Genomic DNA, 115,343 nt, shown 5'->3' on the forward strand with positions numbered 1-115,343 from the left:
GCGGACCTCCCGTTGCAGCGGATCGGCTGCGCCGGGCTGCTCACCGCGGCGCTGCTGATGGTCGCCGTCGTCCCGTTCGGCCGGTGGACCGTCGCCGACCTGACGGTGGGCATCGTCTGGTTCAACGCGATGGACGTGCTGGTGTGGGCGGCGGTCTGGCTGGCCGGCTGGGGCCCGAACAGCGCCCACGCCCTGGTCGGCGGGTACCGGTTCCTGGCCCAGGCGCTGTCCTACGAGCTGCCGCTGATGTTCGCGCTGACCGCGCCGGCGGTCGCCGCGGGCAGCCTCCGGCTCGGTGACGTGGTGGCCGCGCAGTCCGGACTGTGGTTCGTCGTCTGGATGCCGGTGGCGTTCGCGGTCTTCTGCGTCGCGGTCGCCGGCTTCTCCGTCTGGGGGCCGCTCGGCGCACCCGCCGGTGGGGTGTTCACCGAAGCGTCCGGGGTGGACCGCTGGCTGCTCTCGACCGGGCGGTACGCGCTGCTGACCGCCGGGTCCGCCTTCGGGGCCACCGCCTTCCTCGGCGGTGGGCACGGGCCGCTGTTGCCGGCCTGGCTGTGGCTGCTGGTCAAGACCGCCGGGCTGCTCGTGGTGCTCGTCGCGCTGCGGCGCCGGCTCCCGGTGGTCGCTCCGGAGCGGTTCGCGGGCCCCGCCTGGCTGGTCGCACTCCCGTTGGTGCTGCTGCAACTGCTGGTCGTGTCCGTCGTCGTCGTGGTCCAGGCCTGAGGAGGGTGGACGTGCTGACCGGGATCGTGTTCTGGGTGCTCGCCGTGATCGCGGTGGCCACCGGCGTCGCCGTCTTCCGGGTCGACTCGATGGCCCGGGCGACCTACGCGCTGGCCGCGTCCTTCATCGCCGTCGGCCTGGTGCTGCTGCTGGTCGACCTGGAGTTCCTCGGCGTCATCACCGTGCTGATGATGACCATGGAGATGGCCGTGATGGGCATCTACATGATCATGTTCATGGGGATGAACCCCGCGCTGATGCCGATGGACATGGTGCACGGCAAGCGCCCGGCGCTGGCGGTCGCGATCGGCACGTTCGTCGTGCTGGCCGCCGGGGCGCTGCTGATCCCGTGGCCCACCCGCCGCGGGGCGCCCGCCGCCGACCTGGTGACCTCGCTGGGCGAGGCGGTCATGGAGTCGAAGATGCTGGTGATGATGACCGTCTCGCCGGTCCTCTTCGCCACGATCGTCGCCGCGCTGGTGCTGGCGTTGCCGAAGGGCCGGTACGACCGGCTCGGCGACGACCTGCGCGGTACGGACCTGCGCGGGAAGGCCCCGCGATGACGCTGCAGACGATGTTGCTGGTGGCGGCCGCGCTGTTCAGCGTGGGCCTCTACGGCGCCATCTCCCAGCAGGTCGTGGTCATGGTGATGATGGGCCTGGAGCTGATGCTCAACGGCGTCATCCTCGCCGCCGCGGCCTTCTGGTGGTTCCTCTCCCCCACCCCGGACGGCCAGGTGCTGCTGCTCGTGGTGATCACCGCGATGACGGTGGAGATGGCGATGGGCTTCGCGGTGGCCACGCTGCTGCACCGGTCCCGGCAGTCGGACATGACCGACATGGCCACGGACCTGTCCCGGTGACCGGGCTGCTCTGGGCCTGCGCCGTGGTGCCCGCGGTCGTCGGCGCCGGGCTGTGTGTCACCGGACGGCGCGCGGACCGGGTCGCGCCGGCGGTCGGGATCGTCACGGCGGGCGTCGTCCTGGCGCTGTCGGTCGCGGTGGCGCTGGGCCGGCCCGCCACCTCGGCGCCCTTCCTGCCGGGCGCGGTGTTCGGGCTCGCGGTCGACGCCCTGGGGGCCGTCGTGCTGCCCGCGGTCGCCGCGGTCACCCTGCTGGTGCTGCTGTTCGCCGCCGCCGACGTCACCGGTGCCCGGGCCCGGTTCACGGGTCTGATGCTGCTGTTCGCCGCGGCCGTGGTGGTCACCGTCTGCGCCACCACGCTGCCGACGCTGCTGTTCGCCTGGGAGGTGATGGGCGCGACGTCGTACGCGCTGATCGGCTTCCGCTGGCAGGAGCGGCACCGGGTCGGCGCCGGGCTGACCGCCTTCCTCACCACCCGCACCGCCGACCTCGGGCTCTACCTGGCCGCCGGGGCGGCGCTGGCCGCGGGGGGGTCGGGCCTGGCGCTCACCGACCTGCCCGAGCTGCCGGCGCCGTGGCGGGACGTCGCCGCGGCCGGGCTGCTGGTCGCCGCGCTCGGCAAGGCCGCCCAGCTGCCGTTCACCGCCTGGCTCTCCGCGGCGATGCAGGGTCCCAGCCCAGTCAGCGCGCTGCTGCACTCCGCGGCCATGGTCGCGATGGGCGGCTACCTGCTGCTGCGGGTGGCGCCGCTGCTCGGCGCGACGAGCTGGGCCGGGCCGACGGCGGCCTGGGTGGGGGCGCTGACCGCGCTGCTGCTCGGCGCCGTGGCGCTCGCCCAGCGGGACCTCAAGCAGCTGCTCGCCGCCTCCACCGCGGCGCAGCTGGGGTTCGTGGTGCTGGGTGCCGGGGTCGCGGCGGTGGCCGGCGGCACCGCGCACCTGGTCGCTCACGCGGCCACCAAGGCGCTGCTGTTCCTGGCCGCCGGGGCGTGGCTGACCGCGCTGGGCACCAAGCAGCTGCCGGCGCTGCGCGGCGCCGCCCGGCGCTGGCCGCTGGTCGGGGTCTGCGCGGGGGTCGGGGCGCTGGCGCTGGCCGGGGTGGCGCCGCTGTCGCTGTGGGCGACCAAGGACGCCGTGCTGGCCGGGGCCCACGAGGAGTCCCTGGCGCTGTACCTGGTCGGGCTGGCCGCCGCGGCGCTGTCGGCGGGCTACGCCGGCAAGGTGCTGTGGCTGGTCTGGCAGCGGCTCCCCGCGGACGCCGACGCGCACTACGACACCGAGGAGGAGGGCACCCGTCGGGTGCGGGTGCTGCAGCAGGCGCCGCTGGTCGTGCTGGCCGTCGGCGCCGCCGTCCTCGGCCTGCTGGCCCTCCCCCCGGTCGCCGACACCCTGCGCCGTGCCCTCGGCTCTGGCAGCGCTCCCACCCCGGGCCTGGTGGAGCTGGCCGTCTCCGCGCTCGTCGCCGTGGTGGTGCTCCTGGTCGTGCGGATCCGGCCGCTGCAGCCGCTGCCCGGCTGGCTCGAGGGCTGGCTGGGGCTGGCCCGGGCGACCGACGTGGTCGTCGTCCGGCCGGTGCTGCGCACGGCCGAGGCGCTGGCCCGGTTCGACGACCGGGTGCTCGCCCGCGCGGTGACCGGCGCCGGCCGGGGAGCGCTGCGGACCGCACGCGCCGCGGCCCGGTTCGACGACGGGGTGCTCGACCGGGCGGTGGCCGGCTCGGCGACCGCCGGCGTGCGACTGGCCGACGCCACGGGCCGGGCCGACCTCGCCGGACCGGACGCCGCCGTGCGGTCGCTGGCCGCCGGCACCCGCTGGCTGGGGGGCTGGGCCCGGCGCACCCAGACCGGCCAGCTGCACCAGTACTACGTCTCGGCCGCCGTGGTGCTCGCCGCCGCGCTGGCCCTCCTCCTGGCAGTGAGGTAGCTCCGTGCTCAGTTCGATCATCTTCCTGCCCCTGGTGGCGGCAGCCGTGCTGGCCGTGCCCCGGGTGCCCGACCAGGTCGCCCGCTGGACCGGGATCGCGGTCACCGCCGCCGAGGTCGTGCTGGTCGGGGTGCTCATCGCCCGGTACGAGACGCCCGCCGACGGCGGTCTCGCCTTCGAGGAGCGCGCCCGCTGGATCCCGTCGGTCAACAGCAGCTGGCACGTCGGTGTCGACGGGCTCTCGGTGCCGCTGCTGGCGCTGACCGCGGTGGTGTTCTGCGCCTGCGCGGTCTACGGGCTGCGCGAGGACCGGCGCCCACGCCAGCACGCCGCCCTCTTCCTCGCGCTGCAGGCCACCTGCATGGGGCTGTTCGCCGCCCAGGACCTGATCGTCTTCTTCGTCTTCTTCGACCTGTCGATCGTCGGCATGTACGCCGCGATCGCCGGCTGGGGGCACGGCCGGGACGCCGGCCGCTCGGCGCTGCAGTTCTTCCTCTACACGTTCCTGGGCAGCCTGGCGCTGCTGCTGGGCTTCATCGGCCTCTACCTGGCCGCCGACCCGCACACCTTCGACATCCCCGAGCTGATCGCCGCCGCGCCGCTGCAGGACCACCCGGTCGCCGGCGGGTTCGTGCTCGCCGCGCTGCTGCTGGGGCTGGCGGTGAAGACGCCGACGATCCCGTTCCACACCTGGCTCCCCCCGGCGCACACCGACGCCTCGGCGATCGGCTCGGCCGTGCTGGCCGCGGTGCTGCTGAAGATGGGCACCTACGGCTTCGTCCGGATCGCCATGCCGGCGATGCCGGACGCCTGGCGCGGGGCGGCCTGGGTGGTGCTCGGGGTCGGGATCGCCTCGGTGCTCTACGGCGCGCTGGTCGCCCTGGCCCAGACCGACGTCAAGCGGATGATCGCCTACACCTCGATCAACCACATGGGCTACGTGGTGCTCGCGGTCGGTGCGGCGGGCCTGCTCGGCGGGGGGACGGCGGCCCGCGAGCTGGCCGTGACCGGCGCCGTCACCCAGATGGTCAGCCACGGCTTGATCACCGGGGCACTGTTCCTGCTGGCCGGGGTGCTGCACGACCGCACCGGCAGCTACGCGATGCGTGACTACGGCGGCCTGGCCCGCAGCGCACCGGTCTGGTCGGGCCTGTTCGCGGTCGGCGCGTTCGCCTCGCTGGGCATCCCGGCGTTCAGCGGGTTCATCGCCGAGTTCCAGGTGTTCGCCGGGAGCATCGGCACCACCGCGTGGGCGGCGATCGCGCTGCCCGGGATCCTGATCACCGCCGCGCTGTTCCTCCGCGCGCTGCAGCTGCTGGTCACCGGGCTGCCCGGCGGCCGGTCGATCGGCTTCACCGACGTCCGGGCGGTCGAGGCGCTGCCGGTCACCGGGCTGCTGCTGCTGTCCCTGGCGATCGGCGTCCTGCCCTGGCTGCTGCTGGACCTGATCACCCCGGCGTCCGCCGTCCTCGTCGACCTGGTGGGCAGGTGATGGAGCAGTCGCCGATGGTGATGGACCAGTCGCCGCTGGCGCTGCTCCCCGAGCTCTGCCTCCTCGCGGGTGCGGTGGCCACCCTGCTGGCCGGCTCCTTCCTCCCCCGGCAGCGGCAGTGGGTCGCCCGGCTGATCGCGGTCGCCGCCCTCCTCGCCGCCGCCGTCTCCGCCGCCCTCGCCTTTCCAAGCCGCCAAAATGGCCATTTTGGTGGTGGGGACGCGGAGACGGTGTTCGGGGCGTTCGTGCTGGACACCGCGACCGGGGTCACCCGGCTGGTGGTGGTCGCGGCGGTGCTGCTGGTGATCGGCCTGGGCGTTGACGAGCTGGCCGGGACGGCGCGGGAGAGCGAGACCTACACGCTGCTGCTGCTCGGCGGGCTGGGCGCGATCGTGCTGGCCGCCACCGACGACCTGCTGGTGCTCGCCGTCGGCTTCCTGCTGGCCAGCATCCCGGTGTACGCGCTGGTCGGGATGGTCCGCACTCCCGGCGCAGCCGAGGCCGCACTGAAGACGTACCTGCTCGGCGCGCTGTCCGGGATCCTGCTGCTGCTCGGCGCCACGGTGCTGTCCGGCATCGCCGGTGGCACCGCGTACGTCGACCTGGCCACCGGGCTGGCGGTGGCGCCCGCCGCCGCGGTGGCGGTCGGTGCGCTGGCCGTGCTGGCCGGGTTGCTGTTCGAGGCCGGCGGGGTGCCACTGCACCAGTGGGTGCCCGACGCGACCCAGGGCGCCGGCACCGCCGCGGCGGCGTTCCTCACCACCGTGCCGAAGATCGGCGCGCTGGTCGCCGCCGCGCGGCTGGTCGACGTGCTGCCGGGCTCGCTGCCCTGGCCGCTGCTGGTCGGGCTGCTCGCCGCCGCCACCATGACGCTGGCCAACCTGGCCGCACTCGCCCAGACCGACGCCCGCCGGCTGCTCGGCTGGTCGACGGTCAGCCAGGTCGGCTACCTGCTCATGCCGGTGGCCGTGGTGGCCGGCACCTCCGCCGCGGTGCCGGCGCTGCTGGTCTACCTGGCCGGCTACGCGGTCACCAACCTGACCGCCTTCGCCGTGCTCGCCGCCGTCCCCGGGGCCCGGTCGCTGACCGACTTCCGCGGCCTGGCCCGGCAGCGGCCGGGGCTGGCGGCCGCGCTGGTGATCAGCCTGCTGAGCCTGGTCGGCACCCCGCCGACGGCGGTCTTCCTGGGCAAGCTGACCGTCTTCACCGCCGCGTGGGACGGCGGCCTGGCCTGGCTGGTGGTGGTCGCCGCGCTGAACACCCTGGTCAGCCTCTTCTACTACCTGCGGTGGCTGGTCGAGGCGTTCCGGCCCGGCGAGCCCGCTCCCACCGCCGGCTGGGCGCACGCGGCGGCCGTGGCCGGGGCGCTGGGCGTGCTGGCGGTCGGGCTGGGTGCCGGCCTGGTGACCGCACTGGTCGGGGACGGCACCCTCGGCTGAACACGGGTCCGGTCTCAGGCCGGCGGGAGGAGGAGCACCTGCCCGACCATGATCACGGTGCTGGTCAGCCCGTTGACGGCCACCAGCTCGGCCACCGTCGTCCCGTGGTCCAGCGCGATCTGCCCCAGCGTGTCCCCCGCGACGACCGTGTACGTCGCCTCCGTCACCGGCTCCGGGTCAGGGACCGGCGTCGGCGCCGGGGCCGGGGCCGGGGCCGGCGGGCCGGGCACGGCAAGCACCTGCCCGACCATGATCACGGTGCTGCTCAGCCCGTTGACCGCCACCAGCTCGGCCACCGTCGTCCCGTGGTCCAGCGCGATCTGCCCCAGCGTGTCCCCCGCGACGACCGTGTACGTCGCCCCCGTCACCGGCTCCGGGGCAGGTGACGGGGTTGGCTCCGGCATGGGGGTCGGCGCGCAGACGGTCGCCAGCGCCCCGGGGTCGGCCAGCCCGTCGACCACCTCGGCGCAGGTCCGGTGGTCCACCCGGGAGGCCACCCCGGTCCACCACGAGGTCTGGCCCAGGGCGCCGCTCCAGGACTGCGAGAGGTGCACGTGCCCGGTGTGCGGGTCGGCTCCGGTGTAGGGCAGCCAGCCGGCGGAGGCGCGGTCGGCCGACCACGTCCGGCCGTCCCAGATGACGTACATGACCCCGAGTCGCCGGGCCTGGTAGGCCGACTCCCCACCGGGGCCGTCCGCGGTCAGCCAGCCGAGGAAGCGGTCGGCGGCGGCGCGCTCCTCCGGGACGTCCGCCCGCACCAGCCAGTCCCAGGCGCGCCCCTCCTTGTGCTCGCTGGTGCCGCCGGCCGCGCAGTCACGGCTGATCCCCCCGTTGCTCCCGGCGGCGTACGCGGCGAGCACCAGGGCGGCCAGGTCCGCCGTGCCCGGTTTCGCCGCGGGGTCGCAGACCGTCTGCCCGACGTAGGGGGCGGGCTGCTCGACCACCGGCGGCGCAGCGACGGGCGCGGTCGGGTCGCCGGGTCCGGACGCCAGTGCCGTCGCAGGGACGAGCGCCCCACAGGCGCCGACCAGGACGAGCACGGCCGCGCAGCGCACGCCGGCGGGACGGCGCGTGGCCGGCCGGTGGCCGACCGGGTGCCGACGCACCCACCGGGACGAGGAGGGCACGACGACTCCGGGCAACGGGACTCCAAGGCAGGGGGACGGCGTCGGGCTCATCCCAGGGGCGGCCCGTCGGCTGCGTCCACGTCGCCGACCGCCTCGCTGCCTCGATCCGGCGCGGCGCACACGGTGCGCGACCGCGGGCGCGAGCTGGACCGCGTCCGATGTGGCCTGGCACACATCGAGGGTCAGTAGGCGCTGGACACGGCTACTGGGGGGCCGGGAGGACGGACCCTGCCGAAAGGCACCCCGGTGCGGGTCAGTCCTCGGGCCGGGGGGCGGCCAGGGCTGCGGCGATGGCAGCACCCGCCGCGACGGCACCGCTGACCCAGGCGGGGCGGCGGTAGGCCGTCCAGGCCAGCGCGGTGGGCACCATGCTGGCCGCGTGGAGCGCATCGGCGGCCACACCCGCCAGCACCAGACCCCGGCTCGGGTGGAGGAGGACGGCGGCCTGCTGGACGAGCACCCGGCCACCGAGCACCCGGACCACCCAGGCGCTCGGCTCGCGCCCCCCACCGCTGACCGCCCGGGCGACCTGCTCGGGACGCACCAGCAGCACGGCGCCCCCCACGGCCAGCGGGGCGGCGAGCGCCCGGGTCAGGGCCCGGCGCCGGCGGTGGGCGCTCACCGCCGGCCCCGCACGGGTGCGCTGCCGAGGCCGGCCGCCACGGTGGCCCGCCCGGTCCCTGCACGCGCGCACGTGACGACGAACTGCCCGCTCATGTCCCTCTCCTCACTCGCCTGTTGCACTGTCCAGACCGCTGCCGGTGGCAGCACGTGCCCATCAGGGCGTCCCGGCCATCGGCCCGCCGCCCGCGGCTAGGGCAGCCCGGGCAGCAACTTGTCCAGGGTCACCGGCAGGTCGCGCACCCGCACCCCGGTGGCGGAGTGGACGGCGTTGACCACCGCCGCCGCCGTGCCGACGATGCCGATCTCGCCGATCCCCTTGGACCCCATGGCGTTCACGTAGGGGTCGTGCTCGTCGATCCAGTGGGCCTCGATCTCACCGACGTCGGCGTTGACCGTGATGTGGTACTCGGCCAGGTCGTGGTTGGCCACCTGCCCGATCCGCGGGTCCCAGGCGCTGTTCTCGTGCAGCGCCATCGACAGCCCCATGGTCATCCCGCCGATGAGCTGGGACCGGGCGGTGCGGGGGTTGACCACCCGGCCGACGCCGAAGACGCCGAGCAGCCGCGGCACCCGGATCTCCCCGGTGTCGGCGTTGACCCGGGCCTCGACGAACTGGGCGCCGAACGCGTACGGAGAGTGGGTGTCGTCCTGCCCGGCCTGGTCGACGTCCCCGCTGGCCTCGTCGCCGTCCCGCGGGTCGGCGCCGAACTTGGTGCGGAACTCGCGGGCCGCGACGACCAGCGCGGAACCCCAGGTGTTGGTCCCCGAGGAGCCGCCGGCCACCGAGGCGACCGGGTAGCGGGTGTCGCCGATCCGCACGTCGACTTCGGCGACGTCCACGCCCAGGGCGTCGGCGGTGATCTGCGGCAGGATCGTCCAGGCCCCGGTGCCGAGGTCCGCGGCCCCGATCTCGGCGACGTACCGCCCGTCCTCGTACCGCACGTTCGCCGTCGAGGTGGCCTGCCGCATCGTCGGGTAGACCGAGGACGCGACACCGGCGCCCACCAGCCAGTCGCCGTCCCGGCGCGCCAGCGGCCCGGACCAGCCGAACCGCTCGGCGCCCTCGCGCAGGCACCGCACCAGGTTCCGGCTGGACCACGGCTTCCCGGTCTCCGGGTCGACCTCCGGCTCGTTGCGGACGCGCAGCTCGATCGGGTCGATGCCGAGCTCCTCGGCCAGCTCATCCATCGCGACCTCGGGGCCGAACATGCCCGGACACTCCCCCGGCGCCCGCATCCACGACGGGATCGGCACGTCCAGGGCGGCCAGCCGGTGGGTCGAGCGCCGGCTCGGCGAGGCGTACATCATCCGGGTGGGCACGCCGGTCTGCTCGGCGAACTCCTTGACCTTCGAGGTCTGCTCGACCACGTCGATGGCGATCGCGGACAGCCGCCCGCGGGAGTCGGCGGCCAGCTGCATCCGCTGGATGGTCGGCGTGCGGTACCCGGCCAGGAAGAACATCTGCTGGCGGGTGAGCGCGAGTTTCACCGGCCGGCCGGGCAGTGCCCGAGCGGCCAGCGCGGTGAGCATCACGTTCGCGTGCGGCAGCCCCTTGGAGCCGAACCCGCCGCCGACGTAGGGGCAGACGACGCGCACCTGTTCCTGGTCCAGCCCGAACACCTGGCACACCGCAGCCCGGTCGGGGTGCACGCCCTGGGTGGAGTCCCACAAGGTCAGGAACCCGTCGCCGGCCGACTCCCACAGCGCCGTCGTGGCGTGCGGTTCGAGCGGGTTGTTGTGGTACATCGCAGTCGAGTAGGTGCGCTCGAGCGTCACCTCGGCGGCGGCCATGGCAGCGGCGACGTCGCCCTCGGCGGTGTCGGTCTCGTGCCCGGCGTTCACCTGCTCCGGCGCGTAGAGGTCCGGCCGGTCGGCGGACAGCTCCGCGTCGTGCGGCTGCTCGTCGTAGCGGACCGCGATGCCGTCGGCCACCTCCCGGGCCAGCTCGGAGGTCTCGGCGACCACCACCCCGATCAGCTGGCCGCGGAAACCGACGTCCTGACCCTGCAGGACGGCGTACTCGGCGTCGGAGGCATCAGCCAGCCGTTCGGCGTTGAACGGGGTGAGCACGGCCAGCACGCCGTCCAGGGCCTCGGCCGCGGCGGTGTCCATCGCGGTGACCCGCCCCCGGGCGATCGTGGCCTGCACGGGGTGGGCGTACGCCGGGTGCTCGACCGGCGTCTCGTAGGCGTAGGTGGCGGTGCCGCGGACCTTGAGCTCGCCGTCCCGGCGCACCAGGTCCTGGCCGATGGCGCGCGGCTCCAGCAGGTCGGTCATGACTGCTCCTCCGGGAGGAGGCCCCGCACGGTGGCGAGCACGGTGCGGGCCACGAGCGGGATCTTGAAGCCGTTGCCGCTGTCGATCCCCGGCTGCGGCTGGGCGTCCGCCAGCTCGGCGGCGATGGCGGCCCGGACGGCGTCCTCGGTCAGCTGCTGCCCGCGGAGCACCTCCTCGGCCCGGGTGGCCCGCCACGGCTTGTGCGCGACGCCGCCCAGGGCCAACCGCAGCTCGCCGTCCGGGGGGACGACGGCGGCCACCGAGACCAGGGCGAAGGCGTAGGAGGCCCGGTCGCGGACCTTGCGGTAGGCCGACCGGGTGCCGGCCGGCAGCGCGGGCAGGTCGATGGCGGTGATCAGCTCACCGTGCTCGAGCACGGTGTCCCGGGACGGGTCGTCCCCGGGCAGCCGGTGCAGCTCGGTGAACGGGATCGTCCGTTCACCGTTCGGGCCGAGCACCTGCACCCGAGCGTCGAGCACGGCCAGCGCGACTGCCATGTCCGAGGGGTGGGTGGCGATGCAGGTCTCCGGCGCGGCCGGGTCCGGCAGCGCGGCCGGCGTCCCGAGGACAGCGTGATAACGGGTGTAGCCCCCGACCGCGCTGCAGCCGCTGCCCGGCTCGCGCTTGTTGCAGGGGGTGGTCACGTCCTGGAAGTACACGCAGCGGGTGCGCTGCAGCGGGTTGCCGCCGGTGGTCGCCATGTTGCGCAGCTGCCCGGTCGCCCCGGCGAGCAGCGCCTGGGCCAGCACCGGCCAGCGCTCCCGGACGCGCGGGTCCGCGGCGACCTGGCTGTTGGTCGAGGCCGCCCCCAGCCGCAGCCCGCCATCGGGGACGTCGGTCACCTCGCGGGAGGTGAGGGTGCGGACGTCGACCACCAGGTCGGGCCGGGCGACGCCGAGCCGGAGGTGGTCGACCAGGTTCGTCCCGCCGGCCAGGAAGACCGCGTTCGGCTCGGCGACGACGTCCCGCACAGCCTCGGCCACGTCGCCCGGCCGGGCGTAGGCGAACGGCTTCACCGGGCACCGCCGGCCTGCTGCACCGCGGGGGTGATGTTCACGTAGGCGGCGCAGCGGCAGAGGTTGCCGCTCATCCGCTCGGCCACCTCGTCGGAGGTCAACTCCGGCCGGCCGGTGAGGTCCTCGGTGACGTGGCTGGGCCAGCCGCGCTCGAACTCGTCGAGCACCCCGACCGCCGAGCAGACCTGCCCGGGGGTGCAGTAGCCGCACTGGAACGCGTCGAAGTCCAGGAACGCCTGCTGCACGGGATGCAGCTCTCCGGCCGGGGCCAGGCCGTCGGCCGTGGTGATCTCCGCCCCGTCGTGCGCCACCGCCAGCGCCAGGCAAGTCAGCGCGCGATCGCCGTCCAGCAGCACGGTGCAGGCGCCGCACTGGCCGTGGTCGCAGCCCTTCTTCGGGCTGGTGTTCCCCAGCCGCTCGCGCAGCGCGTCCAGCAGGGAGGTGCGGGTGTCGACGGTGAGGCGGTGGGCCTCGCCGTCGACCCGCAGGGTGATCTCGGCGTCCATGGGGCCGCTGGTGCCCGGCCGTCCCGGCCCGGCAAACCCACCGGCCCGCGCGCCGGGTGGAGTGGGCGGCCAGGTGAACGGTGCACCGACGGCGCGTGGCGGCCTTGATCGACAACGCCGTCCTGCAGTACGAAGACGACATCGACCACCAGCCAGCGGGAGGGGTCACCGACCCCGCACCCCGTGTCCCCGCGTCCCGGATCGCAGCTCTGCCGAAGTACCCCGTCCCCACGCCGCGGCCACCCGTCGGCGGGCGGGCAGGTACGGGGGTGCGGGCCCGGGCGCGCGCCTGGACCGGCAAGCTGCTGGCGCGCCGCATCCAGAAGCGCGGCATCGACCTCTCCAGCCTGACGTTCATCCCCGAACGGACGAAGGTGCCGTTGCAGCGGGACGGCATCGACCCCGTCCCCCGGCTGGCACAGCTGCGGGAGCACGACCCGGTGCACCGGCTGAAGCTGCCGTTCGCCTTCTCGGTGTACCTGGTCACCGGCGCGGAGCACGTCAAGGCGGTGCTGGCCGACCGGGACAGCTGGAGCAACGACATCCGGCACCTGCTGCCGGGCCCCGGCCCGAGCAGCGCCGACGAGGTCGGCGGCCTGGGCTTCACCGACCCGCCGCTGCACACCCGGCTGCGCAAGATCATCACGCCGGAGTTCACGATGCGCCGGCTGGCCCGGCTCGAGCCGATGATCGAGACGATCGTGGCGCAGCGGCTCGACGCGCTGGCCGCCGCAGGCCCTCCGGCCGACCTGGCGAAGCTGGTCTCCTTCCCGGTGCCGTTCCAGACCATCTGCGCGCTGCTGGGCCTGGAGCTGGAGGACCGGGACGCGTTCGCCCGACTCGGCGTGCAACGCTTCGACGCGACCGCCGGCGCCGCCGCGGCCTTCGGTGCGGTCTCGGCGCAGCGAGAGTTCCTCTTCGACGCCGTCGCCCGGCAGCGCGCGGAGCCCGGCCCCGGGTTGATCGGCCAGATCATCCGGGACGAGGGCGACCAGATCTCCGACGTCGACCTCGCCGGCCTGGCCGACGGCGTCTTCACCGGCGGCTACGAGACCACCGCCGGGATGATCTCGCTGAGCACCATGGTGCTGCTGCGCGACCCGGCGCACGCCGCCCTGGTGCGCGACGGCTCGCGCGCGGACGTCGACCGGGTGGTCGAAGAGCTGCTGCGGCACCTGTCGGTCGTGCAGATGGCCTTCCCCCGGTTCGCCAAGCACGACCTGGACCTGTTCGGCGTGCCCCTGCAGGCCGGGGACGTCGTGCTGGCCTCGCTCAGCGGCGCGAACCGCGACCCCCGGTCCGCCGGGGACCAGCCGGAGGTCTTCGACCCCCTGCGGCGACCGACCTCCGGCCACCTGGCCTTCGGCCACGGCATCCACCGGTGCATCGGCGCGGAGCTGGCCCGGATGGAGCTGCGGGTCGTGCTGCCCGCGTTGTTCCGCCGCTTCCCCGACCTGGCGCTGGCCGTCCCGCAGCGGGAGCTGTCCTTCCGCGAGCTGTCCTTCGTCTACGGCCTGGACGAGTTGCCCGTCCGCTTCTGAGAGACGGCCACCAGGCGGCTGTGAGCTGCACCGCGGGTGGCCACCGGGCGGCATACCGCCGTCCTCGTCGGGTAGTGCCCAACGGAACGCCGGCGACATCCGTGGGAGAGTCGGCCCTTCTCGAGGACTGGACCCCGCCCATGAGTGGAAACGCCACGCACCGCTTCAGCAACACCAGCATCCTGACGGTGCAGACGGCCGATGCCTCCCGCGTCGTCACCTCCGACGCCATCGACGAGCGGCTCGCCGACACCTACAAGCGGGTCGGGCTGCGCCCCGGCCTGCTCGAACGGTTGGCCGGCATCCGCGAGCGCCGGTGGTGGGAGGACGGCGTGACGTTCGTCGACGGCGCGGCCATGGCCGGCGCCAAGGCGATCAGCGAGAGCGGCGTCGACCCGGCCGGCATCGGCCTGATGGTCAACACCTCGGTCAGCCGCCGGTACCTGGAGCCCTCGACGGCCGTCGCCGTCCACCACGCGCTCGGGCTGCCCCGCTCGGCGCAGAACTTCGACGTGACCAACGCCTGCCTCGGCTTCGTCAACGGCATGGAGCTCGCCGCGGCGATGATCGACTCCGGGATGATCGAGCACGCCGTGATCGTCAACGGCGAGGACGCCCAGACGGTCCAGGACCGCACCATCGACCGGCTGAACCAGCCCGACACCACCGCTCGCGACGTGATCGCCCAGTTCGCGACGCTGACCCTGGGCTCGGGAGCCGTCGCCATGGTGCTCGGCCGATCCGACCAGCACCCCGAGGGCCACCGGCTGGTCGGCTCGGTCAGCCGGGCCGGCACCGAGCACCACGAGCTGTGCATCGGCGACAACAACGAGATGCGCACCGACCTCAAGGGCCTGCTGGAGGCCGGCCTGGACCTGTCGATGGACATGTGGGAGGAGGCCGCCGCGGACTTCGACTGGCAGCGCGGCATGGACCGCTACGTGATCCACCAGGTCTCCAAGGTGCACACCGCCGCCATGTGCGAGCGGTTCGGCATCGACGAGTCCCGGGTGCCCAAGACCTTCCCCACCCGCGGCAACCTGGGCCCGGCCTCGGTGCCCTTCACGCTGGCCCACGCCCAGCACGAGCTGGTCGACGGCGACCGGGTGCTGCTGATGGGCATCGGCTCGGGCCTCAACGCCTCCTGCCTCGAGATCGCCTGGTGACGGCGCCGACCGACCTCCCGGCCGGGCTCCCCGGGCTCGACCCGTCCTGGTCCCGCCGGGTCACCGTGGCCGACGCCACCGGCACCAAGCACGAGTGGCACCTGCTGGACAACGGCGTTCCCGACCCGGTGGGCACGTTGCTCTGCGTGCACGGCAACCCCACCTGGTCCTACCTCTGGCGCCGGCTCCTCGCCGCCGCCCCGCCCGGGTGGCGGGTGATCGCCCCCGACCAGCTGGGCATGGGCTTCTCGGCGCGGCTCCCCGGGCCCCGGCCACTGGAGCAGCGGGTCGCCGACCTCGGTGACCTGACGGCCGCGCTGGGCGTCACCGGCCCGGTGATCACCGTCGGGCACGACTGGGGCGGGGTCCTCTCGCTGGGCTGGGCGCTGGCGCACCGCGACCAGCTGCGCGGCCTAGTCCTGGGCAACACCGCCGTCTCGATGCCCGAGGGAGACCTCGGCCCGGCGCTGATCCGGATGGCGCACGCCCCGGGGGTCCGGTCGGCGGTCACCGTCGGCACCCCGGTGTTCGTCCGGGCGACGACGGCGCTGTCCCGCCCCCCGCTGCCGGCCGACGTCCGCAACGCCTTCGCCGCGCCCTACCGGACGGCGGCCCGCCGGCGGTCGGTCGGGGACTTCGTGGCCGACATCCCCTTCTCCCCCGGCCACCCCTCCCGGGCCGCGCAGGAGGCGATCGCCGAGGGCATCCGCTCCCTCGACGTGCCGGCGCTGCTGCTGTGGGGCCCGCGCGACCCGGTCTTCGGCGAGCGCTACCTGGCCGACCTGCGCGAGCGGCTCCCCCAGGCCCAGCTGCACCGCTACGAGGGCGCCTCGCACCTGCTCCCCGAGGACGCGCCGCAGTACGCCGATGCGGTCGCCCAGTGGGTCACCGACCTGTCCACCGGCCGGTACACCGCCGACACCGCCGACCGCCCGCGCAGCGCGCATCCCCAGCCACGGGGCCTCGGGACGGCGCTGGCCGACCGGGCCGCCGACGACTCCCCCGCCGTGGTCGAGGTCGGTGGCACCACGGTCAGCTGGGCGCAGCTGCACCGCCGGGTCGAGCACCTGGCCGCCGGGCTGGCCGACGCCGGCATCCGCCCGGGGCAGCGGGTCGGCCTGCTGGTCGAGCCCTCCGCCGACCTCACGGCCGCGGTCTACGCCGTCTGGCGGGCCGGCGCGGCCATCGTGGTCGCCGACAAGGGCCTGGGCCTGCGCGGCATGCGCCGCGCGCTGCGCAGCGCCCGGGTCGACGCGGTGATCGGCGGTGCCCCCGGGCTCGCAGCCGCGCGGGCCATGCGCCTGTCGGGCACCCGGATCGCCGCCACCCCGCTGCCGGCAGCCGCGGCGCGCGCCCTCGGGGTGGCCCACACGCTCGAGGAGCTGGAGCGTGCGGGCAGCACCGCGCCGCTGCCCCCCGAGGCCGGTCTGGACACCGACTGCGCCGTCCTGTTCACCTCCGGCGCCACCGGCCCGGCCAAGGGCGTCGTCTACACCCGACGCCAGGCGCTGGCCCAGCTGGACCTGGTCGGTGCCACCTACGGGTTGTCCCCCGACGACCGCCTGGTCGCCGGCTTCGCGCCGTTCGCCCTGTTCGGCCCGGCGCTCGGCATCGGCTCCGCGGTGCCCGACGTCGACGTGACCGCGCCGGGCTCGCTGACCGCGGCCGCCCTGGCCGACGCCACGGCGGCGATCGACGGCACGGTCGTGTTCGCCTCGCCGGCCGCGCTGCGCCGGGTCGTCGCCACCGCCGGCGAGCTGACCGAGCCCCAGCGGAGCGCGCTGAGCCGGGTACGCCTGCTCATGTCCGCCGGGGCGCCGGTGCCGCTGCCATTGCTGCGGGAACTGCGCCAGGTGCTGCCCGCGGCAGCTGCGCACACCCCGTACGGGATGACCGAGGTGCTGCCGGTCACCGACGTCTCCGCGACCGAGATCGAGGCCGCCGGCCCCGGGGACGGCGTGTGCGTCGGCCGGCCGCTGCCCGGGGTCGAGGTCCGGGTCAGCCCACTGTCCCCGACCGGCTCGGCCGACGGTGACCTCACCAACGGCCCCGGGACGACCGGGGAGGTCGCCGTGCGGGCCGCGCACGTCAAGGACCGCTACGACGCCCTGTGGGCCACCGAGCGCGCGTCGTCCCGCGACCCGGGCTGGCACCGGACCGGCGACGTCGGGCACCTGGACGCCGAGGGCCGGCTGTGGATCGAGGGCCGGCTGCCGCACGTGGTGACCACCGCCGCCGGGATCGTCACCCCGGTCGGCGTCGAGCAGCGGGTCCAGCTGCTGGACGACGTCAGCGCCGCCGCGGTCGTCGGCGTGGGGCCGGTCGGCGCCCAGGTCCTGGTGGTCGTCGTCGTCCCCGCCGACGGTTCACGCCGTCGCGCCGGGTTCGAGCTCGCTGGTCCTGCGCTGGCCGACGCCGTCCGCGGGGCCGCCGGCACCGAGGTCGCCGCCGTCCTGGTCACCGGCCGGCTGCCGGTCGACATCCGGCACCAGTCGAAGGTCGACCGGCGGGAGGTGGCTCGGCGCGCGACCCGCACGCTCGCCGGAGCGCGGGCACACAGCCGATGAGGGTGCTGGTCACCGGGGCCAGCGGCATGCTCGGCCGGGCCACGGTGCAGGGCCTGCTCGACCGGGGCGACGAGGTGACCGTGCTGCAGCGCCGCCCGGCCGGGCTGCCCTGCCGGGAGGTGCGCGGGGACGTCGCCGACCCGGCGGTGGTGGCCCGCGCGGTGACTGGGCAGGACGCCGTGGTGCACCTGGCCGCCAAGGTCGACGTCACCGGACGGTGGGCGGAGTACGCCCGGGCCAACATCGACGGCACCCGCGCGGTGGTTGCCGGCTGCCGCCGCGCCGGGGTGGGCCGGCTGGTGCACGTCTCCTCGCCGTCGGTCGCGCACGGCGGCTCGGCGCTGGTCGGGGTCGGCGCGCAGCCGGCCGACCCGGCGCGCACCCGCGGGCACTACTCCCGTTCCAAGGCCGTCGCCGAGCAGGAGGCACTGGCCGCGGACGACGCCGCACTCGCCGTGCTGGTGGTCCGCCCGCACCTGGTCTGGGGGCCCGGGGACACCCAGCTGGTCGCGCGGATCGTCGAGCGGGCCCGAACGGGGCGGTTGCCCCTGATCGGCTCCGGGGCTGCGCTGATCGACACCACCTACGTGGACAACGCCGCCGACGCGCTGCTCGCCGCGGTGGACGCCTGCGGGCCGGTGCACGGGGAGGCGCTGGTGGTCTCCAACGGCGAGCCCCGTCCGGTCGCCGAGGTCATCGACCGGTTGTGCCGCGCCGCCGGCGTGCCCGGGCCGCGCCGCCGGGTGCCGTTCGGGGCGGCCTGGGCCGCCGGGGGCCTCGTCGAGGGAGTCTGGGCGGTGACCCAGCGCCGGGACACTCCCCCGCTGACCCGGTTCCTGGCCGAGCAGCTGGCGACCGCGCACTGGTTCGACCAGCGCCGCACCCGCGAGGCGCTGCGCTGGACCCCGCAGGTGTCGCTGGACGAGGGCTTCGCCCGGCTGGCCCAGGCGTACGCCGCGGCCTGAGACCGGGAGGAGCACGGGGTGGCGGACGACGGAGCAGCGGACGACGCGGACTTCGCGCGGTTCGTCGCCGACCGGCGTCCGGGCATGCTGCGCACCGCACTGCTGCTGACCGGCGACCGGGCCACCGCCGAGGAGCTGGTGCAGCGGGCGCTCACCCGCACCCGGCGCTCCTGGCCGACGGCCGACCCGCTTGCCACCGCCCGCCGGGCGATGGTGGCCGGCGCCGGCCGCCGAGGGCTGCGCGGTGAACAGGTCATCGAGGAGCTGCCCGATCCGCTCGCCCCGGCGGTGGACGACGAGCTGTCCCGCGCGCTGCGCGCCCTCTCCCCGCGCGTCCGGGCCGCCACGGTGCTGCGCCACGCCGACCAGCTGGACGCGGCCGCTCTCGCCGCCGTGCTCGGCCGCCCGGTGGCGGAGGCAGAGGCGGCTGCTGCGGCGGGCGCCGGACGGCTGCGACCGGCGGCGCGGCCGGACCCCTACCGGCGCGCACAGCCCGCGACGGACGACGAGCGGCTGCGCGACGGGCTGGCCCGGCTGGCCGGGACCCCGGTCCGGTGGCGGCTGGACGCTGCCCAGGCCGTCGCCGACGTCGGGCACCGCCGGACGGGGCTGCGGCGGCGGGTGCTCGCCGCAGCGGCGGTCGCCGCCCTGGTCCTCACCGGTGCGGTCCTGACGCTGACCCGGCCGGCGCCGGAGCCCCTCGCGGCGGCGCCCCCGGCCGCCCCCGCCGTCGACGCCGGGCCGTCGGTCCGCGCCGCCCCCGTGCTCACCGGTCCGGCCCGCGGCTCCCTCGCCGACGACCCCGCGTTCCTCGCCGCCGTCCAGCAGGCCGACTGGGGTGGGCTGGTGGCGCCGCCGGCTGCCGACCGGACCGTGGTCTTCGCCGGGGACACCCCCTCCGGGCGTGCGGCGCTGGTCGTCGGCACGGTCGACGAGGACTTCCGCGGCACCTGGCTGGTCGGGCCGGCCGGGGCCCCGGCGGAGACGCTCGTGCCGCACCTGCCACCGGGGCTGGCCCGCAGTCGGCCGGTCACCCTGCTGCTGGGCGGACCGGGCCCGGCGTCGCTGGTGGTGGTCGCCGGACGGGGCGACACGATCGAGGTCTCCGACCGGCTGATGGTCGGCCCCCGCGGCACCGTCGCCCGCAGCTACACGGCGGTGGACGCAACCGACGGCGTGGCCGTCGTCCCGGCCACCACGACCGAGGACGGCCCGGCGCTGAGCGTCCGGGTCACCCGGGAGGGGCGGCCGGTGCACCGGTCGGCCGTCGACTGGCCCGGTGACCGGCCGGGCCGCACCACCCCGCTCCCCGTGCTCGACGCGGTGCGCCCGGTCCTCCAGGAGCCCGACGAGCGGGTGGTCGCCGCCGCGCTGGTCGGGCTGGCGGTGCCGCTGGGGGTCGAGCCCGCCGGGCTGCACCCGGAGCTGCTGTGGTCGGGCACCCTGCCGCTGAGCCGGGGCCCGGGCACCGTCGCCGTCGTCGTCGGCCGCAGCCCCGGCGGTGCGCTGGTGGTCACCACCTGGGCCGGGGGCGGCGGGGGGGCCATCGCCTGCGGCACCGTCACGCCGGCCGGCAACACCCCGGTGGCGTCCCTGACGGTGGCCCGGACGTGCACGGTCGACCTGCCGGGGCTCGGGCAGTCCGGGGACGGCAGCTGGCTGGTCGTCACCGCACCACCGGACGCGACCGCCATCGAGGTGCTCGGCGCCACCGGCCGGACGCTGGCCCGGCTGCCGCTGGCCGGGGGCGGCACGGTCGTCCCCCTCCCCGCGGGCACCCGGGACGTGCGGACCCTGGACGCCGCAGGCCAGCCGCTGAGGCAGGTCCCGGTGGCGCCGATGGCCGGTGAGCCGTTCGGCGACTTCGGGTCCGGGCCGCAGGGCTGAGCGGCTCACGCCGGCACCGACGGCGGTGTGCGCTCGACCTTCCCGCTCCGTAACGCGTCGCGACGGCGACGGAAACACCGCGTACATAACTTCGCTCGGCAGTGGGCCGCCGTCCCGCCGCACCGCCGCCGTCGAAGGAGCACCCTGCGCATGAGCACCCCCGCACCTCGTCAGCTCGTCGTCGTCGGCGGCGGGATGGTCGCCCACCGGCTGGTCGAGGCGCTCGTCGACCGGGGCGGGGTCGCCGACGGCGGCTGGCAGGTGACCGTGCTGGCCGAGGAGCCGCGCGCCCCCTACGACCGGGTGGCCCTCACCTCCTACTTCTCCGGCCGGGACCCGCAGGACCTGGCGCTCGGCGACCCGGCCCTCTGGGACACCCCCGGTGTGCAGCTGCGCCGCGGTGAGCAGGTGACCGAGGTCGACCGCGCGGCCCGCGTGGTGCGGACGGCGGGCGGCCGGGAGCACGGCTACGACGCGCTGGTGCTGGCCACCGGGTCCGCGCCGTTCGTCCCCCCGGTCGAGGGCAAGGACCTCCCCGGCTGCTTCGTCTACCGCACGATCGACGACGTCGCCGCGCTCCGGCAGTACGTGACCGAGGTCGACACCCGGCGGCAGGAGGACGGCAGCCCCCGCCCGGTCACCGGCGCCGTCGTCGGCGGTGGGCTGCTCGGGCTGGAGGCCGCCGGCGCGCTGACCGCCCTGGGCGTGCAGACCCACGTCGTCGAGTTCGCCCCCCGGCTGATGCCGCTGCAGGTCGACGAGGGCGGCGGCGAGGCGCTGCAGCGGCTGGTCGGCGCGCTCGGCGTGCACGTGCACGCCGGCACCGCGACGGCCAAGCTCACCGCCGGCCGCGACGGCCGGGTCGCCCGGATGCACGCCGCCGAGGGCTCCGCGGCGGGGCTGACCCACCTGGACGTCGACGTCGTCGTGTTCGCCGCGGGCGTCCGTCCGCGCGACGAGCTGGCCCGGGCGTGCGAGCTCCCGGTGGGCCCGCGCGGTGGCGTGGTGGTCGACCCGACCTGCCGCACCGAGGACCCGGCCGTGTGGGCGATCGGTGAGGTGGCCTGCCTGGACGGGCGCACCTGGGGCCTGGTCGCCCCCGGCTACACGATGGCCGAGATCGTCGCCGACCAGCTGCTGGGCGGCGCCGCCGAGTTCCCCGGCGCGGACCTGTCGACCAAACTGAAGCTGCTCGGGGTGGACGTCGCCAGCTTCGGCGACGCGTTCGGCACCTCCCCCGGTGCGCTGTCGGTGGTCTACGGCGACCCGGTGGCCGGGGTCTACAAGAAGCTGGTGCTCTCCGACGACGCGCGCACGCTGCTCGGCGGCATCCTGGTCGGCGACGCCGGCGCCTACGCCGGGCTGCGGCCGCTGGTCGGCCGCGAGCTGGGCGGCGACCCGGCCGCCTGGCTGCTGCCCGAGGGCGCCGAGGGCGGGCCGGCCTCGGCCGAGCTGCCCGACGACGCCGCGGTCTGCTCGTGCAACAACGTCACCGCCGGGTCCATCCGGGACGCCGTCCGCTGCGACGGCTGCACCGACCTGGGCGCGGTGAAGGCCTGCACCAAGGCCGGCACGAGCTGCGGTTCCTGCCTGCCGCTGGTGAAGAAGCTGGTGACCACCGAGCTGGCCGCCGCCGGGGTGACGGTCAGCTCGGCGCTGTGCGAGCACTTCGACGTCAGCCGGGCGCAGCTGTTCGACGTCGTCCGGGTCACCGGGATCACCAGCTTCAGCGAGCTGGTCGACCGGCACGGTCGCGGCCGGGGCTGTGACATCTGCAAGCCGGTCGTCGCCTCCATCCTGGCCAGCCTCGGCTCCGGGCACGTGCTCGACGGCGAGCGGGCCACGCTGCAGGACACCAACGACCACGTGATGGCCAACATCCAGAAGGACGGCACCTACTCGGTGGTGCCGCGCATCCCCGGCGGGGAGGTGACGCCGGAGGGGCTGATCGCGATCGGCGAGGTGGCCCGCGACTTCGGGCTCTACACCAAGATCACCGGTGGTCAGCGGATCGACCTGTTCGGCGCTCGGATGGAGCTGCTGCCAGCGATCTGGGAGCGGCTGGTGGCCGCCGGCTTCGAGTCCGGGCACGCGTACGGCAAGTCGCTGCGCACGGTGAAGTCCTGCGTGGGCTCGACCTGGTGCCGATACGGCGTGCAGGACTCGGTCGCCCTGGCCATCGCGCTGGAGCTGCGCTACCGCGGGCTCCGCTCACCGCACAAGATCAAGCTCGGGGTGTCCGGCTGCGCGCGGGAGTGCGCCGAGGCCCGCGGCAAGGACGTCGGGGTCATCGCCACCGACAACGGGTGGAACCTCTACGTCGGCGGCAACGGCGGCTTCACCCCGCGGCACGCGAAGCTGCTGGCCGAGGACCTGGACACCGAGACGCTGGTGCGCACCATCGACCGCTTCCTCGTCTACTACGTGCGCACCGCCGACCGGCTGCAGCGCACCGCGCCGTGGCTGGAGGAGATCGAGGGCGGGCTGGACCACGTGCGCGCCGTCGTCCTGGACGACAGCCTGGGCATCGCCGCCGACCTGGACGCGGCGATGGCCGACCACGTCGAGGGCTACACCGACGAGTGGCGCGCCACCCTGGAGGACCCGGAGAAGCTGCGCCGGTTCGCCTCCTTCGTCAACGCCCCCGACTCCCCCGACCCGTCGCTGTCCTACGTCGTGGAGCGGGGTCAGCCCCGGCCGAGCACCGCGGCGGAACGGACGGCCGGCGAGGCCACCGGCGCCGTGCTGGTGGCCGGCCCCCGACTGGAGGTGTTCTCCCGATGACCGCGACCCTGCCGCCGGACACCGCCGTGCCGGCCCCGACCGGCTGGACGGCGGTCTGCCGGTACGACCAGCTGCAACCCGAGCGCGGGGTGGCCGCGCTGGTCGATGGCCAGCAGATCGCGGTGTTCCGGCTCTTCGACGGATCGCTGCACGCCGTCGGGCACCGCGACCCGGTGAGCGGTGCGTACGTGATCGCCCGGGGCCTCGTCGGCACCCGCGGCGACGCGCCGACGGTCGCCTCCCCGATGTACAAGCAGGTGTTCGACCTGCGCACCGGGGTCTGCCTGGACGCCCCCGAGGACCTGGCGCTGCGGCTGCCGGTCCACCCGGTGCGGCTGCGCGACGACTGGGTGGAGATCGGCTCGGGCGGCTGAGCAGCGCCCTGCCCGGGACCGATGAGTTGAGCGCTGCTCGGCGGTCCTGTCTCCGGTAGAGCAGGCGACCGGGACGGAGAACACCATGCGCAGAGTCGTGGCCCAGATGGCGGTGTCGCTCGACGGGTACTTCGAGGGCCCGGACGGCGACATCGGCTGGCACCACGTCGACGAGGAGCTGCACGACCACTTCAACCGGCAGCTCGCGACGATGAGCGCCTTCCTCTTCGGCCGGGTGACCTACCAGCTGATGGAGGAGTACTGGCCGGCGGCTGACCAGGACCCCGACAGCTCGCCCACCGAGGCGGAGTTCGCCGGCATCTGGCGGGAGATGCCCAAGGTGGTCTACTCGAGCAGCCTCGCCGCCCCGGGTGAGAACGCCACCCTGGTGCGCAAGGTCGTGCCCGACGAGGTGCGGGCGCTCCAGGCGCAGCCCGGGGGCGACATGGTGCTGGGCGGGGCGCGGCTGGGCGCGGCCTTCCGGCGGCACGACCTCATCGACGAGTACCGGCTCTACGTGAACCCGGTCCTGCTGGGGGCCGGGCGCCTGCTCTTCGGTCCCGGCGAGAAGCCCATGGACCTGCGCCTGGTCGAGACCCGCACCTTCGGCAACGGCGTCGTCCTGTTGCGGCACGAACGGGCCCGCTGACCGCGGGCAGCGCGGGGTCGATCGCGCCGTAGGCTCCCCCGGTGCCGGAGCCGGTCCCCTCACCCCGGACGCCGCGGGGCGGGGTGCCCGCCGCCCGGCAGGCCCTGGCGCTGCTCCAGGCGCTGGCCCGCTCCCCCGGCGCCGTCCCGGCCGCTGCGCTCGCCCGCGACCTGGGCCTGCCGCGGTCGACGACCTACCACCTGCTCGCCGAACTGGTCGACGCCGGCTTCGTCGTCCACCTGCCCGAGGAACGCCGGTACGGGCTCGGGGTGAGCGCCTTCGAGATCGGCAGCGCCTACTCCCGGCAGGAGCCGCTGGCCCGGCTGGCCCGCCCGGTGCTGGCCCGGCTGGTCGACGCGGTCGGCCACTCCGCGCACCTGGCGGTGCTGCACGGCCGGGAGGTGCTCTACGTCGTCGAGCAGCGGGCGCCGGGTCGGCCGCCGCTGGTGACCGACGTCGGCGTCCGGCTGCCGGCCCAGCTGACCGCCAGTGGCCGGGCGCTGCTGTCCGGTCTGCCGCCGGCCCAGGTGCGGGCGCTGTTCCCCGACGCGACCGCGTTCGTCGACCGGCACGACCTGGGTCCCCGCCGGCTCTCGGAGCTGCGCCGGCTGCTGGGCGAGGTGCGCCGCGCCGGGTACGCCGACGAGGACGGCGAGGTCACCCCGGGCTTCGCCTCGGTCGCCGCGGCGGTGCACGACCACGCCGGCCGGCCGGCGGCGGCGGTGGCGGTCACCTTCCCCACCGAGGACGTCGACGCCGCGGGGCGGACGGAGCTGGCGCAGCGGGTGGCCCGGGCGGCCGTCGAGCTCACCCGCCGGATCAACGGCCGGCGCCCCGACTGAAACGTCTGGGATCCCGGACAGCACTCGGCTGGCGAGCCTGGATCGCCGACCGCGGGCCAGGTCGGATGGACCCATGAGCACAGCGGTGGACACCCAGCAGGTCGTCGTCGGCAGCGGACCGGTCACCCCGGAGGACGTCGTCCGGGTGGCCCGGGACGGCTGCGGTGTGCGGCTGTCGGAGGAGGCGCTGGCCGGGATCGCCGCCACCCGGGCGGTCGTCGAGCGGCTGGCCGACGACGACCGCCCGCACTACGGCGTCTCCACCGGGTTCGGCGCGCTGGCCACCCGGCACATCCCGGTCGACCAGCGGGCCCAGCTGCAGCGCAGCCTGATCCGCTCGCACGCCGCCGGCTCCGGCCCGGAGGTGGAGCGCGAGGTGGTGCGGGCGCTGATGCTGCTGCGGTTGTCGACGCTGGCGACCGGGCGCACCGGCGTCCGGCCCGAGACCGCCCGCGGCTACGCGGCGATGCTGGACGCCGGGATCACCCCGACCGTGCACGAGTACGGCTCGCTGGGCTGCTCCGGCGACCTGGCGCCGCTGTCGTCGATCGCGCTGGCGCTGATGGGCGAGGGCACCGTCCGGGACGCCGCCGGGGAGCTGCGCCCCGCCGCGGAGGCGCTGGCCGCCGCGGGGCTGACCCCGGTGCAGCTGGCGGAGAAGGAGGGCCTGGCGCTGGTCAACGGCACCGACGGGATGCTCGGCATGCTGCTGCTCGCGCTGGCCGACCTGCGCCGGCTGCTGAGCACCGCCGACGTCTCCGCGGCGATGAGCGTGGAGGCGCTGCTGGGCAGCGACGCGGTGTTCGCCGCCGACCTGCAGGGGCTGCGCCCGCACCCCGGCCAGGCCGACTCGGCGGCCAACCTGCGGGCGCTGCTGGCCGGCAGTGGCGTGATGGCCAGCCACCGCGGGCCGGAGTGCACCCGGGTGCAGGACGCCTACTCGCTGCGCTGTGCGCCCCAGGTGCACGGCGCAGCGCGGGACACCGCTGCGCACGCCGCCACGGTGGCCGAGCGGGAGCTCGCCGCGGCCATCGACAACCCGGTGGTGACGGTCGACGGGCGGGTGGAGTCCAACGGCAACTTCCACGGCGCCCCGGTCGGCTACGTGCTCGACTTCCTGGCGATCGCGGTCGCCGACGTGGCCAGCATGAGCGAGCGGCGCACCGACCGGATGCTGGACGCCGCCCGGAGCAACGGGCTCCCGCCGTTCCTGGCCGCCGACGCCGGGGTCGACTCCGGCCACATGATCGCCCAGTACACCGCCGCCGGGATCGTCAGCGAGCTGAAGCGGCTCGCGGTGCCGGCCAGCGTCGACTCGATCCCCTCCTCGGCGATGCAGGAGGACCACGTCTCGATGGGCTGGGCCGCGGCGCGCAAGCTGCGCCGGGCGCTCGACGGACTGACCCGGGTGCTGGCCATCGAGGTGCTCACCGCCGCCCGGGCGCTGGACCTGCGGGCCCCGCTGCAGCCGGCAACGGCCACCGGCGCGGTCCGGGACGCCGTCCGAGCCGCCGGCGTGCCCGGCCCCGGCCCCGACCGGCACCTGGCCCCGGAGATCGAGGTCGCCGTCCAGCTCGTCGCCGACGGCGCCGTGCTCACCGCCACGGGGCTGCCCCTGCACTGAGCCGGCACCCCATCGGTGAGGTGAGAAGGGCCTCGTGATGACTTGGTGCCTTGGTGCCGCGCCCGGCAAGTACGCCCTTAGGGCGGCCTATGGGACACAGCGCGTCGCCATCCTGCGTCCGCGCGGCGTAAGCCACGGTCTACCGGGGTGGACGGCCGCCACCATCCTTCTTGAACCGTGGCAGCTCCTGAGCTGCCACCGACAGGCGGTCTTTAGATTGCTTTCCTGGGTACATATCCCCACCCGAAGCGAGGTCCTTCGCAGCTTACCAAGATTTCCGCGTTGCTCCAGCGACCGATTTAAGACAGTTTCGGTGTTGTTTCAGCGACCGATGTAGGACGAAGTATTCGCCCCTAGAACGTCAGCTGGTCCTGTGAAGGTGACGTGCTGACCCACTTCTAGATTGCGAAGCACTCTCGTCGATGCCGCTAGGTTCGCGTGCACGTCTCGTACGGGCTCGCAACGAAGTTGGTGCGCTAACGCCATCGGCGCTAAGTCGTACCACAACAAGACAACTTGGAGAGCGATCAACGCTGACGTAGTGCCCAGGACTACCCCCCACTCTGAAGTCCCGAAGACGGAGGCGATAACCGCACCCACCGCCAAGGGAACGCCCCCGACACAGACCACCATCCTGTACAGGCGACGCAGGCGCATCGACAGAACCAGGCCAACTGAGATTGATGTTGGAATAGTCGCCGCGCCAGCCGTCGCGACAAGAAGTGCAATGGGACTTAATAGGAGAGCCCCAGGAACTAGAGATGCAAGGGTGCCCAAGGACCATGGGCCGAAAGCATTCGACGCCACGCTGAGGGCCAACAACACCAGCATGACGAGTGCGGCTTGAACGAAAGCCTCGCGGTCCACCATCTTGAACCGTCTCTCAAAGTAGCTTTGGGGAGGTCCGATGGCTAGCGCGCCCAGCGCGACGCTGAAGCCGAAGACTCCTGCCTGCGTTATCAATAACAGGCAGGCGACGAATACTCCGCTATCGCGGAGGCTCGGCCCGTATCGCCTAGCCAGGCTCGGAACCAGGGGTGCCGCGACAAGGGCGAGCAGTGCTGCCCCGTAGAGGTGGTCTTCAAAGAAGTGTCTCCGGGCACTGCCCGTGAGAAACACGAATAGGACCGCCAAGAGTCCCCATGCCAGTATGTGCCGACCGACCCTGACTGGAGTTTCAGGGACTAGACCGAAACGGACGCTTGGCACGAACCGTAGGACGGCGAGAACCGCAGGGATAGCGACGGCCACACTCACAGCAGGGAGCAGCAGATAAGCCGTCGCTTGGGCGTCGATAGCCTGGAAAGCACCATACTGCAGGTTGAAGATTGCGTAAGCCACACCGTCGATGAGCATAATGCAGATCAGGCACGCTGCCGCCAGTCGTGCCGGCGCCCGTAACCAGAGGAGTGAGCGCCATCCGACTTGGGCTCCGAGGTGGAAGTTCTGGCGGGCCAGCAAGGCGAGACCGATTCCGAGCGCCAACCACACACATACGACGCTCGGCATCCACGTCCCTGCGCCACCAGAAGCAACAACGGAGATACCAATGAGGACCACTGTTACAGATGATTCCTCCAGGGATCTCAGTCGCAGAAGATTGAAGGGGCCAAACATGCAAACACATAGCCCCAGAGCGAATAAGCATGCACCTATGCCGGACAGTCCCGACAAATAAAGTTCAAAGCGCGTCCGCCCGCGCCCGATATCAACGTAGAGTGCCAGACTGGCAGCCACCATGCCAAGAACTTGGACCGCTGCCGCAGACCGCGCTGTGACATCAGCATGAGCATCCATAAGGCGGCATGCCACACAGATAACGGCGCTCAGCACCGCGCCAACGAGCAGGGCGCACATAGCGATGTACTTAGCGGCATTCTGCACAGGTGTGGGTGGCGCGAACCCAGGCATCAATTGCGCAGCCGTGAAAGCGGGATCCAACGGGAGACCCAGAATGCTAGAGTCGTAGACCTCCATCGCCAGATCAACTCCAACCATTGCGGAGAAGATCAAAGGAGACACTGCCACGAAGGCCGGCCTACGCGCGGCCATGAATGCCACTGCTCCTGCAAGGGCCGCCCAAAAGCTTGTGTCGACGACTAGCAACCATAGCCACGTAACGCAACCAGCGACCGCCAAGCGGCCCTGGTGCCTGATGAGCGTGCGCCCCAACTCCGCAGAGCCGCCCAGGCGACACAGGGCGCCGAAGATCACGGCTCCAAATAGGATTGCTGGGGTGGCTTCGGGGCCCCATATCAGAAAGCTGCCAGTCGCATAGGACGCGGCTAGAGCGAGGGAAACACCCACACCGGGCCGTCGGCCGGTTATGGCATACGTTCCGTGACACAGCAAGAAGAGGAGGACTGGGGTGCCGACTACGAGCGAAAGGGCTTGGACGACATAACCACTCATCCCGTCCGCTGAGCCTGACAGAATTGCCAGTAATACTGGCAACGCCAAGAGGGCAAGTATCGATGAGAAGAACGGCCAGCGGTTCCTGATGAGTCGGGCAACCAGGCCCACCATATCCCGAAAGCGGGAGCATATTATGGGTGCCGCAAACATGTGAGTCGGCTCCACCGCGCGCTCGCGCATTGCCGTCACTGCCTTAACCATGGCCACCGAGCGATTCGAGGCATCCGAGTCGACCGACGACTCCATAATCGTCTTTAGTGCCAGCCCGTGCTCCGGGCCGCCGGGTTCGTCGGGCGCGTGACGAAGCTCCAGGGATGAAGCCCTTAGTGCGTCCGTCGCTGAGTCAAGCGAGGACTGATCGGCGCATCCGCCAGCGTTGATGACGATGGCGGTCCGCTCCCTGGAGCCCATGAGCCACCGATCGATGCTCGCAAGACTTTCGCAAGCTAAGTGCCCTTCGGAGCGAATGATGGCCACGCCGTCGAATGCCAGAGGGGTAGATCTGCTTCGAGGAAGTTGGTGGATGGCGAGCCAAGATTTCTCGATTTCGGTGGCGGCTGTGCCACCGCCCCAGGCGCAAATCACGATAGTAGGTATTCCTAAGCGATTGGTCACCGTGGAGGCGCAATCAACAGCATACTGCCCATTCGCGGAGGCTAGCCACAGAATAGATGGTCGCTCAGACAGAGCAGCCGTCAGTGACGTTATGTCATGAGCGGAGCCACCGGTGACTAGACCGCCTGTTTCCCATAATCTAGTGTGGGTGTTTACCTCAGACGCCCCTCGGATGGCGGTGAGCCTCCTTGGTGGAAGGATGGCGATAGCGAGGAAAACTGCGACCAAGACCGAGGTAAGGGCAATCAGGCTGCTTCGGGTATCACCCGAGGGAAAGACTTCTTCCGCGTATAACGCCACCGCCAAGACGGCCATGGAGACCACGGACAGGGAACCACAAACTGCGATTCTCAAGATCGACAGGAACGTGTACCGTCGCACCTGCCACCTCCCCCGCGTGTCGCGGACGATAGCGCCCCCGGTCGTCTGTGCGACCACGGGTCGGCGTCTCTGTGCCAGGCTTTCAGGGCCGTCAACTCCGGGCATGCCGGAGTGGAGCCTGCGTCCGGCTGGCGAACCCTCCTCACGCCCATAGTGGGCCGCTCAGGGACAGCGACGCCGGGCTCGCGCCGACGACGGCCTGGGATCCACCAGGTGCTCCTCCGCCTACCCGGTTCGCCCGTTGTGCTTGGAAGTGCCTACTTCCAGGGCGACTCGCCTCTACGAACCCGGCCAGCGGCGTAGTGCCCTTGCAGCAGTACGGACCCGGCCAGCAGCACGGCCATGACGCCCGAGAATGACGAACCTCGCCCAAACGTGAAGCCGGCCAGGCCCAGGAACAGGACGAACGAGGGGATGTCCCAGCGCCAACGGAACCAGAAGATCGGCATGAAGGGCTGCCTGGCGTACGTCGGCCTGGGGCCCTGCTGGTCACGCTGATCCATGCGGCCGAAGGTAGTGCCGGCCGGACCGTACCGGCCCCTCCCGCTGCCGAAGATCATCCCGCCGGGCGACGGCCGGGAGGTAGTTGGACGCCTGTCCCATAGTGGGCCAGTCCCGGCCGACGGCTCCGCCGGATTGTCCCCCTGTTCGACGAGCTCGGCCGCCAAGCCCCACCCGAGTACGCCACAATCCACCTGATGGAAGCCATGGACACGAACGACATCCCCGATGACGCGACCCCTGGAGCCGACCGCCTCGACGTATGACGCCGTAGAGCCTCACCACTTGAGCTGACCCAACGAACGGGACTCATCGGCGGGAGGTCAGCGCCGTCTCGATTCACCAGGTGTGGAGGGGAGTCATCCTGTGATCCTTCCAGCGCGCATGGCGCCGAAGGCGTCCAAGTTCTTGGCCCGCTCTTGGCTGATCAGCTGCCATACCAACTCACAGACCCATTGAGCTCCTCCGGTGCGCCCGAGAAGTGCATCCGCGTCGTAGTCACCGTCGCTGAGGCCAGCCGCTCCAGCCAGGAGCGACACCGCCGCATTCCGCTCCGAGGCCGGCGCCGTCGCCAATGGACGGATCAGTCGGCGTTCGGTGGTTCGACCCCAGCTGTCGCGCGGCCGACCAGTCTCATACCTGCGTCGTCGACGTAGTGGGGTCACGCTCCGGCTCCACGCACCAGTTCTCACCAAGTCCTCGACCACTACAAGCTGCCCCGAGGACCCAGTGACGATCCACGCGTCCAGGGTCAGCGATCGCTCGGTCAGGGCCCGGGCAGCGTCGTCCAGCGGCGCCCAGCCGACCGGATCCGCGTCTACATGGATCGCGTCACTGTCGTTGTGGAGCCTTCCCAACCGGACGAGATCGACGATCCGGGCTGCGCGACTGGCGTAGTCGAGCAGGAAGTGATCGACGAGGCGTCCCCGCTCATCCACACATGCGCCCGCCAGCCCCGCGGTGACCGTGTCCAGGACGTCCATGAGGTGATCTTGGCAGCCTGTAGCGGTTGGCGACTGGCTGGATGCCTGTCCCGCCGTGACCGGTCAGGGAGCGCGGCGCTCCGGGCGACGCGCTAGGAGTCTCGTGCGGGGACGTGACGCCGCCGGGTCGGGTTGACCGCCGGCAGGCACAGTCAAGCGGGCCCGCCCGTGCGGGGGCCGGGGATCAGTCGGCGAGCAGTTGGTCGCGGACCTCGCGGCGGAGGACCTTGCCGATCTGCGAGCGGGGCAGGTCCTCGACCGCCACGATCCGTCGCGGCACCTTGTAGCCGGCCAGGGACGCACGGGTGGACTCCCGGACGGCGTCCAGGTCCAGTTCACGCTCCAGCACCACCGCGGCGACGACGTCCTCCCCGTTCTTGCCGGGCAGGCCGACGACGGCGGCGTCGGTGATGCCGTCGACTGCCTTCAGCACGTCCTCGACCTCGGAGGGGTAGACATTGAAGCCACCGGTGATGATCAGTTCCTTGATCCGGTCGACGATCCGGACGAACCCGTCGTCGTCCACCTCGACCACGTCGCCGGTGCGCAGCCAGCCGCCGGGCAGCAGCACGGCGGCGGTCTCCTCCGGCCGGTTCCAGTAGCCGGAGAACACCTGCGGGCCCTGCACCAGCAGCTCGCCGCGCTCCCCCGGCGCCCGGTCGACGGTCGGGTCCTCCGGGTCGACCACCCGCATCCGGGTCGACGGGAACGGCAGCCCGACGGTGCCGGGGCGCCGGGTGGGCCCCACCGGGTTGCCGATCACGATGGGCGAGGCCTCGGTCATCCCGTAGCCCTCCACGACCAACCCACCGGTCACCCGCTCCCACAGCTCGGCGGTCTCCAGCGGCAGTGGCATCGCCCCGGAGATCGCCACCCGGGTGCCGGACAGGTCGACGCCCCGTTCCTCGGCCGCGGCGGCCAGCCGCTGGTACATCGGCGGCACGCCGGGGAAGAACGTCGGCGGCCGCTTCTTCGCCGCGGCCAGCACCTGGTCGACGTCGAAGCGCGGGAACAGCACCAGCACCGCCCCCAGCCGCACGGCCGCGGCCAGGCAGAGCAGCACGCCGTAGGCGTGGAACATCGGGAGGACGCCGTAGAGGACCTCCTCACCCGCCCGCAACTGGGGCACCCAGGCGAGGGACTGGGTGACGTTGGCGACCAGGTTCCGGTGGGTGAGGACAGCGGCCTTCGGGCTGCCGGTGGTACCGCCGGTGTACTGCAGCAGCGCCACGTTCTCGTGCGCCGGACCGGGGTGGGCGTCGTCCAGCAGGGGCGCCTCGGCCACCACGGCGTCCCAGGACGTCGTCCCGGGGGCCGGCTTGGTCATCGCCGCCCGGGTGGCCCGGGCCTTGGGCACCGGCAGCCGCAGCGCCAGCCGCTTGACCAGCGGCAGCGCCCGGCTCAGGTCGACCGCGAGCACCTCGCGCAGCTCCGGGGCGTCCAGCTGCTGGACGACGGGGGCGACGACGTTCCAGACCACCGCGATGGCGGCCCCGTGGTCGCGGAACTGGGAGCCGAGCTCCTCCGGCGTGTACAGCGGGTTGTGCTCGACGACCATCGCACCCAGCCGCAGGACGGCGTTGAACGCGACCACGTGCTGCGGGCAGTTGGGCAGCACCAGGGCCACCCGGTCACCCGGCCGCACCCCCAGGTCGTGCAGCACCGTCGCGGCCCGGGCGACGGCGTCCCGGAGCTCGGCGTAGCTGGTCGTGGCGCCGAAGAACTCCAGCGCCGGCCGGTCGGGGAACCGCTGCGCCGCCGCGGTCAGCAGGTCCGGCACGGTCTCCCGGGGGATGTCGACCTCGGCCGGCACGCCCTCGGCGTAGCTCCGGGTCCAGGCCGGTGCCTCCGGCGTCCCGCGGTCCGGCTCGGTGACCATGTGCTCCTCGTTCGCGACGGCGCACCCGGGGTCGGCGGCGGGCCGTCCGTCCCGCTGACCGCCGCGGGTGCCCGGCGGTCAGCGGGAGGGTGTCAGAGCGGCTGGACGGAGTCGGCCTGCATGCCGCGGTCGCCGGCGCTGGCGGTGTACTCGACCCGCTGGCCCTCGTTCAGGCTGCGGTAGCCGCCGTCGTCGGCGATCGCGGAGAAGTGCACGAACACGTCGTCCCCGCCCTCGTCGGGCTCGATGAACCCGAAGCCCTTCTCGGCGTTGAAGAACCGCACGGTGCCCTGGCCGCCGGCACCGCCGCCGCGGGGAGCCCGCGGAGCGCGCGCACTGCGGTCGTCCCGGCGGGGCCGGTCGTCGCGTCGGTCGTCGTACCGGGCCGGCGGACGCCCGCCGCCCGACGGGCGGACCGAGTCGGCCTGCATGCCGCGCTGGCCGGGGCTGGCGGTGTACTCGACCCGCTGACCCTCGTCCAGGCTGCGGTAACCGCCGTCGTCCTCGATGGCGGAGAAGTGCACGAACACGTCGTCCCCGCCCTCGTCGGGCTCGATGAACCCGAAGCCCTTCTCGGCGTTGAAGAAGCGCACCGTGCCCTCGGAGCCGCCACGCCCGCCGCGCGGGGCGGGTGCGTCCCGGCGGCCGCGCTCCTCGCGCTGGGGCGGCCGGCCACCGCCGAGCGGCTGCACGGAGTCGGCCTGCATGCCGCGCTGGCCGGGGCTGGCGGTGTATTCGACCCGCTGGCCCTCGTCCAAGCTGCGGTAGCCACCGTCGTCGGCGATGGCGGAGAAGTGCACGAACACGTCGTCCCCGCCCTCGTCGGGCTCGATGAACCCGAAGCCCTTCTCGGCGTTGAACCAGCGCACGGTGCCCTCGGACCCGCCCCCGCCACTGCCGGGGGCCCGCGGTGCGCGGACCTGCCGGGGGTCGTCGCGGTGCCCGCGCTCCTCACGGGCGGGCCGGCCACCGCCGCCGCCCAGCGGCTGGATCGAGTCGGCCTGCATGCCCCGGTCGCCGGAGCTGGCGGTGTACTCGACCCGCTGACCCTCGTCGAGGCTGCGGAAGCCGCCGTCGTCGGCGATCGCGGAGAAGTGCGCGAACACGTCCTGCCCACCGTCGTCGGGCTCGATGAACCCGAAGCCCTTCTCGGCGTTGAACCACTTGACCGTGCCCTGCGGCATCCTCTAGCTCCTGCACATCTCGACGTCCCACCTGGTACCTACCTGTACCAGGGTCCTCCAGCCTGCCTGCTCTGACGACCCGACCTCCTCACCGGGGTGCCGAGCGGCTTCGCCGGGCGGTCAGCCGCCGGCCCGGCCGAGCCTCTCGACGGCCTCGCCGGCGATCTCCGGCGGCACGGTGTGCGGCCCGTCGAACTCACGGTAGGTCACCGTGTAGCCGTCCTCCTGCAGCGCCGGCACGATCCGCCGGCTGGTCCGCTCCACCGGCAGCACCTCGTCCGCCACTCCGTGGGAGACGAAGATCGCGGGCCGGCCGGTACGAGGTGCCGGCGGGACGAAGCCCGGCGAGAAGGCGACCACGGAGCTGAACAGGTCGCCGTTGGCCAGCCCCAGGCCGAGTGCGTAGGAGGCACCGTCGGAGAACCCGGCGACCGCGATCCGCCCGGGGTCGACCGGCAGCAGCCCGAACACCTCGCGCAGCGCGCGGTCGATCAGCTCGACGTCGGGGCCCCAGTCGCTCCTGATCGCGTCCCACGTGCTCCCGCGGGAGGCCGGGGACAGCAGGAGCAGACCGTGCTCGTCGGCGAGGCCGCGGAGCAGGGCCAGCCCGCCCTCGGCGTCCCCACCCGCGCCGTGCAGCGTGACCAGGAGCGGTGCCGGCCCCTCCGCGGGCAGGGTCGGGGGCACGTACAGCAGAGCGTCCCGGTCGTCGGCCAGGCCCAGCGGGTGGGTGCCGGGGGCCGGCGGAGGCCCGGTCGGCGAGACGCTGCCCGGACGCACGGTCAGGACGGCGGGGTCCGGTCCCCCCTCCCCGCCCTCCGGCGCGGCCCCACCGCCGCCTGGGTCGGGCCCGCCGCAGGCCGCCAGCAGGGCAGCCCCGGTCAGCTGGCCGCAGGCGGCGAGGAACGCTCGACGGGTGGGCACGGCACGCAGGTACCCGGGATCAGCCCGGGCACCACCGACTCAGCTCCGGCGGTCGGCGATGAACCGGAACCGGTCGCGGGTGGCGGCGACCTCGGCGGCGTCGACGTCGGCCAGCACGATCGTCTCCACCCCGGAGGCGGTGGCCAGCAACTCGCCCATCGGGCTGATGACCCGGCTGTCCCCGGCGTGCTCGGTGCCGTCGCCGGCCGTGCCGACCCGGTTGCAGCCGACCACGTACGCCTGGTTCTCGATCGCCCGGGCCTGCAGCAGGGCCGACCAGTGGTGCCGGCGCGGGCTGGGCCAGTTCGCCGGCACCAGGTAGACGTCGGTCTCCGGGGCGGCGGCCCAGAACACGTCGGCGAAGCGCAGGTCGTAGCAGATAAACGGGGTGATCCGCAGGCCGCCGACCTCGACGGTGACCGGGCCGGTGCCGGACCGGAACCGGGTCCGCTCGTCGGCGAAGGGGTGCAGCTTGCGGTAGCGGTGGGTGGTGCCGTCCGGGCCGGCGAGCACGAACGTGTTGTAGGGCAGCTCGCCCTCGACGTCGGTCTCCGGGCAGGTGCCGGCCACCCAGACGCCGTGCTCGGCGGCCTGCGCGGCGAGGAACTCCGACGACGGCCCACCTTCCGGCTCGCCGATCCCCGGGGTCATAGAGAAGCCGGTGGAGAACGTCTCGGTGAGCAGCACCAGCTCCGCCCCGGCACCGACCGCGCGGGCCACCTGCGGGGCCAGCCGCGCGAAGTTCGCGTCCCGGTCCTCCCAGACGATGTCGTGCTGCACCGCCGCGATCCTCATGTGAGCCCCCTCAACCGCTGCGCCGCCTCGGCCAGCACCTCGTCCCGCTTGCAGAACGCGAACCGCACCAGGTGCCGTCCGAGCTCCGCGTGTTCCGGTGCGTAGAAGACCACGGTCGGGACGGCGACCACACCGGCGCGCCCGGGCAGTGCCCGGCAGAAGGCGATGCCGTCGCCGTCGGGCTGCCGCGGGCGGACGTCGACGGTGGCGAAGTAGGTGGCCTCGGGGCGCACCACCGGCAGCCCAGCGTCGGCCAGCCCGGCCACCAGCAGGTCCCGGCGGCGCTGGAGCTCGGCAGCCGCCCCGGTGAAGTAGGCGTCGGGCAACCGGAGCCCGGCGGCGATCGCCGGCTGGAACGGCCCGCCGTTGACGAAGGTGAGGTACTGCTTCGCGGTGCGGACCGCGGACACCAGGGCCGCCGGGCCGCAGACCCAGCCGGTCTTCCAGCCGGTGGTGTTGAACGTCTTGCCGCCGCTGCTGACCACCAGCGTGCGCTCGCGCATGCCGGGCAGGGTGGCGATCGAGACGTGCTCGGCGCCGGCGAACACCAGGTGCTCGTAGACCTCGTCGGTGAGCACCAGCAGGTCGGCGGCGTCGGCCACCTCGACCAGCACCGCCAGTTCGGCCCGGGTGAACACCTTCCCGGTTGGGTTGTGCGGGGTGTTGAGCAGCAGCAGCCGGGACCGCGGGGTGACCGCCGCGCGCAGCTCGGCCTCGTCGAAGGTCCACGAGCCGGTGGCGACCTCGCCGGAGGAGGCCGGCGGCGGGCGGAGCGGCACCGGGCGGAGCACCCCGCCGGCCATGGCGACCGCGGCCGCGTAGCTGTCGTACATCGGCTCGAAGAGCACCACCTCGTCGCCGGGCTCGAGCAGCCCGAGCAACGCGGCGGTCAGCGCCTCGGTCGCCCCGGCGGTGACCAGCACCTCGTTGGCCGGGTCGTAGGTCAGGTCGCGGAACCGCTGCTGGTGCTCGGCGATCGCGGCCCGCAGGTCGGGCTGCCCGGGGCCCGGCGGGTACTGGTCGTGCCCGGTGCCGATCGCCGCCCGGGCGACGTCGAGCACCTCCGCCGGGCCCGGCTCGTCGGGGAAGCCCTGGCCCAGGTTGATCGCACCAGTGGCGACGGCCAGCGCGCTCATCTCGGCGAAGACCGTCGTCCCGAAGCCCTGCAGCCGGGAGGCGAGGTACGGCGCGGAGGTCACCGGCTCATCCTGCCGTGCTCATCCTGTTGTGGTCGCCATCCGCCGCAGCACCTCGGCGAGCGGGGTGGCCGGGCGCCCCAGCAGGTCCGGGACGGCGGTGCTGATGGCGGCCATCTCCCCCGCGGCGATCGCTGTGTACGTGGAGACCCAGGCGTCGACCAGCCAGCGGGGCGCCTCGTAGGAGGCCCGCGAGGCGTACGCCTCCTCGACCGTCTCCTCCTGGTACCGCGCCGGCCGGCCGGTGACGGCGGCGATCGTCTCGGCGACCTCGGTGAGGGTCAGCGCTGCCGGGCCGGTCAGGTCGTAGCTCGCCCCGGCGTGCGGCGCCGGGTCCTGCAGCACGAGCGCGGCGACGGCGGCGATGTCGTCGATCGCCACGACCGACGCCCGGCCCTCACCGGCGGGTCCGCGGAGCACGCCGTCCTCGCCGACCATCTCCGGCATGTCGTCGGCGTAGAGCCCGTCGCGGAGGAACGTCGTGGTCACGCCCAGGGCCCGGGCGTGCTGCTCGGTCGCCCAGTGGTCGCGGGCCAGGAGAAACGTCGCGTCCGGTGCGGCGCCGAGGAAGGACACGTAGACCAGGTGCCCGACGCCGGCGTCGGCCGCCGCGTCGAGGAAGCTGCGGTGCTGCTCGACGCGGTCGGCGGACTCACTCCCCGACACCATCAGCACCGTGTCGACACCGGTCAGCGCCTCGCGCACGGCCGGCCGGTCGGCGTAGGGCGCGACCGCCACGGTGGTGCCGGGCAGCTGCGGGGCGCGCGCCGGGTCGCGGACCAGCAGCCGCTGGCGCACCCCGGCGTCGGCGAGCAGCCGGGCAACCCGGCCACCGAGCCGCCCGGTCGACCCGGTCACGGCGAGGGGCGGGAGCTCCGAGTCGGTCACCGGCCGATCCTCGCCGATGGCCGCCGGTGCCGCCCACCCGACGACCATCGGCCCGGGACTCGCCGTGCAGGGAGCGCATGTTTGCAGCCTCTGCACTTTTCCTGTCATGCTCTCGACGTGACCACGGGCCTGCGCGAGCGCAAGAAGCAGGCCACCCGCGCGGCGCTGCACGAGTCGGCGCTGCGGCTGGTCGCCGAGCGCGGGCTGGACCGGGTGTCGGTCGACGACATCGCCGCCGACGCCGACGTCTCTCCCCGCACCTTCTTCAACTACTTCCCCTCCAAGGACGACGCGGTCATCGGCCTGGACCCGGAGCACCCACTCCGCCTGGCCGAGGCACTGTCCGCCCGGCCGGCGAGCGAGACGCCCGTCCAGGCGCTGCGCGCAGTGCAGGCGGCCGAGGCCGCGCGGATGGCCGCGGAGACCGAGCTGTGGCCACTGCGGCTGCAGGTCGTCGACGCGCACCCGGCGCTGGCCGCCCGGCTCACCGCCTCCTTCGCCCGGAGCGAGCAGGTGCTGGCCGAGTGGCTGGCCGCCCGCACCGGCACCCGGGCCGAGCTCGACGTCCAGCCCAGCCTGCTCGCCGCCGTCCAGGGCTCGGTGATGCGCAGCGCGCTGCACCGCTGGCGGGCCGGTGACTACACCGCCTCGCTGCCCGCCCTCGTCGCCGAGGGCTGGGACCAGGTCGAGGCCGGCTTCCCCGCCCCGCGCCACTGACCCGACCGACCCTCCCCCCGCACCACCCCTGAGGAGCTCCATGTCCAGCGCGCCCACCGCCGCGCCGCCCATCGTCCTGACCCGCCGGCGGATCAACACCATCTTCGGCGCGCTGCTGGCCGGCATGCTGATGGCCGCGCTGGACCAGACGATCATCTCGACCGCGATGCCGACGATCGTCGGCGAGCTCGGCGGCGTCTCGCACATGGCCTGGATGACCACCGCCTACCTGCTGGCGACCACCCTGGTCATGCCGGTCTACGGCAAGTTCGGCGACCTGTTCGGCCGCCGCACGCTGTTCCTGGTCGCCATCGGGCTGTTCACCGCCGCGAGCCTGGGGGCCGCGCTGGCCCCGGACTTCGGCTGGCTGGTGTTCTGGCGCGGCGTGCAGGGCCTCGGCGGCGGTGGGCTGATGATCCTGTCGCAGGCGATCATCGCCGACATCGTGCCGGCCCGGGAGCGGGCGAAGTACATGGGCCCGATCGGTGCGCTGTTCGGGCTCTCCGCCGTGGCTGGGCCGCTGGTCGGCGGGTTCTTCACCGACTCGGCGGCACTGGGCTGGCGCTGGTGCTTCTGGGTCAACGTCCCGATCGGGCTGGCGGCCTTCGCCGTCGGCTGGGCCGCCCTCACCCTGCCGCGCAAGCGGAACACCACACCGTTGGACCTCGCCGGCATCCTCACCCTGTCGATCGCCACCACGTCGCTGGTGCTCGCCACCGACATCGGCGGCAGCGAGGGCTGGGGCTCCTGGCAGGTGCTGGCGCTGCTGGGCGTGCTCGCCTGCTCGATCGCGGCGTTCGTGCTGGTGGAGCGGCGGGCGGTCGAGCCGATCGTCCCGTTGACGCTGTTCGGCAACCCCACGTTCGTGGTGGCCACCGCGCTGGGCATGGCGGTGGGCCTGGGCATGTTCTCCGCGATCGCTTTCATGCCCACCTACCTGCAGATGAGCTCGGGCCTGTCGGCGGCGAACTCCGGCCTGCTCATGCTGCCGATGACCGCCGGGATCATCCTGACCATCCAGAGCTCGGCCGCGGTCATCATGCGCACCGGCCGCTACAAGGTGTTCACGGTCGCCGGGGTCGCGCTGATCCTGGCCGCGATGCTCTGGATGACCACGCTGGCCGGGGACACCGCGCTGTGGACCGTCGGCGCGATGTTCTTCCTGCTCGGCGCCGGGCTCGGGCTGATCATGCAGAACGTCGTCCTGGCCGCGCAGAACGCGGTCCCGGCGGCGCAGATCGGCACCGCCACCTCGACGAACAACTACTTCCGCGAGGTGGGCGCGGTGCTGGGCGTCGCCGTCTTCGGCACGCTGTTCACCAGCCGGCTGGGCGACCGGCTCGGCGAGGCCCTGGCCGGCAACCCCGAGCAGGCGGTGCAGGCGGGGATCACCTCCCCGGACACGCTGGTGCCGACGGCGGTCGAGGCCGCGGGTGAGCCGCTGCGCACCGCGATCGTGGACGCCTACGCCGACGCCCTGGCGCCGGTGTTCTGGTACCTGGTGCCGATCCTCGTCCTCGCGCTGCTGCTGGCCCTGGCGCTGCGCGAGGTGCCGCTGTCCGACGTCGCCGGGATGGTCGCCCGCGGCGAGGCGGTGTCGTCGGAGGAGGAGCTGGCCGCCCTGCGCACCGACCCCGGGACCGCCGAGCCCGTCCTGGTGGTCGAGCAGGGCGGCAGCCAGGACGACGACGCGTCACGCCGCGCCCAGGGCGCTTCTCACGTGGAGGCCTGACCGATGAACCACCCCCGCATCCGCGTCGTCGTCGACAACGACTTCAGCGGCGACCCCGACGGCCTCGTCCAGCTCGCACACCACGCGCTCTCACCGTCGGTCGACCTGCGGCTGGTCATCGGTTCGCACCTGCGGCCCGGTGACCACTTCGACCCCTCGGACACCACCGCCGACAACGCCGCCGAGCTCGCCCGCGAGGTGCTCGCGCTGGCCGGTCGCCCCGACGTCCCCGTCCTCGCCGGGTCCAACGTCGGTCTGACCGACCGGGTGACGCCGATCCGGTCCGCCGCCGCCAAGGCGCTGGTCGCCGAGGCCATGCGCACCGACGTCGACAGCCCGCTGTACGTCTGCGCAGGTGCCGGACTCACCGAGGTCGCCAGTGCCTGGCTGATCGAGCCTCGGATCGCCGAGCGGCTCACGCTGGTCTGGATCGGCGGGCCCGAACACCCCGGCCTGGCCGAGCCGCCAGCGGGCGCGATGCCGATCGAGTACAACCTGCTCATCGACGTGCTGGCCGGATCGGTCGTGTTCGGCGACTCCGCCGTCCCGATCTGGCAGGTGCCGCGCGACGCCTACCGGCAGACGCTGGCCACCTTCGCCGAGCTGCAGCTGCGGATGGCCGAGCAGGGGCCGCTGGGTGCGCGGCTGTTCGACGCGCTGGACGGCCTCCGTACGGAGGCCATCCAGCACGGCTTCAACCTCGGCGAGACCTACATCCTCGGCGACAGCCCGCTGGTGCTGCTCACCGCGCTGCAGTCGGCGTTCGAGCCGGACCCCTCCTCGAGTCGGCACGTCGTCCGGGACACACCGGGGATCTCTGCGGACGGGCAGTACACCGACGTTCCCGGTGCGCGGCCGATGCGCGTCTACACCCACCTCGACTGCCGGCTGATGATCGAGGACCTGTTCGCCAAGGTGCAGCTGCACGCCCGAGCCGAGGGGAGCTCCTGACCGGTCAGGGCGTCAGCAGGGCCTTGACCGCGCGGCGCTCGTCCATCGCCCGGTAGCCCTCGGCGGCCTGGTCCAGGGGCAGGGTCAGGTCGAACACCCGTCCCGGGTCGATCGCCCCGGACCAGACCCGGTCGATCAGGTCGGGCAGGAAGCGGCGCACCGGGGCGGGGCCGCCGTGCAGCCGCACCATCGTGGAGAACAACTGCCGCCCGGTGATCTCCACGCCGTGCGGGACGCCGACGAACCCGACGCCGCCACCGGGGCGGGTGGAGCGGATCGCCTGGTCCATCGACTCAGCGGTGCCCACGCACTCCAGGACGGCGTCGGCCCCCACCCCGTCGGTGAGGTCCCGGATCCGCGCCACCCCCTCGTCGCCGCGCTCGGTCACGATGTCGGTGGCACCGAACCCGGTGGCCAGCCGCTGCCGCGGTTCGTGCCGGCTCATGGCGATGATCCGCTCGGCCCCCAGCTGGGCGGCCGAGAGGACGCCGAGCAGGCCGACGGCGCCGTCCCCCACCACCGCCACGGTCATCCCCGGCTGCACCCCGGCGGCGACGGCGGCGAACCAGCCGGTGGCCATGACGTCGGACAGGGTGAGCAGGCTCGGCAGCAGCTCGGGGGCGGGGACCTCGGGCGTGGCGACCAGGGTGCCGTCGGCGTGCGGCACCCGCAGCAGCTCGGCCTGGGCGCCGGTGATCCCCACCCGGTTCACGCAGGCGCTCTGGTAGCCGGCCCGGCAGTGCGCGCAGGTCCCGTCCGAGGCGATGAACGGCACGATGACGAACTGACCCGGCCGGACCGTCGTGACGTCGCTGCCGACCTGCTCGACGATCCCGCAGTACTCGTGGCCGATCGGGGACGGCTCGGTCACCTCGTTGATGCCGCGGTAGGGCCACAGGTCCGAGCCGCACACGCAGGTGGCGGAGGCCCGGACCACGGCGTCGGTGGGCTCCACGACCCGCGGGTCCTCGAGCTGCTCGACGCGGACGTCGCCGGGGGCGTGCAGGACTGCTCCGCGCATGGGGGCGGTGTTCCTCTCGGGGTTCGGGTCGGACCCGTCCTCCTTGCCCGCCCCCGCCGGGACGAACCGCCGGTCAGCCCGCGCGGTCGGGCGACAGCTGTTCGACCAGCAGGTCGGCGACGGCCCGCATGCCGGCCGCGTTCGGGTGGTACGGCGCGACCCCGCCGCCCAGCAGGTCACCGAACACCCAGCCGGTGACCCACGGCTCAGCCGAGCCGACGGCGTGGTCGCGGGAGATCGCCGAGGCCGCCACGAGCTCGGCCCCGCTGTCGCGCGTGGCCGCCGCGGTGGCCACCTCCAGCCGCCGGCCGACGTCGGCGCAGAGCCGGCGGTGCTCCTCGCTCATCGGGAAGGCGGGCGTGTCCTCGGCCGGCACCACGGTCAGGTAGTCGACGAGCACCACCCTCGCCCGGGGCGCCCGCCGGCGGACCTCCTCGACCAGCCGGGCCAGCCGGTCCGGCAGCGCGGCCAGGGCCGTGCTCACCGCCCCGGGGTCGACCGGGGTGCCGAAGAACGCCCGGGCCGGCAGCGGCGTGCCCTCCGGGTCGGCCTGGAAGGAGCAGCGCAGCAGGGTGAGCAGGTACTCGACGTCGTTGCCGCCGACGGTGACGGTCACCAGGTCGGTGTCCGGGCCGACGGCGTCGATCTGCGGCGGCACCGTCCCGCCGATCAGCAGCGCCTGCGGCCGGGTGAGGACGTCGTCGATCGTGGCCCCGCCGGAGGTGACGTCGACCAGGTCGTACCCGAGCCGCTCGGCGGTCAGCTGCGCGTAGTTCCGACCGGACCGTGCGCACCCGGGGTGCAGGATCGGTTCGATGCCGGGGCCGGCGGCGAAGGAGCTGCCCAGGGCGACGTAGCGGGTCACCGGGCGACCCGGGCCGCCGCCATGAGCCGCTCGAGCTCCTCGGCGGGGATCGCACCACCGAAGTCCGCGGCGAACCGGCGCATCGGCATGGACCCGATCATCTGCAGCATCCCGGCGTGCATCTCACCGGCGCCCTCGGGCATCGTCGCCAGGAAGCCCTCCAGCAGCTGCGGGCCGGCGACCGGGTGCTCGAACCACTCGGCGACCGACGACTGCAGGGTCAGCTCCCGCACGACGACGTCCCCGGTGAGGTCGATCGTCCGCTCGTCGACGACGTCGGTGGCGCTGCGGCCGATCTGCACGGCGTGCTCCCCCGGCGCGACGACCCAGGCGTGCTCCCGGACGTCCCAGTAGGCGAACGCCCGGCGGTCCAGCTCGAACGCCACCGTCGTCGACTCCCCCGCCGCCAGCGAGACCTTCGTGAAGGCACGCAGCTCGCGGGCCGGCCGCCGCACCGGTCCGGCGGTGGTCGCGACGTAGACCTGCACGACGTGCCGGCCGGCCCGCGCGCCGGTGTTGGTCACCGTCAGGGTCACCGTGGCCGCGTCGTCGCCGACGGTCCGCACCTCCAGGTCGCTGGTGGTGAACGTCGTGTAGCTCAGCCCGTGGCCGAACGGGTACCGCACCGGGCGGTCGACAGTGACGAACTGGCGGTAGCCGACCATCACGCCCTCGGCGTAGCGGACGTGGCCCTGCTCCCCGGGGAAGTCGAGGAAGCTGGGGGTGTCCGCCAGCCGCAGCGGGATCGTCTCGGCCAGCCGGCCCGACGGGTCGGCGGCGCCGGTGAGCAGGTCGGCCAGCGCACTGCCGCCGCCCTGGCCGAGCAGGAAGCCGGCGAGCACGGCGTCGACGTCGTCGTGCCAGCCCTCCAGGGACACCACGCTGCCGGAGGAGAGGACGACGACCGTGCGGGCGCTGACCGCGGCCACCGCGCGGATCAGCTCCACCTGGGCCACGGGCAGGTCGAGGTGCGTGCGGTCGAAGCCCTCGGACTCGTCGCCCTCGGCCAGCCCGGCGAAGACCACGGTGACGTCGGCGTCCCGGGCCAGGCCGACGGCCTCGTCCCGCAGCGCGGCGGCGTCCCCGGAGCCGTCGAGGGTGAAGCCGGGGGCGAAGTCCACGCTGTGCGTCACCTGCAGCGCAGTGAGCGCATCGTCGACCCGGGTGGCGTTGACGTGCGAGCTGCCGCCGCCCTGGAAGCGCGGCGTGCGGGCGAACTCGCCGACCACGGCGACCCGCTGCCCGGCGGCCAGCGGCAGTGCGCCGCCGTCGTTCTTCAGCAGCACCGCGCAGCCGGTCGCGAGCTCGCGGGCGAGCGCGTGGTGGGCGTCGGCATCGAAGCCGTCGGTCGGCTCGCCGACGTACCCGGCCAGCGCCGCCACCCGGCGGACGCTGCGGTCGACGACGGCCTCGTCCAGCCGCCCGCTGCGGACGGCCTCCACCACCAGGGCGTTGCCGGCGCCGTGGTCACCGGGCATCTGCAGGTCCAGGCCTGCCTCCAGGGCGGCCACCCGGTCGTCGACCGCGCCCCAGTCGGAGACGACGGCCCCGGTGAAGCCCCACTCCTCGCGCAGCACCTCGGTGAGCAGCCAGTGGTGCTGGGAGGCGTAGACCCCGTTCACCTTGTTGTAGGCGCACATCACCGTGGCCGGCTGGGCCTCGGTGACCACCCGCTCGAAGGCCGGCAGGTAGATCTCGCGCAGCGTGCGCTCGTCGACGTCGGCGCTGACCTGCATGCGCTGGGTCTCCTGGTTGTTGGCCGCGAAGTGCTTCACCGACGCACCCACGCCCGCCCCCTGCTGGCCGCGGACGTGCGCGGCCCCCAGCACCCCGGCCAGCAGCGGGTCCTCTGAGTAGTACTCGAAGTTGCGACCGCACAGCGGCGACCGCTTGATGTTCACCCCCGGCCCGAGGACGACGGGGACGCCGATCGCGCGCGCCTCCACCCCGATCGCCGCCCCGATCCGCTCGGCGGTCTCCGGGTCCCAGCTGGACCCCACGGCGACGGCCGGCGGGAAGCAGGTGGCCGGCACGCTCTCGATGAGGCCGATCTGGTCCAGGTCACCCACCTGCCGGCGCACCCCGTGCGGCCCGTCGGTCAGCACCACCGACGGCAGCCCGGCCGCCTCCACCGGCGGGGTGGACCAGAAGTCCTGGCCGGAGAGGAGGGCCGCCTTCTGCTCCAGCGGCAGCGCGGTCGGGTCGGACGGGATGGTGGCAGTCACTCCCCGATCCTGCCGACCGCCGGCCGCCCGCGTCGCCGCACATGCCATCCAGCGGGAGGGGATCAGTGCAGAGCGGCGTCCGCCGGCCCGGTCGTCCAGCGTCGGAAGCGGACGACGAGGCCGGCCCGGGTGGGGGCACAGCAGTACGGCCCGGCCTGCACCTCGGCGTCCGGCGGGAACCAGGCGACCCGGACCAGCCGGAACGGCTCGTCGTCCACCCGCGCCCGCACCGTGACCGCGTCGCCGGCCCGACTGGCCCGGACGGTGACCCGGCGGCCGGCCCAGTCCGGCACCGGCGCCACCGACCAGTCCGAGTGCCCGAGGGTGACGACGGCACCGAGCTGCGGCGACCCGTCGGAGAACTCGACGCCGGCCTTGAGCCAGGTCTCCGCGCCGGCCCGCAGCATCAGCCCGGCCTGGTCGAACTGCTGGTCGAAGTCGACGTCGATGGTCACCTCGACCGCGCCGTCCAGCGGCACCAGCAGCGCGTGGGCGTCGTCGTGGACGAAGCCGTAGGAGGTGTGCCGCCAGGCGTCGCTGCCCTCCGCGGCGGTGACCAGCAGGTCGGTGCCGTCCTCGGTGGCCGCGACCGGTGGCGTCGTCCACGTGCCCGCGCCCCAGGGCTGGACCCGGCTGCCGTCGTCCGTCATGCCGGCACGGTAGCCGCCCGTCGAGGCAGGTCCCGTCGCGTCAGCGGGCCTCGACGGTCACGGTGACCGGGTCGCAGCCGTCGGCCGTCGCGGTCACGGTGATGGTCCCCGCGCCGGTCGGGCGGACGACGGCGAGCGCCCGGCCGTCGAAGGTGGTGTGCACGTCGTCGCAGTAGGACTCCTCGGTCACCGGCGCGGCGCTGCCGAACCCGGCGAGCACGCCCGGACCCGCCACCGTCACGGTCACCTCGCGGTCGACGCCCAGCGCGACCGTGCCGGCGGCGTCGGTCAGCGCCAGGTCGACGAACGCCAGGTCGGTGTCCGCGGCCCGGACCACTGGCCGGTCGACGGCGGCGGACAGCTGCACCGGCCCGTCCGCCGAGCGCAGCGCGCACCGGCCGGTCTCCGCCCCGCCGGTGCGGGCGACCGCGGTCAGCTCGCCCGGGGCCCAGGGCACGGTGAACTCGGCGCAGAACCGGTGGGCCTCCCCCGCCGCCGCGGTGCCCAGCGAGCGGCCGTCCAGCAGCAGCTCGACGGTGTCGGCGTCGCTGTAGACCTCGACGGTGAGCGGGGTGCCCTCGGCGCCGGTGAAGCTCCAGCTGCCCACCGAGTCGGTCCACGCCCACGGCGGGGACACCGTCTCCCGGCCGGACCGTTCCGGCCGCTGGACGGCGAGGTAGGGGTCGGCGCGGAGCCCGAAGACGATCTCCCGGTAGTACGACGCCGGCCGGCGGTGCCCGGTCACGTCGATGTCACCGCACCAGGCGAGCAGCCACGGGAAGGGTCCGTTGAGCCCGCGGGCTCCCGGCTCCTCGGCGTCGGCGGTGCGTCCGATGCCCACCTCGCCCAGGTAGTCCCAGCCGGTCCAGGTGAAGTCACCGATGACGTGCGGGTGGTCCTGCACCAGCCGCCAGAGCCGGTCGATGTCGGTCGCGAAGGTCTCGCTCCCGACGACCACCCGGTTCGGGAAGACGTCGCGGTCGCTCTCGTACCGGGCGTCCATGTAGTTCAGCCCGGCGACGTCGAGCACGCCGAACGCCTCCGCGGTCCGCCGTCCGACGAGCTCGGACCGCGACAGCTCGCGCATGAAGCCACCCATGTCGGCGAGCATCGTGTTGATGCCGCCCTCAGCGTCCGCCAGGTCGGCCGTCGCCTCACCGATCACCGCCAGCATGCCGTTGACCCCGTTGGTCACCGGCCTGGTCGGGTCGAGGCGCCGGACCTCCTCGGCCAGGCGGCGGGACCACAGCGCGCCGTGCGGGGTGCCGAGCTCGGGGATCTCGTTGCCGATCGAGTACATGACCACGCTGGGGTGGTTGACGTCCTTGGCCACCATCGCGGCGACGTCGCGCTCCCACCACTCGGGGAAGTCCAGCGCGGCGTCGAAGTCGGACTTGCTCTCCGTCCACATGTCGGTCAGCTCGTCCATCACCAGGACGCCGAGCCGGTCGCAGGCCTCGAGCACAGCCCGGCTCATCGGGTTGTGCGCGCTGCGCAGGGCGTTGAACCCGGCGGCGCGCAGCAGCTCCACCCGGCGCTCGTCGGCCCGGTCGATCGCCGCCGCGCCGAGCACCCCGTTGTCGGAGTGGACGCACGCCCCACGCAGCAGCACGGGCTCGCCGTTGACCCGCAGGCCGCGGACCGGGTCGACGGAGAGGGTGCGGATGCCGGTGGTCACCGTCTCGGTGTCCAGCACGGCGTCCTCCTCGACCAGGGCGACCGTCGCAGTGTGCAGCGCCGGGGAGTCCGGCCCCCACAGCGCCGGGTCGCGGACGGCGAGCCGCTGCCGCACCACCGCCGGCTCCCCGGGGCGCACGCTGACCGGCACCCGGTCGGCGGCGACGACGGTGCCCTCGGCGTCGCGCAGCTCGGTGACCGCCTCGACGGTGGCCAACCGCAGCCGGTCGTTGACGACGGTGGTGGCCACCTCGACGACCGCCAGGTCGCGGTCGGCGTCCAGCGTGGTCACCCGGACGCCGTCCGGGGCGACGCGCAGCAGCGGGCCGGACAGCAGGTGCACCGGGCGGTGGATGCCGGCGCCGGCGTACCAGCGGGAGTCGGCGCCGGCGCGGCAGACCACGCGCACCTCGTTCTCCGCGCCGTACCGGAGATGGTCGTCCAGCGGCACGGTGAAGCCGGTGTACCCCGACGCCCAGTGCCCGGCGAGGCTGCCGTTCACGTAGACCATCGCCCGGCGGTAGACGCCCTCGAACTCCAGCAGCCAGCGCTGCTCCGCGGCGTCCGCGGGGACGTCGAACGTCCGCCGGTACTCGTACACGCCACCCGGGAAGTACCCCGACCCGGCACCGTGAGCGGCGTCGCGCGGCTGGGCCAGCGTCGCGTCGTGCGGCAGCGTGACCGGCTGCCAGGGTGCGGCGGCCCCGACCATCTCGGCGAAGGAGTTGGCGTGCGGCCGGACGTGCCAGCCGGTGGTGAACGGGGTGCGGCGCATGGCTGCCCTCTCGAGTGGGGAACGAGGCAGCACGCGACGGATGGCGTCCTGGCTGGAGCGCCCCATGCCCGCGCGGGGCCGGTGTTCCCGGCGATCGGCCGTCTGCTGGATCGCCGCGGGCACTCGCGCACCGTCGATCGTCGGTGACCGCCGTCGCCGCCGCGACGTCCTTGCCATTGGGCAGCAGGCGAGCCGTCGTCCGCACGGTCGGGCAGCCGGTGGAACCGGGCTGCCGGTGGTCGGCACGGTGGGCGCCTGCGGTGCCGGCGCTGGGCAGACTGGTGCCGTGAGCGGGCGACTGGCAGGGAAGACGGCGTTGGTGACCGGGGCTGCGGCGGGCATCGGGCGGGCGGTGGCCGACCGGTTCGCCGCCGAGGGGGCGCGGGTCGCCTACGCCGACCGGGACGTGGCGGGCGTCGAGGCGGCCGCCGCGGCATCAGGTGGGCGGGCGGTGCCGATGGACGTCACCGCCGAGGGCAGCGTCGCCGGTGGCTTCGCCGCACTGGCCGCGGACGGCTGGGTGCCCGACGTCGTCGTCGTCAACGCCGGGGTGCAGCTGTTCGGGCAGGACGCCGAGGTGGCCGACCTGGACCTCGACGTCTGGCGCCGCACCCACGAGGTGAACCTGACCGGGGCGTTCCTGACCGTGAAGCACGCCGTCCGCGGGATGCTGGGCGCCGGCGGCGGCTCGATCGTGTTCACCGGCAGCCCCACCGCCGTCCGCGGCGAGGGTGCGGAGTTCACCGCCTACGCCTCGTCCAAGGCAGGCATGCACGGGCTGGCTCGCACGGTCGCCGCCGCCTACGCCCGCCGGGGCATCCGGGTGAACACCGTCGTCCCGCCGTACACCGAGACCGGGCTGGTCAGCACCCTGACCGCCGACCCCGAGGCCCGGGCCGCGATCGTCGGGCGCATCCCGATGGGCCGCGCCGGCACGACCGGCGACCTCGAGGGTGTGATGGTGTTCCTCGCCAGCGACGAGTCGGCGTTCGCGACCGGTGCCACGTTCGCCGTCGACGGTGGCATGACCACCCTCTGAGCCGTGCTCAGGCCTCCCGGCTCCGGCGCTCGTGCAGCCGGAGCCGGGCGAGCAGGTCGGCGACCAGCAGGCGGAGGTCGACGTCGGTGCACACCCGGCGTCCCGGCTGGTCCGGGGACTCCGTCCACGTGCAGGCCACGTCGTCGAGGGCGGTGACCAGAACCGGCGGGCTGTCGCCGAGCGGCCAGGTCTCCCCTTGCTCCACGAAGTCGGGGACCGGCAGCTCGACGTACTGCCGCCACAGCCAGGCACCCAGCCGCCCGGCGCCGCCCACGTCCTGCTCCAGCTCCGCCACCGAGTACGTGCAGCACCGGTAGGTCTCCAGCGGGAACTGCCATACGGGCAGCTCTGTGCGGCCGAGCACCTCGCGGGCGGCCTCGGCGTCGGTGTCCCGGTTGTACTCGAACGCGTCGGCGTCCAGCGCCCCACCGACCCAGACCAGGGTCAACCGGGTGGCGATGTCCGGGGCCTGGCGCAGCGCCTGGGCGACGTTGGTCAGCGGGCCGGCGCAGACCAGGAAGAGCGGCAGCGGGTCGTCCCGCCGCGCCTCGGCGACGATGGCGTCCGCGGCCGCCGACGAGGTGTCACCGCCGCCGATCGGCACGTCGCACCCGGCGGCCACCACCGGCCGCTGGGTGCCGACCAGGTCGACCAGCTCCTGCGCGCGCCGGGCGCCGGCCGCGGCAGTCCCCTCGGGCGGGCCGAACACCGGGCTGAGGTGCGAGCTGGTCACCGCGACGACCCGGTTGGCGGCGCTGAGCAGGTGGTGGGCCAGGGCGACGAGGCCGTCGGGGTCACCGTTCCAGTCGTTGTCGAGGACGACGCGGCAGCGTTCGGTGATGCGCAGGGACACGTTCTCCTCCAGGAGTCAGACGGCGGGGACGGCGGCCGGGTCGTCGGCACCGGCGTAGCGGAACGAGCGGACGACGACCGACCCGGAGGAGCACCAGACGCCGAGCATCCGGCCGGTCATCCCGCCGGCCACCTCGGTGGAGAGGTACCGGCCGTCGATCCGGCCGAGCTCGGCGAACCCGCCGTCGGCGTCGACGACCCCGGCGACCAGTTGGTCCGGGCCGAGCGCGGTCGAGGAGAAGTGCCCCTCCGACGGGACGGCCCGCACCTCCAGCACGACGTCCCCGGCCGGGACGGCGACCTCACCCAGCAGCGACCGCAGCGGTCCGACCTGCGCGACCGCGCGCACGACGTCCCCGGCCACCTGGAGGTCGAGGCGATGGCGGGGGTCCATCCGCACGGACAGGCCACCGACTCCGTCGCCGTCCGCCGCGACGACCGCACGGGCCCGGCAGTACAGGTGCTCCTGCCGGCGGCCGGCGAAGGTCGCGTCGTCCGAGGCCGGGTCGGCAGCCGCGGCGGTGAGCCGCCAGCCGCCCTCGCCCCGGGTGAGCACGTCGCCGGGGAACCGGCGCGGCGACACCCAGGAGACCGGCAGCCCGGCGCCGGCCAGCTCCTCGACCTCGACCGGCCCGGCGGCCGGGGTCAGCCACTCCCCCAGCCGGGGCCAGCCGTCGGTCCACACCACCTCGGCGGCGAAGGTCTCCCGACCCAGGACGTGGAACTGCGGGCTGGCGCCGCGCGGCCGGACGCCGTGGAAGACGATCGCCCAGCTGCCGTCGGGGCGCTGCACCAGGTCGGCGTGCCCGGTGTTCTGTACCGGGTGCTCGACGCCCCGGTGGGTGAGCAGCGGGTTGTCCGGGCACGCCTCCCACGGCCCGGACGGCGACGGGCCGCGGGCGATGGTGACCGCGTGGCCGCGCTCGGTGCCGCCCTCGGCGATCAGCAGGTACCTGAACCCGCCGACCCGGTACAGGTGCGGGCCCTCCGGAAACCGGCCTCCGGTGCCCTGCCACACGTGCCGCCGCTCGGTCAGCGCCCACCCGGTGACCGGGTCGACGGCCTGCTGCACGACCCCGGCCGGCCCGCCGGCGCCGAAGCCCGCGTAGGTGACCAGCAGCGTGCCGTCGGCGTCCCAGGCCAGGTCCGGGTCGATCCCGCGGACCTCGTCCATCCGGACCGGCTCCGACCACTCGCCCAGCGGGTCCTCGGCGGTGACCAGCGTCTGCCAGCCACCGTCGGCCAGGTTGGTGGTGATCATCCAGAACCGGCCGTCGTGGTGGCGGATCGTGCAGGCGGTGATGCCGCCCGAGCCGGGGGCTGCCGAGACGTCCAGCTGCGACGGGCGGGCCAGCACGTGCCCGACCTGCTCCCAGGACACCAGGTCGGTCGAGCGGAACAGCGGCACGCCCGGGGCGTACTCGAAGCTCGAGTGCACCAGCCAGTACGTGTCGCCGACCCGGCAGACGCTGGGGTCCGGGTGGAAGCCGGGGACGACAGGCGCCGGGGTCACGGGCGCTGACGTCACTGGTGGGCGTCCGGGTCGAAGAACAGCGCAGGCTTCTCCACCGGCGGCGGGACGGTGACCGTGCGGGTGAACGAGTGCCGCCCGGCCGCCACCTGGACCGGTGCGCTGCCGTCGGGCAGGGACACCTCGGCGGTCGTGTTCGGCGGCACGGTCAGCTCCAGCGTCAGCTCGGCGCCGTCGAGGATCCAGGAGACCGCCGCCGTCCCGTACGGCGTCTCGTGGGTCGCGGCAGCGGAGGTGAGGCCGGGGCCGGGGCGGGGGGCGACCCGAAGCCGCCGGTAGCCGGGCTCGGCCGGGGCGAGGCCCGCGACGGCGCGGTGCAGCCAGTCGGCCACCGCCCCGAGGGCGTAGTGGTTGAACGAGGTCATGTCCCCGGGGTTGATCGACCCGTCGGGGAGCATCGAGTCCCAGCGTTCCCAGATCGTCGTCGCGCCCATCGTCACCGGGTACAGCCACGACGGGTTCTCTCGCTGCAGCAGCAGCTCGTAGGCGGTGGCCAGCTCCCCGGCGTTCGTGAGCGCATCGGTGACCAGCGGGGTGCCGAGGAAGCCGCTGGCGATGTGGAAGCCGTCCTTCAGCACCTGGTCGGCGAGCTGCCGGCCGGCGTGCGCCCGCTGCTCGGGGGTGAGCAGGTCGAACTCCAGGGCCAGGGCGTACGCCGTCTGCGACGGGTAGGCCACCCGGCCGTTCGGTGAGACGTACTCGGCGCGGAACCGCTCGGCCGCGCGCTCGGCGAGGTCGGCGAACCGGGCGCCGTCCCGGCCGAGCACCTCGGCGGCCTGCGCGACCGTGCGGGCCGAGCGGGCGAGGTAGGCGGTGGCGACGCACTGCCACGGGGTGCGCGCCGCGGCGGGGTTGTCCGGCGGCGCCGCGGTGTCCAGCCAGTCGCCGAAGGAGAACCCGCCCTCGGGGAAGTCCAGGGCCTCCCCCGCCCGCGCGGCGAAGGCGTCGATCCAGGCGGTCATGGACGGCCACTGGTCGGCGAGCAGCCCGGCGTCCCCGGTGCGCTGGTAGAGCACCCACGGGACGACGACGGCGGCGTCGCCCCAGCCCACCTCCGCCTGCTGCGGGAAGGGCAGCAGCGGCAGGAACGGCACGTACATCGGCACGATGCCGTCGTGGTCGACCAGCTGCTCGACCGCGAGGTCGGCCAGCCAGGAGCGGAGCATCCCGGTGGTGTCGTAGAGGAACGACGCGGACGGCGCGAAGACCTGGAGGTCGCCGGTCCAGCCCAGCCGCTCGTCGCGCTGCGGGCAGTCGGTGGGGACGTCGAGGAAGTTGCCGCGCATCCCCCAGACGACGTTCTCGTGCAGCCGGCTCACGTCGGGGTCGGAGCACGTGAAGGTGCCGGTGCGGCGCAGGTCGGTGTGCACGACGACGGCCTCGAGGTCATCGGCGGTCAGCTCCCCCGGCCAGCCGCTGACCTCGGCGTACCGGAAGCCGTGGAAGGTGAAGCGCGGCTCCCAGGTGCGTGGGCCCTGCCCGTCCAGCACGACGACGTCGGTGGCGTCGGCACCGCGCAGCGGGCGGGTGCCCAGCTCGCCGTCCTCGAGCACCTCCGCGTGCCGGACGGTGACCTCGGTGCCGGCCGGCGCGTCCGGCAGCGACAGCCGGAGCCGGCCGACCAGGTTCTGGCCGAAGTCGACCAGCGTCCTCCCCGACGGTGACGTGCTGATCTCCTGGACCGGCAGGGTCTGGGTGCGGCGCACCGGCGGGCCGGTCGGGGCGACGAGGGTGCCGACGTCCAGCGTCCCGGTCTCCACCGGCGTCCAGGCGCTGTCGTCGAACGCCGGCTGCGACCAGCCGGGGAGCTCGCGGCGGGCGTCGAAGGTCTCGCCGGCGTAGAGCCCGGCCCGGGTGAGCGGGCTGGGCGCCGAGCGCCAGGAGCCGTCGGTGGTGACCACGGTGCGGCTGCCGTCGGGGTGCTCGACCTCGAGCTGGACGAAGGCGCCGGTCCGGTCGCCGTAGAAGGCCCGCTTGCCGGTGAAGCCCAGCGGGCCGGCGAACCACCCCTGCGCGAGGTGCACGCCGAGCGCGTTGGCGCCCTCGGTCAGCAGTGCCGTGACGTCGTGGGTCTGGTAGCGCAGCCGGTGGGTGTAGCTGGTCCAGCCCGGCGCCAGCACGTGGTCGCCGACGACCGACCCGTTCAGCTCGGCCTCGTAGACCCCCTGCGCGGTGGCGTACAGCCGGGCCCGGACCACCGGCTGGTCGAGGGTGAACTCCCGGCGCAGCAACGCGGCCGGCTCGTCGCCGGAGTCGGCGGGCAGCACCGGCTGGACCAGCGTCGCGGTCCAGTCGGCCGGCGCCAGCAGGCCGGCCTCGACGACGGTGTCCTCGCTCCACGCCGACGGCTCGACGGCCCCCTCACCCCACACCCGCACGCGGACCGTGCGACGGTCACGGCTGGTCAACGGCGGCGCTCCCCAGGGCGCGAGCACCGACTCGTCGGACTCCACCCGGCCCGACGACCAGACCGGGCCGTCCTCGGGCGCGATCTCCAGCTCGTACGCGACCTGCCGCCAGCCGTCGAGGTCGGTCCGGGACACCCAGGACAGCCGCGGCCGGGTGTCGCCGATGCCCAGCGGCTCGCGGTGGTGCTCGACGGTCACGGGCAGGACGGTCAGGTCGCTCATGCGGGCAGCTCCAGGGCGGTCGTGAACGTGTGCTCGCCGGGTCCGGCGGATGACGTGGTGCCCTCGGGCAGGACGACCGTCGCCTCGGTGCCGGCCGGGACGACGACGCGCAGCGAGAGCACGCCGTCGGTGATGGCCCAGGCGGAGGAGATCCGGCCGTACGGCGACTGGTGCGCGGCCTCGGCGGAGGTCAGGCCGCCACCGGGCCGGGGCTGGACGCGGAACCGCCGGTACGCGGGCTCCAGCGGCTCGATGCCCGCGGTGTACCGGTGCAGGAAGGAGACGACCGCGCCCTTGCTGTAGTGGTTCAGCGACTCGTGCGGCACGCCGTCGGCGTCCACGCCGTCCCACCGCTCCCACACCGTGGTCGCCCCGCGGTCGATCATGGTCAGCCAGGACGGCTCGGTGTCGGTGAACAACAGCTCGTAGGCGACGTCGAGGTGCCCGGTGTCGGCGAGCACCGGCAGCAGGTACGGCGTGGCCAGGAACCCGGTGCCCAGGTGGGTGTCGGCCTTGCGGACCAGCTCGACCAGCCGCTCGGCGACGGCCGGTCGCAGGTCGGCCGGCACGAGGTCGAAGGCGAGCGCGCGCACGTGGTCGGCCTGGGTGTCGCAGGTCAGCCGCCCCTCGGCGTCCAGGTACTCCGCCTGCCAGGCGGCCCGGACCTCGGCGGCCAGCCCCGCGTACCGGTCGGCGTCGTCGTCCCTCCCCAGCACCGCGGCGATCCGGCTCATCAGTCCGGCGCTGTGCGCGTAGTACGCCGTCGCCACCTCGCCCTTGTCCGCCGCTGCGAAGGCGGCGAAGTCGCCGACGTCCTCCCCGGGCACCAGCCACTCGCCCCAGTGGAAGCCGGTGTCCCAGAGGAACCGCTCGTGCGGCGCAGGCTCCGGCCGGCGGGCGACCCGAGCAGGGTGTCGCTGGTCCCGGGCCATCCGCTCGACCCGGTCGAGCCAGCCGACCATCGTCGGCCAGAGCTCGGCCAGCACCTGCTCGTCGCCGTAGGCGCGGTAGAGCTCCCAGGGCACGACGACCGCGGCGTCGCCCCAGCCGGCCGAGCCGTTCATCGCGGCGACCGGGCCCTCCCGACCCTCGCCGCGGGAGGACGGGCTGATGTTGGCGATCGTGCCGTCGGGCCACTGGTCGGCGGCGACGTCGCGCAGCCACTTGGTGGAGAACCCGGCGACGTCGTAGAGGAACGCAGCCGTGGGCACGTAGAGCTGCCAGTCGCCGGTCCAGCCGGCGCGCTCCCGGTGCGGGCAGTCGGTGGGGACGTCGCAGGCGTTGCCGCGCAGGCTCCACACAGCCGCATCGTGCAGCCGGTCGAGGCGCTCGTCGCTGCAGGAGAACCAGCCGGTGCGGCGCAGGTCGGTGTGCACGACGACGCCACGGACGTCGTCGGCGGTCAGCTCGCCGGGATGGCCCTCGATCCGCACGTACCGGAAGCCGTGCGTCGTCCGCCGCGGTTCGAACACCTCCCCCGGCACGCCGGCGGACACCACCTGGTCCACCTGCCCGGCCGGCAGCGGCTCCGGCAGGAACGGCACGGCCGGGCGGAGGTGGTCGGTGGTGACGTCGCCGTCGGGGCCCAGCCACTCGCCGTGCGTCAGCGTGAGGGTGGTGTTCGCCGGGCCCAGGTCGGTGAGCCGCAGCCAGCCGTTGACGTTCTGGCCGAGGTCGACGACGTGCGCCCCGCCCGGCAGCCGGATGACCGAGACCGGGGTGAGCTCCTCCACCCGGCGGACCGGCGGGGCCGGTGAGTCGACGAGGCCGGCGTAGCCGTGCTGGACGACGGCCACCGGCGCCCAGGCGGCGTCGTCGAAGCCCGGGACGTCCCAGCCGCGCGGCAGCCGCCGCAGGTCCACCCGCTCGCCGGCGATCAGGTCGGCGGCCACCACATGCCCCTCGGCACTGCGCCAGCCCGGCCCGGTGCCGACGACGGTGACACTGCCGTCGGCGTGCACCAGGTGCAGCTGGGCGAGCAGTGCGAGCCGGTCGCCCCACTGGTCGGCGGCGCGCAGGATGCCGATCTGGCCGCGGAACCAGCCGTCGGCCAGCACGACGGACAGCGCGTTGCGGCCGGGCCGGACCGCGGCGGTGACGTCGAGGGTCTGCACCTGCAGCCGGACGTCGTACTGGGTGAAGCCGGGGGTCAGCTCGGCGTCCCCGGCGCGCGCGCCGTTGAGGGAGGCCTCGTAGACGCCCTGCGCGGTGGCGTGCAGCCGGGCGGCGACCACCGGCCGGTCGACGTCGAACTCGTACCGCAGCAGGGCGGCCGGCCGCTCCCCCGGCGGCCCGGCGGGCATCTCCCCCGGCTCGACCCAGGAGGCCTGCCAGTCCTCGGCCCACAGCAGCCCGGCCTCGAACCAGCCAGCCGCGGACGGTCCGCTCTCCCCGAGGTCGGTGCGCACCTGCACCCACCACTGCACCCGCTGCGACGACGCCAGCGGCGGTCCGGCATAGGGCACCAACAGGTTCCGGTCGCCGTCCACCCAGCCGGTGTCCCAGCCGTTGTCCGCGGTGAGCCGGGAGGCCAGCTGCGCACGGGCGCCGGCCGGCAGCCGCCAGGACAGCCGCGGGGCGGTGGTGCAGATGCCGAGTGGTCCGTCGAGGTGCTCGACCCGCAGGTGGTGCGGCGCAGCGGGGTCCTCCATCACGGTCCCGGGACCCGCTCGGCGTGGTGGCAGGCGGTGAGCGAGCCGTCGAGCAGCCGGAGCGGCGGCCGCTGCTCCACGCAGACGTCGGTGGAGAACGGGCAGCGCGGCACGAAGGGGCAGCCGGTGGCCGACGGCGAGGCGGCGCCCGCGGTGCCGAAGCCGGCGGCCTCCCGGGCCGCGCGGCGCGCGGCCTGCTCGGCGGGGCGCGGCACCGGGGCCGCAGCGGTCAGCGCCAGGGTGTACGGGTGCCGGGGCCGCTGGGCCACCTGCTCGGCCGGGCCGGTCTCCATGACCTGGCCGCGGTAGAGCACGACGGTGCGCTGGGACAGGAAGCGCACCACACCCAGGTCGTGGGCGATGAAGAGGAAGGACAGCCCGCGCTGGTCCCGCAGGTCGGCCAGCAGGTTGAGCACCTGCGCCTGGGTGGACAGGTCCAGGGCGGACACCGGCTCGTCCAGCACGACCACCTTGGGGTCGCAGACCAGCGCCCGGGCGATGGCGATGCGCTGCCGCTGGCCGCCGGAGAACTGCGCCGGGCGGCGGTCGACGGCGTCGGCCGGGAGGCCCACGGACTCCAGCCCCGACCGGGCCCGCGCCAGCGCCTCGGCGCCGGTCACGCCCATCAGCCGCAGCGGCTCCACCAACGTCTGGCCGATGGTGCGGGCGGGGTTCAGCGACGAGTACGGGTCCTGGAAGACCACCCGCAGGTCGGCCACCTGGCGGCTGCGCTGCTTGAGCGACATCCCGGTGACGTCCTGCCCGGCCACCTCGACCGTGCCGGCGGTGGGCCGCTGCAGGCCCAGGACCGCCTTGCCGATCGTCGACTTGCCCGACCCGGACTCGCCGACCAGGCCCAGCGTCTCCCCGGGCGCGATGTCGAAGCTGACGCCGTCCACCGCCGGCGGGGTGCTGCGCGCCCGGCGACCCGAGCCGTAGCGGACGACCAGGTCGCGCACCCGGAGTGCGGGTGCCTGCTCCTCCGGGTGGACCTCGCGGGCGGGGTCGGCGAGGGCGGTCATCGGGACGCTCCTGCGGTCGGGGTGGTGGCGGGGGCGTGCGCCGCGCCGACGGGGTCGGCGTCCCAGCTGACGTGGGCGTCGGCGAGCTCGTCGGCCCGGACGCACAGCACCGAGCCGGTGGCGTGGGCGGGCCGGGCCGGGAACGGTGACCGGCACTGGTCCTGGGCGAACTGGCAGCGGGAGGCGAACCGGCAGCCGGCCGGCCACGAGCCGGGCGGCGGCACCGTCCCGGGGATCGACGCCAGCCGCACCGGCACCCGGACGCCGTCGGGCACGTGCGGGTTGGCCGCCAGCAGCGCCTGCGTGTACGGGTGTTCCGGCGCGTCGAGGACGGCGGCCGCGGTGCCGGACTCGACCACCGTGCCGGCGTACATCACGGCCACGTCGTCGCAGATGTCGGCGACGACCCCGAGGTCGTGGCTGACGACCACCACCGACAGCCCGGTGTCCCGGACCAGCGCCCGCAGCAGGGTGAGGATCTCCGCCTGCACGGTGACGTCCAGCGCGGTCGTCGGCTCGTCGGCGATCAGCAGCTCCGGTTCACCGGTCAGCGCCAGCGCGATGCACACGCGCTGGGCCATGCCGCCGGAGAGCTGGTGCGGGTAGCTCCGCAGCACCCGCTCGGCGTCGACGATGCCCACGTTGCGCAGCAGCTCCACGGCGATCCGCCGCGCCTCGCCCCGGCCGACGCCGCGGAACCGGCGGATCGGCTGGGTGAGCTGGTAGGCGACGGAGAACATCGGGTCCAGCGCCACCATCGGCTCCTGGGAGATCAGCGCGATCTCCCGCCCCCGGACGGCGGTCAGCTCCTTCTCGGTGCGGCCGACCAGGTCCTGGCCCCGCCAGTGGATCGCCCCGCCGCGCACCGACACCCCGTCGGGCAGCAGACCGAGCAGAGACCGCGCGGTCATCGTCTTGCCGCACCCGGACTCACCGACCAGACCGAGCACCCGGCCCGGTCGCAACGCGAACGAGACACCGGTGACCAGGTCGGCGCCGTCGTCGACGGCGATCGTCAGGTCCCGGACCTCCAGGACGGCGTCCGGGTCGGCCGGGGCGAGCTCCGCCGCGCCGTCGAGCGGGGCGGTCCGCGCGGGTGACCGGCGACGCCGGCGGACCGGGGCGGCCTCCCCCGCGGCCTTGCCGGCGATGGCGTCGGCCAGCTCGTTGGCAGCGATCACGGTGAGCGCGAGGACCAGCCCGGTCGGCACCATCAGCCACGGCGCGTTGAACACGTAGGACGACGCGTCCTGGATCATGAACCCCCAGCTGGGGTCGGGTTCGGCCGGACCGAAGCCGAGGAAGGCCAGGCCCGCGACGATCAGCAGGCCGATGCCGTACAGCTGGGCGGCCTGGACGGCGATGACGGTGGCCATCGACGGCAGCACGTGCACCACGTTCACCCGCAGCGAGCCCAGGCCGTTCACCCGCGCGGCGTCGACGTAGAGCCGGGTGCGGACCGACTGGGCCACGCCGAGCATCACCCGGTAGACCGCGGCGGAGATGAGCACGCCGAGGACGGCCATGATGATGAAGGTCCGGACCCCGATCACGCCGATGACGGCGAGCAGCAGGATCGTCGAGGGAAGGGCCAGGAACACCTCGGTCACCCGGCTGATCACCCGCTCCACGCGGGGTCCGCGCTCGGCGGCGATCAGCGCCAGCGGCAGGCCGATCCCGAAGGCGACCAGCACGGTCACCGCGGAGGAGAGCAGCGGCTCGGTGCCGGCGGTGAAGATCCGGCTGAGCAGGTCGCGGCCGAGCGGGTCGGTGCCCAGCCAGTGGTCGGCCGACGGCAGCGCCAGCCGGTTGGCGAGGTCCTGCTCGGCGACGCCGTAGGGCCGCCACCACGGTGCGGTCAGCGACGCCACGACGATGAAGAGCAGCCAGCCGGCGGCCAGCAGGCCACCGGGCCGGCGGAGCACCTCGGACAGGCCCTGCCTGCGGGCCGGCGGCCCCGGCTCGGCAGCGACGTCGTCGGCGGCGTCCAGCGGGAGCACGCTCATGCGGCACGCACCTTCGGGTCGAGTGCCGCCACGACCAGGTCGAGCAGCAGGTTGATGACGACGACGACCAGGGTGGCCACCACGACGACGCCGACCAGGGCCGGGAAGTCACTGGAGGCCGCGGCGGCCTGGCCGGCCTGCCCCAGTCCGGGCAGCGCGAAGAGGTTCTCGATGATCACCGAGCCGCCGAACAGCGCGATGAACTGGATGCCGAGCACCGAGACCACGGGGAGGCTGGCGAAGCGCAGCGCGTGCACGTAGCGGATCCGCCACTCCGGCGTGCCCATCGCGCGCAGCGTCCGGACGTGCTCCTGGGCCAGCGCCTGCCGCAGTCCGGCGTTCGCCGTCCGGGCGACGATCGCCGCCCCGCCGATGGTCAGCGTGATCACCGGGATGAGCAGACTGGTCAACCACCCGGCCGGGTCGGCGGTGAACGGCACGTACCCGGTGGCCGGCAGCCACCCCAGCTGGAGCGCGAGCACGTAGACCAGCAGGATGCCGACCCAGAAGACCGGCAGGGACAGTGCCACCCCGCTGCCGGTGGTGATGAGCCGGGCGAGCCGGCCCCCGCGCACCGCCGCAGTGACGCCCAGGACGATGCCGAGGACGCCGGACAGGACGGTGGCGAACAGCGCGATCGACGCCGTCACCGGGACCCGGTCGGCCAGGTCGGCGGCGATCGACCGGCCGTCGATGAGCGAGGTGCCCAGGTCGCCGCGCACCAGGTCACCGAGGTAGTCGAGGAACTGGGTGGGCAGCGGGCGGTTCCAGCCCAGCGCCTCGTTCTCCGCGACGATCCGCTCCGGGGTCGCGTTCGTGCCCAGCCGGACCGCGCCCGGGGAGGTGTCGGTGGCGTGTACCAGCAGGAAGCTGATCACCACCGCGGCGAGCACCGTGCCGATGGCCATGGCCATCCGCCGGGCGAGGAAAGCGAGCATCACGGGGTCCTTCGGCGTACGGGTGCACGGGCCAGGGAACGGTGCAGGAGGGGCCGGTGGCCGCGGGACGTCCCGCGGCCACCGGCCGGTGCCGGGCGGCTCAGGCCGCCGGCTCGACCTCGGAGAGGACCAGGTAGTTGTTCGTCCCCGCGTAGGAGGGCTCGGCGACCTTCTCGGCGTTGTAGCCGGTGTAGGCGTAGTCCTCGTAGACCGGGATGTACCAGCCGTTCTCCGCGATGGCCCGGTTCAGGTCGCCGAGCGCCTGCTCCCTGGCGTCGCCGGTCGCGCCGAGGGCAGCGCCCAGCGCGCTCTGGATCTCCGGCTCGGTCGCGCCCTGCATGTTCATGAAGCCGCCGTAGAGCACCCCGGCGACCCAGCCGGCCGGCTGACCACCGATCGCCATCGGCCCGAAGATCAGCGGGTCGGTGCGGACCGCGGCGAACACCTGGTCGGTCGAGGTGGCCGTCACGAAGTTCATCGTGATGCCGACCTCGGCCAGCTGCTGCTGGATGACCACCTGGTCCTCCGACGGCTGGCCGAGCACCGTGATGTCGAAGGCGAACCCGTCGGGCAGGCCGGCCTCGGCGAGCAGCTCGCGGGCGCGCTCTGGGTCGTACCCGAACTCCTCGTTGAGCGCGGGGTCGAAGCCCTCGGCCTCGGCGGGGAAGAGCTGGGCCGTCGGCTGGGCGCCGGGGTGCAGCTGCTCGACGATCGCCTCGCGGTCGATGGCGTGGCTGATCGCCTGCCGGACCCGCTCGTCGGCGAAGGCGGGATTGGTGGCACCGGTCTTGTCGATGACCGGGAAGCCGACGATCGTGCCGCCGACCTTCGCCAGGCTCGACCGCTGCTCGACCATGTCGATGGTGGTCGGCTTGAGGATGGTGGCGATGTCGGCCTGCCCGGAGATGACCGCGTTGGCCAGCGCCTGGGAGTCGGTGATCACGTTGAACACCACGCTGTCGTAGGCCCACTCGTCGGCGTTCCACGCCTCGTCGTTCTTGTCCAGCGTGTACGTGCTCGCCCGCGTGGTCTCCCCCGCGTTGAGCGTGTAAGCCCCGGAGCCGTCCGGGGTGGTCTCCAGGGAGGCGGGGTCGGCGAGCCCGTCGGGCCCGACGACGACCCCTGCGGTGTCGGTGAGGTTGTTCTCCGGGCTGGCCTGCGGCTGTGCCCAGGTGATCACGACGGTCTGCGGGTCGGGCGCCGCCACGTCGACGATCTCGCTGGCACCGCCGGTGGCGAGCGCGCCGTATGCCTCCAGGTCGGCGTCGTTGCGCCGGTCCAGGTTGGCCTTGACGACCTCGGCGGTCAGCTCCGAGCCGTCGGCGAAGGTGACGCCGTCGCGCAGGGTCAGCGTCGTCTGCGTGTCGTCCTCGTTGTTGCTGAACTCGGTGACCAGGCTGGGTGCCACGGTGCCGTCCGGCTGGGTCACGAACAGCGAGTCGTAGAGGGTGCTGAAGAAGGTGAACTGACCCTGCGAGTACTCCAGCGGGTCGTAGCCGGTCGGCGCGGCGTCCGCGTCGTAGGCGAAGGTCAGCGTGTCGCTGGGCCTCTGGCTGCTCGTGCCTCCGCCGCCCTCGCCACCACCACCGCACGCGGCGAGCGAGGTGAGCGCGCCGGTGGCCAGGACGGCGACGCCGGCCCGCATCAGGGTGGGGCGGCGCAGCGCCAAGGGGTTGCGGGTCCTGGATCGGTTCATCGCCGGTCTGGCTCCTTCGCTTCGTTACGGAGGGGTCATGTCGGCCGGGGATCGGCCGCGCCGGGGAACCGGCTTGGCGGCAACCATGCGGCGGGCCTCACCGTGACGTCAGGCACAATGCCGACCAATGGAAGACAACTGTGGCCTGCGCCTCACCGCGACGACCCCGGAGGCTCGTGCATGACGGACGACGACTCCTCCCCCGCGCGGATCCGCGGCCGGCGCCCGCCGCAGGGCGATCCCGTCGTCGACCGGGCGCTCGCGCTGCTCGGTGCCTTCGACAGCAGCCGGCCGTACCTGAGCCTCAGCGAGCTCAGCCGGCGCACCGGCATCCCGGCCAGCTCGGCGCTGCGACTGGCCGGCCGGTTGCTGGAGTGGGGAGCGCTGGAGCGCGGCGCCGACGGCCGCTTCTCCATCGGTCTCCGGCTGTGGGAGGTGGCCTCCCTGACCCCGCGCAGCCACGAGCTGCGGCAGGTGGCGCTGCCGTTCATGGGCGACCTGGAGGAGGTGACCCGGCAGCACGTGCTGCTCGCCGTCCGGGAGGGCGAGGAAGCGCTGATGGTGGAGCGGCTCTCCTCGCACGGGGCCGTCGCCGCCCTCTACCGGCCGGGCGGGCGGATGCCGCTGCACTCCACCGGGGTCGGACTGGTGCTGCTCGCGTTCGCCGAGTCCGGGTTCCAGGAGGAGGTGCTCGCCCAGCCGCTGGTGCACCAGCCGGAGCAGGTGCCGGTCTCCTCCGCCGCTCTGCGGCGGACGTTGGCCGAGATCCGGCGGGACGGGCTGGCCACGTTCCGGCGAGGCGCGCCCCGGCCGATCGTCTCGGTCGCCGCACCGGTGCACGACGCGCAGGGCACCGTCGTCGCCGCACTGTCGGTGCTGGTGCCCGCGGAGAACGCCGAGCCGCGGCTGCTCGGCCCCGCGGTGCGCACGGCCGCGCGCGGCATCTCGCGTGGACTCGGCGCCTGGCGGTCACCCGGCACACCCTGATCCGACTCGTCTGCCATTGGCCGGCAGCGGTGCTGAGCACGGTGAGCGGCGTCACGCATGCTCGCGGCCACGTCGATCACCCGGAGGCTCCCGCATGACCCAGTTCCCCGACGGCTTCCTGTGGGGCACGGCCACCGCCGCGCACCAGGTAGAGGGCGGCAACGTCAACAACGACCACTGGGAGATGGAGCACGCCGAGCACTCCCCCTTCGCCGAGTCCAGCGGCGACGCCTGCGACTCCTGGAACCGGTGGGAGGCCGACCTCGACCTGGTGGCCGGGGCCGGGCTGGACACCTACCGGTTCAGCCTGGAGTGGAGCCGGATCGAACCGGCCGAGGGCGAGCTCTCCCGCTCGGCCCTGGACCACTACCGGCGCATCACCGACGGCTGCCGCGACCGCGGGCTGACCCCGATCGTCACGCTGGTCCACTTCACGATGCCGCGCTGGATGATGCACGACGGCGGCTGGACCGGGCCGAAGGCCGGCGACCGGGTCGCCCGGTTCACCGAGCTTGCCCTGCCGGCGGTCGAGCACGCCGAGTACGTGCTCACCCTCAACGAGCCGAACCTGATGGCGGTCCAGCCGGTGATCGGCGCGATGGCCCGGCGCGGCGAGCCGATCCACGGCCTGCCCGTACCCGACCAGGGTGTCGCCGAGGCGCTGATCGGGCTGCACGGCCGCAGCACGGAGGTGCTGCGGGGTGCCGGTGCTCCCCCGTCCGGCATGTCGCTGGTCGGCCTGGAGTACATCGACGAGGGCGGCGGGCAGGAACACCTGCAGGCCGCCCGCGCGGCGATGATGGACCAGTTCCTCCGGGCCGCGGCCGGCGACGACGTCGTGGGGCTGCAGGTCTACACCGCCCAGCGGTTCGGCGCCGACGGGCTGATCGCCGCGCCGGCCGACCGGCAGACGCTGGCCCACGGCATGGAGCGCCGGCCGGAGGCCCTCGGCGCCGCGATCCGGTACGCGTCCTCCGTGCTGCCGGAGACCCCGCTGCTGGTCACCGAGAACGGCATCGCCACCGCCGACGACGCCGACCGGATCGCCTTCACCGCCGACGCGCTGACCGGTCTGGCCGCGGCGATCGCCGACGGTGCCGACGTCCGCGGCTACGTGCACTGGAGCCTGCTGGACAACTTCGAGTGGATGCTCGGCTTCGCCCCCACCTTCGGCCTGGTCGCCGTCGACCGGGAGACGTTCGCCCGTACGCCGAAGCCCAGCCTGGCCTGGCTGGGCGAGGTCGCGAAGCGCAACGGCCTGGCCTGACCCCGATCCCCGTGCCGGCCAATGGAACGGCCGGGGACGAAGGTGACGGCGGTCACCGATGCTCGACCAGTCAACGCCGACCTGAACCGGGAGCACCCATGAGCTTCGAGTACCTGATCGACCCCGCCAAGGGCCCGCAGTGGCAGGGACTGCTGCCCGGCAAGCCGCAGCCCTACGTGCTCCGCAAGGGCGAGGGCGAGCACGCCAAGCTCTTCGGCGACGTGTTCACCGTGCTGCTCTCCGGCGACGAGACGCAGGGCCAGTTCGGCATCGTCACCGCCGACTCCCCGGCCGGCGACGTCATCCCGACCCACTCGCACAACGAGACCCACGAGACCTTCTACGTGCTCGAGGGCAAGGTCCGGCTCTTCTTCGAGGACGGCGAGGGCGCCAAGCAGTCCCAGCTGCTCACCCCGGGCGACTTCGGCTACGTGCCGGCCGGCTTCGCGCACGCCTACCAGGTCGTCGAGCACGCCCGGATGATGGGCACGCTCTCCGGCGGCTTCGAGCGGTTCTTCCAGCACATGGGCACCCCGACCGACTCCACCCGCCCCGACCAGCCGCCGTTCATCCCGGACTTCCCGCGCATGCAGGCAGCCGCGCAGCAGCACAACATGCAGTTCAAGCCCGACTTCGAGTGGCCTGAGCCCACCGCCTGACCTGCGCTCACCCACCGCCGTCCCCTCCGGCGCCGAGAGTGGCTGCACTCCCGGCGCCGGAGGTGTGTCCTGAGGAGACCCGTGCCCGCGCCCACCCTCCCGCTCCCCCCGCCCGCCCACGAGGCACCGCTGCCGCCTGCTCGTACCGGCGCCGCCGGCGTCCGGGTGCTCTGCGGCGTGCCGTACGCGGCGCTGCCCGGCGCCCGGCCGCTGGAGCTGGACCTGTACCTGCCGGCCGGGGACGGACCACATCCGGTCGCGCTGTTCCTGCACGGTGGCGGGTGGCGGCTGGGCAGCCGGCACACTGCCGGCCCGATGTACCGGGACGCCGACCCCACCCCGTTCGAGCAGGTGGCCGCCGCCGGCATCGCGGTGGCCAGCCTCGACTACCGGCTGTCGGGTGAGGCGGTGTGGCCGGCGCAGCTGCACGACGCGAAGGCCGCCGTCCGCTGGCTGCGCTCACGCGCCGGTGAGCTGGGCGTCGACGCCGACCGGATCGCCGCCTGGGGCGAGTCGGCCGGTGGCCACCTGGCCGAGCTGCTCGGTCTCACCACCGACGCCGCGCTGGAGGGCGAGGTGGGCGTCACCGGTCCGCCGTCAGCGGTCTCCGCCGTCGTCGCCTGGTACGCGCCGAGCGACGTCGCGGCGGTGGCGACCGACATCGGCAACGACCCGGCGGACCCGGCCAGCCGGGAGGCGCAGCTGATCGGCGCCCCGGCGTCCGCGGCCGCCGGCCTGGCGGCGCAGGCCAGCCCGATCACGTACGTCTCCCCCGCTGCACCGCCGGCCCTGCTGCTGCACGGCCGGGCCGACCGGTTCGTCGCGACCGTGCAGAGCCAGCGGCTGCACGACGCCCTGACCGCCGCGGGGACGGACGTGGAGCTGCACACCTACGACGGCGCCGACCACATGTGGCTGGGGGCGCCCGACGCCGCCACCGACGCACTCGACCGCACGATCACCTTCCTGCGGCGCCACCTGATCGACGAAGGAGACCGGGCATGAGGACAGTCGGCATCCGCCGGGACGGCGGAGAGGTGCAGGTCGCCGCACTGTCCGACGACGGCACCTCGGTCACCGTGGTCGCCGGGCTGGACGACTTCTGGACAGACGCCGCCGGGCACCTGTCCCGCGAGCCCCGCGGGGAGACGCTCGCCGCCGCCGACGTCGAGTTCGTGCCGCCGGTGCTGCCCGGCGCCCGGGTCATCTGCATCGGGCTGAACTACCTGAAGCACGTGGCCGAGGGCAGCTTCCGCGACCAGGAGGTGCCGCCGTACCCGACGTTGTTCGCCCGCTGGACCCAGTCGCTGACCGTGGGCGGCGCGGAGGTGCCGGTGCCGGCCGACGAGGACGGGCTGGACTGGGAGGGCGAGGTGGTGGCCTACGTCGGCAGCACGCTGGTCGACGCCACCCCCGAGGAGGCGCTGGCCGCCGTCGTCGGCTACTCGACCTTCAACGACCTGACCTCCCGCCGGGCGCAGAAGCTCACCAGCCAGTGGATCCTCGGCAAGAACGGCGACAACTCCGGCCCACTGGGGCCGCTGGTCGGTGCCGCCGAGGTCGGCGACCTGCGCGACGGGCTGCGGGTGCAGACCCGGGTCAACGGCGAGACCGTCCAGGACGGGCGCACCGACGAGATGGTCTACACCGTCGGCGACACCCTCTCCCTGATCTCCCGGACGTTCACCCTGCGGCCCGGCGACCTGCTCGCCACCGGCACCCCGTCCGGTGTCGGCTACGCCCGGACGCCCCCGTGGCTGCTGGAGCCCGGGGACGTCGTCGAGGTCGAGGTCGAGAAGCTCGGCGTGCTGACCAACACGGTCGTGGGCAACGAGGTGCGCCGTGGCCGGTGAGTTCCGGCAGTACCTCTTCCCGCACGACCACCCCCGGCTGGCCGAGGTCCGCGGCCTGGACCCCTACGCCTACCGGGAGCACGCCCGGACCCCGGGCACCTTCACCGGCGGGCTGGTCGAGGGCTGGACGCCGCTGTACCTGGAGGAGTTCCGCGGGGTCACCTCCGACGGCACCCTCCGCGAGGGGCTGTACCCGCTCACCCCGGCCGAGCCGGGCGAGGAGGCGCCGGTCGCGGCCATGGTGGCCGCGGCGCAGGACCTGCTCGCCGCCCTGGACGACGACGGCCGGGGCCGGATCGCCTTCCCGGTGGACGCACCCGAGTGGCAGACCTGGGCCAACCCGGAGTTCATGCAGTTCGACACCGGTCTGCGGCTGGAGTTCCAGCCGCCGGAGGTGCGGGAGAAGGCGCTGGCGCTGGTCCGCGCCTCGCTGTCCCCGGAGGGCTTCGAGCTGACCCACGCGATGATGCTGATCAACGGCTTCCTCGGTGAGGTCGTGGGGCTGGCGAACGTGCTCAACGAGTTCAGCTACAACATCGCCGTCTACGGCACCCCCGACCTGCGCAGCCCCTGGGGGTGGCAGCTGTTCGGCCACCACTGCGCGCTGAACTGCCTGGTCGTCGAGGGCCGGATGCAGCTGTCCCCGGTCTTCCTCGGCGCCGAGCCCAACGAGATCGACGCGGGCCCGCACGCCGGCACCGAGTCCTTCACCGAACGGATCGCCGCCGGCCTGGCCGTGATGGCCGCCCTGCCGCCGGAGCAACGGCAGGCGGCGACCGTCTACGCGCAGATGGTCGACCCGGCCATGCCGCCGGGTCGGGTGCACCCCGGCGACGAGCGGCACCTGGCCGGCGCCTTCCAGGACAACCGGGTGATCCCGGTCGAGGGCATCCCGGTCGCGGAGATGCCACCAGCGGCGCAGCGCCTGGTGCTGGCGATCGTCGAGCAGTTCCTCGGCCTGCTGCCCGAGGGCCCCCGCCGGGCCCGGGTGCGCGAGGTGACCGCGCACCTGGACGAGACCTGGTTCAGCTGGATCGGCGGCTGCGAGCCCGGCGACGTCTTCTACTACCGCGTCCAGTCGCCGGTGCTGATCACCGAGCTCGACCACCACTGCGGCGTGTTCCTGGACTACCGGACGCCGCAGCCCTTCCACGTGCACACCGTGCTGCGCACCCCGCACGGCAACGACTACGGCCGGGCCTGGGTCCAGCAGTGGCAGGCCGCGCACGGGTCCTGACGACGGTCCCGTCTCCCTCTGCCGCTCAATGACATCGGGGTACGACGACGTGACGGCCGCCACGATGCTGGACGTGCGTCCCGCGCCGCTGACCTGGCCGGACGCCGCCACGTCCCTGCACCGCTCAGCCTCCGGGCACCGCAGCCCACGACAGGAGAACCCATGACCGCCGTGCCAGCCCGCGTCCCGGTGTTGATCGCCGGCGGGGGGCCCAGTGGCCTGGCTGCCGCGCTCGAGCTCGGCCGGCGCGGCATCGAGGTGCTCGTCGTCGAACCGCGCACCACCCTCGACCCGCTCCGCCCGCGCGCCAAGACCACCAGCGTGCGCACGATGGAGCACCTGCGCCGCTGGGGCCTGGCCGACCGGCTGCGCGCGCTGGCCCCGTTGCCGGTGGACCACGCGCAGGACGTCGTCTTCTGCACCGGCCTGTTCGGGCACGAGATCACCCGGTTCCCCGAGGCCTTCGGGCTCACCACGGAGCGCCGGGACGACTACGCCGAGCCGGGCCAGCAGGCCCCGCAGCCGCTGGTCGAGCAGCTCCTCCGGGATGCCGTCGCCGAGCTGCCGTCGGTCACCGTCCTCATCGGCTCGCGCGTCGTCGAGGTCACCGACGGCCCCACCGCGGCCTCGGCCGTCCTGGAGGGCGCGGACGGCGAGCGGCACCAGGTCACCGCCGACTGGCTGCTGGGCTGCGACGGCAGCAGCGGGGTCACCCGGCGGGCGATCGGTGCCCGGTACGCCGGCTCCTCGGGGACCCTGCCCAACGTGAGCATCGCCTTCCGCTCCTCGCAGCTGGAGCAGCGGGAGCTGTGCGCGGTCGGCGTCCACTACTGGGTGATCGGCGCGGAGCTCGGCGGCCTGATGGGCCGGCTGGACCTCGACGGCACCTGGTGGGCGATCGTCCAGGGCGTCGACGCGGAGACCGAGCAGGTGGACCCGGTCCGGCTGGTGCAGGCGCTGGTCGGCGCGGACGTCGACGTGGAGGTGCTGGCCACCGACCCCTGGTCGGCCCGGATGCTGCTGGTCGACCGCTACCGGGGCGAGCGGGTGTTCCTGGTCGGGGACGCCGCCCACCTGAACCCCCCGTGGGGCGGGCACGGCTTCAACACCTGCGTCGGCGACGCGGTGAACCTGGGCTGGAAGCTCGCCGCGGTGCTGCGCGGCTGGGCCCCGGAGTGCCTGCTGGACAGCTACCAGGCCGAGCGCCGGCCGGTGGCCGAGCGGACCATCGCCGCGGCCGGTGCGCAGGAGGCCTTCCTCGCGCCGTCCTTCGCCACCGGCGACCTGGACGCCGAGTCCGCCGACGGCGTCGCCCTGCGCGCCGCGGTCGCCCGCGCGCTGCAGGTCAAGGACCCGGAGTTCCACAGCCTCGGGCTGGTGCTCGGCTACGACTACCCCGGCTCACCGGTCGTCGTCCCCGACGGCCTGCCCGTGCCCGAGCCGGAGCTGGTCACGTACCGGCCGTCGGCCCACCCGGGCGCACGGCTGCCGCACACCTGGCTGCCGGACGGCCGTTCGCTGTACGACCTGCTCGGCGCGGAGTTCACCCTGCTGCGGCTGGACCGCGCGGCGGCCACCGAGGGGCTGGCCGCGGCCGCCGCGCGGCGCAACGTGCCGTTCCGGGTGGTGGACCTCGAGCACGTACCCGGGCTGCGGGAGCGCTACGGAGCCGACCTGCTGCTGGTGCGCCCGGACCAGCACGTCGCCTGGCGCGGCGCGGAGCCGGCGGACGCCGAGGCGCTGCTCGCCCGGGTCGTGGGCGCCGGGGAGATGGCCGATCTGCTCCTCCCCTAGCGTGACCGCATGACCCTCGCGCCTCCCACCTCGCCGTTCATCGCCCGGCCGGAGCTCCTCGACGCCGACCCGCTGGCCCCGACCGGGCGGCCGGTCGGGTGGGGCGTGGTGGCCACCGGCGCGATCGCCGCCACCGTCACCGCTGACCTGGCGCTGCTGCCCGACGCCGTCCTGCAGGCGGTCAGCTCCCGGCAGCCGGCGCGGGCCCAGGCCTTCGCCGAGCAGCTCGGCTTCGCGTCCTGGTACGCCGACGACGAGGCGCGGTCGGGGCTGGACGCCCTGCTCGCCGACCCGGCCGTCGAGGTCGTCTACGTCGCCACCCCGCACGCCCAGCACGCCGCCGTGGTCCGCGCGGCGCTCACCGCCGGCAAGTCGGTGCTCTGCGAGAAGCCGGTCACGATCAACGCCCGGGAGGCCCAGGAGCTCGTCGACCTGGCCCGGGAGCGGGGGCTGTTCCTGATGGAGGCGGTCTGGACCCGCTTCCTGCCGGCGTACCAGCGCGCCCTGCAGATCGCCGCGTCCGGGGAGATCGGCACGGTGCACTGGGTCGCCGCGGAGGTGGGCTTCCCCGCGCCGCTGGACCTCACGGCCCGGATCTGGGCCCTGGCCGACGGCGGCGGCGCGCTGCTCGACCTCGCCGTCTACCCGCTGCTGTGGGCCTGGGGCACCCTCGGGCTGCCCGACTCGGTGCGGGCCACCGGCGCGCGCACCCCCGAGGGGGTCGACGCGCAGAACGCCCTCACCCTCGGCTGGGATTCCGGCGCCCAGGCTCAGCTGACGACGTCCCTGCTGGCCCGCTCACCGCACACCGCGCTGATCTGCGGCAGCGACGGCTGGATCCGCACCGACGGCGCCGACGCGGTCTACCGGCCCACCCGGCTGGACGTGCAGGTCAGCGACGCCGCCGTCCGCACCGAGGAGTTCCCGCTGATCGGCTCGGGCTACGTGCACGAGCTGCGGGAGGTCACCCGCTGTCTCCAGCAGGGCCTGACCGAGAGCCCGGTGATGCCGCTGGAGCACTCGCTGGCCACCATGCGGCTGCTCGACGGGGCCCGCGAGCAGCTCGGGGTGGTCTACCCGAACGACGAGCGCTGACCGTCAGGTCACGTGGCGGGCGACGTTGACCACGGTGCCGTCCGGCGCGCGGACGAAGAACCGCCGCACGCCCCAGGGTTCGGTGGTCAGCGGGTGCACGATGTCGTAGCCGAGGCGCTGCGCCTCCGCGTACGCGGCCTCGACGTCGTCGGTCTGCACCGAGATCGCGGAGTCCTCCGGTGCCGTGGCGTCCCGGGTCACCAGCTGGACGCTCTCCCCCGTGTCGGGCGAGGTGTACCGGGCGACCCAGCCGAGGGAGAACTCCTCGGTGCTCAGTCCGAGGAAGCCGGTGTAGAAGCCCGTGGCCTCCTCGAGGTCGGGCACGCTGAGGTTGGTCAGGATGCGGACGACCCGCATGCGGTCCTCCTGATGAGGGTTCGTGCGCTGCTCGGCCCAGGGTGAGCAGACCACGAGTTCGTCGGAGGGCCAACAGCGGCGGCGAGTCCCCGGGAGGTCGTCAGGTGTTCCGTGACCGGGCGGATGCTCCTGCTCGTCCCGCTACCGTGTGGCGGTGATCACCGTCTGCGGCGAGCTCGTCATCGACCTGATCCCCTCCGGGGACCCGACTCCGGGCGCACCGCCGCAGTACACCGCCTTCCCCGGCGGCAACGCGCTCAACGTCGCGGTGGCGGCCGCCCGGCTCGGCGCGACGACGCACCTGATGTCCCGGGTCGGCCCGGGCCCGTTCGGTGCGCTGCTGCGCGACCACGCGGCCCGCAACGGCGTGGCCACCGACGCGATGCTCACCGCACCCGAACCGGTCAGCCTGGCCGTGGTCGAGCTGGCCGAGCAGGGATCGGCGAGCTACTCCTTCCACACCGTGGGCGCCGCCGACTGGCAGTGGACGGCGGCGGAGCTGTCGTCGGCCTGGCCGGCCGACACCCGGATCGTGCACATCGGGTCGATCTCCAGCTGGACCCCGCCGGGCTCGCTGGCCATCGCCGACCTGGTGCGCCGGGTGCGCGCCGAGGGCACCGCGCTGGTCAGCTTCGACCCGAACGTGCGCCCCACCCTCATCGACGACGACGAGGCGGTGCGCGCCCAGGTGACCGAGCTGCGCCGGGTCGCCGACGTGGTGAAGGTGAGCGCCGAGGACCTGGCGTGGCTGGAGCCCGGCGCGGACCTGGACGAGGCCGCCGCCCGGTGGGCCACCGAGGGCCCCGCCCTGGTGGTCGTCACCGACGGCGGTGACACCCTGCGGGCGGCCCGCCCCGGCGGCGCGGTGCTGCGGGTGCAGCCCCCGTCGGTGACCGTGGTCGACACCGTGGGCGCCGGCGACAGCCTGGCCGCCGGGCTGTTCGCCGGGCTGGCCCGTACCGGCGTGCTCACCTCCGCCCAACTGCGCGACCTGCCCGAGCCCGAGCTGACCGCCCTGCTGGACGACGCGGCGCTGGTCGCCGCCCTCGCGTGCACCCGCGCCGGGGCGGACCCGCCGACCCTCGCCGAGCTGGCGGCCGCGCGCCGCTGAGGCCGGGACGCAGAGAGCCCCCGCTCACCAGATGGTGAGCGGGGGCTCTGTGCGTGCGGTCAGCCGGTGGTCAGCGTCGGACGTCGATCGTGACCGTCGTCGTGCTGCTCACCGGGGCACCCCGGCTGTCGGTCATCTCCATCGTGCAGTCGAAGGTCGCCTGCCCGACCTGCGTGGGGCGTGCCCGCAGCGTGAAGTTGCCGTTCTGGCCGGCCGGGTAGTCCCGATTGCTCACCTGCCGGGCCGACCCCGGCGCCAGGTCCAGCGCCAGGGCCGGGCCTGCCGTCTGGATGCAGGCGTACTCGAACGAGTCCCCCAGCAGCACGCCCGCGCCCCGGTTGCCGAACTGCACGACCAGCTGGACGGTCTGCTTGGCGTTCGCCCGCACGACCGGCCCGTTGTTGATCTGCTGGTACAGCTCGGTCTCCGTGGCGGGCGGGGTGACGACCACGTCGAAGGTGCTCGGGTTCGACGTGTTGCCCGCCGCGTCGGTGGCCGTGCAGGTCACCTCGGTCGTGCCGATCGGGAAGAGCGACCCCGGTGCGGGCGCGCAGGTGGCCGTCACGGTGCCGTCCCGGGTGTCCCCGGCCTCCGGCAGCGGGTACTGCACCCGGGCGCCGGCGGGGCTGGTGGAGTCGGCGGCCACGTCGTCGGTGCCGGCGATCCGCGGCGGGAGCTGGTCGGCCGGACGCGGCGCCAGCTGCGTCGGGTCGACGATGCCCCAGTAGGCGGGCATGACCTGCAGGTCGTCGTCGAAGGGCAGCGGCGACTCCCACGGCCGGGCCGCCGGCCAGGTGCGCAGCCAGCTGCGGCCGTTGCTGATCCCCCAGAAGGTGACCGACTCGATGGAGTCGGAGTGGCCCCGCAGCATGTCGAACAGGTCCCGGTAGTAGTACCCGAGCTCGGTCTCGGCGGCGTCCTGGTCGGCCATCGCCGGCGAGTGCTGCGGCACGGTGCCGTTGCTGACGTCGGCGCCGTTGTTCTCCTTGGAGTCGCTGACGTCCAGCTCGGTGATCGCCTGCAGCAGCGGCGTCCCGGTGCGGGCGCTGAGCTCCTCCACGGCGGTCAGCGAGTCGTCCAGCCACTCGACCGGACGGGCGAAGTCGACGTGCGCCTGGTGGCCCACCCCGTCGATCGGCACGCCGCGCTCGACCAGGGCGGAGACCAGGTCGAGGTAGTCGACCCGCTTGGTCGGCATCTCGGTGTTGTAGTCGTTGATGAACAGCGCGGTGTCCGGGAAGTACCGGTCGGCCAGCCGGAACGCCTCGTCGACGAAGCCCTCGCCGAGGACCTGGAACCAGCGGCTGTCCCGCATGTCGTGCGGGTTGGCGGTGTCGCCGTCGGCGATGACCTCGTTGACGACGTCCATGGCCCAGATCGGGCTGTCGCCGTCCGGGTACCGGGCGTCGACGTGGTCGGCGATCGCCTTGATGTGCGCCTCCATCCGGGCGCGCAGCAGGGCCTGGTCGGCCGGGCTGTTCGTCAGCGGGCGGTCGCCGTCGCGGAAGAACCAGTCCGGGGTCTGGCTGTGCCAGACCAGCACGTGCCCGTAGACGTCGGTGCCGGTGGCGTCAGCGAAGTCGAGCAGCGCGTCCAGGTCACCGAAAGTGAAGGTGCCCTCCACCGGCTGGATCTCGGCCGGCTTGCCGTCGTTCTCCGGGGTGATCGCGTCGTAGTGCCGCTGCACCAGCTGCGCGGGGCGGCCCACGGTCTCCCGCTGGTCGACCGCCACGCCGACGTGCTCGAAGCCGTCCGCACCGAGCACGTCCTTCAGGCCGGGGACGTCCTGGATCGGCGTCTCGGCGAAGCCGGCGAGGGCGAAGTCGTCGATCAGGAAGCTCACCCCGGCGTCGCCCTCGACGTAGAGCTGTGCCCGGTCGATCGCCGCACCGAGGGTGTAGGTGCCGCGCAGCTCGGTCCACTCGTCGGCGGTGACGACCGCGCTGGCGCCGGCGACGTTGTCGTAGTTCGTCGTCGTCCCCCGGTCGCGCTGGATCGAGACGTTGAGCGAGGCCGGCGCCTGACCCGGGGCGAGCTTCGCCCACACCGAGACCTGGACGGTCTCCCCCAGCGCCAGACCGTCGGTGACGTCGACGGCCGGGCCGTGCCACCCCTGCGTCCGACCGGTGGTCAGCAGGCTGGTGTTGCCGCCGTGGGCGTCGGTGGTGGTGGCGGCCAGCTGCGCTTCGCCGCGGGGGACCCAGCCGCCGAGCCCGTCCTCGAAGTCGGTGACCAGGTCGGCCCGGGTGCCCGGCTCGACCGGACCGGCGGCCTCGCCGGTGATCGTCACGTCGTCGACGAAGAAGGCCTGGGTCGCGTCGGGGCTCTCCAGGTAGAGCTCGAGGCCGCTGTTGCTGGTGCCGAACTCGTAGGTGCCGCTGACCCTGGTCCAGGCGCTGTCGGAGACGGCGACCTGCCAGGCCACGGTGTCGTAGGTGGTCGAGCCCCCGGTGGGCGTGCGCGCGGCGCTCATCGTCACGAGGTCGGTCTCCGGCTCGGGCGTGGTGTCGGCGAGCCGCACCCAGGCCTCGACCTCCCAGGTGCCCGCCGGCAGCAGGGCGCTGCCGTCCAGCCCCGGCCCCTCCCAGGCCTGCGTGCGGCCGGTGACCGCCAGGCTCTGCGCGCCGCTGCGGGCGGCGACGGTGCTCGGGGCGACCTGCGCACCGCCACGCCCGTACCAGCCGCCGGTGTCCTGCTCGAAGTCGGCCGTGTGCACGGTCGCCGGCGCGGCACCGGCTGCGGGCGCCGCGACCACCCCCGCCGTGGCGACCATGCCGAGCATCGCTGCCCCGGCTCCCAGACGTCGTCGTCCCATGTGTCCCGTTCTCCTCGGGTCGGTGCGCAAGCAGCGCTGCTGCGTGACCTGACCAGTTCCGATAATTACCGGTACTGGCCCGAGAGAGTGAACCCCACCACAGTCGGACCGGTCAACGGCGTCCCGCGGACTGGGACGCCGCCGGTCGGGTGCACCCCCCGAACGCGCCCTACGCTGGCCGGGTGATCCTCATCGTCGTGAAGTGGCCCGTCCGTCCGGAGTTCGACGAGCGCTGGCCCGAGCTGGTCCGGGAGTTCACCGAGGCGGTCCGCGCGGAGCCGGGCAACGTCTTCTTCGAGTGGTCCCGCAGCGTCGAGGAGCCGCACACCTGGGTGCTCGTGGAGGGCTTCCGCGACGCCGAGGCCGGTGCGGTGCACACCGCCTCCGACCACTTCACCAAGGCGATCTCGGAGATGCCCGACTGGGTGTCGGCGACGCCGTCGATCATGTACGTCGACTCCCCCGACCTGGCCGGCTGGGGCCCGATGGGCGAGGTCCAGCCCCGCGGCTGACCGGCCCGGGCGGCCGGTGTGCGATCTTCTGCCGCATGGTGAACGTCCTGTCGATCCAGTCCCACGTCGCCTACGGGCACGCCGGCAACGCCTCGGCGGTGTTCCCGCTGCAGCGGCTGGGCGTGGAGGTCTGGCCGGTGCACACCGTCCAGTTCTCCAACCACACCGGCTACGGCGCGTGGACCGGCCGGGTGTTCGACGGCCAGGCCGTCGACGAGGTCGTGCAGGGCATCGAGGACCGCGGCGTGCTCGGCAGCTGCGACGCCGTGCTCTCGGGGTACCTGGGATCGGCCGACATCGGGCACGCCGTGCTCGGCTCGGTGGCCAAGGTGCGGGCGGCCAACCCGGCGGCCGTCTGGTGCTGCGACCCGGTGATCGGCGACGTCGGGCGCGGGGTGTTCGTCCGGCCCGGGATCCCGGAGTTCATGCGCGAGGTCGCCGTCCCGGCCGCCGACATCGTCACGCCGAACCACTACGAGCTGGACCTGCTCTCCCAGACCGAGACCCGGTCGCTGGGCTCGGTCAAGGACGCGGTGGCCGCCGTCCAGGCGCTCGGCCCGCGCGTGGTGCTGACCACCTCGCTGGTCGCCGAGGACACCCCGGACGACGCCGTGGACCTGCTGGCATCGGAGGGCGGCCGGCACTTCCTGGTCCGCACGCCGCGCCTGGACCTGTCGGTCAACGGTGCCGGCGACGCGATCGCCGCACTCTTCCTGGCGCACTGGCTGAGCACCCGGTCGGCCGGCGAGGCGCTGGCCCGGGCCGCGGCGTCGGTCTTCGGCCTGCTGCAGCGCACCGCCGACGCCGGCTCGCGCGAGATCCTGCTGGTCGCCGCCCAGGACGAGTACGTCAACCCCACCCGCACCTTCGACGTGACCGAGGTCTGACCATGAGCGACTTCCCCGCCCTGACCGAGCTCGCCGCGCAGGAGGAGGAGCTGCAGCTGCGCAGCTTCACCAACGACGACGCCTGGGCACTGGGCGCCGCGCTGGTGGCCCGTGCCCAGGACGGCCGGCTGCCGGTGGCGATCGAGATCTCGCGGCACTCCCACCAGCTCTTCCACGCAGCGATGACCGGCGCGACCCCGGACAACGACGCCTGGATCGCCCGCAAGGCCGCCACCGTGCACCGGTTCGGGCACAGCTCGCTCTACGTCGGCCAGCGCTCCCGCGAGGCCGGGACGACGTTCGAGGAGCAGTTCGGGCTGGACCCGCAGCAGTACGTGGCCCACGGCGGGGGCTTCCCGTTGCTGGTGCGCGACGTGGGTCCGGTGGGCGTGGTGGTGGTCTCCGGGCTGCCGCAGGTGGAGGACCACGCGATGGTCGTCGCCGCGCTGCGCGAGCTGGTCACCCGGCAGTCGGCCTGACCCGCCTGACCACCCGGTCCCCCGACCGGGGAACCGGGCGAGGGCTCAGTTCTTGCCGTGCGTGAGCTTCTCCATGCCGGAGCTGGTCTCCGCGGACGCCTTCTTGGCCGCCCGCTTCTCCTTGATGCTCGAGCCGGACTTCTTGGACGCGTTCTTGTCGACCATGACCACTCCCTCATCGGGAACCGGTCGGCTCCAGGGGCCGGACGGTACGCCTCTCCGGGGCCGGCGAGGCGCAGTTCCGCCGGGTGCCGACGGAGAGTCCGACGCAGCAGGACCGCGTGCGGCGTAGCGTCGGGGTCACGGTCACCTCGCCGGTCCTGGACAACCGTCCGGGACGGCGATCCCCTCCCGGGGCACCCTCGTCGCGCCGTCGGCGGAGTCAGGCCCTCGCCATGACCGCATCCACGTACGCCCCCTCGTCCGCGCCCGCGCTGGCGGCCCCCGCCGACCGCACCGGCGACGAGCTCGGCTGCCCCGCCTGCGCCCACTCGATGGACGCCCACGACCCGATCGGCGTGCGCTTCTGCCGGGCCACCGCAGCCGCAGCCCTGGACCGCGGCTGCGTCTGCCGCCTCGGCTGACCCACGCGCGGCGCCTCCTCCGCACGCCGTACCGGCCGCTGCCGGAGATCGTCCGCAGGGAGGACGCCGCGGGGGGCCGCGCGTCCCTAGCGTCGACCGCGTGATCGACGTCGACTGTGTGAGCAAGCGCCACGGGGACCGGTGGGCCGTCCGCGACCTGACCGTCACCGTGCACCCGGGGCGGGTCACCGGCCTCCTCGGACCGAACGGGTCCGGCAAGTCCTCCACCCTGCGGATGGCGGTCGGGCTGGACGCGCCGACGAGCGGCCGGGTGCTGGTGGACGGCCGGCGGTACGCCGACCACCCCTGGCCGCTGACCCGGGTCGGTGCGCTCCTGGACGCGCGTGGGGTGCACCCCGGACGCACGGCCCGCGCCCATCTCCACGTGCTGGCGGCCACCCATCGGCTGCCCCGGCGCCGGGTGGACGAGGTGCTGGACCTGGTCGGCCTGACCGACGTCGCGCACCGCCGGTCCGGCGGCTTCTCCCTGGGCATGAGCCAGCGCCTGGGCATCGCCGCGGCGCTGCTCGGCGACCCTGCCGTGGTGCTGCTCGACGAGCCGGTGAACGGCCTGGACCCCGACGGCGTCCGCTGGCTGCGTGCCCTGCTCCGTCAGCTCGCCGACCAGGGGCGCACGGTGCTGGTCTCCAGCCACCTGCTCGCCGAGATGGCGACGACCGCCGATCACCTGGTCGTCCTCGGCCGGGGCCGCCTGCTGGCCGATGCCCCGCTGGGCGAGCTGCTGGCGTCGGTGTCCCGGCCGGCCGTACGGGTCCGCACCCCGGACGCCCGCCGACTGCGCGGGCTGCTCGTCGCACCGGGCGTGCTGCTGAGCGCCCCGGCCGACGACGTCCTCCGGGTGGAGGGCGCCACGGCCGAGCAGATCAGCGAGCTGGCCCGGGAGCACGGTGTGCCCGTGCACGAGCTGGTCCCCGAGCAGCCGTCGCTGGAGGACGCCTTCGCGGCGCTGACCGAGGACGCCGTCGAGTTCGACGCGGGCCGGGTGTCCCGATGACCGCCGCGACCCCCGTCGCCAGGGCGGGCACCGCTGCCGGCGCATGGTCCGGCGCCGTCCGTGCGGAGTGGGTGAAGCTGCGCAGCGTGCGGTCGACCGTGGCGAGCTACGCGGCGATCGTCGCCGTCCTCGCCGTGCTCGGCGGCACCTGGCTCACCCTGCCGGACGGCGACGGCGCCGGCGCGGTGTTCACCGCACTGCTGCTGGCCGAGCTCCTCGTCGCCGCGACGGCCGTGCTCGCCGCCGCAGGTGAGTTCAGCGCGGCGACGGCCCGCTCGACGTTCATCGCCGTCCCCCGCCGGACCCTGGTGCTCACCGCCAAGCTCGCCGTGCACGGCGGTGCGGTGCTCGTCCTGCTGGTGCTCGGCGCCGCGGCCGGCACGGTGCTGGCGACGCTGACCGCGCCGGAGGTCGCAGGCAGCCCGCTGGACCCGCTGGTGCTGCGCGCCGCGGCCGGCACGGCACTCGCCCTGGTCTGCGTGGTCGCGCTCGGCATCGCAGCGGGGATGCTGACCCGCTCGCCGGCCGGCGGCGTGGGCGTGACCCTGGCCCTGCTCGTGCTGCCGGCCGTGGTGGTGACTGCGCCCCGGGTGACCGCGTTCCTGCCCGGCCGCGCGGTCGAGGCCCTGGTGTTCGCCGACCGGCCGCCGGCCGCCCACCTGTTGCCGCCGATGGCCGCGGTCGCGGTGCTCGTCGGGGAGGCCGTCGTGGCCGTGCTCGTCGCGGCCGTCGTGCTGCGCCGCCGGGACGTCTGACCGTGCCGCTCGAGGTGTTCGCCGGCCGATTGCTCCGCTGGGCCCGCGCACACCCGCTGCTGGTGGACGCGTCGGTGGCCGCCCTGGTCCACGTCGTCCTCACCGCAGCGGTCACCACCACCGCCGAGGTCACCCACCCGGGCGGCCGGTGGCTCGGCGCGCTGACGAACCTCGTGCTGGTCGCCCCGCTCGTCTGGCGGCGCCTGGCTCCGCTGGCCACGCTGGTCGCCGTGCTCGCCACCGCGGTCGTCACCGTGGGGCTGATCGGCCCGATGGGTGGCGAGGCGGCCGCGCTCGTCGCGCTGGGCACCGCGGTCACCGGGGCGTCCAGCTGGCCGCGGACCGCGCTGCCCGTGGTCGTCGCGGTGCTCGGGCTGGCCGGTCTGGCCGGCGTGAGCGACACGGCGGTGACCGCCGACCGGCTGGTGGCCGGCGTCGCCGCCCTGGTCGCCGCGGTCGCCGTGGGCGCCGCGGGGCGGTTGGCCCGGGAGCGCCGGCTCGTGCTGGCCGAGCAGGAGGCGGAGCGGGAGGCCGGCCGCAACCGGGCCGCGGCCGAGCGGACGGCGCAGGCGCTGGCGGCCGAGCGGGCACGGATCGCCCGTGAGCTGCACGACGTCGTGGCGCACGAGGTGACCGTGATGGTGTCGCTGGCCGACGGCGCTCAGGTGGTGGCCCGGCACTCCCCGGAGCGCGCACACCAGGCGATGGCCCAGGTGTCCGCGACCGGCCGCGAGGCGCTGCGGGAACTGCGCGGCCTGCTCGGCGTGCTCGCCCCGGACGACGGCACCGGCCCTGGCCCGGCGCCGCAGCCGGGGATCGGCGGGATCGGCGACCTCGTCGAGCGGGTGCGCGTGGCCGGGCTGGACGTCTCGCTGCAGGTCGAGGGCACCGCCGACGGGCTGGACCCGATGTCCCAGCTGACCGTCTACCGCGTGGTCCAGGAGGCGCTCACCAACGTGCTGCGGCACGCGACCTCCCCCACCCGAGCCGAGGTACGGCTCGATGTCGGAGCCACCGCGGTGCAGCTCGAGGTGCTGGACGACGGGGTGGCAGCGGGTGCCGGCCGGGGCGGGCCGGGGGCGCCGGGGCGCGGCCTGCTGGGGATGCACCAGCGGGCCGCGCTGCACGGTGCCGACCTGGAGGCCGGCCCGGTCGACGGCGGAGGCTGGCGGGTCGCCCTGCGGCTCCCGCTGACCGCCCGGGCGGAGGCGGTCGCGTGATCCGGCTGCTGCTCGTCGACGACCAGGCGTTGTTGCGCCACGGGATGACCCTGGTGCTGGAGGGCGAGGACGACCTGACGGTGGTCGGCGAGGCGTCCGACGGTGCGGGGGCGGTGGAGCAGGCGGTGCGGCTGCGGCCCGATGTCGTGCTGATGGACGTGCGGATGCCCGGCATGGACGGCATCGAGGCGACGCGCCGGCTGGCCGCGCTCGTCCCGGAGGTGCGGGTGCTCATCCTGACCACCTTCGACCTGGACGAGCACGCCTTCGCCGGGCTGCGCGCCGGGGCCAGCGGCTTCCTGCTGAAGGACGTGCCACCGGCCGAGCTGGCGGGCGCCGTCCGGGCGGTCGCCCGGGGCGATGCGGTGATGGCGCCCACCCTGACCCGGCGGCTGCTGGACGCCTACGCACACCGGCTCCCCACCGGACCGGTCCAGCTGCCGCGGCGAGGGCTGGACCATCCCGCCCTGGCCAGGCTCACGGATCGGGAGCGGGAGGTGCTGGGCGAGCTGGCCGGCGGGCTGAGCAACGCGGAGATCGCCGCCCGCCTGGTGCTCTCGGAGACGACCGTGAAGACCCACGTGAGCCGGCTGCTGCACAAGCTGCAGCTGCGGGACCGGGTGCAGGCGGTGATCGTCGCCTACGAGACGGGGCTGGCGCCGCGCGGCTGAGCCGGTGACCGGCCTAGCCTGGGACGCCCGGCCGGACGGCGGGGACGACGACGTCCGGAGGACCGCACCGTGCCCGATCGTCCCGGCATCCCGGTGGACCTCGTCCTCGACACCTCGAGGGAGCTCGCCGGCGCGCGGCGGGACCTGACCGCTGACTGCAGTCGCTGTAGCGGGCTGTGCTGCGTGGCGCCGGCCTTCGCCGCCTCCGCGGACTTCGCGATCGACAAGCCGGCCGGCACCCCGTGCCCGAACCTGCAGCCCGACGCCCGCTGCGGCGTGCACAGCGAGCTGCGCGACCGCGGCTTCCCCGGCTGCGTCGTCTTCGACTGCTTCGGCGCCGGCCAGCGGGTCACCGAGGACACCTTCCCCGGCCGGGACTGGCGCACCGATGCAGCGACGGCAGCGGCGGTGTTCACCGTCTTCCCGGTGATGCGGCAGCTCACCGAGCTGCTGTGGCACCTCACCGAGGCGCGGACCCTGCTGCCGGCCGGGTCACTGGCCACCGAGGTCGCGACCGCGCACGCCCGCACCGAGGAGCTCACCCGGGCGGCCGCCGACGAACTGGCCGGCCTGGACGCCGCAGCGCTGCGACGCGAGGTCGGCGAGCTGCTCGGCCGGGTCAGCGACGCCGCCCGGGCCGACGTGCCCGGCCGGGCCCGGGACCGCCGCGGCGCCGACCTGATGGGCTCCGCACTGCGCGGGGCGGACCTGCACGGGGCGAGCCTGCGCGGCGCCTACCTGATCGGGGCCGACCTGCGAGGTGCGGACCTGCGCCGCGCCGACCTGCTGGGGGCGGACCTGCGCGCCGCCGACCTGCGGGGCGCCGACCTCACCGGCGCCCTCTTCCTCACCCAGCCACAGCTGACCGCCGCCACCGGGGACGCGGGCACGTCGCTGCCCGGGTCGCTGACGCGGCCGGCGCACTGGGCCACCTCGACCGGGCCGGCGGCCGGTGCCGGCCGCCGCGGCCGCCGCCCCCGTCGTCGCTGACCCGCTGCCCGCCGGGCACGATCAGCCCATGGCCTACTCCGCGGAGAGCACCCGCTACGACTCGATGACCTACCGGCGCACCGGCGCCAGTGGCCTGGACCTGCCGGCGGTCAGCCTCGGTCTCTGGCACAACTTCGGGGACGACGTCCCCTTCGACCGGCAGCGGGACATCCTGCGGCGCGCCTTCGACCTGGGGATCACCCACTTCGACCTGGCCAACAACTACGGCCCGCCCTACGGCAGCGCGGAGACCAACTTCGGCCGGCACCTGGCCGACGACTTCCGCCCATACCGCGACGAGCTGGTCCTCTCCACCAAGGCCGGCTATGACATGTGGCCCGGCCCGTACGGGCAGGGCGGCGGTTCCCGCAAGTACGTGCTGTCCAGCTTGGACCAGTCACTGCAACGAATGGGCGTCGAGTACGTCGACGTCTTCTACAGCCACCGACCCGACCCGACGACGCCGCTGGTGGAGACGATGGGCGCGCTGCACACGGCCGTCCAGTCGGGCAAGGCGCTCTACGCGGGCATCTCCTCCTACTCGCCGGAGATGACGGCACAGGCAGCGGAGATCCTGGCCGACCTGGGGACGCCGCTGCTGATCCACCAGCCCTCGTACTCGATGCTCAACCGCTGGATCGAGACCGAGGGGCTGCTGGACACCCTCGCCGACGTGGGCGCCGGTTGCATCGCCTTCTCCCCGCTGGCCCAGGGGATGCTCACCGACAAGTACCTCGACGGCGTGCCGGAGGGCTCGCGGGCCGGTCAGTCCAAGTCGCTGGACCCCGGGATGATCACCCCCGAGTACGTCACGCACGTGCGGGCGCTGAACGAGCTCGCGCAGGCCCGCGGCCAGAGCCTGCCGCAGCTGGCGCTGGCCTGGGCACTGCGCGACCCGCGGGTCACCTCGGTGCTGATCGGGGCGAGCAGCGTGCGGCAGTTGGAGCAGAACGTCGCCGCCCTGGAGAACCTGGAGTTCTCCGCCGAGGAGCTGACCGCCATCGACCAGCACGCCGTCGACGCCGGCATCGACCTGTGGCAGGCCGCCCGGGAGGGTGCGATGTGACGCCCGCCGAGGCGCGACCGGCCGGGCCTTTCAGCCCGGCCGGTCGGCCGAGGGCGCCCCGGCGCCGTGGCAGGCCGCACACGTGCCGAAGATCTCCAGCGTGTGCGTGACGTCGACGAAGCCGTGCTCGGCGGCGACGCGGTCGGCCCAGCGCTCGACCGTGGGGCCCTCGACCTCCTCGGTGCGGCCGCAGGCGCGGCAGACGAGATGGTGGTGGTGCCGGGTGCTGCACCGCCGGTAGATGGCCTCACCGGCGTCGGTGCGGATCGAGTCGAGCTCGCCGTCCTCGACCAGCGCCTGGACGGCCCGGTACACCGTCGACAGCCCGATCGAGTCCCCCGCCGCCCGCATCCGGGCGTGCACCTCCTGAGCGCTGTGGAAGCCCTCGAGCTCGTCGAAGACGGCGTTGACGGCGGTGCGCTGGCGGGTGTTGCGGATCATCTGGTCGTCTCCTCGTCGAGGCGGCCCGCGCCCTGCGGATGGAGCCCGGCGTGCTTCGCATGAGGATAGGAGCATGTGAGAACTGTTGTCGACTGCGGGTCCTGCCGCCGGCTCACTCGTAGGGCTCGGCCGGGGCCTCCACCGGCACCACCGACGCCGCGTCGATCGTCGGCTCCGGGTACCCGACCGCCGGGTCGACCTGCGGCGGGACGTGGGTGCCGACGACCTCCACCCAGTCGTCGGGCTCGAACTCCGCGGGCCCGTCCGGCACGGCCACCCGGATCGCCGTGGCGTCGGCGGCGCAGCAGTTGATGTCGAAGCGGGTGACGTACCAGCCGCCGGCCGCCCGGGGCGAGACGAAGCCGACGAGCCGCACCCGGCGCCCCTCCAGGGCGCTGGTGTCCTGCGCCTGCGACCAGACGTAGTAGTCGAACAGCGTCATCGTCCGGTGGCCGGTCCCCGGGTCGTCCGCCCCGATGCCCGGCGACGACGGCTGGTCGGGCACCGCGACGGGGGCCGCCGACTGCCGGCTGGCGGTGTACGAGCCGAGCGCCGGCGGGGCGACGACCAGGACCACCGCCACCGGCGCGGCCAGCAGCCACCCGACCGCCGGGCCCGGGTGGTCGTGCCCGGCCGCACCTCGGCTCCGGCGCAGACCGCTGAGCGCCAGCAGCACCACGACCACCCCGGCCCCGAGCAGCAGCGGCCGGAACCCGGCCCGCACGTAGTCCAGGTACCGGTCGCTCCCGGCCACCACGAGCACGACGACGCCGAGCAGCAGCAGGAGCACCTGCTGGGTGGTCCGGTCCGGGCGGCCGTTCACAGCAGCACCGCCCCCACGGCCGAGGCGATCAGCACGGCGACGACGAGCGTGACCGGCGCGAACCGGGCGGCGAACCCCCGGCCGAAGGTCCCCGCCTGGAGGGCGATCAGCTTCACGTCGACGGCCGGGCCGACGACGAGGAAGGTCAGCCGGGCGGTGAGCGAGAAGGAGGTCAGGCTGGCCGCGACGAAGGCATCGGCCTCCGAGCAGATCGCCAGCACGACCGCGAGCCCGGCCAGCACCAGCACCGCCAGCACCGGGGAGTCCGCGACCGCGTCCAGCCAGCTCCGGGGCACGAGCACCCCCAGCGTCGCCGCGGCCGCGCCGCCCACCACCAGGAAGCCGCCGGCGTGCACCAGGTCGTGCTGCATCGCCTCGCGGTAGTCGGTGAAGCGGGTGCCCCCGGGAGCCGGGACAGGCAGTCGCGCCAACTGCAGCCACTCGCTGCGGCCCAGCAGCGTCCACAGCCAGCCCATCACGACCGCGACGCCGAGCGAGGCCACGAACCGGGCGGCCACCATCTCCGGCTGGCCCGGAAAGGCCACCGCGGTGGCGACGAGGACCACCGGGTTGACCGCCGGCGCCGCCAACAGGAAGGCCAGCGCCGCGGCAGGGGTCACCCCGCGGCGCACCAGGCTGCCGGCGACCGGCACCGAGGCGCACTCACAGCCGGGCAGGACGACGCCGGCCATCCCGGCCACCGGCACGGCCAGCCCGGGACGGCGGGGCAGCACCCGGGCGAAGAAGGACGGCGGCACCAGCGTGCCGATCGCGGCCGACAACGCCACCCCGAGCACCAGGAAGGGCAGCGCCTGCAGGCAGACGGCCACGAAGACGGTGCTCCAGGCCAGCACCACCGGCTGCTGCAGGGCCGCGGGGGCGAGGAAGTGCAGCAGCACCAGGACGGCGACCAGCCCACCGAGCAGGTCGGTGCTGCGCAGGCCGGCCCGGTCGGGCGCTCGCCCCTCCCCCACCCTGCTGTCGTCGACCCGCACCTCGGCGATGACCGACTCCCCTCCGAACATCGAACACGGTTCCCGTTACCGTGGGCGGACCCACGCTCTCATGCAGGACCCCCAGGCCGACCCAACGAGGAGCACGTCGATGAGCGAGTCGAAGAAGAACCGCGGCGCGACCGCCGGCCGGGTGCTGCGCAAGGCGGCCGGGACGGTGGCGACCGGGGTCGTCGGCGTCGTCGTCGTCCGCGCCGCCGAGCGCGGTGAGACCGGCAGCCTGCCCCGCCGGCTGGCGGTCGGGGCGACGAAGTGGGGCATCCGCGGCGCCCGCCGCGCCGAGGTGGGCGTGGAGAAGGCCCGGCTCGCCGCCGGCGACGTGCGGGCCCAGGCCTACGCCGACCTCGGCGAGCAGGTGCCCCCGCCGGCCGACCGCTCCGGCGGCCACGACCACCAGCACTGACCGTGGAGACGGCGACCGGCACCGCCCGGCTGGTCAGCGACGCCGGCGGCCGGCTGCGGCTCGCCGTCCCCTCGCTGACCGGCGCACCCGCACGCGCGGTGGCGCTGGAGGACCTGCTGGACGCGGTGCCCGGCGTCCGCACCGCGCACGCCTACCCGGTCACCGGTCAGGTGCTGGTCTGGCTGCACCCCGACGCCGACCCGCGGGCGGAGGTCCTCCGGGTGGCCGCCTCGGCGGTCGCCCTCCCGGCGGCCGCCGAGGTCGCCCGCGCGCCGCGCTCGGCCGACGTCGCCAACGGCGAGCTGGTGCGGATCGCCGTCGGCGGTGCCGCCCTGGCCCTGCTGGGGGTGCGCCGGTACGGGTTCGGCCGGCCGCCGGTGCTCTCCGGCCGCAGCCGGCTGGTCGCCACCGCGCTCACGATCTTCACCGGCTACCCGTTCGTGAAGGGCGCCGCGGGTGCCCTCGCCGGCAAGCGGTCCACCGGCACCGACGCGCTGGTCACCGCCGCCACCATCGCCAGCCTGCTGCTGCGGGAGAACGTGGTCGCGCTGACCGTGCTCTGGCTGCTGAACATCGGCGAGTGGCTGCAGTCGGTGACCCTGCGGCGCACCCGGCGGGCGATCTCCGCGCTGCTGGCCGGCACCGAGACCACCGCCTGGGTGATCGTGCCCGGCGAGGGCGGCGAGCCCGACGTCGAGCGGCAGGTCGACCTGGCCCAGCTGCGCGTCGGTGACCTGGTGGTCGTGCACGACCAGACGACGCTGCCGGTGGACGGCGTCGTCGTCGAGGGCACCGGCGTGGTCGACCAGGCCGCGATCACCGGGGAGCCGCTGCCGGCCTCGGTCACCGCCGGCTCGACGGTGCACGCCGGGTCGGTGAACCTGCGCGGCCGGCTCGTGGTGCGCGCCTCGGCGACCGGCTCGGACACCGCGATCGGGCGGATCATCGCCCGGGTCGAGCAGGCCACCGACGACCGAGCGCCGATCCAGACCGTCGGGGAGAACTTCTCCCGCCGCTTCGTGCCCGCCTCCTTCGCCCTCGCCGCGCTCACCTGGCTGGTCACCCGGGACGTCCGCCGGGCGATGACCATGCTGCTCATCGCCTGCCCGTGCGCGGTCGGGCTGGCCACGCCCACGGCGGTCAGCGCCGCGATCGGCAACGGCGCCTCCCGCGGCCTGCTGATCAAGGGCGGCGCGCACCTGGAGGCCGCCGGCCGGGTGGACGCCGTCGTCTTCGACAAGACCGGCACCCTGACCATCGGCCGCCCGGTGGTCACCAACGTCGTCTCCTTCTCCGACGACTGGACCCCGGAGCAGGTGCTCGGCTACGCCGCCAGCTCCGAGGTGCACTCCCGCCACCCGCTGGCCCAGGCGGTGATCCGCTCCACCGAGGAGCGGCACGTGTTCATCCCCCCGCACGAGGAGTGCGAGGTGCTCCTCGGCCTGGGCATGCGCACCCAGGCCGACGGGCGGGTGCTGCTGCTGGGCAGCGAGCCGCTGATGGCCACCGAGGGCGTGGCCGTCGGCGACGACGCCCGCGACTGGCTGGACCGGCTGCGCACCGCGGCGGAGACCCCGCTGCTGCTCGCGGTCGACGGCGAGCTGATCGGGCTGGTGAGCCTGCGCGACGAGGTGCGCCCGGAGTCCCGGGAGGTGCTGGAGACGCTGCGGGCCACCGGGGTGCGGCGGATCGTGATGCTCACCGGCGACCACGAGAGCACGGCTGCTGCCGTCGCCGCCGAGCTCGGGGTCACCGAGTGGCGGTCCGAGGTGCTCCCCGAGCACAAGCAGGACGTCGTCGCGGCGCTGCAGGCCGAGGGACACACCGTGGCGATGGTCGGCGACGGCACCAACGACGCCCCCGCGCTCGCCGCGGCCGACATCGGGATCGCGATGGGGGTCTCCGGCACCGACGTCGCAGTGGAGACCGCCGACGTGGCCCTGGTCGGTGACGACCTGCGGCACCTGCTCGACCTGCGCGAGCTGGGCGGGCGGACGCTGGCGGTGGTGCGGCAGAACTACGGGATGTCGATCGCGGTGAACGGCGTGGGGCTGGTCGTCGCCGGAGGCGGCGCCCTCTCCCCCGTGCTGGCCGCGGTGCTGCACAACGCCTCGTCGGTGGCGGTGGCGGTCAACTCCGCCCGGCTGGTCCGGCACCGCGGCAGCCGGCCGGACGGCGACGGGCAGCCTGCCGGCGGCTGACCGCGGTCAGGTCAGCGGGGCTCGGGCACCCGGTCGTCGACCGGGTGCCCGGCGTGCGAGAGCGCCTGGCGCAGCAGCGCACCCACGTGCGGATCGGCCAGCTGGTAGTAGACGAAGGTGCCCTCGCGCCGGTTGGTGACCAGGCCGGCCAGCCGCAGCTTGGACAGGTGCTGGCTGACCGCGGTGGGCGAGGTGCCGGCCAGCTCGGCCAGGCAGGCGACCGACGTCTCGCCCTGCATCAACGCCCACAGCACGTTGAGCCGGGTGGGGTCACCCAGCATGCGCAACGCCTCCGCGGCCCGCCGCACCGCGTCGCCGGACGGCATGGAGAAGCCGTCGATGCCGGTGTGTGCCATCCCTGCACCTTAGGCCGGACGTCGACTTGCGTGTTTGCGCATCTGCGCAGATAGGGTGACGCGGTGACCCTGACGCAGGCCCCGGAGCAGGCCGCCTCGAGTCCCGCTCGGCGACCCCGACTGCCTGGCTGGGGAGCGGTGCCGGAGGTGCGCTGGGCCGCCGCGGCCCTGGCGTTCTTCCTCGCCGGGGGCCTGCTGCAGCTGCTGGACGGTCCGCAGCCGCTCGCCTGGGCGCTCTACCTCTGCTGCTACGGCACCGGCGGGTGGGAGCCTGCCTGGGCCGGGATCACCGCCCTGCGCGAGCGCACCCTGGACGTCGACCTGCTCATGGTGCTGGCCGCGATCGGCGCCCTGGCGCTGGGCCAGGTCTTCGACGGCGCGCTGCTCATCGTCATCTTCGCCACCTCCGGCGCGCTGGAGACGGTGGCCACCCGCCGCACCGCCGACGCCGTCCGCGGGCTCACCGACCTCGCCCCCGAGCAGGCCACCGTGCTGGCCGGCGGGCAGGAGCGGGCGGTGCCCGCCGCCGACCTGACCGCCGGCGACGTGGTGGTGGTCCGGCCGGGTGAGCGGGTGCCGGCCGACGGGATCGTGCTGGACGGCGGCTCGGACGTCGACCAGGCGTCCATCACCGGCGAACCGTTGCCGGTGGACAAGGCGCCCGGCGACGAGGTCTGGGCCGGGACGTCGAACGGCACCGGGGTGCTGACCGTCCGGGTCGACCGGCCGGCGGCCGAGGCGGTCATCGCCCGGATCGCGACCCTGGTCGAGGAGGCAAGCGCCACCAAGGCCCGCACGCAGCTGTTCATCGAGAAGGTGGAGCAGCGGTACTCGATGGGCGTCGTGGTCAGCACGCTGGCCGTGTTCGGCGTCCCCCAGCTGTTCGGGGAGTCGCTGCAGGAGGCGCTGCTGCGCGCGATGACCTTCATGATCGTCGCCTCGCCGTGCGCGGTGGTGCTGTCCACCATGCCGCCGCTGCTGTCGGCGATCGCCAACGCCAGCCGGCACGGGGTGCTGATCCGCTCCGCCGTCGTGCTCGAGCAGCTGGGCGCCACCACGGTGGTGGCGCTGGACAAGACCGGCACCCTCACCGACGGCACGCCCGCGGTGGTCGGCGTCCGCCCGCTGCCGGGGACGACCGGCGACGAGCTGCTCGCCCTGGCCGCCGCGGCCGAGGGGCCCAGCGAACACCCGATCGGCCGCGCGGTCGTCACCGCCGCCCGCGTCGCCGGGCTCTCCGTGGCCCCGGCCACCGGCTTCCGGGCCGCGGTCGGGTCGGGGGTCGCCGCCACGGTCGGGGGCCGCGCGGTCACCGTCGCCGCGCCGGCGCCGGGGCAGGAGGCGGTCGCCGAGCTGGTGGCCGAGGAGCAGTCCGCCGGTCGCACCGCCGTCGTCGTCACCGTGGACGGCCGCCCGGCCGGGGTGCTGGCGCTCGCCGACCGGCTGCGCCCGGAGGCCGCCGGTGCCGTCGCCGCGCTGCGCCGGCAGACCGGCACCGAGCCGGTGCTGCTCACCGGCGACAACGCCGGTGCCGCCCGCGCGCTGGCCACCCAGGCCGGGCTCGTCGACGTCCGGGCCGGGCTGCTGCCGGAGGACAAGGCCGCCGCGGTCGGCGAGCTGCAGCGGGCCGGGCACCGGGTCACGCTGGTCGGCGACGGGGTGAACGACGCCCCGGCCCTGGCCACCGCCGACGTGGGCGTGGCGATGGGCGGCATCGGGTCGGCCCTGGCGCTGCAGAGCGCCGACGCGATCGTCGTCCGCGACGACCTGTCCGCGCTGCCCACGGTGCTCGCGCTGGCCCGCCGCGCCCGCCGGCTGGTCGTGCAGAACCTGGTGGTCGCCGGCACCGTGATCGTGGTCCTGGTGGCCTGGGACCTGATCGGCACGCTGCCGCTGGCGCTGGGCGTGGCCGGGCACGAGGGGTCGACCGTGCTGGTCGCGCTGAACGGGCTGCGGCTGCTGCGCTCCTCGGCCTGGCGGGCCGCCGCCCGCGAGGCCGAGGGCGGTCCGCCGGCTCAGCGGCCGGTGCGGACCAGCCCGGCGGCGACCCCGAGCAGCACCAGCCCCGCGGCGGGCACCGCCACCAGCCAGGGCGCCCGCTCCAGGTAGACCACCCCGTCGGCGAGGCTGCGCCCCCACTCCGGTGACTCGGCGCCGGCCCCGAGGCCGAGGAAGGACAGCCCGGCCAGCGCCAGCGCGGTGTGCGGCACCCGCAGCAGCGCGTGCCGCCCGACCGGCGGCAGGACCACCGGGAGCAGGTGGTGCCGGACCAGGTGCCAGCGACCGGCCCCGCTGGTGCGGGCCGCGAGGTGGAAGCCCGAGGCGCGCACCTCGGCGGCCAGGGTCCGGGTGTGCACCGCCAGCGGGATCCAGGCGACCAGGCTCACCGCCACGGCCGCGCCGGTCAGGCTGGGCCCGGCGACGGCGGCCACCGCGATGCCCACCACCACCGCCGGCAGCGCGTTCAGCACGTCGGCCAGCCCCGCCCGCTCCCGGCCGAGGAGTCCGGCAGCGACGCCGGTGACCAGGACCACCGCGCTGATCAGCAGGGCCAGCCCCACCGAGGGCAGGGCACCGGCGCCGAACCGGGCGAGCACGTCGCGGCCGAGCGCGTCCGCGCCCAGCGGGTGCGCCCACGACGGTGCGGCCAGCCGGTCGCCGAGGTCCTGGGCGGCGGGATCGCGCAGCACGCCGGCGAGGACCACCAGCAGCAGCACGGCGAGCAGCCCGGCCGCCCACCGACCGGCGCCGGGCGTCGGGGGCGGGAGTTCCGGCGACAGCCCGCCGTCGGTGCCCGCCGGCCCGAGCAGCGCACGGTGCAGCAGCACCCCGGCCCCGCCGGCCGCCAGACCGAGCAGCACCAGCACCGCGACGGCGGCCTGCACGACCGGCAGGTCCTGGGCCAGCGCACCGGCCAGCGCGACCCGGCCGAGCCCGGGCACGTCGAACACCGCCTCGATCACGGCGCCGGCCCCGAGCAGCCCGACGAGGAGCAGCAGGACCTGCGGGACGACGACGGTCAGCGCCCGCCGGGCGACCGCGCCCTGCACCGCTGCCCGGGAGACGCCGGCGGCCCGCCAGGTGCGCACCCACGCCTCCCCCGCGGTCTCCCGGACGGCGCCGGCCAGCACCCGGCCGAGCAGTCCCCCGGCCGGCAGGGCGAGAGCCAGGACGGGCAGCACGAGGTGCTCCGGGCCGGTGAACCCCGACGTCGGCAGCAGCCCCCAGCCCACGGCCACCACCGCGACCCCGAGGACGGCCAGCACGAACTCCGGCAGCGCGGCGAGTGCGGCGGCCAGCACCCCCGCCGCACCGCCGCCGTCGGCGCGGCCGTCGGCGGCCCGGCGCACGGCGGGCAGTGCGAGCAGCACGGCGAGCACGACGGCCACGGTCGCCGCCGTCCCGGCGAGGGTCGCGGAGACGCCCAGCGCCGGCGGGACGACCTCGGCGACCGGCTGCCCGCTGACCCAGGAGGTGCCGAGGTCGCCGGTGACCGCGCGGCCGAGCCAGGAGACCGTGCCGCGGACCGGGTCGGCGGGGAGGTCCAGCTGCTCGCGCAGCGCGTCCAGCGCGGCCGGGTCCGGCTCGCGCTCCACCTCCCGGGCCCGCAGCACGGTGCGCGCCGGGTCGTCCCCGGAGAGCCAGGGCAGCGCCCCGACCAGCAGCCCGGTACCGGCGACCGCGCCCAGCCCGGTCAGTGCGGGACGGAGCAGGCCCGACCGGAGCCGTCCGGGAGTGCGCCGCGGCCCGGTCGGTGCCACCGGCCGCACCCGGCCGGCGGCGGTCACTCCTCGACCGTCGTCTCGGTGCCCAGCAGCAGCCGGTCGAACGGGTCGACGGCCAGCCCGCTGACCGTCGGGGCGTACCCGGTGTGGGTCCGCTCGTGCAGCACCGGCACCACGGCGCCGGTCGAGAGCACCCGGGCCTCGATCCGCAACGCCGCGGCCCGGCGCTGCTCGGGGTCGGTCAGGGCCGCGGCGTCGGCGACGGCGGCGTCCACCGCCGGGTCGCAGAGCTGGGCCAGGTTGTAGCTGCCCGCGCAGGTCAGGTCGGCGGAGAGGTAGCCGACCGGATCGCCGGTGTCGCCCAGGTAGAGCCGGCTGGCGAGCACCGCGTCGTAGGTGCCGGCCAGCAGGTCGGTCTCGAGGGCGGCGTACTCGGCCACCACGACCTCCACCGTGAACCCGGCCTGCCGCAGCTGCCCGGCGAGCACCGCGGCCGCCTCGGCCAGCTCGGGCCGGTCGGAGTACGTGGCCAGCCGGATGCTCGTCCCGGCCGGGTCGGCTGCCTCGGGCAGCGTGACCGCCGGCCGGTCCAGCTGCGCGGCGGTGTCGTCGTCGAACAGCCCCTCGGCGACGTCGGCCCGACCCTCGTACACGCCGTCCACCACCGGCTGCGGGTCGATCGCCGCGACCGCGGCCGCGCGCAGGCCCGGGTCGGCGAACGGCCCGTCCGCGGTGTCCAGGGAGAGGGAGACCAGCCGCGGCAACGGCACGGAGAGCACCTCGGTGTCGGTCAGCGTCGGCAGGTGGGCGATGGGCAGGTTGACCGCCACGTCCAGCTCACCGGCCCGCAGCCCGGCGGTGCGCGCGGCCGCGTCGGCGGGGAAGGTGACGTCCACCCCGGCCAGCTCCGGGGCGCCCGCCCAGTGGTCGGCGTCCGCGGTGAGGGTCGCGCCCGACGCGCCGCGCAGCTCGGTCAGCTCGAACGGCCCGGTGCCGGCGCCCACCGGATCCGGCGCCGCGGGGTCGGCGTAGGCCGAGGGGGCGAGGACCACCAGCCCCGGGGCCGCCAGCCGGTGCACCAGCAGCGGGTCGGGCTCGGCCACCCGGACCTCGACCGTGTCCTCGTCCACCGCACGGGCGGTGAGGCCCAGGCCGTCGATCGACCGGGGGGCCGGCGCTGCGGCGGCTGCCGCAGTCAGGGCGCCGACGACCGCCTCGGCGTCCAGCGGCGTCCCGTCGTGGAACCGGACGTCCTCCCGCAGGTCGAGGGTGACGGTGCGGTCGTCGACCCGGCTCCAGCTCTCGGCCAGCAGCGGGGCGGGCTCGCCGGCCTCGTCCAGCCCCACCAGCGTCTCCCCCACGCCCATCCGGGTGATCAGCACCGCGTCGTCGGAGAACGGGGAGAGCGCGGCGACCGGGGGGAAGGCGAGCGCCAGCGCCAGCCGCTGCCCGCTGCCGGCCGACTCCTCCGCGGCCGGGGCGAAGCAGCCGGCGAGCAGGGCGGGCAGCGCGAGCAGCACACCGGCGGCACGGACGGCGGGGCGGGGCATGGTCCCTCTTCTCGGTCGGCCGGTCACGGGTGCAGCGGTTCCTCGGCGGGGACGGCGGGGGCCGGTGCCCCCGCCGCAGGGGTGCGGGCGATCCGCCGGGTGAGCAGCGCCAGGCCGACGGCCGAGGCCGCGGGCAGCGCGGCGAGCACCAGCCACGGGACGGCGGCGGCCGGCTGCGGCCGGTCGGCGAGGTCGAGCAGGGCGCCCACCCCGGTGCTGCCGACGAGCACCGCGGCACCGCCGGCGGAGGCGAGGAAGCCGAAGTGGGCACCCAGCCGCCGCTCCCCGGCCAGCCGGGGCACCAGGTCCTGGGCGAGGGGCACGGCGACCATCTGGCCGGTGTAGAGCAGCAGCACCATCCCGACCGCCGGTGCCAGCGCCCAGATCCCGGTGGGCGGGGCGAGCGGGGCACAGACCGCGACCAACAGGAACGACGCGCTCATCAGCGCGAAGCCGAACGGCAGCGCCCGCTGCACCCCGGCCCGCCGGGCGCGGGCGGTGACCCGCAGCTGGAACAGCAGCACCGACACCGCGGCCAGCACGAACAACCAGCCCAGCGCGCCCTGGCCGCCGGTCGCCCGGGAGAGCTCCACGGGGAGGGCGAGGTAGAGCTGGTTGTAGCTGAGCAGGTAGGTGCAGTAGCAGGCGGTGAAGGCGAGGAAGGTGCGGTTGCGCAGCACGTGCCCCCACCCGGCGAGCACGCTCTCCTCCCCGCTGCCCTCGGTGCGCAGGTCGCGCGGCAGCCAGCGCAGGTGGGCGGCGAGCACCACGCCGAAGACGCCGGCGGAGATCCAGCAGGTGACGCTGAAGGGCACGGTGAGCAGGACGGCGCCGAGCGCCGGCCCGGTGACCGAACCGAGCTTGCTGGCGATGGCGTCCAGGCCGAAGACCTCGGCCCGGGTGACCACCCCGGCGGCCTCCAGCCGGTGGCCCTGGTCGGCCAGTGCGGACTCCACGGCCGGGGAGAACAACGCCGCCGCGAAGCCGACCAGCACCGTGCCGGCGAGCACGGCGGGCAGCGAGGTGGCGACGGCGAGCACCCCGAACCCGGCGATCCGGACGAGGCAGCCGATGACCACGACGGGCTTGACGCCGAACCGGTCGGCCAGCCCGCCGCCGAGGAAGAACAGCCCCTGCTGGCTGAAGGTGCGCACGCCGAGCACCAGGCCGACCAGCCCACCGGCCAGCGCCAGGTCCTCGGTGAGGTGCACCGCCAGGAACGGCACCACCAGGTAGAAGCCGATGTTGAACACCAGCTGGGACAGCAGCAGCAGCCGGGGCACCGCCGGCAGCCGCCGGAACAGCACGAACGGCTCCCAGGTGATCCGCCCGGTCCGGCCGGCCCCGGTCATGCCAGCACCAGCCGCGGGACGGCGGCCACCAGCGCGTGCGCCTCGCGGCTGCCCGGGTCGGTCAGCACGCGGGCCACCGGCCCGGACTCCACGACCCGGCCGGCGGCCAGCACAACGACGTCGGAGCAGAGCGCGGTGACGACGCCCAGGTCGTGCGAGACCACCAGCAGTGCGACACCCTCGGCGTCGCTGAGCGCGCGCAGCAGCTCCACCACCTGCAGCCGGACGGCGGCGTCCAGCGCGCTGACCGGCTCGTCGGCGATCAGCACCTCCGGGCGCGGCGCGAGCGCCCGGGCCAGCGCAATCCGCTGCCGCTGGCCGCCGGAGAACTCGTGCGGCAACCGGCCGGCGGCGTCGGGGTCCAGCCCGACGGCGCGCAGCAGCTCGGCGACGCGGGCCCGGTGGTCGCCCGGTACCTGCAGGCAGCGCAGCGGTTCGGCGACGGCCTGGCCGACGGGCATCCGCGGGTTGAGCGAGCGGCCCGGGTCCTGGGGCACCACCTGCACGGCGCGGCGGAACCAGCGCAGCGCGCTCGGCCGGCCCGGCTGCACCGGCCGGCCGCGGTAGGTGACCTCCCCGGCGTCGGGCCGCTCCAGCCCCAGCAGCAGCCGGGTCAGCGTCGACTTGCCGGCGCCGGACTCCCCCACCACCGCCAGCCGCTGCCCCGCGGTCAGGCCGAGGTCCACCCGGTCGAGCGCCGGCCCGGCGCTGCCGCGGTACCGGCGGGTCAGCCCGCGGGCGGCGAGCAGCAGCTCGGCGCTCACCGTGCGCCCACGAGGGCCGGCGGGCTCAGCGCAGCGGTGGCCTCGACCAGCGCGCGCACCGCGGGGTGGGCGTGCCCGGCCAGCACCTCGCGCAGCGGCCCGTCGGCGAGCAGGTGCCCCTCCGCCAGGACCAGCACCCGGTCGCAGGTGGTGGCCGCGGCAGCCAGGTCGTGGGTGACCAGCAGCAGCCCGGCGCTGCGCTCGCGGGTGGCCCGGCCGAGCACGGCGAGCACGCCGTGCTGCGCGGTCGCGTCCAGTGCCGAGGTCGGCTCGTCGGCGACCAGCAGCCGCGGACCGGCGGCCAGCGCCAGGGCGAGTGCGGCCCGCTGCCGCTGCCCGCCGGAGAGCTGGACGGGGAAGCGCCGTCCGCTGCCGGCCGGCAGTCGCATCTCGGCCAGCAGCTCGGCCGCCCGCGCGGCAGCCGCGCTGCGCCGCACCCCGGCCCGGCGCAGCGGTGCGGCGACCTGCCGGCCCACCCGGACCTGCGGGTTGAGCGACGTGCCCGGGTCCTGCGGCACCAGGGCGGTGACCGGTCCGCGCAGCGGCCGGAGCTCCCGTTCCGCGGCGCCGACCACCTCGGTGCCGTCGACCCGGACGCTGCCGGTGACGACGGCGTCCGGTGGCAGCAGCCCGAGCAGCGCCAGCGTGGTGAGCGTCTTGCCCGAGCCGGAGGCGCCGACGAGGGCGACCCGCTCGCCGGCGGCGAGGTCGAAGGAGACCCCGGCCACGACGGGACCCCCGCCGAAACCGACGGTGAGGTCCCGCACCTGCAGGAGAGGTGGAGCGTCGCTCACCAGGCGTCCGCGGTCATCACCGTCAGCACGTCGACGTCGCGCTGGCCGGTGAACGGGTCGCGGCCGTGCAGGCAGCGGTAGTTGTCGACGACCAGCACCTCGCCCGCCTCCAGCCGGAAGTGCGGCACGACGTCGACGGCCGTGGCCAGCACGTCGGCCCACAGGTCCAGCTGCGCGTCGTGCTCGGCGGCACGGGGCTCGCGCGGCACCGGGACGGCGGTCTCGCTGGACCGGACCACCCGGCGGCCGGCCCGGGTGTGCTCGACCAGCCGGCGGACCAGCGGGGTGCGGGGCACCTCGTGCGGCGCGGTGGCCCATCCGCCGAAGTAGTCGACGTCGGTGCCGGTCAGGAAGGCGTGCAGCTCCGGGCACCCGGTGGCCAGCGCGTCGACGAGTGCGTACCCGTCCACCAGGAAGGAGTCCCCGCCCTCGGGTGCGGGCCGGACGCAGCGCTGCAGCAGCCCGTCCTCGTCCGGGTCGCGGAGGTTGACGGTCCGGCCGTGCACGTCGACGACCACGTGGGCCCCGTCGCTGTGCAGCCCGAGCAGCTCGCCGGACTGCTGGCGCAGCGGGCGGACGGCGAACAGCTGACGCAACCGGTCGCCGTAGAGCTGGGCCGCCACGACCGGCAGCGCCTCGGGGCCGGGGGTCGGCTCGGCGACGACGACCGCCCCGTCCCGGGCCAGCAGCTCCCGGGCCTCCTCGGGGGTGCTCGCCGACTGCGGCAGCACCCCGGTGCTGCGGAGCAGGTCGGACAGCTCGGGGCGGACGGCGCCCACCCGGCGGCCGGAGGACGTGCGTGCGGCCAAGGGGTTCCTCCAGGGGGTGCGTCGTACCGGCGGCGGGGGTCGCCCGGCCGGGCTGCGAGTGGGTCCTCGCGCCGAGCACCGTATTGCAACCAGTTTGCAGGAAGACGACCGGCCCGGGACGGGCAGCTGACGACCGCCGGTTACCACCAGGTAGGTTCCCGACAATGATTATCAGTCCAGAGGCGCCGGAGGGGCAGGGGGCGGCCCTCGTCGTCGACGACCTCACGATCTCCCTCGGCGGCCTGGAGCTGGTGCGCGGCGTCCGGCTCGAGATCGCGGCGACCGAGCGGGTCGCCCTGATCGGCGCGTCGGGATCGGGGAAGTCGCTCACCGCCGCCGCGGTCCTGGGCACCCTCCCCGTCGGTGCCGAGGTCCGGGGCAGCGTGCGGGTGGCCGGTGCCGACGTCACCCGGCTGCCGCCTCCCCGTCGACCCGGCACGGCGCGGGTGGCCGCGGTGGGCCAGGACCCCGCCGCCGCGCTCAACCCGCTGGTGCCGGTGGGCGCCCAGCTGGCCCTGCCGTTGCGCAACCACCGGGGACTGCGCGGCGCCGCGCTGGCGAGCGAGCGCACCCGGCTGCTCGCGGCGGTCGGTCTGGACGACGCCGACCGGGTGCTGCGGAGCACCCCCGGCGAGCTGTCCGGTGGCCAGCGGCAGCGCGTCTGCATCGCCATGGCCCTCGCCTCCCGGGCGGGGCTGCTGGTCGCCGACGAGCCGACGACCGCCCTCGACCTGGTCACCCAGGCACAGGTCGTCGCCGTGCTGCGCGAGGCCAGCCGGGACGCCGCGCTGCTCTTCATCACGCACGACATCGCCGTGGCCGCCTCGCTGTGCGACCGCGCGGTGGTGCTGCACGAGGGCGCCGTGGTGGAGGACGCCCCGATCACGGGGCTGCTGGCCGCGCCGCAGCACGAGCAGAGCGCCGTGCTCGTGGGCGCTGCCCGGGCCGGCGCGCTCCCGGCCCGGGTGGGTGCGGCCTCGTGAGCCGCCCGGTCGAGAGCCCGGTGCTGACCGCCACGGGCATCGTGCGCGGTCATCGGCTGCCCCGGCGGCGGCCGTGGGGCCCGCGCGACGTCGTGCCGGCGCTGCAGGGGGTCGACCTCCAGGTCGCTCCCGGCGAGCGGGTCGGGCTGGTCGGCACCTCCGGCTCCGGCAAGTCGACGCTGCTGCGCTGCCTGCTCGGCCTGGAGAGCCCCGACCGCGGCACGGTCACCTTCGCCGGTCGCGCCGTCCGCCCGGGGCCGACCGCGTCGCTGCGCTGGTACCGCCGGCTGGTGCAGTACGTGCCGCAGGACCCGGCCGGGTCGCTGGACCCGCGCTCGACCGTCCGCGAGCTGGTCACGGTGCCGCTGCGGCACCTGCAGGTGCCCGGTGACCACCCGGCCGCCGTCGCGACGGCGCTGACCCGGGTGGGCCTGGACCCCGAGCTGGCCGGACGCCGGCCCGGGGAGCTCTCCGGCGGGCAGGCCCAGCGGGTCGCGCTGGCCCGGGCCCTGGCCCCCGGACCGGCGCTGCTGCTGGCCGACGAGCCGGTCAGCGGGCTGGACCTGCCGGTGCGTGACCAGGTGGTCGAGGTGCTGGCCGACCTCTCCGCCCGCCAGGGCCTCGGACTGCTCCTGGTCTCCCACGACCTCGCCGTCGTCGCCCGGCTCTGCGACCGCACGGTCGTGCTCGACGACGGCCTCGTGGTGGAGGAGGGGCCGACCTCCGCTCTCCTCACCCGCCCCGGACACCCGCACACCCGGGACCTGCTCGCCGCGGTCCCCACCCTCCCCGCTTGACCGCAGCACCCTCCACCCCACAGAGAACGGAACGATGTCCTCCTCCCGCACCCCCCGCCTGCTCGTGCTCGGCGCCACCGTCGCCCTGCTCACCTCTGGCTGCTTCAGCAGCCCGGCCGACGGCGGCAGCAGCGACCCGGCCGCCGAGGGCCGGATCTCCCTGGCGATGCTGCAGCCGCCGCGCTCGGGCCTCAACCCGCTGACCGACGACGCGTTCAAGCTCTCCCGCTGGAGCACCGCCGAGACTCTGGTGGTGCTGGACGCCGACGGCGACGCCCAGCCCTCCCTGGCCACCGAGTGGACCCAGACCGACGACCTCACCTGGCGGTTCACCGTCCGGGAGGGCGTCGAGTTCCACGACGGCACGGAGCTGACCGCGGAGCAGGCCGCCGCCGCGCTGACCGCCGCCAACGAGGCCTCCCCCCGCCCGCGGATCCTGGACGGCGTCGATCTGACCGCGGTGGCCGACGGCTCCGACGTCGTGGTCACCACCGGTGAGCCCGACCCGCTGGTCCCCCAGCGGCTGTCCAGCCCGCAGCTGGCGGTGCTCGCCGCGGCCGCCTACGGCGCGAACGGCCGGGTCGACCCGGTCGGCACCGGCACCGGCCCGTTCGAGCTGGTCGCCGTGGACGGCACCTCCGGCGCGACGCTGGACCGCTTCGACGGCTACTGGGGCGACCCCGCAGCCGCGGCCGGCATCGACGTGGCCTTCGTGCCCGACGGCACCGCCCGCGCCGCGGCCCTGCGCACCGGGACGGCGGACGTCGTCGAGGCGGTGCCGGTCTCCCAGGCCGGGCTGGTCGACGAGGAGCTGGTGCACGAGGTGCCGATGCCGCGCACCAACACCCTGTACCTGAACACCGCGTCCGGACCGTTCGCCGACCCGGCGGTGCGCGCGGCCGCCCGCGCCGCGGTCGAGCGGGCCACCATCGTGGAGACCGTCTACGAGGGCCGCGCCGACATCGCCGAGGGCCTGCTGGGCCCGGCGGTCCCCTGGGCCGCCGGGCTGCGCGAGGACCAGGCGGACCCGTCCGCGGCCCCCGTGCCGGCCGGCACGACGATCACCCTGGGCACCTTCACCGACCGGGCCGAGCTGCCCGAGGTCGCCGTCCTGCTGGAGCAGCAGCTGGAGGCGGTGGGCTTCACCGTGGAGCAGGACGTCCGGGAGTACGCCTTCATCGAGGCCGACGCCCTGGCCGGGGCCTTCGACGCGTTCATCCTGTCCCGCGCCACGGTGCTGGACTCCGGTGACCCGGTCGCCTACATGTACAGCGACTTCGCCTGCGAGGGCTCGTTCAACATCTCCCAGCTGTGCGACCCGGCCGTGGACGCCGCCCTGGCCGAAGCCGCGGCCGCCACCCCCGGCCCGGAGCGCCAGCGCGCGGTGATCGACGCCGAGCGGGCTGTCCTGGCCACCGGCGCGGCAGTGCCGATGCTGCACGAGCGGGTCATCCAGGGCGAGGCCGCCGGGGTCTCCGGTGCCGTCCGCGACCCGCGGGAGCGGGCACTGATCAGCGCCGACACCACCGTCGGCGAGGACTGACCCGATGCCACGGCGGGGATGGGTGACCGCTGCCTCCCGGGCGGTCACCGTCCTCGGCGTGGTGGCAATGATCGGGGTGCTGCCCTGGCTGTCCGGGCGCAGCCCGGAGCTGTCGATCCTGCGGGCGCGCTCGGCCGAGCAGGAGGCCACCCCCGAGGCCCTGGCCGCGGTCCGGGCCGAGCTGGGCCTGGACGCCGGGCCACTCGGGCTGCTCGGGCACTGGCTCTCCGGGGTCGTGCGCGGCGACCTGGGGACCTCCTGGATCTCCGGGGCCCCGGTGGGCCCCGGTCTGGTCCGGGCCCTCGGCGTCTCGGTGACGCTGATGGGGGCGGCCCTGCTGGTCGCCCTGGTCACGGCGGCGCTGCTGTGCTGGCCGCCGCTGCGCCGGGTCGCCCGGGGCGGGCAGGGGCGGACCGGGGGTGCGGGCGGCGCCGCGCTCACGGCGCTGCCGGAGTTCCTGCTCGCCTCGGTGCTGCTGCTGGTCGGAGCGGTGTGGCTGGGCTGGTTCGAGCCCTACGGCTGGACCGGTCCGTCGTCGGTGCTGCTGCCTGCGCTCGCCATGGGCCTGCCCGCCGGCGGGCTGATCGGCCGGCTGGTCGCCGACGGGCTCACCGTCACCGGCACCGAGCGCTGGGTGACCACCTGGCAGCTGGCCGGCGCGTCGGCCGGGCAGCTCTCCCGGGCCCTGGTGCGCCGCACGCTGCCCGCGCTGACCACGCAGGTGGCCCTGGTGCTCGTCGGCCTCACCGGCGGGGCCGTCGCCGTCGAGCAGGTCTTCGCCGTCCCCGGGCTGGGACGCGCGGTGCTCGGTGCCGCGGAGGCCCAGGACCTGCCGACCCTGCAGGCCGGGATGCTGCTGCTGCTCGGCGTCTCCGCGGTGTTCGGCGGCGTGGCCGCGCTGACCCGGGCGTTGCTGCTGGGCCGGGCACTGCGCAGCGGCAGCGTCCCGGTGCCGGCCCGGGCCACCCCCTCCCGGCGGCGCGACTGGCTGCTGCCGGCCGGGGCGGCGGCGCTCCTGGTGGTCGTGGTGGCCGCCGGGCTCGGCCGTGACCCGCTGACCTCCGCGCACCCCCGGCTGGCCGCGCCCAGCGCGGCACTGCCGTTCGGCGCCGACGCCAGCGGGCGTGACCTGCTGGCCCGGGTGGCGCACGGTGCGGTGCAGACGGTCGGGACGGCGTCGCTGGTCGTGCTGGTCACGCTGGTGGTCGGGATCCTGGTCGGGCTGGCGCCACGCGCCTCGGTCGGGCCGGTGGAGGTGGCCAACGCCGCACCCCCGGTGATCGTCGGTGTGCTGGTCGCCGCAGCGCTGGGGACGTCGCAGGCCGGGGCGGCGCTGGCCGTCGCCCTGGTGGCCTGGGCGCCGATCGCCGCCTACGTGGCGGCGGCGTCGGAGGAGGTCCGGCGGCAGCGGCACGTCACCGTGCTGCCGGTGCTCGGCGTGGGCCCGGCCACGGTCACCTGGCGGTACGTGGTGCCCGCCGTGCTGCCGGCGGCCGCACGCAACGCCGCGCTGCGGCTGCCGGGCATCGCGCTGGCACTGGCCGCGCTGGGCTTCCTCGGGTTGGGGGCCGCCGCACCGACACCGGAGTGGGGGCTGCTGCTGGCCGAGGGCATGCCTTACGTCGAGCGGGCACCCTGGGCGGTGCTGGCCCCGACCGGGGCGCTGGTGACCGCATCCGTGCTCGCCGTCTCGCTGTCCGGGCTGAGCCGGCGGCCGCGCCGGCCGGCGGCGCCGGTCGCACCCCCTGCCGGGACGACGGCTGCTGCGCCGACGCAGCCCGCCGCGGTCGGGTGACCTTCGACCGCGGCGATCCCCCCCCCTGTTTGACAACGATTCTCATTACGTTGATCATCGGACCATGCAGCTCCCGTCCCGACGACGTCCCGCCCGCTCGCTCTCCGCGCTCTCCCTCGCCTGCGCGGGGGCGGTCGCGCTGGCCGGCTGCTCCGGCACGGCCGACGCCGACGCCGCGGGTGCCGGCAACGACGGGCTGACGATCGTGGCGGCGTTCTATCCCCTGGCCTGGCTGAGCGAGCAGGTCGCCGGCGACCTGGCCACCGTCACCTCCCTCACCCCCGACGGCGCCGAACCGCACGAGTACGAGCTCACCCCCCGGGACGTCGCCGCCACGGCCGAGGCCGACGCCGTCGTCTTCCTCCCGACGCTGCAGCCCGCCGTGGACGCCGCAGTCGAGCAGCAGGCCGCTGACCGGGCCTTCGACGCCGGGGAGGCGGCCGACCTGTCCCTCACCTACGAGGCCCACGACCACGAGCACTCCGACGGCGAGCACGCCGAGGAAGAGCACGCCGAGGAGGAGCACGCCGACGAGCCGGTGACCGACCCGCACTTCTGGCACGACCCGATGCGGATGGCCGACGTCGGCGACGCACTGGCCGACCACCTGGCCACCGTGGACGAGACCAACGCCGAGCAGTACACCGCCAACGCCGCGGACCTGCGGGCGCAGCTCGCGGAGCTGGACGGGGAGTTCCGGGACGGCCTGGCCGACTGCGCGACCCGGGAGCTGGTGACCAGCCACAGCGCCTTCGGCTACCTCGCCGACGCCTACGACCTCGAGCAGTTCGGCATCAGCGGGCTGGCGCCGGACGAGGAGCCGTCCACCGACGCACTGACCGAGGCGACCGAGTTCGTCCGCGAGCACGGCGTGCGCACCATCTACTTCGAGACGCTGGTCAGCCCCGCCGTCGCCGAGACCGTGGCCCGGGAGACCGGCGCGCATACCCGGCAGCTGGACCCCATCGAGGGGCTCACCGACCAGTCGCAGGGCGCGGACTACCTGGAGCTCATGCGGGCCAACCTGGCGAGCCTGCGGACGGGGCAGCAGTGCTCCTGAGCGCCCGGCCCGGTGGTGCCGCCACCACCCTCCCCACTGCCGGGATCAGCGCACTGACGGTGCGGGGCGGGGGTTTCGGTCACGGCCGGGACGCCGTCCTCACCGGCGTCGACCTGACGGTGCGGCCCGGGGAGGTGCTCGCGGTCCGCGGGCCGAACGGGGCCGGCAAGTCGACGCTGGTCCGGGGGGTGCTGGGCCTGTGCGACGTGCAGGCCGGCGAGGTGCGGCTGTTCGACGTGCCGCGGGCGCGGTTCCGAGACTGGCACCGGGTCGGCTACGTCCCCCAGCGGCACACCGTGGCCGGCGGCGTCCCGGTGACCGTGCGCGAGCTGGTCTCCTCCGGCCGGCTGAGCCGGCTGCGGGCCTGGCAGCGGTTCGGCGAGGCCGACCGGTGCGCGGTCGACTGCGCGCTGGAGGGCGCCGGGCTGGCCGGGTCCGACCGCCGGCTGCTCGCGGAGCTGTCCGGCGGTCAGCAACGCCGCGCGCTGCTGGCCCGCGCACTGGCCGGCGACCCGGAACTGCTGCTGCTGGACGAGCCGACCGCCGGCGTCGACGCGGCCAGCCAGCGGGTGGTGGCCAGCACCCTGGCCGGGCTCGCCGAGACCGGCGCCGCCGTCGTCGTCGTGCTGCACGAGCTGGGCCCGCTGGCGGAGGTGGTGACCAGGACGGTGACGCTGCCGGGCGCGGGCGCCCCGTGCTGAGCTACGAGTTCATGCGGCTGGCCCTCGCGGCCGCCGTGCTCGTCGGCCTCACCGCACCCACCGTCGGCGTCTACCTGGTGCAGCGCCGGCTGTCGCTGATCGGCGACGGCCTGGGCCACGTGGCGCTGCTGGGCGTGGCGGTCGGCCTGGTCACCCGGTCCGCGCCGGTGCTCACCGCGCTGCTGGCCACGGTGGCCGGCGCGGTGGCGGTGGAGGTGCTGCGCGCCCGCCGGTCGGCCAGCGCCGACGTCGCGCTGGCCATCATGTTCTACGGCGGGCTGGCCGGTGGCGTCGTCGTCGTCACCCGGGCGCCGGCGGGCACCCCGATCACGCTCGACGGCTACCTGTTCGGCGCGCTCACCACGACGACCCGGGGTGACCTGGTCCTCTTCGCCGTGCTGGCCGCCGTCGTGCTCGCGGTGACGGTCGGGTTGGGCCGCTCGCTGTTCACCGTCGCGCTGGACGAGGAGCACGCCCGGGCCAGCGGGCTGCCCGTGCTGCAGCTGAACCTCCTGCTGGCGGTGGTCACCGCGGTCACCGTCACGCTGTCGATGCGGGTGCTCGGCCTGCTGCTGATCAGCGGGCTGATGGTGCTGCCCGCCGGCTGCGCGCAGCTGGTGGCCCGCAGCTTCCGGAGCAGCCTGGTGATCGCGGCGCTGATCGGGGTGACCGTGTCGGTCAGCGGCACCGCGGTCTCCTGGTACGCCGACACCCCGTCCGGCGGGACCATCGTGCTGATGGCGGTCGCCGCCTACGCCGTGCTCAGCGTCGGCCGGCTGGCCCGCCGCGGCAGCCCCCGGCACGGGCCGGGGGTCGTCCCCTCCCCGGTGCGACCGGTGGGCCGGCCGAGCGAGGTTTCCCTCCCCCGCTGACCGGCGGCGCCCGGGCCGGGCGCCGCCGGCAGCTCAGCGGACGGCGAGCAGCACCCGGTCGTCGTGGTCCTGCCAGATGGTGCCCACCTCGATGAAGCCGGCCTCGGCCAGCGCGGCCTCGTGCATCCGCAGCCCGGTGAGCCGGGTGCCGGGCGCGTGGTCGTCCGGGCCGCGCTCGGCGGCGTTCCGCCGCTCTCGCTCGGCGACGGCGCCGGTCAGCTCGGGGGCGGCCAGCGCGGCGGCCCACCAGGCGTCCCAGTCCGGCACACCGTCGGCGCCGAAGGCCTGCTCGGCCCGGCGCCGCTCGGCCGCCTCGGACAGCCGGGTCAGCACCGCCTGGCCCGGCTCGTAGGCCATGTTGTCCGCGTTGGCCAGCACGCCACCGGCCGGCAGCAGGGCGGCGACCCGCCGGTAGGTGGCCGCGAGCTGCCCGGCCGACAGCCAGTGCAGCGCGGTGGAGCTGACCACCGCGTCGACCTCGGTCACCGGCAGCCGCTGCGGCCAGGCCGGGTCGCGGAGGTCGGCGTCGACCCACGTCAGCCGCCCGTCCGCGTCGCCCAGCGCGGCCGCGCCGACGGCGACCAGCACCGGGTCCATGTCCACGGCGACGACCCGCGCGGCCGGGAACCGCTCCAGCACCCGGGCGCCGAAGGAGCCCGGGCCGCAGGCCAGGTCGAGGACGGTCCCGCCGGCGGCGAGCCGGTCGCCGACCAGTTCCGCGAGCGCGTCCAGCGCGGCGGTGAACCGCTCCTCGCGGTGCCGCAGGTAACCGCTCTGCTGGCGGTCCCAGTCGTGCAGCAGCCGGCGCCAGTCGGTGGTGGTGAGCTGATCGGTCACGGGTGGATCTCCTCCAGGGGTGGGGGTGCTGCGACGTCCCGGTCGGGGCGCGCAGGGTCAGGGGTGGGGCGTCCGGGGGGTTCCCGACGCAGCCGCGCGAGGACGGCGGGCGTGGCCCCGTGGTCGACGACCGCGCCGCGGTGCAGCACGAGCAGCTCGTCGGTGAGCGCGGCGACGGCGGCCAGGTCGTGGGAGATGACGACGAGGGCGACACCCTCGGCCCGCACGGACCGGAGCAGCTCGAGCACCCCGGCGCGGACGACGGCGTCCAGCGAGCTGACCGGCTCGTCCAGGACGATCAGATCGGGCGCGGCGGCGAGCGCGCGGGCGATCACCACCCGCTGCTGCTGGCCACCGGAGAGCTGCCAGGGCCGCCGGCCGGCGAGCCCGGCGGCCAACCCGACCCGGGTGAGCAGCTCCGCCGCACCACCGGGCGGAACCTCGCGGCCGCGCCGACGGGCCAGCAGCAGGGCCTCCTGCAGCGCCGCGCCGACCGGCTGGCGCGGGTCGAGTGCAGTGGCCGGGTCCTGGAAGACCAGCTGGGCGTGGCCGGTGCCCGCGACCGGGGGCGACCCGGCGAGCTCGACGGTGCCCGCGGTCGGCTGGTGCAGCCCGGTGAGCACCCGGGCGAGGGTGGTCTTCCCGCTGCCGGACTCCCCCACCACGCCCAGCGCGCCACCGCGCGGCAGCGTGAACGACACCCCGGCCAGCGCAGGCCGGGGCGCCGACCGGCCCCACCGCCCGGCGGGGTACCGCACGCCGACGTCCCGGGCCCGGAGCAACGGTGCACCCACGCGGGCAGGAGCAGGAGCAGCGGCCGGGGCGGCGGCGGCGCGCAACGCCCGGGTGACCGGGTGCGCGGGTGCGCCGAGCACCCGGGCCACCGGCCCGGACTCCACCACCCGCCCGGCGTCGAGCACGGTGACGGCGTCGGCGCGCTCGGCCACCAGCCCGAGGTCGTGGCTGATGAGCAGGACGGCGGCGCCCCGCTCGGCCCGGGCCCGGGCCAGCAGCGCCAGCACCTGTCCGGCGGTGGCGGCGTCCAGCGCGCTGGTCGGTTCGTCGGCGACGAGCAGCTCCGGCCCACCGGCGAGCGCGGCGGCGACCAGCACCCGCTGGCGCATCCCGCCGGACAGCTCGGCCGGCCGGGCGCGCAGCACCCGGTCGACGTCGGGCAGGCCGGCCCAGACCAGCAGTTCGCGGGCGACTGCGGCGGCCGCCCGCCGGTCGAGCCCGCGGTGCAGCCGGGCGGCCTCGGCCACCTGGGGCCCGATCCGGCGCAGCGGGTCCAGCGCGGTGCCGACGTCCTGGGGCACCAGCGCCACCCGGGCGCCGCGCACCCGCCGCAGGTCGCGCTCGGCGGCACCGACCAGCTCCCGCCCGGCCAGCCGCACGGAGCCACCGGCGACCGCGCCGGCCGCCTCGGGCAGCAGGCCGAGCAGGGCCGCGGCGGTCAGCGACTTGCCCGAGCCGCTGGCGCCGACCAGCGCCACCACCTCGCCCCGGCCGACGTCGAGGTCCACGCCGTCGACCACCCGGCGCCCGTCCGGCCCGGACAGCTCCACGGTCAGCCCGCGCACCGCCAGCAGCACACCGGTGGGACTGCCGGCGGGCGCGGGGCGAGCACGGTGCCCGGGGGTCCGCACGGCCGGCCGGCCGTGCGTGGTCCAGGCCTGCGCATGCCGGGCCAGCACCAGCACGAGCAGGACCAGCAGCGCGAGCATCAGCATGGGCAGCAGGAACAGCCGCGGGTCGGTGGCCAGGAAGGGCCGGGCCTCGACGATCATCGACCCCCACTCCGGGGTCGGGGGGCGGACACCCAGCCCCAGGAAGCTCAGCGTCGAGACCGCGAGCACCAGGCCGGCGACGTCCGTGCCGGCCAGCACCAGCACCGGTCCGGCGACCGCCGGCAGCAGGTGCCGCGCCAGCACCCGGCCGGGCCGGGCACCGAGCAGGGTCAGCGCCTGGACGACCGGGGCGTGCCGGCGCAGCAGCACCTCCATCCGCACCAGCCGGGCGTACGCCGCCCAGCCGCCGGCGGCCAACGCGAGCACCAGTCCCTCGGCACCGCCGCCGAGCACGCCGGCGAGCACCACCCCGACCAGCAGCGCCGGCACGGCGACGACGACGTCGCTGGCCCGCAGCACCAACGAGTCCACCCAACCGCCGCGCCAGCCGGCGAGCAGCCCCAGTGCCAGGCCCAGCGGCAGCGAGATCGCCACGGTCAGCAGCACGATGCCCAACGAGGTGCGGCCGGCGACCAGCAACCGGGTCAGCTCGTCGCGGCCGAGGTGGTCGGTGCCCAGCCAGTGCACGGCCGAGGGGCCGACCCGGACGACGGTGAGGTCGGTGGCGGTCGGGGACCACGGGCTGAGCAGCGGCCCGATCAGCACGGCGAGCACCACCAGCCCGAGCAGCCCGAGCGCGGCCCGGGCCGTCGCCGTCACGCGCGCACCCCGGCCCGGGCGTCGACGAGCGCGGCCAGCGACCCGGCCAGGCCGCGGACGGAGACCGCACCGACGGCGATCAGCAGCACGGCGGCCTGCAGCGGGTACCAGTCGCGGAACTGCAGCGCCCGCACCAGGTAGTCGCCCAGTCCCGGCCAGCCGAAGGCGGTCTCGGCGACCAGGGTGGCGGCCAGCGCGGTGCCCACCACGTCCCCGACGACCACCAGCAGCGGGGCGGCCGCGTTCGGCAGCGCGGTGGCCAGCAGCACCCGGGCCGGGGACAGCCCGCGCGCGCGGGCGGTGGTCACGAACGGCTCGCGCAGCGTGCTGCGCAGCCGGGCCTCGGTGACCTGGGCGAGCACGGCGGCCAGCGGCAGGCCGATCACCGCCGCCGGCAGCACCAGCGACGGCCAGCCGGCGATGCCCTGGGTCGGCAGCAGCCGCCACTGCAGCGCGAACAGCAGCACGCCGAGCTGGGCGAAGGCGAAGGCCGGCACGGACAGCAGGGCGAGCGAGCCCAGTCGGATCGGCAGCCGGACCACCCGGCGCCGGGTCAGCGCGGCCGCTCCCCCGGCGGTGAGCCCGAGGAGCACGGCGACGACCGCACCCGCCGTGGCCAGGGTGACCGTCGGGCCGAGCCGGGCGGCCACCTCACCGGCGACGTCCTGGCCGGTCCGCGCCGAGGCGCCCAGCTCACCGGTGACCAGGCCGCCGAGCCCGTGCAGGTACCGGACGGGGGCGGGCAGGTCCAGCCCGAGCTCGGCCCGCACCCGGGCCACCGCCTCGGCGGTGACCACCCCGTCGCGGGCGAAGACGATCGCGGTGGCGGCGTCCCCGGCCGCCAGCGAGAGCAGCCCGAAGGTCAGCAGCGACACGACGAGCAGGACGGCGACGCCCTCCCCGGCGCGGCGGCCGGCCGCCCGGCCGGCCGCCGCGACCCAGGAGCCCCCCACCGGTCAGCCGGAGACGGTGACGTCGCTCAGCGGCAGGTCGTACTCGGTCGCGCCGAGCTCGAACCCCTCGACGGTGTCGCGCACCGCCCACTGCCGGGGCAGCTGCACCAGCGGCACCGCGGCGGTCTGCTCCGCCAGCGTCGTCCAGATCGCGTCGAAGGCCGCCTGCCGGCTCTCCTCGTCCGGCGCGGCCAGCGCGGCCGGGACCTGCGCGTCGAGCTCGGGTGAGGCGAACAGGTGCCCTTCCTGCGCGCTGCGGAAGTTGGCCGTCAGCGTGCTGTAGGGGTCGTAGGGCGCCCCGTAGGTGGAGTAGAAGCGCAGGTCGAAGTCCCGGGCGGAGACGGTGGTGCCGTAGGCGGTGCTGTCCAGCGGGGTGATGGTCACCCCGATGCCCACCTCGCCCAGCTGGTCGGCGACAGCCTGGCTCAGCGACGTCGCCTGCGGCAGCAACCCGGGGTCGAGGACGAGGTCCAGCTCGAGCGGGACGCCGTCCTTGCTGCGCACCCCGTCCCCGGTCCACCCGGCCTGCTCCAGCAGCTCCCCGGCGGCGGCCGGGTCCGCGGCGACGGCCGGCTCGGGCTCGGGGCCGTAGGGCACGTTGGCCGGGAAGACGGTGGTGGCCGCGGTGGCGCGCCCCTCGAACAGGCCCTCGGCGATGCCCGGGCGGTCAACGGCGAGGTCCATCGCCCGCCGGACCGCCGGGTCGGCGAGCGCCGGGTTGCCGGTGTCGACGTTGACGGTGAGCAGCAGGTTGGTCGTCGACTCGGTCGTGAGCACCTCCACCCCGTCGGTCTGCTCCAGCGCCGCGGCCTCCTCCAGTGCGAGCGGAGCGGTGTACTCCCCGCCGATCACGTCGACCTCGCCGGCCTGCAGTGCGGCCACCCGGGCGGCGGCGTCCGGGATGACCGCGAACTCGACCCGGTCCAGCGTGGGGGTGCCGCCCCACCAGTCGTCGTTGCGCACCAGCACGATCCGCTGCTCGTCCAGCGACTCGACCTGGTACGGCCCGGTGCCCACCGGCTCGCCGGCGGCGGCCGGACTGGTGAACCGCACCGGCCTGGTGAGGGCCAGCTCGTTGAGCGCGGAGTGGTAGGGCTGGCTGAGCCGCCAGGTGATCGTGCCGGCGTCGGTGGCCTCGATCGACTCGGTCACGCCGGTCAGCCCGAGGAAGCTGTTGTCCGGGTCCTCGACCCAGCGCAGCAGGTCGGTGCGGGCCACCTCGGCGTCGAACGGCGTGCCGTCGGTGAAGGTGACGCCCTCGCGGAGGCTGAAGGTCATCGTCAGCCCGTCGTCGCTGACCTCGAAGGACTCGGCCAGCGCGGGGGCGAACCCGCCGTCGGCGGTGTACCGCACCAGCGGCTCGAAGACCTGGTCCAGCACGGTGAAGGAGGAGGTCGTGTAGTCCTGCACGGACAGCGACGCCTCCGGGTCGGCCAGCGCGATGCGGAGCACCTGCTCCCCCGGTGTGCCCGCGGCGGCGCCGTCGTCGGACAGGCCGCACGCGGACAGTGCGAGCACGAGTGCCCCGGCGGCGAGGGTGGCCAGGGGGCGGGACGCGGACATGGGAGTGCCTTCTCTCCGGGGGTCGTGTGGGGGGACGGTCCTGGTCACGGTGGTCAGCGACCCGCGCCCGGGTGAGGCAGCAGGTCCATCTCGTTGCCGCGGGCCATCAGCGCTTGGCCTTCCGGGCGTCACGGCGCCGCTCGGCCCGGTTGCGCCGGTCGATCGCCGCAACGCCGGGCACGCCCGGGAGCGGGTCGGGCCCGGTGGGGCAGCTGGTCGATGCACAGCAGTCGGACATGGGGCCTCCTCGGTTCGGGGCTCCGCGTCGGAGCCGGACGCCACCGTAGACGACAACGATTGTCATCTTCACGTTAGGGTGGCGGGGTGACCTCGCCCCGGACCCCGCTCGTCCTGATCACCGGCCTGCACCCCGGCCTCACCGCGCTGGCGGCGCACGACCTGCTCACCTCGTCGGTCGGCACCCTGCTGGTGCAGCACGACCTCCGCCGGCTCGGCGAGGGCGTCGTGCTGCGGACGACGCGCGACCACCGGCCCACCCGGGTGGTCGAGCACACGACCGCCGTCGAGCTCGCCCACGGCTGCCTCTCCTGCACGCTGCGGCTGGACCTGCTGCCGCTGCTGCGCACCCTGGCCAGCCGGGACGACGTCGCCCGGATCGTGCTGCAGCTGGACCCCGCGCTGGAGAGCGACCACCTGTGCTGGGCCCTGCGGGAGGTGGAGCTCGACGACGAGCCCGCCGGCCGGTCGGCGACCGTCGCGGACCACGTCGAGGTCGTCGACGTCCTCGCCGTGGTCGACGCGGAGCGCTGGCTGGACGCCGCCACCGGCGAGGAGACGCTGGCCGACCGCGGGCTGGCGGCCACGCCCGACGACGACCGCACCCTCGCGCAGGTGGCGGTGGACCAGGTCGCCGGCGCGGACGCCGTGCTGCTCGTCGGCGAGGCGGCCGACCCATGGTCCGCGGTCCGGCTCACCGCCGTCCTGGACCGGCTGGTGCCCGCCGTGCCGCGCGCCCGCTTCCGTCCCGGCCGCGCCGCGGCGCTGCTCACCGGGGCCGCTCGCCCGGGCCGCCGGGCCCGGCCGCGCTCCCCGTACGACCCGCTGCTGACCGGCCAGCCACCGCTGCAGGAGGACGCCGGCGTCCAGCTGGTCCGGTTCTCCGCCGGCCGCCCGTTCCACCCCGGACGGCTGCACGCCGCGATCGACGTCCTGCTGGAGGGCGTGGTCTGCAGCCGCGGCCGGTTCTGGCTGGCCAGCCAGCACGACCGGGCGCTCTGGCTGGAGTCCGCCGGTGGCGGGTTGCGCGTCGGGGACGCCGGGCCGTGGCTGGCCACGATCGGCGACGACCCGGAGCTGTGGGCGCAGGTGGACCCGCAGCGGGCGGCCGCCGCGGCCCTGCGCTGGGACCCGCTGCACGGCGACCGGGACGTCGAGCTCGTCGTCCTCACCCACCGGCAGCCGGCGGAGGCCATCACCGCCGCGCTGTCCGCCGCGCTGCTCACCGACGGCGAACTGGCCGCCGGTCCCGCGACCTGGACGGCGTTCGACGACCCGTTCGGCGAGTGGCACTCCGACCCCTGCGAGGCAGCCGGCCCCGCCGACGACCCCCAGCGCGACAACGACCTGCACACCGCCGACCGAGAGGACCGATCCTGATGAGAGCCGGCATCCACCCCGAGTACCGCACCGTGGTCTTCCGGGACACCGCCAGCGGCGCCACCTACCGGACCCGCTCCACGATCCGCACCGACCAGACGATCGAGCTGGACGGCGAGACGCTGCCGGTGGTCACCGTGGAGATCAGCGCCGCGTCGCACCCGTTCTGGACCGGCAACCAGCGGGTGCTGGACACCGCCGGCCGGGTCGAGCGGTTCCACCAGCGGTACGGCGCCGTCGCCCGGCCGGCACGGAAGCGGGGCTGAGGCGTGGCCGTCGCCGACCGGGGCCTGCTGCTGTGAGCCACCGCCCGGTCCCGGGTGGGGACGCCGGCGGGCCCCTGGTCGCGCTGTGCGTGGGGCACCGCTGCGCGGCACTGCGCCGACTGGCCGGCACGGCGGACGGCGTGGAGCAGGTGGCCGAGGCCGTGCGGCACACCACCGGCGCGGTGCTGGTGACCGCGGACTGCCTGGGCCGCTGCGACCGCGCGGCCCTCGCCGGGCTGGCCCACCGCTCCCCGGGGACCGGCCGGCCGGGCCCGGCGCTCTGGGTGTCGGAGGTGCAGACCCCCGAACGGACCGCCGGCCTGGTCGCCTGGGTCAGCGCGGGCGGGCCGGGGGTCGCGGGCACGGCCACCGACCTGCCCGAGTGCCTGCGGGCCGCGGTGGCCGGGGTCGGCCCGCCACTGCGGCCGGCGTGACGTGGCGGGGCAGGGACGCCGTCCCTGCCCCGCCGCTGGTCACTCGTTCGCCGAGCCGGCCGAGTCCCCGGCGCGCTGTTCGCTGCTCGGGGCACCGACCCAGACGGTCTTGGCGTTCATGAACTCGCGCATGCCCAGCTCGGTGAGCTCCCGGCCGTAGCCGCTCTGCTTCACCCCACCGAAGGGCAGCTCCGGGTAGCTGGTGGTCATCCCGTTGACGAACGCCATCCCCGACTCGATGTCCCGGACGAACTGCGCCCGCTCGTCCTCGTCCTCGCTCCACAGGTTCGAGCCGAGCCCGTAGGGGTGGCTGTTGGCGATCTCGATCGCCTCGTCGAGGGAGTCGACGGTCCACAGCGCCGCGACCGGCCCGAACACCTCCTCGGCGTAGAGGTCCATCCCCGGGGTGACGCCGGTGAGCAGCGTGGGCTCGTAGAACCAGCCGGGCCGGTCCACCCGCGCACCGCCGACCACGACGGTCGCGCCCTTCGCCCGGGCGTCCTCGACGTAGGCCTCGACGTCGGCCAGGCCGGACTCGGTGGCCAGCGGCCCGACGTCGGTGCCCTCGTCCATCGGGTCGCCGACGGTCAGCGCACCGATCTTCTCGGCGAACAGCCGGGTGAACTCCTCGGCGACGTCGCGGTGCACGAAGAACCGCTTGGCCGAGATGCAGCTCTGCCCGTTGTTCTGGTTGCGGGAGGTGACCGCGACCCCGGCCGCGGCGTCCAGGTCCGCCGAGGGCATCACGATGAACGGGTCGGAGC

97 protein-coding genes (2 of these 97 running past the window's edge) are annotated in these 115,343 nt (G+C 74.9%); 52 read left to right on the plus strand and 45 right to left on the minus strand.

Going from position 1 to position 115,343, the window contains the following annotated elements; translation table 11 throughout:
- The 6 genes in view from O2W53_RS12375 to O2W53_RS12400 are tightly spaced (at most 11 nt apart) and all read left to right on the plus strand, a layout consistent with a single transcriptional unit that may run on beyond the window.
- A protein-coding gene (locus O2W53_RS12375; protein ID WP_269163339.1) for a complex I subunit 1 family protein crosses the window boundary here: on the plus strand, positions 1–723 show its 3' portion. It extends 195 nt beyond the left edge of the window; 723 of the gene's 918 nt are visible here — the last part of the coding sequence; its start codon lies off the left edge, out of view; it ends in the stop codon at positions 721–723.
- 11 nt (positions 724–734) lie between these two features.
- Positions 735–1,286, plus strand: coding sequence for an NADH-quinone oxidoreductase subunit J (locus O2W53_RS12380; protein WP_269163340.1), 552 nt, complete (start codon positions 735–737; stop codon positions 1,284–1,286).
- Complete coding sequence (gene nuoK, locus O2W53_RS12385; protein WP_036334437.1) at positions 1,283–1,585, plus strand: NADH-quinone oxidoreductase subunit NuoK; 303 nt, start codon at positions 1,283–1,285, stop codon at positions 1,583–1,585. Before O2W53_RS12380 ends, nuoK begins: the two co-directional genes overlap by 4 nt.
- Positions 1,582–3,507: a proton-conducting transporter transmembrane domain-containing protein gene (locus tag O2W53_RS12390; protein WP_269163341.1), complete on the plus strand. Its 1,926-nt coding sequence runs from the start codon at positions 1,582–1,584 to the stop codon at positions 3,505–3,507. Before nuoK ends, O2W53_RS12390 begins: the two co-directional genes overlap by 4 nt.
- A gap of 4 nt (positions 3,508–3,511) precedes the next feature.
- Positions 3,512–4,999 (plus strand): complex I subunit 4 family protein, encoded by a 1,488-nt coding sequence (locus O2W53_RS12395; protein WP_269163342.1) that lies wholly within the window; start codon positions 3,512–3,514, stop codon positions 4,997–4,999.
- The gene (locus tag O2W53_RS12400; protein WP_269163343.1) at positions 4,999–6,438 is read left to right on the plus strand and encodes an NADH-quinone oxidoreductase subunit N; all 1,440 of its coding nucleotides are present in this window, start codon (positions 4,999–5,001) and stop codon (positions 6,436–6,438) included. The genes O2W53_RS12395 and O2W53_RS12400 overlap by 1 nt, the downstream gene beginning before the upstream one ends.
- 14 nt (positions 6,439–6,452) lie before the next feature.
- On the opposite strand, the gene O2W53_RS12405 is transcribed toward O2W53_RS12400, so the two are convergent.
- The 5 genes from O2W53_RS12405 to O2W53_RS12425 form a co-directional block, all read right to left on the minus strand.
- Positions 6,453–7,565: a LysM peptidoglycan-binding domain-containing protein gene (locus O2W53_RS12405; protein ID WP_269163344.1), complete on the minus strand. Its 1,113-nt coding sequence runs from the start codon at positions 7,563–7,565 to the stop codon at positions 6,453–6,455.
- 253 nt (positions 7,566–7,818) lie between these two features.
- On the minus strand, positions 7,819–8,187 hold the full coding sequence (locus O2W53_RS12410) for a hypothetical protein (RefSeq protein ID WP_269163345.1): 369 nt from the start codon (positions 8,185–8,187) through the stop codon (positions 7,819–7,821).
- Positions 8,188–8,378: 191 nt separating this feature from the next.
- Complete coding sequence (locus tag O2W53_RS12415) at positions 8,379–10,466, minus strand: xanthine dehydrogenase family protein molybdopterin-binding subunit (RefSeq protein ID WP_269163346.1); 2,088 nt, start codon at positions 10,464–10,466, stop codon at positions 8,379–8,381.
- Positions 10,463–11,482 carry an FAD binding domain-containing protein gene (locus O2W53_RS12420; RefSeq protein WP_269163347.1) on the minus strand — a complete coding sequence of 340 codons (1,020 nt, stop codon included), beginning with the start codon at positions 11,480–11,482 and terminating at the stop codon, positions 10,463–10,465. Before O2W53_RS12420 ends, O2W53_RS12415 begins: the two co-directional genes overlap by 4 nt.
- Entirely contained in the window at positions 11,479–11,988 is a 510-nt protein-coding gene (locus O2W53_RS12425; protein WP_269163348.1) for a 2Fe-2S iron-sulfur cluster-binding protein, read from the minus strand. Before O2W53_RS12425 ends, O2W53_RS12420 begins: the two co-directional genes overlap by 4 nt.
- Positions 11,989–12,083: 95 nt before the next feature.
- On the opposite strand from O2W53_RS12425, the gene O2W53_RS12430 reads away from it, so the two are divergent.
- From O2W53_RS12430 to hutH, 10 genes are all read left to right on the plus strand, one after another.
- Positions 12,084–13,529: a cytochrome P450 gene (locus O2W53_RS12430; protein ID WP_269163349.1), complete on the plus strand. Its 1,446-nt coding sequence runs from the start codon at positions 12,084–12,086 to the stop codon at positions 13,527–13,529.
- Between the two features lie 140 nt (positions 13,530–13,669).
- The gene (locus tag O2W53_RS12435; protein ID WP_269163350.1) at positions 13,670–14,695 is read left to right on the plus strand and encodes a 3-oxoacyl-ACP synthase III; all 1,026 of its coding nucleotides are present in this window, start codon (positions 13,670–13,672) and stop codon (positions 14,693–14,695) included.
- Positions 14,692–17,262, plus strand: a complete 2,571-nt coding sequence (locus O2W53_RS12440; protein ID WP_269163351.1) for an alpha/beta fold hydrolase — start codon at positions 14,692–14,694, stop codon at positions 17,260–17,262. The genes O2W53_RS12435 and O2W53_RS12440 overlap by 4 nt, the downstream gene beginning before the upstream one ends.
- Positions 17,259–18,227 carry an NAD-dependent epimerase/dehydratase family protein gene (locus tag O2W53_RS12445; protein ID WP_269163352.1) on the plus strand — a complete coding sequence of 323 codons (969 nt, stop codon included), beginning with the start codon at positions 17,259–17,261 and terminating at the stop codon, positions 18,225–18,227. Before O2W53_RS12440 ends, O2W53_RS12445 begins: the two co-directional genes overlap by 4 nt.
- An 18-nt stretch (positions 18,228–18,245) precedes the next feature.
- The gene (locus O2W53_RS12450) at positions 18,246–20,114 is read left to right on the plus strand and encodes a hypothetical protein (protein ID WP_269163353.1); all 1,869 of its coding nucleotides are present in this window, start codon (positions 18,246–18,248) and stop codon (positions 20,112–20,114) included.
- Positions 20,115–20,264: 150 nt separating this feature from the next.
- Positions 20,265–22,898, plus strand: a complete 2,634-nt coding sequence (gene nirB / locus O2W53_RS12455; RefSeq protein WP_269163354.1) for a nitrite reductase large subunit NirB — start codon at positions 20,265–20,267, stop codon at positions 22,896–22,898.
- Positions 22,895–23,272, plus strand: coding sequence for a nitrite reductase small subunit NirD (nirD, locus tag O2W53_RS12460; RefSeq protein WP_269163355.1), 378 nt, complete (start codon positions 22,895–22,897; stop codon positions 23,270–23,272). Before nirB ends, nirD begins: the two co-directional genes overlap by 4 nt.
- 85 nt (positions 23,273–23,357) lie before the next feature.
- The gene (locus tag O2W53_RS12465) at positions 23,358–23,921 is read left to right on the plus strand and encodes a dihydrofolate reductase family protein (protein WP_269163356.1); all 564 of its coding nucleotides are present in this window, start codon (positions 23,358–23,360) and stop codon (positions 23,919–23,921) included.
- Between the two features lie 41 nt (positions 23,922–23,962).
- A complete protein-coding gene (locus O2W53_RS12470) occupies positions 23,963–24,763 on the plus strand; it encodes an IclR family transcriptional regulator (RefSeq protein WP_269163357.1) in 801 nt (266 codons plus the stop codon).
- Between the two features lie 73 nt (positions 24,764–24,836).
- Positions 24,837–26,387, plus strand: a complete 1,551-nt coding sequence (gene hutH / locus O2W53_RS12475; protein WP_269163358.1) for a histidine ammonia-lyase — start codon at positions 24,837–24,839, stop codon at positions 26,385–26,387.
- A gap of 321 nt (positions 26,388–26,708) precedes the next feature.
- On the opposite strand, the gene O2W53_RS12480 is transcribed toward hutH, so the two are convergent.
- From O2W53_RS12480 to O2W53_RS12535, 9 genes are all read right to left on the minus strand, one after another.
- Positions 26,709–29,213, minus strand: coding sequence for a hypothetical protein (locus tag O2W53_RS12480; protein WP_269163359.1), 2,505 nt, complete (start codon positions 29,211–29,213; stop codon positions 26,709–26,711).
- Between the two features lie 842 nt (positions 29,214–30,055).
- Positions 30,056–30,301 (minus strand): hypothetical protein, encoded by a 246-nt coding sequence (locus O2W53_RS12485; RefSeq protein ID WP_269163360.1) that lies wholly within the window; start codon positions 30,299–30,301, stop codon positions 30,056–30,058.
- A gap of 357 nt (positions 30,302–30,658) precedes the next feature.
- A complete protein-coding gene (locus tag O2W53_RS12490) occupies positions 30,659–31,282 on the minus strand; it encodes a hypothetical protein (protein WP_269163361.1) in 624 nt (207 codons plus the stop codon).
- Between the two features lie 184 nt (positions 31,283–31,466).
- On the minus strand, positions 31,467–33,161 hold the full coding sequence (locus O2W53_RS12495) for a long-chain-fatty-acid--CoA ligase (protein ID WP_269163362.1): 1,695 nt from the start codon (positions 33,159–33,161) through the stop codon (positions 31,467–31,469).
- Between the two features lie 92 nt (positions 33,162–33,253).
- Positions 33,254–34,345 carry a cold-shock protein gene (locus O2W53_RS23920; RefSeq protein ID WP_442929281.1) on the minus strand — a complete coding sequence of 364 codons (1,092 nt, stop codon included), beginning with the start codon at positions 34,343–34,345 and terminating at the stop codon, positions 33,254–33,256.
- Between the two features lie 120 nt (positions 34,346–34,465).
- Positions 34,466–35,269 (minus strand): alpha/beta hydrolase, encoded by an 804-nt coding sequence (locus O2W53_RS12520; protein WP_269163363.1) that lies wholly within the window; start codon positions 35,267–35,269, stop codon positions 34,466–34,468.
- Between the two features lie 39 nt (positions 35,270–35,308).
- On the minus strand, positions 35,309–36,064 hold the full coding sequence (locus tag O2W53_RS12525) for a nitrilase-related carbon-nitrogen hydrolase (RefSeq protein ID WP_269163364.1): 756 nt from the start codon (positions 36,062–36,064) through the stop codon (positions 35,309–35,311).
- Positions 36,061–37,263: a pyridoxal phosphate-dependent aminotransferase gene (locus O2W53_RS12530; RefSeq protein WP_269163365.1), complete on the minus strand. Its 1,203-nt coding sequence runs from the start codon at positions 37,261–37,263 to the stop codon at positions 36,061–36,063. Before O2W53_RS12530 ends, O2W53_RS12525 begins: the two co-directional genes overlap by 4 nt.
- Before the next feature lie 18 nt (positions 37,264–37,281).
- Positions 37,282–38,148 carry an SDR family oxidoreductase gene (locus O2W53_RS12535; RefSeq protein ID WP_269163366.1) on the minus strand — a complete coding sequence of 289 codons (867 nt, stop codon included), beginning with the start codon at positions 38,146–38,148 and terminating at the stop codon, positions 37,282–37,284.
- A gap of 117 nt (positions 38,149–38,265) precedes the next feature.
- On the opposite strand from O2W53_RS12535, the gene O2W53_RS12540 reads away from it, so the two are divergent.
- Genes O2W53_RS12540 through O2W53_RS12550 form a run of 3 tightly spaced genes read left to right on the plus strand, consistent with a single transcriptional unit; the run spans position 38,266 to position 41,548 of the window.
- Positions 38,266–38,865 (plus strand): acyl-CoA-like ligand-binding transcription factor, encoded by a 600-nt coding sequence (locus tag O2W53_RS12540; protein ID WP_269163367.1) that lies wholly within the window; start codon positions 38,266–38,268, stop codon positions 38,863–38,865.
- Between the two features lie 40 nt (positions 38,866–38,905).
- Positions 38,906–40,597 carry an MDR family MFS transporter gene (locus O2W53_RS12545; RefSeq protein ID WP_269163368.1) on the plus strand — a complete coding sequence of 564 codons (1,692 nt, stop codon included), beginning with the start codon at positions 38,906–38,908 and terminating at the stop codon, positions 40,595–40,597.
- Positions 40,598–40,600: 3 nt separating this feature from the next.
- A complete protein-coding gene (locus tag O2W53_RS12550) occupies positions 40,601–41,548 on the plus strand; it encodes a nucleoside hydrolase (protein ID WP_269163369.1) in 948 nt (315 codons plus the stop codon).
- 4 nt (positions 41,549–41,552) lie between these two features.
- Here O2W53_RS12550 and O2W53_RS12555 read toward each other — a convergent pair whose 3' ends face one another.
- From O2W53_RS12555 to O2W53_RS12575, 5 genes are all read right to left on the minus strand, one after another.
- Positions 41,553–42,569: a zinc-dependent alcohol dehydrogenase family protein gene (locus O2W53_RS12555; protein WP_269163370.1), complete on the minus strand. Its 1,017-nt coding sequence runs from the start codon at positions 42,567–42,569 to the stop codon at positions 41,553–41,555.
- 73 nt (positions 42,570–42,642) lie between these two features.
- Positions 42,643–43,434 (minus strand): SGNH/GDSL hydrolase family protein, encoded by a 792-nt coding sequence (locus O2W53_RS12560; RefSeq protein ID WP_269163371.1) that lies wholly within the window; start codon positions 43,432–43,434, stop codon positions 42,643–42,645.
- Positions 43,431–45,659: a glycoside hydrolase family 3 C-terminal domain-containing protein gene (locus O2W53_RS12565; protein ID WP_269163372.1), complete on the minus strand. Its 2,229-nt coding sequence runs from the start codon at positions 45,657–45,659 to the stop codon at positions 43,431–43,433. The genes O2W53_RS12560 and O2W53_RS12565 overlap by 4 nt, the downstream gene beginning before the upstream one ends.
- 62 nt (positions 45,660–45,721) lie before the next feature.
- Positions 45,722–46,309 carry a DUF1349 domain-containing protein gene (locus O2W53_RS12570; RefSeq protein ID WP_269163373.1) on the minus strand — a complete coding sequence of 196 codons (588 nt, stop codon included), beginning with the start codon at positions 46,307–46,309 and terminating at the stop codon, positions 45,722–45,724.
- Positions 46,310–46,349: 40 nt separating this feature from the next.
- A complete protein-coding gene (locus tag O2W53_RS12575) occupies positions 46,350–48,761 on the minus strand; it encodes a glycoside hydrolase family 2 TIM barrel-domain containing protein (RefSeq protein WP_269163374.1) in 2,412 nt (803 codons plus the stop codon).
- 286 nt (positions 48,762–49,047) lie between these two features.
- Between O2W53_RS12575 and O2W53_RS12580 the strand changes: the two genes are divergently transcribed.
- Positions 49,048–49,800 (plus strand): SDR family NAD(P)-dependent oxidoreductase, encoded by a 753-nt coding sequence (locus tag O2W53_RS12580; protein ID WP_269163375.1) that lies wholly within the window; start codon positions 49,048–49,050, stop codon positions 49,798–49,800.
- 7 nt (positions 49,801–49,807) lie between these two features.
- Here O2W53_RS12580 and O2W53_RS12585 read toward each other — a convergent pair whose 3' ends face one another.
- The 8 genes from O2W53_RS12585 to O2W53_RS12620 form a co-directional block, all read right to left on the minus strand.
- Positions 49,808–50,653 carry a nucleoside hydrolase gene (locus tag O2W53_RS12585; RefSeq protein ID WP_269163376.1) on the minus strand — a complete coding sequence of 282 codons (846 nt, stop codon included), beginning with the start codon at positions 50,651–50,653 and terminating at the stop codon, positions 49,808–49,810.
- Positions 50,654–50,668: 15 nt separating this feature from the next.
- Positions 50,669–52,165 (minus strand): glycoside hydrolase family 43 protein, encoded by a 1,497-nt coding sequence (locus O2W53_RS12590; protein WP_269163377.1) that lies wholly within the window; start codon positions 52,163–52,165, stop codon positions 50,669–50,671.
- Positions 52,166–52,176: 11 nt separating this feature from the next.
- Positions 52,177–54,813, minus strand: a complete 2,637-nt coding sequence (locus tag O2W53_RS12595; protein ID WP_269163378.1) for a glycoside hydrolase family 78 protein — start codon at positions 54,811–54,813, stop codon at positions 52,177–52,179.
- A complete protein-coding gene (locus O2W53_RS12600; RefSeq protein WP_269163379.1) occupies positions 54,810–57,464 on the minus strand; it encodes a family 78 glycoside hydrolase catalytic domain in 2,655 nt (884 codons plus the stop codon). Before O2W53_RS12600 ends, O2W53_RS12595 begins: the two co-directional genes overlap by 4 nt.
- A complete protein-coding gene (locus tag O2W53_RS12605; RefSeq protein ID WP_269163380.1) occupies positions 57,464–58,486 on the minus strand; it encodes an oligopeptide/dipeptide ABC transporter ATP-binding protein in 1,023 nt (340 codons plus the stop codon). Before O2W53_RS12605 ends, O2W53_RS12600 begins: the two co-directional genes overlap by 1 nt.
- Complete coding sequence (locus O2W53_RS12610) at positions 58,483–60,492, minus strand: dipeptide/oligopeptide/nickel ABC transporter permease/ATP-binding protein (protein WP_269163381.1); 2,010 nt, start codon at positions 60,490–60,492, stop codon at positions 58,483–58,485. Before O2W53_RS12610 ends, O2W53_RS12605 begins: the two co-directional genes overlap by 4 nt.
- Entirely contained in the window at positions 60,489–61,430 is a 942-nt protein-coding gene (locus tag O2W53_RS12615) for an ABC transporter permease (protein WP_269163382.1), read from the minus strand. Before O2W53_RS12615 ends, O2W53_RS12610 begins: the two co-directional genes overlap by 4 nt.
- Before the next feature lie 100 nt (positions 61,431–61,530).
- Positions 61,531–63,126 (minus strand): ABC transporter substrate-binding protein, encoded by a 1,596-nt coding sequence (locus O2W53_RS12620; protein ID WP_269163383.1) that lies wholly within the window; start codon positions 63,124–63,126, stop codon positions 61,531–61,533.
- Between the two features lie 180 nt (positions 63,127–63,306).
- Between O2W53_RS12620 and O2W53_RS12625 the strand changes: the two genes are divergently transcribed.
- From O2W53_RS12625 to O2W53_RS12660, 8 genes are all read left to right on the plus strand, one after another.
- Positions 63,307–64,113 carry an IclR family transcriptional regulator gene (locus O2W53_RS12625; protein ID WP_269163384.1) on the plus strand — a complete coding sequence of 269 codons (807 nt, stop codon included), beginning with the start codon at positions 63,307–63,309 and terminating at the stop codon, positions 64,111–64,113.
- 94 nt (positions 64,114–64,207) lie between these two features.
- Complete coding sequence (locus O2W53_RS12630; protein WP_269163385.1) at positions 64,208–65,380, plus strand: glycoside hydrolase family 1 protein; 1,173 nt, start codon at positions 64,208–64,210, stop codon at positions 65,378–65,380.
- A gap of 98 nt (positions 65,381–65,478) precedes the next feature.
- Positions 65,479–66,039: a quercetin 2,3-dioxygenase gene (locus tag O2W53_RS12635; RefSeq protein ID WP_269163386.1), complete on the plus strand. Its 561-nt coding sequence runs from the start codon at positions 65,479–65,481 to the stop codon at positions 66,037–66,039.
- A gap of 81 nt (positions 66,040–66,120) precedes the next feature.
- Complete coding sequence (locus O2W53_RS12640; RefSeq protein ID WP_269163387.1) at positions 66,121–67,044, plus strand: alpha/beta hydrolase; 924 nt, start codon at positions 66,121–66,123, stop codon at positions 67,042–67,044.
- A complete protein-coding gene (locus O2W53_RS12645; RefSeq protein WP_269163388.1) occupies positions 67,041–67,892 on the plus strand; it encodes a fumarylacetoacetate hydrolase family protein in 852 nt (283 codons plus the stop codon). Before O2W53_RS12640 ends, O2W53_RS12645 begins: the two co-directional genes overlap by 4 nt.
- Positions 67,882–69,129, plus strand: coding sequence for a DUF3500 domain-containing protein (locus tag O2W53_RS12650; protein ID WP_269163390.1), 1,248 nt, complete (start codon positions 67,882–67,884; stop codon positions 69,127–69,129). Before O2W53_RS12645 ends, O2W53_RS12650 begins: the two co-directional genes overlap by 11 nt.
- Before the next feature lie 162 nt (positions 69,130–69,291).
- The gene (locus O2W53_RS12655; protein WP_269163391.1) at positions 69,292–70,923 is read left to right on the plus strand and encodes an FAD-dependent monooxygenase; all 1,632 of its coding nucleotides are present in this window, start codon (positions 69,292–69,294) and stop codon (positions 70,921–70,923) included.
- A 9-nt stretch (positions 70,924–70,932) separates the two neighbouring features.
- Positions 70,933–72,018 (plus strand): Gfo/Idh/MocA family protein, encoded by a 1,086-nt coding sequence (locus O2W53_RS12660; protein ID WP_269163392.1) that lies wholly within the window; start codon positions 70,933–70,935, stop codon positions 72,016–72,018.
- Positions 72,019–72,021: 3 nt separating this feature from the next.
- On the opposite strand, the gene O2W53_RS12665 is transcribed toward O2W53_RS12660, so the two are convergent.
- On the minus strand, positions 72,022–72,375 hold the full coding sequence (locus O2W53_RS12665; protein ID WP_269163393.1) for a VOC family protein: 354 nt from the start codon (positions 72,373–72,375) through the stop codon (positions 72,022–72,024).
- A 154-nt stretch (positions 72,376–72,529) separates the two neighbouring features.
- On the opposite strand from O2W53_RS12665, the gene O2W53_RS12670 reads away from it, so the two are divergent.
- Complete coding sequence (locus tag O2W53_RS12670; RefSeq protein WP_269163394.1) at positions 72,530–73,486, plus strand: carbohydrate kinase family protein; 957 nt, start codon at positions 72,530–72,532, stop codon at positions 73,484–73,486.
- Between the two features lie 70 nt (positions 73,487–73,556).
- On the opposite strand, the gene O2W53_RS12675 is transcribed toward O2W53_RS12670, so the two are convergent.
- Positions 73,557–76,301 carry an endo-1,4-beta-xylanase gene (locus O2W53_RS12675; protein WP_269163395.1) on the minus strand — a complete coding sequence of 915 codons (2,745 nt, stop codon included), beginning with the start codon at positions 76,299–76,301 and terminating at the stop codon, positions 73,557–73,559.
- Between the two features lie 182 nt (positions 76,302–76,483).
- Between O2W53_RS12675 and O2W53_RS12680 the strand changes: the two genes are divergently transcribed.
- The 10 genes from O2W53_RS12680 (at position 76,484) to mgrA (ending at position 84,480) form a co-directional block, all read left to right on the plus strand.
- Positions 76,484–76,813 (plus strand): putative quinol monooxygenase, encoded by a 330-nt coding sequence (locus O2W53_RS12680; protein ID WP_269163396.1) that lies wholly within the window; start codon positions 76,484–76,486, stop codon positions 76,811–76,813.
- 35 nt (positions 76,814–76,848) lie between these two features.
- On the plus strand, positions 76,849–77,700 hold the full coding sequence (gene pdxY, locus O2W53_RS12685; protein ID WP_269163397.1) for a pyridoxal kinase PdxY: 852 nt from the start codon (positions 76,849–76,851) through the stop codon (positions 77,698–77,700).
- A gap of 2 nt (positions 77,701–77,702) precedes the next feature.
- A complete protein-coding gene (locus O2W53_RS12690; RefSeq protein ID WP_269163398.1) occupies positions 77,703–78,179 on the plus strand; it encodes a heme-degrading domain-containing protein in 477 nt (158 codons plus the stop codon).
- 395 nt (positions 78,180–78,574) lie between these two features.
- Positions 78,575–78,763 (plus strand): RGCVC family protein, encoded by a 189-nt coding sequence (locus tag O2W53_RS12695; RefSeq protein ID WP_269163399.1) that lies wholly within the window; start codon positions 78,575–78,577, stop codon positions 78,761–78,763.
- A 100-nt stretch (positions 78,764–78,863) separates the two neighbouring features.
- The gene (locus O2W53_RS12700; RefSeq protein ID WP_269163401.1) at positions 78,864–79,778 is read left to right on the plus strand and encodes an ATP-binding cassette domain-containing protein; all 915 of its coding nucleotides are present in this window, start codon (positions 78,864–78,866) and stop codon (positions 79,776–79,778) included.
- Positions 79,775–80,533, plus strand: coding sequence for a hypothetical protein (locus tag O2W53_RS12705; RefSeq protein WP_269163402.1), 759 nt, complete (start codon positions 79,775–79,777; stop codon positions 80,531–80,533). Before O2W53_RS12700 ends, O2W53_RS12705 begins: the two co-directional genes overlap by 4 nt.
- A gap of 2 nt (positions 80,534–80,535) precedes the next feature.
- Positions 80,536–81,753 carry a sensor histidine kinase gene (locus O2W53_RS12710; protein WP_269163403.1) on the plus strand — a complete coding sequence of 406 codons (1,218 nt, stop codon included), beginning with the start codon at positions 80,536–80,538 and terminating at the stop codon, positions 81,751–81,753.
- On the plus strand, positions 81,750–82,424 hold the full coding sequence (locus tag O2W53_RS12715; RefSeq protein ID WP_269163404.1) for a response regulator: 675 nt from the start codon (positions 81,750–81,752) through the stop codon (positions 82,422–82,424). The genes O2W53_RS12710 and O2W53_RS12715 overlap by 4 nt, the downstream gene beginning before the upstream one ends.
- A 69-nt stretch (positions 82,425–82,493) precedes the next feature.
- Positions 82,494–83,414 (plus strand): pentapeptide repeat-containing protein, encoded by a 921-nt coding sequence (locus tag O2W53_RS12720; RefSeq protein WP_269163405.1) that lies wholly within the window; start codon positions 82,494–82,496, stop codon positions 83,412–83,414.
- 28 nt (positions 83,415–83,442) lie between these two features.
- Positions 83,443–84,480 carry an L-glyceraldehyde 3-phosphate reductase gene (gene mgrA, locus O2W53_RS12725; RefSeq protein ID WP_269163406.1) on the plus strand — a complete coding sequence of 346 codons (1,038 nt, stop codon included), beginning with the start codon at positions 83,443–83,445 and terminating at the stop codon, positions 84,478–84,480.
- Positions 84,481–84,510: 30 nt separating this feature from the next.
- Here the strand turns inward: mgrA and O2W53_RS12730 are convergent, their stop codons facing one another.
- From O2W53_RS12730 to O2W53_RS12740, 3 genes are all read right to left on the minus strand, one after another.
- A complete protein-coding gene (locus O2W53_RS12730) occupies positions 84,511–84,921 on the minus strand; it encodes a Fur family transcriptional regulator (RefSeq protein ID WP_269163407.1) in 411 nt (136 codons plus the stop codon).
- A 112-nt stretch (positions 84,922–85,033) separates the two neighbouring features.
- Positions 85,034–85,744: a TIGR03943 family putative permease subunit gene (locus O2W53_RS12735; RefSeq protein ID WP_269163408.1), complete on the minus strand. Its 711-nt coding sequence runs from the start codon at positions 85,742–85,744 to the stop codon at positions 85,034–85,036.
- The gene (locus O2W53_RS12740; protein ID WP_269163409.1) at positions 85,741–86,769 is read right to left on the minus strand and encodes a permease; all 1,029 of its coding nucleotides are present in this window, start codon (positions 86,767–86,769) and stop codon (positions 85,741–85,743) included. Before O2W53_RS12740 ends, O2W53_RS12735 begins: the two co-directional genes overlap by 4 nt.
- A gap of 79 nt (positions 86,770–86,848) precedes the next feature.
- On the opposite strand from O2W53_RS12740, the gene O2W53_RS12745 reads away from it, so the two are divergent.
- Positions 86,849–87,160, plus strand: a complete 312-nt coding sequence (locus tag O2W53_RS12745; RefSeq protein WP_269163410.1) for a DUF1490 family protein — start codon at positions 86,849–86,851, stop codon at positions 87,158–87,160.
- Positions 87,161–87,162: 2 nt separating this feature from the next.
- Positions 87,163–89,361: a heavy metal translocating P-type ATPase gene (locus tag O2W53_RS12750; protein ID WP_269163411.1), complete on the plus strand. Its 2,199-nt coding sequence runs from the start codon at positions 87,163–87,165 to the stop codon at positions 89,359–89,361.
- 11 nt (positions 89,362–89,372) lie between these two features.
- On the opposite strand, the gene O2W53_RS12755 is transcribed toward O2W53_RS12750, so the two are convergent.
- The gene (locus O2W53_RS12755) at positions 89,373–89,717 is read right to left on the minus strand and encodes an ArsR/SmtB family transcription factor (RefSeq protein ID WP_164702289.1); all 345 of its coding nucleotides are present in this window, start codon (positions 89,715–89,717) and stop codon (positions 89,373–89,375) included.
- A gap of 63 nt (positions 89,718–89,780) precedes the next feature.
- Between O2W53_RS12755 and O2W53_RS12760 the strand changes: the two genes are divergently transcribed.
- Positions 89,781–91,826, plus strand: a complete 2,046-nt coding sequence (locus O2W53_RS12760; protein ID WP_269163412.1) for a heavy metal translocating P-type ATPase — start codon at positions 89,781–89,783, stop codon at positions 91,824–91,826.
- On the opposite strand, the gene O2W53_RS12765 is transcribed toward O2W53_RS12760, so the two are convergent.
- From O2W53_RS12765 to O2W53_RS12790, 6 genes are read right to left on the minus strand one after another with little or no spacing between them, the layout of a single operon-like run.
- Complete coding sequence (locus O2W53_RS12765) at positions 91,733–93,505, minus strand: ABC transporter permease subunit (protein WP_269163413.1); 1,773 nt, start codon at positions 93,503–93,505, stop codon at positions 91,733–91,735. The genes O2W53_RS12760 and O2W53_RS12765 overlap by 94 nt on opposite strands.
- Positions 93,502–94,992, minus strand: a complete 1,491-nt coding sequence (locus O2W53_RS12770) for an ABC transporter substrate-binding protein (RefSeq protein WP_269163414.1) — start codon at positions 94,990–94,992, stop codon at positions 93,502–93,504. Before O2W53_RS12770 ends, O2W53_RS12765 begins: the two co-directional genes overlap by 4 nt.
- A gap of 23 nt (positions 94,993–95,015) precedes the next feature.
- Positions 95,016–96,344 (minus strand): MFS transporter, encoded by a 1,329-nt coding sequence (locus O2W53_RS12775; protein WP_269163415.1) that lies wholly within the window; start codon positions 96,342–96,344, stop codon positions 95,016–95,018.
- A complete protein-coding gene (locus O2W53_RS12780; protein ID WP_269163416.1) occupies positions 96,341–97,108 on the minus strand; it encodes an ABC transporter ATP-binding protein in 768 nt (255 codons plus the stop codon). Before O2W53_RS12780 ends, O2W53_RS12775 begins: the two co-directional genes overlap by 4 nt.
- Positions 97,105–97,902, minus strand: coding sequence for an ATP-binding cassette domain-containing protein (locus tag O2W53_RS12785; protein ID WP_269163417.1), 798 nt, complete (start codon positions 97,900–97,902; stop codon positions 97,105–97,107). The genes O2W53_RS12780 and O2W53_RS12785 overlap by 4 nt, the downstream gene beginning before the upstream one ends.
- Positions 97,899–98,711: a TauD/TfdA family dioxygenase gene (locus tag O2W53_RS12790; protein WP_269163418.1), complete on the minus strand. Its 813-nt coding sequence runs from the start codon at positions 98,709–98,711 to the stop codon at positions 97,899–97,901. Before O2W53_RS12790 ends, O2W53_RS12785 begins: the two co-directional genes overlap by 4 nt.
- 164 nt (positions 98,712–98,875) lie before the next feature.
- On the opposite strand from O2W53_RS12790, the gene O2W53_RS12795 reads away from it, so the two are divergent.
- The 7 genes from O2W53_RS12795 (at position 98,876) to O2W53_RS12825 (ending at position 106,462) form a co-directional block, all read left to right on the plus strand.
- On the plus strand, positions 98,876–99,694 hold the full coding sequence (locus O2W53_RS12795; RefSeq protein WP_269163419.1) for an ATP-binding cassette domain-containing protein: 819 nt from the start codon (positions 98,876–98,878) through the stop codon (positions 99,692–99,694).
- Positions 99,691–100,491, plus strand: coding sequence for an ABC transporter ATP-binding protein (locus O2W53_RS12800; protein ID WP_269163420.1), 801 nt, complete (start codon positions 99,691–99,693; stop codon positions 100,489–100,491). The genes O2W53_RS12795 and O2W53_RS12800 overlap by 4 nt, the downstream gene beginning before the upstream one ends.
- A 34-nt stretch (positions 100,492–100,525) precedes the next feature.
- A complete protein-coding gene (locus O2W53_RS12805; protein WP_269163421.1) occupies positions 100,526–102,034 on the plus strand; it encodes an ABC transporter substrate-binding protein in 1,509 nt (502 codons plus the stop codon).
- A 4-nt stretch (positions 102,035–102,038) separates the two neighbouring features.
- Complete coding sequence (locus tag O2W53_RS12810; protein ID WP_269163422.1) at positions 102,039–103,829, plus strand: ABC transporter permease subunit; 1,791 nt, start codon at positions 102,039–102,041, stop codon at positions 103,827–103,829.
- A gap of 64 nt (positions 103,830–103,893) precedes the next feature.
- Entirely contained in the window at positions 103,894–104,889 is a 996-nt protein-coding gene (locus O2W53_RS12815; protein WP_269163423.1) for a metal ABC transporter substrate-binding protein, read from the plus strand.
- Positions 104,880–105,590, plus strand: a complete 711-nt coding sequence (locus O2W53_RS12820; RefSeq protein ID WP_269163424.1) for a metal ABC transporter ATP-binding protein — start codon at positions 104,880–104,882, stop codon at positions 105,588–105,590. Before O2W53_RS12815 ends, O2W53_RS12820 begins: the two co-directional genes overlap by 10 nt.
- Entirely contained in the window at positions 105,584–106,462 is an 879-nt protein-coding gene (locus tag O2W53_RS12825; protein WP_269163425.1) for a metal ABC transporter permease, read from the plus strand. The genes O2W53_RS12820 and O2W53_RS12825 overlap by 7 nt, the downstream gene beginning before the upstream one ends.
- A 33-nt stretch (positions 106,463–106,495) precedes the next feature.
- On the opposite strand, the gene O2W53_RS12830 is transcribed toward O2W53_RS12825, so the two are convergent.
- The 5 genes from O2W53_RS12830 to O2W53_RS12850 form a co-directional block, all read right to left on the minus strand.
- Entirely contained in the window at positions 106,496–107,299 is an 804-nt protein-coding gene (locus O2W53_RS12830) for a class I SAM-dependent methyltransferase (protein WP_269163426.1), read from the minus strand.
- Positions 107,296–109,746: an ATP-binding cassette domain-containing protein gene (locus O2W53_RS12835; protein WP_269163427.1), complete on the minus strand. Its 2,451-nt coding sequence runs from the start codon at positions 109,744–109,746 to the stop codon at positions 107,296–107,298. Before O2W53_RS12835 ends, O2W53_RS12830 begins: the two co-directional genes overlap by 4 nt.
- Positions 109,743–110,699 (minus strand): ABC transporter permease, encoded by a 957-nt coding sequence (locus O2W53_RS12840; protein WP_269163428.1) that lies wholly within the window; start codon positions 110,697–110,699, stop codon positions 109,743–109,745. The genes O2W53_RS12835 and O2W53_RS12840 overlap by 4 nt, the downstream gene beginning before the upstream one ends.
- Positions 110,700–110,702: 3 nt before the next feature.
- Complete coding sequence (locus O2W53_RS12845; protein ID WP_269163429.1) at positions 110,703–112,262, minus strand: ABC transporter substrate-binding protein; 1,560 nt, start codon at positions 112,260–112,262, stop codon at positions 110,703–110,705.
- A gap of 106 nt (positions 112,263–112,368) precedes the next feature.
- Positions 112,369–112,500 (minus strand): hypothetical protein, encoded by a 132-nt coding sequence (locus O2W53_RS12850; protein WP_269163430.1) that lies wholly within the window; start codon positions 112,498–112,500, stop codon positions 112,369–112,371.
- Positions 112,501–112,586: 86 nt separating this feature from the next.
- Between O2W53_RS12850 and mrf the strand changes: the two genes are divergently transcribed.
- The 3 genes from mrf to O2W53_RS12865 are packed head-to-tail and all read left to right on the plus strand — an operon-like array spanning position 112,587 to position 114,579.
- Positions 112,587–113,879 (plus strand): ribosome hibernation factor-recruiting GTPase MRF, encoded by a 1,293-nt coding sequence (gene mrf, locus O2W53_RS12855; RefSeq protein ID WP_269163431.1) that lies wholly within the window; start codon positions 112,587–112,589, stop codon positions 113,877–113,879.
- Positions 113,879–114,145 (plus strand): type B 50S ribosomal protein L31, encoded by a 267-nt coding sequence (locus tag O2W53_RS12860; protein ID WP_269163432.1) that lies wholly within the window; start codon positions 113,879–113,881, stop codon positions 114,143–114,145. Before mrf ends, O2W53_RS12860 begins: the two co-directional genes overlap by 1 nt.
- 32 nt (positions 114,146–114,177) lie before the next feature.
- A complete protein-coding gene (locus O2W53_RS12865; RefSeq protein WP_269163433.1) occupies positions 114,178–114,579 on the plus strand; it encodes a hypothetical protein in 402 nt (133 codons plus the stop codon).
- Between the two features lie 39 nt (positions 114,580–114,618).
- On the opposite strand, the gene O2W53_RS12870 is transcribed toward O2W53_RS12865, so the two are convergent.
- Positions 114,619–115,343 carry the 3' portion of an NADP-dependent succinic semialdehyde dehydrogenase gene (locus O2W53_RS12870; RefSeq protein ID WP_269163434.1) on the minus strand. The gene runs 700 nt beyond the window's last position, so the window shows 725 of its 1,425 coding nt (coding positions 701–1,425); its start codon lies off the right edge, out of view; the stop codon is at positions 114,619–114,621.

Origin of the sequence: Modestobacter sp. VKM Ac-2978, assembly GCF_026968025.1 — a bacterium.
In the GTDB taxonomy this organism is placed as follows: Bacteria; Actinomycetota; Actinomycetes; order Mycobacteriales; family Geodermatophilaceae; genus Modestobacter.

Coding starts and splice junctions, on each gene's coding strand:
- nuoK (WP_036334437.1), top strand. CDS start 1,283: ATGACGCTGCAGACGATGTTGCTGGTGGCGGCCGCGCTGTTCAGCGTG.
- O2W53_RS12400 (WP_269163343.1), top strand. CDS start 4,999: ATGGAGCAGTCGCCGATGGTGATGGACCAGTCGCCGCTGGCGCTGCTC.
- O2W53_RS12415 (WP_269163346.1), bottom strand. CDS start 10,466: ATGACCGACCTGCTGGAGCCGCGCGCCATCGGCCAGGACCTGGTGCGC.
- O2W53_RS12425 (WP_269163348.1), bottom strand. CDS start 11,988: ATGGACGCCGAGATCACCCTGCGGGTCGACGGCGAGGCCCACCGCCTC.
- O2W53_RS12435 (WP_269163350.1), top strand. CDS start 13,670: ATGAGTGGAAACGCCACGCACCGCTTCAGCAACACCAGCATCCTGACG.
- O2W53_RS12445 (WP_269163352.1), top strand. CDS start 17,259: ATGAGGGTGCTGGTCACCGGGGCCAGCGGCATGCTCGGCCGGGCCACG.
- nirB (WP_269163354.1), top strand. CDS start 20,265: ATGAGCACCCCCGCACCTCGTCAGCTCGTCGTCGTCGGCGGCGGGATG.
- nirD (WP_269163355.1), top strand. CDS start 22,895: ATGACCGCGACCCTGCCGCCGGACACCGCCGTGCCGGCCCCGACCGGC.
- O2W53_RS12465 (WP_269163356.1), top strand. CDS start 23,358: ATGCGCAGAGTCGTGGCCCAGATGGCGGTGTCGCTCGACGGGTACTTC.
- hutH (WP_269163358.1), top strand. CDS start 24,837: ATGAGCACAGCGGTGGACACCCAGCAGGTCGTCGTCGGCAGCGGACCG.
- O2W53_RS12480 (WP_269163359.1), bottom strand. CDS start 29,213: ATGGGCTCCAGGGAGCGGACCGCCATCGTCATCAACGCTGGCGGATGC.
- O2W53_RS12485 (WP_269163360.1), bottom strand. CDS start 30,301: ATGGATCAGCGTGACCAGCAGGGCCCCAGGCCGACGTACGCCAGGCAG.
- O2W53_RS12490 (WP_269163361.1), bottom strand. CDS start 31,282: ATGGACGTCCTGGACACGGTCACCGCGGGGCTGGCGGGCGCATGTGTG.
- O2W53_RS12495 (WP_269163362.1), bottom strand. CDS start 33,161: ATGGTCACCGAGCCGGACCGCGGGACGCCGGAGGCACCGGCCTGGACC.
- O2W53_RS23920 (WP_442929281.1), bottom strand. CDS start 34,345: ATGCCGCAGGGCACGGTCAAGTGGTTCAACGCCGAGAAGGGCTTCGGG.
- O2W53_RS12525 (WP_269163364.1), bottom strand. CDS start 36,064: ATGAGGATCGCGGCGGTGCAGCACGACATCGTCTGGGAGGACCGGGAC.
- O2W53_RS12545 (WP_269163368.1), top strand. CDS start 38,906: ATGTCCAGCGCGCCCACCGCCGCGCCGCCCATCGTCCTGACCCGCCGG.
- O2W53_RS12550 (WP_269163369.1), top strand. CDS start 40,601: ATGAACCACCCCCGCATCCGCGTCGTCGTCGACAACGACTTCAGCGGC.
- O2W53_RS12555 (WP_269163370.1), bottom strand. CDS start 42,569: ATGCGCGGAGCAGTCCTGCACGCCCCCGGCGACGTCCGCGTCGAGCAG.
- O2W53_RS12570 (WP_269163373.1), bottom strand. CDS start 46,309: ATGACGGACGACGGCAGCCGGGTCCAGCCCTGGGGCGCGGGCACGTGG.
- O2W53_RS12575 (WP_269163374.1), bottom strand. CDS start 48,761: ATGCGCCGCACCCCGTTCACCACCGGCTGGCACGTCCGGCCGCACGCC.
- O2W53_RS12595 (WP_269163378.1), bottom strand. CDS start 54,813: ATGAGCGACCTGACCGTCCTGCCCGTGACCGTCGAGCACCACCGCGAG.
- O2W53_RS12600 (WP_269163379.1), bottom strand. CDS start 57,464: ATGGAGGACCCCGCTGCGCCGCACCACCTGCGGGTCGAGCACCTCGAC.
- O2W53_RS12605 (WP_269163380.1), bottom strand. CDS start 58,486: ATGACCGCCCTCGCCGACCCCGCCCGCGAGGTCCACCCGGAGGAGCAG.
- O2W53_RS12610 (WP_269163381.1), bottom strand. CDS start 60,492: ATGAGCGTGCTCCCGCTGGACGCCGCCGACGACGTCGCTGCCGAGCCG.
- O2W53_RS12615 (WP_269163382.1), bottom strand. CDS start 61,430: ATGCTCGCTTTCCTCGCCCGGCGGATGGCCATGGCCATCGGCACGGTG.
- O2W53_RS12620 (WP_269163383.1), bottom strand. CDS start 63,126: ATGAACCGATCCAGGACCCGCAACCCCTTGGCGCTGCGCCGCCCCACC.
- O2W53_RS12625 (WP_269163384.1), top strand. CDS start 63,307: ATGACGGACGACGACTCCTCCCCCGCGCGGATCCGCGGCCGGCGCCCG.
- O2W53_RS12630 (WP_269163385.1), top strand. CDS start 64,208: ATGACCCAGTTCCCCGACGGCTTCCTGTGGGGCACGGCCACCGCCGCG.
- O2W53_RS12635 (WP_269163386.1), top strand. CDS start 65,479: ATGAGCTTCGAGTACCTGATCGACCCCGCCAAGGGCCCGCAGTGGCAG.
- O2W53_RS12645 (WP_269163388.1), top strand. CDS start 67,041: ATGAGGACAGTCGGCATCCGCCGGGACGGCGGAGAGGTGCAGGTCGCC.
- O2W53_RS12655 (WP_269163391.1), top strand. CDS start 69,292: ATGACCGCCGTGCCAGCCCGCGTCCCGGTGTTGATCGCCGGCGGGGGG.
- O2W53_RS12660 (WP_269163392.1), top strand. CDS start 70,933: ATGACCCTCGCGCCTCCCACCTCGCCGTTCATCGCCCGGCCGGAGCTC.
- O2W53_RS12665 (WP_269163393.1), bottom strand. CDS start 72,375: ATGCGGGTCGTCCGCATCCTGACCAACCTCAGCGTGCCCGACCTCGAG.
- O2W53_RS12675 (WP_269163395.1), bottom strand. CDS start 76,301: ATGGGACGACGACGTCTGGGAGCCGGGGCAGCGATGCTCGGCATGGTC.
- pdxY (WP_269163397.1), top strand. CDS start 76,849: ATGGTGAACGTCCTGTCGATCCAGTCCCACGTCGCCTACGGGCACGCC.
- O2W53_RS12690 (WP_269163398.1), top strand. CDS start 77,703: ATGAGCGACTTCCCCGCCCTGACCGAGCTCGCCGCGCAGGAGGAGGAG.
- O2W53_RS12695 (WP_269163399.1), top strand. CDS start 78,575: ATGACCGCATCCACGTACGCCCCCTCGTCCGCGCCCGCGCTGGCGGCC.
- O2W53_RS12705 (WP_269163402.1), top strand. CDS start 79,775: ATGACCGCCGCGACCCCCGTCGCCAGGGCGGGCACCGCTGCCGGCGCA.
- mgrA (WP_269163406.1), top strand. CDS start 83,443: ATGGCCTACTCCGCGGAGAGCACCCGCTACGACTCGATGACCTACCGG.
- O2W53_RS12730 (WP_269163407.1), bottom strand. CDS start 84,921: ATGATCCGCAACACCCGCCAGCGCACCGCCGTCAACGCCGTCTTCGAC.
- O2W53_RS12740 (WP_269163409.1), bottom strand. CDS start 86,769: ATGTTCGGAGGGGAGTCGGTCATCGCCGAGGTGCGGGTCGACGACAGC.
- O2W53_RS12745 (WP_269163410.1), top strand. CDS start 86,849: ATGAGCGAGTCGAAGAAGAACCGCGGCGCGACCGCCGGCCGGGTGCTG.
- O2W53_RS12755 (WP_164702289.1), bottom strand. CDS start 89,717: ATGGCACACACCGGCATCGACGGCTTCTCCATGCCGTCCGGCGACGCG.
- O2W53_RS12770 (WP_269163414.1), bottom strand. CDS start 94,992: ATGCCCCGCCCCGCCGTCCGTGCCGCCGGTGTGCTGCTCGCGCTGCCC.
- O2W53_RS12775 (WP_269163415.1), bottom strand. CDS start 96,344: ATGACCGGGGCCGGCCGGACCGGGCGGATCACCTGGGAGCCGTTCGTG.
- O2W53_RS12795 (WP_269163419.1), top strand. CDS start 98,876: ATGATTATCAGTCCAGAGGCGCCGGAGGGGCAGGGGGCGGCCCTCGTC.
- O2W53_RS12805 (WP_269163421.1), top strand. CDS start 100,526: ATGTCCTCCTCCCGCACCCCCCGCCTGCTCGTGCTCGGCGCCACCGTC.
- O2W53_RS12810 (WP_269163422.1), top strand. CDS start 102,039: ATGCCACGGCGGGGATGGGTGACCGCTGCCTCCCGGGCGGTCACCGTC.
- O2W53_RS12815 (WP_269163423.1), top strand. CDS start 103,894: ATGCAGCTCCCGTCCCGACGACGTCCCGCCCGCTCGCTCTCCGCGCTC.
- O2W53_RS12845 (WP_269163429.1), bottom strand. CDS start 112,262: ATGTCCGCGTCCCGCCCCCTGGCCACCCTCGCCGCCGGGGCACTCGTG.
- O2W53_RS12850 (WP_269163430.1), bottom strand. CDS start 112,500: ATGTCCGACTGCTGTGCATCGACCAGCTGCCCCACCGGGCCCGACCCG.
- O2W53_RS12860 (WP_269163432.1), top strand. CDS start 113,879: ATGAGAGCCGGCATCCACCCCGAGTACCGCACCGTGGTCTTCCGGGAC.